General features: G+C 66.0%; 96 protein-coding genes, 2 tRNA genes and 1 pseudogene (2 of these 99 running past the window's edge). 47 read left to right on the forward strand and 52 right to left on the reverse strand.

Features of this window, described 5'->3' with window-relative positions; translation table 11 throughout:
* The 3 genes from ACZ60G_RS19665 to ACZ60G_RS19675 form a co-directional block, all read left to right on the forward strand.
* Positions 1-984, forward strand: partial view of an alpha/beta hydrolase gene (locus ACZ60G_RS19665; protein ID WP_465811474.1) — the 3' portion only. Its footprint begins 66 nt before the window's first position; 984 of the gene's 1,050 nt are visible here — the last part of the coding sequence; its start codon lies beyond the left edge, outside the window; the stop codon is at positions 982-984.
* A gap of 367 nt (positions 985-1,351) precedes the next feature.
* Positions 1,352-2,722, forward strand: coding sequence for a S1 family peptidase (locus tag ACZ60G_RS19670; protein WP_465811475.1), 1,371 nt, complete (start codon positions 1,352-1,354; stop codon positions 2,720-2,722).
* Positions 2,723-2,782: 60 nt separating this feature from the next.
* Positions 2,783-3,679, forward strand: a complete 897-nt coding sequence (locus ACZ60G_RS19675) for an aggregation-promoting factor C-terminal-like domain-containing protein (RefSeq protein ID WP_465811476.1) — start codon at positions 2,783-2,785, stop codon at positions 3,677-3,679.
* A 6-nt stretch (positions 3,680-3,685) separates the two neighbouring features.
* Here ACZ60G_RS19675 and ACZ60G_RS19680 read toward each other — a convergent pair whose 3' ends face one another.
* The 3 genes from ACZ60G_RS19680 to ACZ60G_RS19690 all read right to left on the reverse strand — a co-directional run bounded on the left by ACZ60G_RS19680 (position 3,686) and on the right by ACZ60G_RS19690 (position 6,314).
* Positions 3,686-4,984: a YhgE/Pip domain-containing protein gene (locus tag ACZ60G_RS19680; RefSeq protein ID WP_465811477.1), complete on the reverse strand. Its 1,299-nt coding sequence runs from the start codon at positions 4,982-4,984 to the stop codon at positions 3,686-3,688.
* 68 nt (positions 4,985-5,052) lie between these two features.
* A complete protein-coding gene (locus ACZ60G_RS19685; RefSeq protein ID WP_465811478.1) occupies positions 5,053-6,063 on the reverse strand; it encodes an alpha/beta hydrolase in 1,011 nt (336 codons plus the stop codon).
* A complete protein-coding gene (locus ACZ60G_RS19690; RefSeq protein ID WP_465811479.1) occupies positions 6,048-6,314 on the reverse strand; it encodes a hypothetical protein in 267 nt (88 codons plus the stop codon). Before ACZ60G_RS19690 ends, ACZ60G_RS19685 begins: the two co-directional genes overlap by 16 nt.
* Before the next feature lie 298 nt (positions 6,315-6,612).
* Here ACZ60G_RS19690 and ACZ60G_RS19695 point away from each other — a divergent pair, with 298 nt between their 5' ends.
* From ACZ60G_RS19695 to ACZ60G_RS19715, 5 genes are all read left to right on the forward strand, one after another.
* Entirely contained in the window at positions 6,613-8,928 is a 2,316-nt protein-coding gene (locus ACZ60G_RS19695; protein ID WP_465811480.1) for an ATP-binding protein, read from the forward strand.
* Positions 8,929-9,066: 138 nt separating this feature from the next.
* Positions 9,067-9,849, forward strand: a complete 783-nt coding sequence (locus ACZ60G_RS19700; protein ID WP_465811481.1) for a Zn-ribbon domain-containing OB-fold protein — start codon at positions 9,067-9,069, stop codon at positions 9,847-9,849.
* A 119-nt stretch (positions 9,850-9,968) separates the two neighbouring features.
* Positions 9,969-12,395, forward strand: coding sequence for an ATP-binding protein (locus ACZ60G_RS19705; protein WP_465811482.1), 2,427 nt, complete (start codon positions 9,969-9,971; stop codon positions 12,393-12,395).
* Positions 12,396-12,820: 425 nt separating this feature from the next.
* Complete coding sequence (locus ACZ60G_RS19710) at positions 12,821-13,378, forward strand: MspA family porin (RefSeq protein ID WP_465811612.1); 558 nt, start codon at positions 12,821-12,823, stop codon at positions 13,376-13,378.
* Positions 13,379-13,632: 254 nt separating this feature from the next.
* Positions 13,633-13,971: a GNAT family N-acetyltransferase gene (locus ACZ60G_RS19715; protein ID WP_465811483.1), complete on the forward strand. Its 339-nt coding sequence runs from the start codon at positions 13,633-13,635 to the stop codon at positions 13,969-13,971.
* Between the two features lie 17 nt (positions 13,972-13,988).
* Here the strand turns inward: ACZ60G_RS19715 and ACZ60G_RS19720 are convergent.
* From ACZ60G_RS19720 to ACZ60G_RS19740, 5 genes are all read right to left on the reverse strand, one after another.
* Positions 13,989-14,064 (reverse strand) — tRNA-Thr (locus tag ACZ60G_RS19720).
* 63 nt (positions 14,065-14,127) lie between these two features.
* Positions 14,128-15,333 (reverse strand): DNA polymerase III subunit delta', encoded by a 1,206-nt coding sequence (locus tag ACZ60G_RS19725; RefSeq protein ID WP_465811484.1) that lies wholly within the window; start codon positions 15,331-15,333, stop codon positions 14,128-14,130.
* Between the two features lie 59 nt (positions 15,334-15,392).
* Positions 15,393-15,896 carry a DinB family protein gene (locus ACZ60G_RS19730; RefSeq protein ID WP_465811485.1) on the reverse strand — a complete coding sequence of 168 codons (504 nt, stop codon included), beginning with the start codon at positions 15,894-15,896 and terminating at the stop codon, positions 15,393-15,395.
* Between the two features lie 67 nt (positions 15,897-15,963).
* Positions 15,964-18,762 (reverse strand): type I DNA topoisomerase, encoded by a 2,799-nt coding sequence (topA, locus tag ACZ60G_RS19735; RefSeq protein WP_465811613.1) that lies wholly within the window; start codon positions 18,760-18,762, stop codon positions 15,964-15,966.
* Positions 18,763-19,114: 352 nt separating this feature from the next.
* Positions 19,115-19,321, reverse strand: a complete 207-nt coding sequence (locus tag ACZ60G_RS19740) for a cold-shock protein (protein WP_011206895.1) — start codon at positions 19,319-19,321, stop codon at positions 19,115-19,117.
* A 436-nt stretch (positions 19,322-19,757) separates the two neighbouring features.
* Here ACZ60G_RS19740 and ACZ60G_RS19745 point away from each other — a divergent pair, with 436 nt between their 5' ends.
* Entirely contained in the window at positions 19,758-22,139 is a 2,382-nt protein-coding gene (locus tag ACZ60G_RS19745) for a DEAD/DEAH box helicase (protein WP_465811486.1), read from the forward strand.
* Positions 22,140-22,471: 332 nt separating this feature from the next.
* Here the strand turns inward: ACZ60G_RS19745 and ACZ60G_RS19750 are convergent, their stop codons facing one another.
* The 7 genes from ACZ60G_RS19750 to ssd all read right to left on the reverse strand — a co-directional run bounded on the left by ACZ60G_RS19750 (position 22,472) and on the right by ssd (position 28,471).
* The gene (locus ACZ60G_RS19750) at positions 22,472-22,861 is read right to left on the reverse strand and encodes an Rv3654c family TadE-like protein (RefSeq protein ID WP_465811487.1); all 390 of its coding nucleotides are present in this window, start codon (positions 22,859-22,861) and stop codon (positions 22,472-22,474) included.
* 524 nt (positions 22,862-23,385) lie between these two features.
* Positions 23,386-23,700 (reverse strand): TadE family type IV pilus minor pilin, encoded by a 315-nt coding sequence (locus ACZ60G_RS19755; RefSeq protein WP_465811488.1) that lies wholly within the window; start codon positions 23,698-23,700, stop codon positions 23,386-23,388.
* Between the two features lie 62 nt (positions 23,701-23,762).
* On the reverse strand, positions 23,763-23,948 hold the full coding sequence (locus ACZ60G_RS19760) for a DUF4244 domain-containing protein (protein WP_040686072.1): 186 nt from the start codon (positions 23,946-23,948) through the stop codon (positions 23,763-23,765).
* 573 nt (positions 23,949-24,521) lie between these two features.
* Positions 24,522-25,067, reverse strand: a complete 546-nt coding sequence (locus ACZ60G_RS19765; protein WP_465811489.1) for a type II secretion system F family protein — start codon at positions 25,065-25,067, stop codon at positions 24,522-24,524.
* A 113-nt stretch (positions 25,068-25,180) separates the two neighbouring features.
* On the reverse strand, positions 25,181-25,972 hold the full coding sequence (locus ACZ60G_RS19770; RefSeq protein WP_465811490.1) for a type II secretion system F family protein: 792 nt from the start codon (positions 25,970-25,972) through the stop codon (positions 25,181-25,183).
* Between the two features lie 205 nt (positions 25,973-26,177).
* Positions 26,178-27,365, reverse strand: a complete 1,188-nt coding sequence (locus tag ACZ60G_RS19775) for a TadA family conjugal transfer-associated ATPase (protein WP_465811491.1) — start codon at positions 27,363-27,365, stop codon at positions 26,178-26,180.
* Positions 27,365-28,471, reverse strand: a complete 1,107-nt coding sequence (gene ssd / locus ACZ60G_RS19780; RefSeq protein ID WP_465811492.1) for a septum site-determining protein Ssd — start codon at positions 28,469-28,471, stop codon at positions 27,365-27,367. Before ssd ends, ACZ60G_RS19775 begins: the two co-directional genes overlap by 1 nt.
* 457 nt (positions 28,472-28,928) lie before the next feature.
* On the opposite strand from ssd, the gene ACZ60G_RS19785 reads away from it, so the two are divergent.
* Positions 28,929-29,708 carry an HAD family hydrolase gene (locus ACZ60G_RS19785; RefSeq protein ID WP_465811614.1) on the forward strand — a complete coding sequence of 260 codons (780 nt, stop codon included), beginning with the start codon at positions 28,929-28,931 and terminating at the stop codon, positions 29,706-29,708.
* Positions 29,709-30,202: 494 nt separating this feature from the next.
* Here the strand turns inward: ACZ60G_RS19785 and ACZ60G_RS19790 are convergent, their stop codons facing one another.
* From ACZ60G_RS19790 to ACZ60G_RS19810, 5 genes are all read right to left on the reverse strand, one after another.
* A complete protein-coding gene (locus ACZ60G_RS19790) occupies positions 30,203-30,949 on the reverse strand; it encodes an oxidoreductase (RefSeq protein ID WP_465811493.1) in 747 nt (248 codons plus the stop codon).
* Positions 30,950-30,998: 49 nt separating this feature from the next.
* Positions 30,999-32,690: a dipeptide ABC transporter ATP-binding protein gene (locus tag ACZ60G_RS19795; protein ID WP_465811494.1), complete on the reverse strand. Its 1,692-nt coding sequence runs from the start codon at positions 32,688-32,690 to the stop codon at positions 30,999-31,001.
* A gap of 8 nt (positions 32,691-32,698) precedes the next feature.
* Complete coding sequence (locus ACZ60G_RS19800) at positions 32,699-33,652, reverse strand: ABC transporter permease (protein ID WP_040686064.1); 954 nt, start codon at positions 33,650-33,652, stop codon at positions 32,699-32,701.
* Entirely contained in the window at positions 33,645-34,571 is a 927-nt protein-coding gene (locus ACZ60G_RS19805) for an ABC transporter permease (RefSeq protein ID WP_040686063.1), read from the reverse strand. Before ACZ60G_RS19805 ends, ACZ60G_RS19800 begins: the two co-directional genes overlap by 8 nt.
* A gap of 64 nt (positions 34,572-34,635) precedes the next feature.
* On the reverse strand, positions 34,636-36,234 hold the full coding sequence (locus ACZ60G_RS19810; RefSeq protein ID WP_465811495.1) for a peptide ABC transporter substrate-binding protein: 1,599 nt from the start codon (positions 36,232-36,234) through the stop codon (positions 34,636-34,638).
* 434 nt (positions 36,235-36,668) lie between these two features.
* On the opposite strand from ACZ60G_RS19810, the gene acs reads away from it, so the two are divergent.
* The 4 genes from acs (at position 36,669) to ACZ60G_RS19830 (ending at position 41,561) form a co-directional block, all read left to right on the forward strand.
* Positions 36,669-38,621, forward strand: a complete 1,953-nt coding sequence (gene acs, locus ACZ60G_RS19815) for an acetate--CoA ligase (RefSeq protein WP_465811496.1) — start codon at positions 36,669-36,671, stop codon at positions 38,619-38,621.
* A 168-nt stretch (positions 38,622-38,789) separates the two neighbouring features.
* Positions 38,790-40,049 carry a Na+/H+ antiporter NhaA gene (gene nhaA, locus ACZ60G_RS19820; protein WP_465811615.1) on the forward strand — a complete coding sequence of 420 codons (1,260 nt, stop codon included), beginning with the start codon at positions 38,790-38,792 and terminating at the stop codon, positions 40,047-40,049.
* Positions 40,046-40,561 (forward strand): phage holin family protein, encoded by a 516-nt coding sequence (locus ACZ60G_RS19825; RefSeq protein ID WP_465811497.1) that lies wholly within the window; start codon positions 40,046-40,048, stop codon positions 40,559-40,561. The genes nhaA and ACZ60G_RS19825 overlap by 4 nt, the downstream gene beginning before the upstream one ends.
* Before the next feature lie 64 nt (positions 40,562-40,625).
* Complete coding sequence (locus ACZ60G_RS19830; RefSeq protein WP_465811498.1) at positions 40,626-41,561, forward strand: alpha/beta fold hydrolase; 936 nt, start codon at positions 40,626-40,628, stop codon at positions 41,559-41,561.
* 124 nt (positions 41,562-41,685) lie between these two features.
* On the opposite strand, the gene ACZ60G_RS19835 is transcribed toward ACZ60G_RS19830, so the two are convergent.
* The 4 genes from ACZ60G_RS19835 to nth are packed head-to-tail and all read right to left on the reverse strand — an operon-like array spanning position 41,686 to position 44,904.
* The gene (locus ACZ60G_RS19835) at positions 41,686-42,879 is read right to left on the reverse strand and encodes a MarP family serine protease (protein WP_465811499.1); all 1,194 of its coding nucleotides are present in this window, start codon (positions 42,877-42,879) and stop codon (positions 41,686-41,688) included.
* Entirely contained in the window at positions 42,876-43,595 is a 720-nt protein-coding gene (locus ACZ60G_RS19840) for an NUDIX hydrolase (RefSeq protein WP_465811500.1), read from the reverse strand. The genes ACZ60G_RS19835 and ACZ60G_RS19840 overlap by 4 nt, the downstream gene beginning before the upstream one ends.
* Positions 43,592-44,227 carry a TlpA family protein disulfide reductase gene (locus ACZ60G_RS19845; protein WP_465811501.1) on the reverse strand — a complete coding sequence of 212 codons (636 nt, stop codon included), beginning with the start codon at positions 44,225-44,227 and terminating at the stop codon, positions 43,592-43,594. Before ACZ60G_RS19845 ends, ACZ60G_RS19840 begins: the two co-directional genes overlap by 4 nt.
* On the reverse strand, positions 44,224-44,904 hold the full coding sequence (nth, locus tag ACZ60G_RS19850) for an endonuclease III (RefSeq protein WP_465811616.1): 681 nt from the start codon (positions 44,902-44,904) through the stop codon (positions 44,224-44,226). The genes ACZ60G_RS19845 and nth overlap by 4 nt, the downstream gene beginning before the upstream one ends.
* A gap of 244 nt (positions 44,905-45,148) precedes the next feature.
* Here nth and ACZ60G_RS19855 point away from each other — a divergent pair, with 244 nt between their 5' ends.
* Positions 45,149-45,391, forward strand: a complete 243-nt coding sequence (locus ACZ60G_RS19855) for a hypothetical protein (protein ID WP_040686056.1) — start codon at positions 45,149-45,151, stop codon at positions 45,389-45,391.
* 147 nt (positions 45,392-45,538) lie between these two features.
* The gene (locus ACZ60G_RS19860; protein ID WP_011206875.1) at positions 45,539-46,213 is read left to right on the forward strand and encodes a Crp/Fnr family transcriptional regulator; all 675 of its coding nucleotides are present in this window, start codon (positions 45,539-45,541) and stop codon (positions 46,211-46,213) included.
* A 64-nt stretch (positions 46,214-46,277) separates the two neighbouring features.
* Here ACZ60G_RS19860 and ACZ60G_RS19865 read toward each other — a convergent pair whose 3' ends face one another.
* Genes ACZ60G_RS19865 through ACZ60G_RS19875 form a run of 3 tightly spaced genes read right to left on the reverse strand, consistent with a single transcriptional unit; the run spans position 46,278 to position 47,720 of the window.
* Positions 46,278-47,072 carry an MBL fold metallo-hydrolase gene (locus tag ACZ60G_RS19865; protein ID WP_465811502.1) on the reverse strand — a complete coding sequence of 265 codons (795 nt, stop codon included), beginning with the start codon at positions 47,070-47,072 and terminating at the stop codon, positions 46,278-46,280.
* 9 nt (positions 47,073-47,081) lie between these two features.
* Positions 47,082-47,540, reverse strand: coding sequence for a RidA family protein (locus ACZ60G_RS19870; protein ID WP_465811503.1), 459 nt, complete (start codon positions 47,538-47,540; stop codon positions 47,082-47,084).
* Positions 47,541-47,558: 18 nt separating this feature from the next.
* On the reverse strand, positions 47,559-47,720 hold the full coding sequence (locus ACZ60G_RS19875; protein ID WP_085998464.1) for a DUF4177 domain-containing protein: 162 nt from the start codon (positions 47,718-47,720) through the stop codon (positions 47,559-47,561).
* A 368-nt stretch (positions 47,721-48,088) separates the two neighbouring features.
* Here ACZ60G_RS19875 and bagA point away from each other — a divergent pair, with 368 nt between their 5' ends.
* Both bagA and bagB read left to right on the forward strand, forming a co-directional pair.
* Positions 48,089-49,108 carry an ATPase BagA gene (gene bagA, locus ACZ60G_RS19880; protein ID WP_465811617.1) on the forward strand — a complete coding sequence of 340 codons (1,020 nt, stop codon included), beginning with the start codon at positions 48,089-48,091 and terminating at the stop codon, positions 49,106-49,108.
* On the forward strand, positions 49,105-50,244 hold the full coding sequence (bagB, locus tag ACZ60G_RS19885) for an ATPase BagB (protein ID WP_465811504.1): 1,140 nt from the start codon (positions 49,105-49,107) through the stop codon (positions 50,242-50,244). Before bagA ends, bagB begins: the two co-directional genes overlap by 4 nt.
* A gap of 113 nt (positions 50,245-50,357) precedes the next feature.
* Here the strand turns inward: bagB and ACZ60G_RS19890 are convergent, their stop codons facing one another.
* Positions 50,358-50,681, reverse strand: a complete 324-nt coding sequence (locus ACZ60G_RS19890; protein ID WP_040686051.1) for a WhiB family transcriptional regulator — start codon at positions 50,679-50,681, stop codon at positions 50,358-50,360.
* A gap of 368 nt (positions 50,682-51,049) precedes the next feature.
* Between ACZ60G_RS19890 and ACZ60G_RS19895 the strand changes: the two genes are divergently transcribed.
* Positions 51,050-53,422 (forward strand): penicillin-binding protein, encoded by a 2,373-nt coding sequence (locus ACZ60G_RS19895; RefSeq protein WP_465811505.1) that lies wholly within the window; start codon positions 51,050-51,052, stop codon positions 53,420-53,422.
* Positions 53,423-53,483: 61 nt separating this feature from the next.
* On the opposite strand, the gene ACZ60G_RS19900 is transcribed toward ACZ60G_RS19895, so the two are convergent.
* Positions 53,484-53,948 (reverse strand): GatB/YqeY domain-containing protein, encoded by a 465-nt coding sequence (locus ACZ60G_RS19900; protein WP_063046865.1) that lies wholly within the window; start codon positions 53,946-53,948, stop codon positions 53,484-53,486.
* A gap of 169 nt (positions 53,949-54,117) precedes the next feature.
* Here ACZ60G_RS19900 and ACZ60G_RS19905 point away from each other — a divergent pair, with 169 nt between their 5' ends.
* The 7 genes from ACZ60G_RS19905 (at position 54,118) to ACZ60G_RS19935 (ending at position 64,501) form a co-directional block, all read left to right on the forward strand.
* Positions 54,118-55,080, forward strand: coding sequence for a metallophosphoesterase (locus tag ACZ60G_RS19905; RefSeq protein ID WP_465811506.1), 963 nt, complete (start codon positions 54,118-54,120; stop codon positions 55,078-55,080).
* 134 nt (positions 55,081-55,214) lie between these two features.
* A complete protein-coding gene (locus tag ACZ60G_RS19910) occupies positions 55,215-56,456 on the forward strand; it encodes a DUF8017 domain-containing protein (protein WP_465811507.1) in 1,242 nt (413 codons plus the stop codon).
* 60 nt (positions 56,457-56,516) lie between these two features.
* A tRNA-Pro gene (locus ACZ60G_RS19915) sits at positions 56,517-56,590 on the forward strand.
* 476 nt (positions 56,591-57,066) lie between these two features.
* Positions 57,067-57,774: a GntR family transcriptional regulator gene (locus ACZ60G_RS19920; RefSeq protein WP_465811508.1), complete on the forward strand. Its 708-nt coding sequence runs from the start codon at positions 57,067-57,069 to the stop codon at positions 57,772-57,774.
* A gap of 10 nt (positions 57,775-57,784) precedes the next feature.
* Positions 57,785-61,435, forward strand: a complete 3,651-nt coding sequence (gene uca / locus ACZ60G_RS19925; protein WP_465811509.1) for an urea carboxylase — start codon at positions 57,785-57,787, stop codon at positions 61,433-61,435.
* Positions 61,432-63,159 carry an allophanate hydrolase gene (atzF, locus tag ACZ60G_RS19930; protein WP_465811510.1) on the forward strand — a complete coding sequence of 576 codons (1,728 nt, stop codon included), beginning with the start codon at positions 61,432-61,434 and terminating at the stop codon, positions 63,157-63,159. Before uca ends, atzF begins: the two co-directional genes overlap by 4 nt.
* 103 nt (positions 63,160-63,262) lie before the next feature.
* A complete protein-coding gene (locus ACZ60G_RS19935; protein ID WP_465811511.1) occupies positions 63,263-64,501 on the forward strand; it encodes an FAD-dependent monooxygenase in 1,239 nt (412 codons plus the stop codon).
* Between the two features lie 614 nt (positions 64,502-65,115).
* Here ACZ60G_RS19935 and ACZ60G_RS19940 read toward each other — a convergent pair.
* From ACZ60G_RS19940 to ACZ60G_RS19955, 4 genes and pseudogenes are all read right to left on the reverse strand, one after another.
* Positions 65,116-66,576 (reverse strand): catalase, encoded by a 1,461-nt coding sequence (locus tag ACZ60G_RS19940; protein WP_465811512.1) that lies wholly within the window; start codon positions 66,574-66,576, stop codon positions 65,116-65,118.
* Positions 66,527-67,018 (reverse strand): Fur family transcriptional regulator, encoded by a 492-nt coding sequence (locus ACZ60G_RS19945; protein ID WP_465811513.1) that lies wholly within the window; start codon positions 67,016-67,018, stop codon positions 66,527-66,529. Before ACZ60G_RS19945 ends, ACZ60G_RS19940 begins: the two co-directional genes overlap by 50 nt.
* Before the next feature lie 249 nt (positions 67,019-67,267).
* Positions 67,268-67,489 carry a hypothetical protein gene (locus ACZ60G_RS19950; RefSeq protein WP_465811514.1) on the reverse strand — a complete coding sequence of 74 codons (222 nt, stop codon included), beginning with the start codon at positions 67,487-67,489 and terminating at the stop codon, positions 67,268-67,270.
* Between the two features lie 110 nt (positions 67,490-67,599).
* Positions 67,600-68,616 (reverse strand): annotated as a pseudogene (locus ACZ60G_RS19955) (ATP-binding protein); the annotation flags it as partial.
* A 1,231-nt stretch (positions 68,617-69,847) separates the two neighbouring features.
* Here ACZ60G_RS19955 and ACZ60G_RS19960 point away from each other — a divergent pair.
* Both ACZ60G_RS19960 and ACZ60G_RS19965 read left to right on the forward strand, forming a co-directional pair.
* Positions 69,848-71,077: an APC family permease gene (locus ACZ60G_RS19960; RefSeq protein WP_465811515.1), complete on the forward strand. Its 1,230-nt coding sequence runs from the start codon at positions 69,848-69,850 to the stop codon at positions 71,075-71,077.
* A 510-nt stretch (positions 71,078-71,587) separates the two neighbouring features.
* A complete protein-coding gene (locus ACZ60G_RS19965) occupies positions 71,588-72,937 on the forward strand; it encodes a serine hydrolase domain-containing protein (protein ID WP_465811516.1) in 1,350 nt (449 codons plus the stop codon).
* 1 nt (position 72,938) lies between these two features.
* Here the strand turns inward: ACZ60G_RS19965 and ACZ60G_RS19970 are convergent, their stop codons facing one another.
* Complete coding sequence (locus ACZ60G_RS19970; protein ID WP_465811517.1) at positions 72,939-73,199, reverse strand: PaaI family thioesterase; 261 nt, start codon at positions 73,197-73,199, stop codon at positions 72,939-72,941.
* A 42-nt stretch (positions 73,200-73,241) separates the two neighbouring features.
* Between ACZ60G_RS19970 and ACZ60G_RS19975 the strand changes: the two genes are divergently transcribed.
* A complete protein-coding gene (locus tag ACZ60G_RS19975; RefSeq protein ID WP_465811518.1) occupies positions 73,242-73,604 on the forward strand; it encodes a hypothetical protein in 363 nt (120 codons plus the stop codon).
* Between the two features lie 25 nt (positions 73,605-73,629).
* Here the strand turns inward: ACZ60G_RS19975 and ACZ60G_RS19980 are convergent, their stop codons facing one another.
* Positions 73,630-74,541, reverse strand: coding sequence for an aminotransferase class IV (locus ACZ60G_RS19980; protein ID WP_465811519.1), 912 nt, complete (start codon positions 74,539-74,541; stop codon positions 73,630-73,632).
* A gap of 66 nt (positions 74,542-74,607) precedes the next feature.
* A complete protein-coding gene (locus ACZ60G_RS19985; protein WP_465811520.1) occupies positions 74,608-75,027 on the reverse strand; it encodes a nuclear transport factor 2 family protein in 420 nt (139 codons plus the stop codon).
* Positions 75,028-75,121: 94 nt separating this feature from the next.
* Between ACZ60G_RS19985 and ACZ60G_RS19990 the strand changes: the two genes are divergently transcribed.
* On the forward strand, positions 75,122-75,685 hold the full coding sequence (locus ACZ60G_RS19990; RefSeq protein WP_465811521.1) for a TetR/AcrR family transcriptional regulator: 564 nt from the start codon (positions 75,122-75,124) through the stop codon (positions 75,683-75,685).
* 376 nt (positions 75,686-76,061) lie between these two features.
* On the opposite strand, the gene ACZ60G_RS19995 is transcribed toward ACZ60G_RS19990, so the two are convergent.
* Complete coding sequence (locus ACZ60G_RS19995) at positions 76,062-77,027, reverse strand: alpha/beta fold hydrolase (protein ID WP_465811522.1); 966 nt, start codon at positions 77,025-77,027, stop codon at positions 76,062-76,064.
* A gap of 69 nt (positions 77,028-77,096) precedes the next feature.
* Between ACZ60G_RS19995 and ACZ60G_RS20000 the strand changes: the two genes are divergently transcribed.
* Entirely contained in the window at positions 77,097-77,840 is a 744-nt protein-coding gene (locus ACZ60G_RS20000; protein WP_465811523.1) for a helix-turn-helix domain-containing protein, read from the forward strand.
* A 56-nt stretch (positions 77,841-77,896) separates the two neighbouring features.
* On the opposite strand, the gene ACZ60G_RS20005 is transcribed toward ACZ60G_RS20000, so the two are convergent.
* The 3 genes from ACZ60G_RS20005 to ACZ60G_RS20015 form a co-directional block, all read right to left on the reverse strand.
* Entirely contained in the window at positions 77,897-78,931 is a 1,035-nt protein-coding gene (locus tag ACZ60G_RS20005; protein ID WP_465811524.1) for an aspartate-semialdehyde dehydrogenase, read from the reverse strand.
* Positions 78,932-78,933: 2 nt separating this feature from the next.
* A complete protein-coding gene (locus ACZ60G_RS20010; protein WP_465811525.1) occupies positions 78,934-80,199 on the reverse strand; it encodes an aspartate kinase in 1,266 nt (421 codons plus the stop codon).
* A gap of 84 nt (positions 80,200-80,283) precedes the next feature.
* The gene (locus ACZ60G_RS20015) at positions 80,284-80,658 is read right to left on the reverse strand and encodes an SgcJ/EcaC family oxidoreductase (protein ID WP_465811526.1); all 375 of its coding nucleotides are present in this window, start codon (positions 80,656-80,658) and stop codon (positions 80,284-80,286) included.
* 69 nt (positions 80,659-80,727) lie between these two features.
* Here ACZ60G_RS20015 and ACZ60G_RS20020 point away from each other — a divergent pair, with 69 nt between their 5' ends.
* Together ACZ60G_RS20020 and ACZ60G_RS20025 are read left to right on the forward strand one after the other, a co-directional pair.
* Complete coding sequence (locus ACZ60G_RS20020) at positions 80,728-81,222, forward strand: MarR family winged helix-turn-helix transcriptional regulator (protein WP_465811527.1); 495 nt, start codon at positions 80,728-80,730, stop codon at positions 81,220-81,222.
* 16 nt (positions 81,223-81,238) lie between these two features.
* Positions 81,239-81,646, forward strand: a complete 408-nt coding sequence (locus ACZ60G_RS20025) for a secondary thiamine-phosphate synthase enzyme YjbQ (RefSeq protein ID WP_387294141.1) — start codon at positions 81,239-81,241, stop codon at positions 81,644-81,646.
* On the opposite strand, the gene ACZ60G_RS20030 is transcribed toward ACZ60G_RS20025, so the two are convergent.
* Positions 81,643-84,297: a helix-turn-helix transcriptional regulator gene (locus ACZ60G_RS20030; RefSeq protein ID WP_465811528.1), complete on the reverse strand. Its 2,655-nt coding sequence runs from the start codon at positions 84,295-84,297 to the stop codon at positions 81,643-81,645. The two genes, ACZ60G_RS20025 and ACZ60G_RS20030, sit on opposite strands and share 4 nt — an antisense overlap.
* 160 nt (positions 84,298-84,457) lie before the next feature.
* Between ACZ60G_RS20030 and ACZ60G_RS20035 the strand changes: the two genes are divergently transcribed.
* Complete coding sequence (locus ACZ60G_RS20035) at positions 84,458-85,057, forward strand: dihydrofolate reductase family protein (protein ID WP_465811529.1); 600 nt, start codon at positions 84,458-84,460, stop codon at positions 85,055-85,057.
* Positions 85,058-85,103: 46 nt separating this feature from the next.
* On the opposite strand, the gene ACZ60G_RS20040 is transcribed toward ACZ60G_RS20035, so the two are convergent.
* Both ACZ60G_RS20040 and ACZ60G_RS20045 read right to left on the reverse strand, forming a co-directional pair.
* Positions 85,104-85,676 carry a dihydrofolate reductase family protein gene (locus tag ACZ60G_RS20040; protein WP_465811530.1) on the reverse strand — a complete coding sequence of 191 codons (573 nt, stop codon included), beginning with the start codon at positions 85,674-85,676 and terminating at the stop codon, positions 85,104-85,106.
* Between the two features lie 29 nt (positions 85,677-85,705).
* Entirely contained in the window at positions 85,706-86,281 is a 576-nt protein-coding gene (locus ACZ60G_RS20045; RefSeq protein ID WP_465811531.1) for a dihydrofolate reductase family protein, read from the reverse strand.
* A 58-nt stretch (positions 86,282-86,339) separates the two neighbouring features.
* Here ACZ60G_RS20045 and ACZ60G_RS20050 point away from each other — a divergent pair, with 58 nt between their 5' ends.
* The 4 genes from ACZ60G_RS20050 to ACZ60G_RS20065 all read left to right on the forward strand — a co-directional run bounded on the left by ACZ60G_RS20050 (position 86,340) and on the right by ACZ60G_RS20065 (position 89,189).
* Positions 86,340-86,930: a TetR/AcrR family transcriptional regulator gene (locus ACZ60G_RS20050; protein WP_465811532.1), complete on the forward strand. Its 591-nt coding sequence runs from the start codon at positions 86,340-86,342 to the stop codon at positions 86,928-86,930.
* 60 nt (positions 86,931-86,990) lie between these two features.
* A complete protein-coding gene (locus ACZ60G_RS20055; RefSeq protein ID WP_040686020.1) occupies positions 86,991-87,179 on the forward strand; it encodes a DUF1918 domain-containing protein in 189 nt (62 codons plus the stop codon).
* Between the two features lie 304 nt (positions 87,180-87,483).
* On the forward strand, positions 87,484-87,942 hold the full coding sequence (locus ACZ60G_RS20060) for an SRPBCC family protein (RefSeq protein ID WP_465811533.1): 459 nt from the start codon (positions 87,484-87,486) through the stop codon (positions 87,940-87,942).
* A 38-nt stretch (positions 87,943-87,980) separates the two neighbouring features.
* The gene (locus ACZ60G_RS20065) at positions 87,981-89,189 is read left to right on the forward strand and encodes a low temperature requirement protein A (RefSeq protein ID WP_465811534.1); all 1,209 of its coding nucleotides are present in this window, start codon (positions 87,981-87,983) and stop codon (positions 89,187-89,189) included.
* Here ACZ60G_RS20065 and ACZ60G_RS20070 read toward each other — a convergent pair.
* From ACZ60G_RS20070 to ACZ60G_RS20085, 4 genes are all read right to left on the reverse strand, one after another.
* Positions 89,167-90,015: an ion transporter gene (locus tag ACZ60G_RS20070; RefSeq protein WP_465811535.1), complete on the reverse strand. Its 849-nt coding sequence runs from the start codon at positions 90,013-90,015 to the stop codon at positions 89,167-89,169. The genes ACZ60G_RS20065 and ACZ60G_RS20070 overlap by 23 nt on opposite strands.
* 57 nt (positions 90,016-90,072) lie before the next feature.
* Positions 90,073-91,695, reverse strand: coding sequence for a GMC oxidoreductase (locus tag ACZ60G_RS20075; protein WP_465811536.1), 1,623 nt, complete (start codon positions 91,693-91,695; stop codon positions 90,073-90,075).
* 121 nt (positions 91,696-91,816) lie between these two features.
* Positions 91,817-93,394, reverse strand: a complete 1,578-nt coding sequence (locus ACZ60G_RS20080; protein ID WP_465811537.1) for an alpha/beta hydrolase — start codon at positions 93,392-93,394, stop codon at positions 91,817-91,819.
* Between the two features lie 120 nt (positions 93,395-93,514).
* Positions 93,515-94,282 carry a sulfite exporter TauE/SafE family protein gene (locus tag ACZ60G_RS20085; RefSeq protein WP_465811538.1) on the reverse strand — a complete coding sequence of 256 codons (768 nt, stop codon included), beginning with the start codon at positions 94,280-94,282 and terminating at the stop codon, positions 93,515-93,517.
* A 231-nt stretch (positions 94,283-94,513) separates the two neighbouring features.
* Between ACZ60G_RS20085 and leuA the strand changes: the two genes are divergently transcribed.
* Together leuA and ACZ60G_RS20095 are read left to right on the forward strand one after the other, a co-directional pair.
* Positions 94,514-96,307 carry a 2-isopropylmalate synthase gene (gene leuA / locus ACZ60G_RS20090; RefSeq protein ID WP_465811539.1) on the forward strand — a complete coding sequence of 598 codons (1,794 nt, stop codon included), beginning with the start codon at positions 94,514-94,516 and terminating at the stop codon, positions 96,305-96,307.
* A gap of 322 nt (positions 96,308-96,629) precedes the next feature.
* Complete coding sequence (locus ACZ60G_RS20095) at positions 96,630-98,279, forward strand: MinD/ParA family ATP-binding protein (RefSeq protein ID WP_465811540.1); 1,650 nt, start codon at positions 96,630-96,632, stop codon at positions 98,277-98,279.
* 679 nt (positions 98,280-98,958) lie between these two features.
* On the opposite strand, the gene ACZ60G_RS20100 is transcribed toward ACZ60G_RS20095, so the two are convergent.
* On the reverse strand, positions 98,959-99,855 hold the full coding sequence (locus tag ACZ60G_RS20100; protein ID WP_465811618.1) for a LysR family transcriptional regulator: 897 nt from the start codon (positions 99,853-99,855) through the stop codon (positions 98,959-98,961).
* Positions 99,856-100,456: 601 nt separating this feature from the next.
* On the opposite strand from ACZ60G_RS20100, the gene ACZ60G_RS20105 reads away from it, so the two are divergent.
* From ACZ60G_RS20105 to ACZ60G_RS20135, 7 genes are all read left to right on the forward strand, one after another.
* The gene (locus ACZ60G_RS20105) at positions 100,457-101,425 is read left to right on the forward strand and encodes an EamA family transporter (RefSeq protein ID WP_465811541.1); all 969 of its coding nucleotides are present in this window, start codon (positions 100,457-100,459) and stop codon (positions 101,423-101,425) included.
* 596 nt (positions 101,426-102,021) lie between these two features.
* Positions 102,022-103,743 carry a hydroxysqualene dehydroxylase gene (locus ACZ60G_RS20110; protein WP_465811542.1) on the forward strand — a complete coding sequence of 574 codons (1,722 nt, stop codon included), beginning with the start codon at positions 102,022-102,024 and terminating at the stop codon, positions 103,741-103,743.
* Positions 103,744-103,809: 66 nt separating this feature from the next.
* Positions 103,810-104,451 (forward strand): pyridoxamine 5'-phosphate oxidase family protein, encoded by a 642-nt coding sequence (locus tag ACZ60G_RS20115; RefSeq protein WP_465811543.1) that lies wholly within the window; start codon positions 103,810-103,812, stop codon positions 104,449-104,451.
* A gap of 71 nt (positions 104,452-104,522) precedes the next feature.
* Positions 104,523-105,758 (forward strand): MurT ligase domain-containing protein, encoded by a 1,236-nt coding sequence (locus ACZ60G_RS20120; RefSeq protein ID WP_465811544.1) that lies wholly within the window; start codon positions 104,523-104,525, stop codon positions 105,756-105,758.
* A 23-nt stretch (positions 105,759-105,781) separates the two neighbouring features.
* Positions 105,782-106,519 (forward strand): type 1 glutamine amidotransferase, encoded by a 738-nt coding sequence (locus tag ACZ60G_RS20125; RefSeq protein ID WP_465811619.1) that lies wholly within the window; start codon positions 105,782-105,784, stop codon positions 106,517-106,519.
* 75 nt (positions 106,520-106,594) lie between these two features.
* Positions 106,595-107,431, forward strand: a complete 837-nt coding sequence (locus ACZ60G_RS20130) for a DUF2637 domain-containing protein (protein ID WP_465811545.1) — start codon at positions 106,595-106,597, stop codon at positions 107,429-107,431.
* A 46-nt stretch (positions 107,432-107,477) separates the two neighbouring features.
* Entirely contained in the window at positions 107,478-107,903 is a 426-nt protein-coding gene (locus ACZ60G_RS20135) for a hypothetical protein (protein ID WP_465811546.1), read from the forward strand.
* Between the two features lies 1 nt (position 107,904).
* On the opposite strand, the gene ACZ60G_RS20140 is transcribed toward ACZ60G_RS20135, so the two are convergent.
* The 4 genes in view from ACZ60G_RS20140 to ACZ60G_RS20155 are tightly spaced (at most 28 nt apart) and all read right to left on the reverse strand, a layout consistent with a single transcriptional unit that may run on beyond the window.
* Positions 107,905-109,035 carry a zinc-binding metallopeptidase family protein gene (locus ACZ60G_RS20140; protein WP_465811547.1) on the reverse strand — a complete coding sequence of 377 codons (1,131 nt, stop codon included), beginning with the start codon at positions 109,033-109,035 and terminating at the stop codon, positions 107,905-107,907.
* Positions 109,036-109,039: 4 nt separating this feature from the next.
* The gene (locus ACZ60G_RS20145) at positions 109,040-109,954 is read right to left on the reverse strand and encodes a transglutaminase family protein (RefSeq protein ID WP_465811548.1); all 915 of its coding nucleotides are present in this window, start codon (positions 109,952-109,954) and stop codon (positions 109,040-109,042) included.
* Entirely contained in the window at positions 109,951-113,112 is a 3,162-nt protein-coding gene (locus ACZ60G_RS20150; RefSeq protein WP_465811620.1) for a circularly permuted type 2 ATP-grasp protein, read from the reverse strand. Before ACZ60G_RS20150 ends, ACZ60G_RS20145 begins: the two co-directional genes overlap by 4 nt.
* 28 nt (positions 113,113-113,140) lie before the next feature.
* Positions 113,141-115,343, reverse strand: the 3' portion of a protein-coding gene (locus ACZ60G_RS20155; protein WP_465811549.1) for a transglutaminase family protein. It continues 1,442 nt past the right edge of the window; 2,203 of the gene's 3,645 nt are visible here — the last part of the coding sequence; its start codon lies off the right edge, out of view; it ends in the stop codon at positions 113,141-113,143.

Here is a 115,343-nt window from a genome sequence, read left to right on the forward strand (position 1 = left end):
GTCGGTACGACGCTAGGTGCGCCGTCGGCCTTTGCCGAGGTCACCACAGCGCAGATTTCTATGGATACGGCGTCGGACGACGGTTCGCACATAACCGACGTCGAGTACATCGACGATCGAAATATCCGACTTCAAGTCTATTCCGCGGCGATGGGCGCCGAATTTCCGGTAGAGATCCAGCGGGCCGCGGATGACTCGGTTCCCCGGCCGACGCTATACCTGTTGAACGGTGCGGGTGGCGGCGAGGACGACGCATCGTGGCAGGCACAGAGCGATGCGCGGCAGTTCATGTCGGACAAAGATGTCAACCTGGTCCAGCCGATCGGCGGCAGGTTCAGCTACTACACCGACTGGCTCGAGGACGATCCGGTACTGGGCCGCAATAAATGGAAGACCTACCTGACCGATGAATTGCCACCGCTGATCAATGCCGCACTCGGCACCAACGGAGTCAACGCGATCGCGGGAATTTCCGCTTCCACGGCGACGGTATTGGCACTGCCAATTTCCCGACCCGACCTCTACCGAGCGGCCGCCGCATATAGCGGCTGCGCGCAGACAAGCGATCCGATCGGTTCCAGGTTCCTGAAGCTCGTGATCGCCTGGGGTGGCGGGAACGCCGACCACATGTGGGGCCCGGTCGGTTCGCCCGAATGGACGGAAAACGATCCATACCTGCACGCCGATAAATTGCGCGGCATCGATCTCTATCTTTCCTCAGGTAATGGCCTGCCCGGAAAATATGACACGCTGAACGGGGCGCATGCCGAGCCCGGCCTGGACGGACTGACAAATCAGGTTCTGCTCGGCGGCGCGATCGAAGCAGCGGCCAATTACTGCATGAAGAATCTGCAGGCGAAGCTGATATCGCTCGGCATTCCGGCAACTTACAACTTCGACGAGGGCACGCACTCGTGGGGTTATTGGGAAGACGAATTGAAGCGGTCGTGGCCGGTCCTCGAGCACGGACTCGGCTTGACATAGTGCATTGAAACCCAACGCGGGGCGGAGCCCTTTCGGCGTCCGCCCCGCGTTCGGTTGTAATGGCTAAAGGATGGAGAAAATTATACCGAGCAGTGCGCCAATGGCCGGTCCGAGAATGCTTCCAAGACCCAGCAGCAGCACGAGTGTCCTCCTATTTTCGGCGGTGTGGCGATGGACCGGTGCGATCATCCCAAGCGGTGCTCAGCCGACAGTTCAACGGTCTCGGCGTGTCGGCGAGTTGTCCGGCGTAGACATCGGGGCTTGACCGGCGCGGACACCGACACGCTATGGAACCAAATAGTCCGTTTTGTGACGCATGTGACATAGCGTCATCGAATACTTCGGCGTTTGGTCAGGAGGCGGCTCGATGAGGTCGGGCATTCATACGCGGCGGGCAGCGCTCGGCTGCTGTGCCGCGTTGGCAATGGCAGGTTCGATCGCGCATCCGGCAGCGGCCGCACCAAAGCCCGATACCGCCCCGCTGCCGCCCGGACTGATCGCGGCCGTGGCGAGTGACCTCGGAATGGACGCGCACGAATATCTCGTACGCGCCGAAACCGCCCGGCGGCTGGCCGAATTCGCACAGCAGGCCCGCGCCGCATACCCGGCCGTATTCGCCGGGATCCGGATGAGTGACGACCGTCCGATCGTCTCCCTCGCCGAAGGTGAGCGCGCGGCGGACGCCAAATCCATCGCCGAAAAGGCCGGATTCAGCGTGGAAACCGTTGCCGACAGTGAGCACACCCTCGATGCCCGCCGCGTCGCCTTCGAACGTTGGTTATCCGGTCAGCCCAGCAATGTCGTCGACTCGATCGTCGCCTACGGCATCGACGTGGTGACCAACAGTTTCGCCGTTCGCCTGGCCGATGACGTGCGGTTGCCGACCGATATCGGGCCGATCCAGTCGGTGACGGCCGTACTGCCGGAAGCCCGGACCGACGACACCGCCGTCGGCATCCAGGCGATCGCGGGAATCGAAGCCGAAGGCGACATCATCGGTGGCCAGCCGTTCGGCATCAAGGTCGACGAAAAGGCGCACCGGTGCTCGTTCGGCTTCAATGCCACCGACGCAGGCGGCAATGCCGTGAATATCACCGCCGGGCACTGCGACCCGAACAACGTTGTCGAGCCATCCGCGAAAACCACTGAGCCCCAACACGTCTACGAATTCAAAAATGGGCAGCTCGGCAAGGAGATCGGTGACTTCACGGTCTCCCAGTTCGCCCCCAAGGACTACGCGATCGTGCGGATCAACGAGACATTCGCGCCGCGCTTCCGGAACAACCTGGTGTCCACCCAGAAAATGGATTCACCAGCGCAGGCGCCCGACGTGAATGTGAACGGCAGCAATGCGAGACAGTCGCGAGCCGCCGGTTCGGATGTCCTGCGCATCGATGGAACCACCGAGCCGGTTGTCGGAGCGGCTGTCTGCAAAACCGGCTTCACATCCGGATATTCGTGCGGGACGGTGCTGGCGGCCGGGCAAAAGGGCCTGTTACGCGGCCACGGCGACCAACCGGTCAAGATCGAGAATATGTTCTATGCCGCCCTCTGCGGCCAGCGCGGCGATAGCGGCGGACCGATCTTCGCAGGCACCAAGGCACTCGGCCTCAGCAGCGCCATCGTCACAGTGAGCTCCTCCTTCGATCTCGGCTGCGGCCACGTCCCACTGCTACTCGGCCAGCCGATCAGCAGTGTGCTGCAAGACAATCCGGGTTTGACCATTCGGACGAACTGATTCAGGCGAGCTCATGACACCCATCGATATGGAAGGCAAATACATCTAAGGAGCGAATCGATGCTGCGCGTTGTCGCGGCCGCCATCGCGGTCGGAGCACTCATGGTTTGTGCCGGTCCAGCCGTTGCCGAGGGTTTGGGCGACCACGTCGTCACGTTCGCCAATGCCCCGAACGACGACGCCGCAACCTCCGCTGACAGTCTGGCCGAGAGCGGCACGACATCCGCGGGTGGACTGAACAACAGTGCCGCCACGCTCGCCAATGCCCCCGACAGCGGTGCCGCCCCGTCATCCGACGGTCTGGGCGAGGACGTCAGCACTTCCGCCGACAGTCCGAACGACGGCGTCACCCCGTCCGCCAACGGCCAGGATGACAGCCTCGCCACGCCGACAGACGGGCTGGGCGAGAGCGTCAGCACGCCCGCCGACAGGCTGAACGGCAATACCACCACGCCCGTCACCGCCCCCAACAACGGTGCCTCCGCAGACAGTCCGGGCGAGAGCGACAGCACTTCCGCCAACGGCCTGGATGACAGCCTCGCCACCTCCGCCGAGGAGAGCGACAATACTGCGCCCGCCGACGAGACCGACGACAATATCGCCGTCACGCCCGCCGCCAGCCCGCCCGACACGGGAACAACCGCTGCCGGACTCACACTCTCCCTGGTCCGCTTGGGCACCAGAGCCCTCGCCCTGACAGTGGTGCCACTCCACCAGTTCCCAGCCTTCGACGCCGTCATCACCCACGAAAGCGGTTGGGATGTCTTCGCCATCAACCCGAAAAGCGGCGCCTACGGCCTCGGCCAAGCACTGCCCGCCGAAAAGATGCAAACCCACGGCGCCGACTGGCGCTTCAACCCGCTGACCCAAATCCGCTGGACCTACGACTACATGAACGAGCGCTACGGCAGCCCCGACGGCGCATGGGCATTCTGGCAGCAACACCACTGGTACTGACCAGCATCAACTCTTTGCCGGTGCACGGTGCAGTTCTTTCCGGTCGTAGTAGCGAGTGACGACGCCGCCCACGACGAGTCCGATGACCAGGCCCAGCAGCGTCATCCAGATCGCGCGGCTCAGTCCGGCGGAGCCGTCGGCGTTGAAGTACAGGATGGCCCTGATGCCGAGGTACACCTGGTGCATCGGTTCGAAATCGGCAAGCCAGGCAACAGATTTCGGGATTGCCTCGATCGGTATGGTGCCGCCGGAGGAGGGCAGGCCGAGCACGATGAACAGGATGAGGTTGACCAGCAGACCCGCAGTGCCGAGCGCTGACACGATCGACAGCGCGGTGACGCCGACTGCGATGATCGCGAAGGTGCTGTAGAGGAACAGCAGCAGCGGCCGCTCGATCGGCATGCCGAGCCAATGCCCGACCGCCATGAATATCCCGGCCACAACCGGCGCGGTGCCGGTGATCACGCCCCACTTCAGCAGCAGCGTCCGAAGCCGGGAAATCGGCGTCGGCGGATAGTGCACGTACCAGGGACCGAATTCGGTCGGTGCGAAACCGAGCGACGAATCGACCATCCCGTTGATCACCATGGCGCCGGTGAATCCGGCCAGCAGCACCATCATCGTGTAGAAGAAGGCCGTCAGACCGCCGCCCGTACCCGACGGCAGGGGATGGAACGGGGCGACGACCACATCGATCGGCTGGGCCAGCATCAGCCGGCTCAGGCCGACCAGTTCCGGCGCCGACCCGGACGACTGCAGCTGGGTCTGCACGGTCTCGGTGAGCTGCTTGCCGACCGTCTGATTCGCTTGCGCGAGTGCGCTTCCGGCCACCGTCTGCACGACCTGCGATGAGAACGCCCCGGACCGCGGATTGGTGTACACCGTGATGATCGGCCGACTGACATCACCGGGCACCACGCTGGCGGTGGCGAAAATTCCGAGCCGCTTGGTGAAGTCGCTCGGAATGACGATCGCCCCGTACACATTGCCCGAGTTCAACTCTTGCTGTGCCTCGTTGATGCCGAGCACTCGCAGATCGATTTTGTCGCTCGGAATCTGCTGCACCAGCGCGTCACTGATCTGCTTACCCACATCGGTCGGCTTCCCGCCGATCAGATCCCCGCTGTCCTGATCGACCAGCGCGATCGGAAAGCCGTGCAGATGCTTCGACGGATCGACCACATACGCGAGATACATCGTGGCCAACAGGGCCATGAGCAACGACACCACAACCGCCGGTGCGAGCCACACACGCACGCGCGATCGACGAGGACTCGTCTGCTCGACCTGTTCCGGGTTCGTCATGACAGCACCGTAATTGCTGGATCGAGACGAATCGGAGTGATTGCCGGACTGTCTCTCAGCGGTGCCGGTCAAGCCACAATCTGGCGGTGGAACAGACCCAGGTCGTCGATCGCGGCTCGGGCGTCGGAAAGGAAATCCGAAGCGACGTGGTGGACGTGCGGCGCGCGGTCCCAGACCTGCAGCTGTACCGGGACGTCCGCTTCGACGCAGCGGCGGGCCAGCATTTCCGCGTCGGGCAGCAGGCATTCGGTGGAGCCGACCTGGATCAGGACCGGAGGTAGACCGGTGAAGTCGTGGTTGACCGGCGACCATGTCGGATCGAGTTCGCCGTCGAGGGCGACGCCGCGTCGCGCGATTGTTTCCAGGATCCGAGTGGGGATATAGGAATCGAGGTGCCGGTTGGGGTGGGCGTTTCGGGTCGTCGAATCGAAGTCGGCCCACGGTGCGATCGTGGAGATGCCGCCGGGCATCGACAAGCCGCGTTCCCGGATTGCCAGCACCAGCCGGAAGGCCAGCCCGCCGCCTGCCGAATCACCGGAGACGATGATGCGCTCGGGTTGGAAGCCGTGCTCGAGCAGGTAGACATAGGACTCGACGGCGTCGTCGAGAGTCTCGGTGAAATGCGCACCGGGCAAGTGCCGGTAGTCGACATTGAATGCGGGCATCCGGCTCGCGCGTCCGATTTTGGCGACGAGGCGCCGATGGGTGTTCAAACCGCCGCTGATAAACCCACCGCCGTGGAAGTACAGCAGCGCCGAATCTTGTCGCTGCCACGGGGCGGGCAGATCGTCGTTCCATAACCATTCGGCGCGGAAATTACCCAACTGAACGGTCCAGCGTTTGGTGCCTTTCGGAGGCACGAGTGCGGCAGCCGGTAGATCGATGAGTCGGCTGAGCCAGAGCGCGTGCTCGAACCGCCTGTGGCCACCTATCAGCGCCAGGGTTGCCAACCCCAACCCGACTGTGCCGCGCAGCAGCGGATGGGCGATTCGAGTTCCGATACTTGCCTGGTTGGCTGGTTCGACAATCGGTGACGATGCTTCGGGCCGCGCAACAGCCGCGGTCACGACCATTGCCATTGTCGGCCCTTATTCCGGCGGGGCGGAATAAGGGTGGTCCAGAAGTCGCGGCGCACCGCGTCCCACAGCTTCGTCATACCCGGATGGAGTTCTCGTGCTTGCGCGAGATCCGGATAAGTGGTGGGGCCGAACGAGAGCACCGGCGAGGCATCGGATGCGTCGTGCACGGCCACGATCGAGATCAGCCGATTCTGGATCAATCGCCACGTCACGCGCAGTCCGTCGAATTCGGTTCGACATACGTCATCCATCGCTGACCCCCGGTTGTCGAGGATGTAGCTCGTGCCTTTGGCTACCCTCATCGATCGGGCACGCTCGGTGAGATGTCAAGGTCGACCTCCTGCTCACAACTGATTGACCGAGCCTCACAGATCCGGCACGCACAGACATGGGTAGAAACACCCACTTCACCACCCAAATCCGCAGTTCGCGCATGTTGAGACCGCATTCGGACGCACCGATGGGTAGCGCTCGGGCACCCACCGCTCAGGGAACGACCTTCGCAAACGGGGCCCTTACAGGGCCCCTGGCACGGTTAGATTAGGTCTCATGGGGCGAAGTAAGCCCACTCGCGTGGTCGGTAACCTGCCATTCGCGGTGACAAGTTTCGTCGGACGGCAACGGGAGATCCGCGAGGTCCGCGAGCTGCTCGCGACGGCTCGGTTGGTCACGCTCACCGGTGTGGGCGGTGTCGGGAAGACTCGGCTCGCCAGCGAGGTAGCGGCCGTTTCCGGCCGGTCGTTTCCGGACGGAGTGTGGCTGGTCGACCTGTCCGCCGTCGTCGATGCCGATCTGGTGGCACAGACGGTGCTGACCAGCCTGGCCTTGGTGGACGTATCGAACCGGACCATCGAGCAGCAGCTCGTCGAGTACCTGGCGGATCTACAGGCGTTGATAGTGCTGGACAACTGCGAACACCTGGTGGATGCGTGCAGCGCGCTCTGCAATGTGCTGCTGCGATCCTGTGCCGGGCTGCGGATTCTGACCACCAGTCGCGAGTTGCTCGACGTCGCCGGCGAGCACGTATACACGGTTCCGACGCTGTCGATGCCGACCCCTTACGATCCGGTGACGCTCAGGGGGCTGACTGCCTACGATGCGCCGACGATGCTGGTGGAGCGGGCACGGGCGGTGCGCCCGGACCTGACCCTCACCGAACGGGATGCGGACGTATTGGTGCGGGTCTGCGAGCGTCTGGACGGGATTCCGCTCGCTATCGAACTCGCTGCGTCCCGGTTACGGTCGCTATCGCTGCCCGCCGTCCTGGACCGGCTCGAGGACCGATTCTTGCTGTTGGCCGGTTCGGTCCGGGCCGCTGTGCCACGGCAGCGGACGCTGCGGGCCCTGATCGACTGGAGCTACGAGCTGTGCCTGCCGACCGAACAGCTGCTGTGGGCGCGGCTGTCGGTGTTCGCCGGTGGATTCACCCTCGCCGCGGCGGAGGGCGTCTGCGCTGGTCCCGACCTGCCGCGTGAACGCATTCTGGACCTGATCGACCATCTGGTCGCGCAGTCGATCCTGGCCCCCGTACCGACCGGCGGCCAACCGCGGTATCGGATGCTGGAAACGATCCGCGAATACGGCGCGCATCGGCTGACCGAGCGGGATGAGAGCAGCGCCATGCGCAAACGGCATTGCGACCACTACCTCGCACTCGCCGAGCAGATCGCCGCAGCCTGGAACGGACCCGGCCAGGCGGCCGGCCTGGCCGAGTTGCGCGCCGAGCGCGACAATCTGCAAGCCGCGCTGGACTGGGCGACGAGCACACCGGCCGCCGTCCGCGAAGCGCTGGCGCTGGTCACCGCCCTGCGCTATCACTGGTGCGCCGACGGTTTCCTCGGTGAGGGACGGCGATGGACCGATAAGGCGCTGCGCACTGCCGACTACTCCGGCCCGGAGCGGATCTCCGCACTGTGGGTGGCGGGCTGGGCGCGGCTGCTGCTGGCCGACATCGACGCGGCCACCGCGGCGCTCGACGAATGCGCGGAGCGCGCGGCGGTGGTGGGCGATCGCCACGCGCTGGGCTGGGTGAGCTGTCTGCGCGGCACAGCCCACTTGTTCCCGGGGCATCTCGCGTCGGCCATCGCAGCCTTCGAGCAGGCCGCCGAGGATTACTCGGACGACGACGATGTGGTCCGCATGACCCTGTTCCAACTCGCCGTGACCCAGGCACACGCCGGTGACCACAGCGCGGGCGCGACGGCCCGCCGCGGCATCGAACTGGCCGACCAGCAGGGCGAACGGTGGACCAAATCGTATTCACTCTGGGCCCTCGGCTACGACCAGTACGTGCGCGGCGAATACGACAGTGCGGTCGAGTCGACGCGTGCCGCCCTGGAGATCCAGCGCGAATTCAACGACCATGTCGGCGCGGCACTGATGATGGAATTACTGGCCTGGATCGCCGCCGCCCGCGGCGAATACCGGCACGCGGCGCGACTGATGGGCGCGGTCGGATCGGTATGGCGGCGCATCGGCACCTCGATCGTGGCGTTCGGACCACATCTCGGCGCACAGCATTCGGCCTGCGAGCACACTCTCACCAAGTCACTGCGGCAGGCGGAGCAGGACGCGGAAAGAGGGCACGGTGCGGCACTGGATCACGCCCACGCGATCCAATACGCACTCGATCCCAGCCAGACCGCCCAGGAGCCGGACGAGCACGAAGACACCATGCTCACGGCCCGCGAGCGGCAGGTGGCCGAACTCGTCACGCAGGGCCTCAGCAACCGGCGGATCGCCGAGCGGCTCGTGCTGTCGACGCGCACCGTCGACCGGCACCTGGAAAACATCCTCTGCAAACTCGGCTACTCGTCTCGGGCACAGATAGCCGCCTGGACCGCGCGCACGTACCGCCTGAACTAGCCCCTCGACCGGGTCGCGATACGGACCGGTCGGCAGAAATGGGTATACCCCTGGTAGTTCTACCGTCGTGTTCGAGCGCCGAGAAGGCGACGCTTGGTGGGGACAGCATCCATGGCTATCACCACACCGAGGTTTCCCATGTCCGAGCAAACATACGAGTCCGGTGGCAGACCCACCGGGACCGATACCGCAATGATGATCCGGCGCTGTGGACGCTGTGACAAATTGTTCGCGCCGCTGACCGCCGAATGTTCGTCGTGCCGGTCCTGGGATCTCGAGTGGTCGCCATCGTCGGGTCTCGGTTCGATCGTGTCGTGGCGGCTCGTACACCGGAGTGTGAGCCGTCCGCACGCCCAGGTGGTGCCGTTGACCATCGCCATTGTGGAACTCGACGAGGGGCCGTGGGTGTACGCGACGATCGAGGGTGATGTCGCACCGTCCGCGGCTCTGCCGGTCCGGGTGCGATTCGAGCCGCGTCCTCGGATCGATCGATTCCCGGTGTTCACCGTCTGCCGAGCGACGCCCGATCCGGATGAAGGCGTTCGTCCCGCGGCACAGCGTGTGTGTGCTGCGAACGATATGCGCCCGACGCATCGTCCCCCTGTCGAACATCGCTACGACGCGTGGTGGGTGCGGACCTCGCTGCGCGAGTGTGAGCTCATGGAAAGCACGAAGGCCCTCGACGCGGCGGCGAAAGCCCTGATCAGCTTTGCGATCCGCTGGGCGCCGTTCGGCGGCGCCACGGCGGGCGAACTGCTTGTGACCTTCGGGGTGACCCGTCGGCGGTTCCTGCACATGGTGGAGGAGGCACTGGGCCCACGACACACCGATAGCGTCAAGGTGCGCGGTTTGAAGCGCCATTTGAGGGAAGCCTTGGCACAGGCCTGGCAGATGAGTCCCACCGCGCTCCCCACCGCCTGATGTAGACACGCACGAACTCGCGATCCGTTCACCTTCGTTGGCGATACGCTGACATTGTCGAAAGGTGAGCGCATGGCGCCCGGTGCTCGCGCACATGCCGAGTGGATTACCCATCGCTGATGACAACGGAGGATCCACTCCGGACCCGCCGCGACGCGATCGCACCCGTCACGGCCGATTCGAGCGCGTCCGGGTTCGAGGACGCGTCGCCTATCCGGGTATGGGCCCCGCCACCACCGCAGACGGGCGGCCGCACCGGCGAGCTGCCACTGGAGCTGACCAGTTTCGTCGATCGCCGCACCGAGACGGCCGAGGTGAAAAATCTGCTGTCCACCCACCGACTGGTTACGTTGGCCGGGATCGGTGGCGTCGGCAAGACCCGGCTTGCGCTGCGAGCGGCGGCGAACGCTCGACGCGATTTCGCCGATGGGGTCCGGGTTGTCGAACTGGCCGACGTGCGCGAACCGTCGATGCTGGTCGAAATCGTGGCGGCCGCCCTTGGCCTGCTGGACCAGTCCGACCAGCCGTTGCTCGACGTGCTGGTCCAGTTCCTCAGTTCGCGGGAAATGCTGCTGGTTCTCGACAACTGCGAACAAGTGGTGGCGGCCTCGGCAAATCTGGTCGAGACGCTGTTGCTGGCCTGTCCGAATCAGCGGATTCTCGTCACCAGCCGCGAGCCGCTGGACATCGCCGGGGAAGCGACCGTGCGGGTCTTGCCGCTGACGGTCCCGGAGCCCGACCACGAACCCGCATTTCGCGGCCTGCCCAAATACGACGCCGTGACATTGTTCGCCGACCGCGCCGCCGCGGTGGTGCCTGGCTTCGAACTCTCCGAGGACAACAAGACCACCGTGGCTCGGATCTGTTCCCGGCTGGACGGATTGCCGCTGGCGATCGAACTCGCGGCGGCTCGGATGCGCGCCATGTCTCCCGAGCAGATCCTGCAGCGGCTCACCGACCGGTACGCGCTGCTCACCCGCGGTAGCCGCACCGCGCCGACGCGACAGCAGACGCTGCGGTGGTGCATCGACTGGAGCTACCAGCTGTGCACGCCGGTCGAGCAGCGGATATGGGCCCGGTTATCGGTATTCGCCGGCGGCTTCGAACTCGATGCCGCCGAGCAGGTGTGCGGTGCCGACCTGGGGCCGGAGAGTCTGCTGGACGCATTGTCCTCCCTGGTGGACAAGTCCATCGTGATCCGGGAGGAACCCGAAGGCGTCGTGCGCTTCCGAATGCTGGAAACCATGCGTGATTACGGTCGCGAGAAGTTGCAGGAGAGCGGCGAATTCCAGGACCTGCGTCGGCGTCACCGCGACTGGTACGAGCGATTGGCCCTGGCTTCGGAGGCGGGGTGGATCAGCGACCAGCAGCTCGGCTGGCTGGCACGGCTCGACCGTGAACAACCGAATTTCCGGGACATGCTCGAGTTCTGCCTTACCGAAGACAGCGCGGAGGCCGCCGAAGCCGGGCTGCGCACCGCCGCCGCCCTATACCTGTTCTGGAGCTTTCGGGGCCAGTACGGCGAAGGCCGACGCTGGCTCGACCGCGTCCTGTCCCACCCCGCCGCGCAGTCGATACCCGATCGCGTGAAAGCGCTGCATGCGAGCGCGATCATGACGGCGGTACAGGGGAACCTGGAGCGCGCGGCCGCCCTCGTGGAGCAGGCATGCACGCTTGCCGAACAGGACCCCGCTCCCACTACCAGGGCGCTGGCCGCGTCCGCCGGGGGAGCCGTGGCACTGTATCGGCGTGAACACGATCGGGCGATATCCGTGCTCGAGCCCGCCCTCGCGGTATTCGAATCGAATGCGCGAGGATATCTGTATATCTCCGTGTTGACCATGCTCGGTTGGGCACGCGCACTCCAGGGTGATACAAAGCGATCGATCGAATATCGCGAGCAGATACTTTCCATCACCGAAGCCTGCGGCGAATCGCTGTTTCGGTCGAGCACGTTGTGGGGGATCGGAATTGCCGCGTGGCAGCAGAGCGAGCGTTCGCACGCAGAAGAAGTGCTGCTGGAATCGCTGCGAGTCAGCCGACACATACCCAGCCCTATCGTCGCGGCACCCAGCATCGAGGCACTGGCCTGGACCGCCGACAACGGTGAACGCGCTGCCATTCTGATGGGAGCCGCGGAATACCTGTTGCGCTCCGCCTCAGGTGTCACAATTTTTTCCAACGAGTTGTCCCACTTTCACGACGAATGCGAGCGCCGAGTGCGCGGCGCACTCGGTGACCGAGCATTCGATGCCGCCTTCCGGCGCGGCCAGGCCATGGGGTTGAACGCCGCGGTGTCCTATGCCCTGGGGGAACCGCCGACCACCACACCACACGATTCCGCGACGACATTGACCAGACGTGAACTCGAGGTCGCACACCTTGTCGCCCAAGGACTCACCAACAAACAGATCGCCGCAGAACTGGTGCTCTCCCAACGCACCGCACAGCACCACGTCGAACACATCCTGACCAAACTCGGATTCACCTCGCGCACCCAGATCGCCGCCTGGATCGTGGACGAGGCCCGGCACGAGAGTTCATGACCGGACTCGGGGAATCGAAACCCTTTGGGGCATAGCACAACTCGCCAGTGTCGCAACGAGCCCGTCGAGCGCCGTGATCGGGACGGCCAGTCTCCAGTCGCGGCCCGTAATGTCCGGCTGGGTCGACAGGCCGGATGAGTAACAGGGCTCATGAGATCAGCTGTCCCGTAGATGCGGTAGGGTCTGCCCGAAGGTTCGAGTGCTGGTCCCGTATCGAACCTCCTGCGCGGGTAGACACTTCGAGTCCCGGTGTCGCGAGCGATCTATTTCTACGGAACAGTCTGTGTCGGTGATTATTCGACTGGAGTGGTATGACCAGGAAATATCTCAAGGTTATTGCATCGCTCACGGCGATGGTCGGTGCAGCGACTTTCATTGCCAACGCACCCGCCGAGGCGGCACCTGGCGAAGCCGGTGCAGGTGGCATGCACCTCGTTGCGGCGGTGGATGTGAGCAATTTCGCCCTGGCCGGAGACGATGTAACACAAGGAATCCCGTTCGTGCACGCAGCCAAAGTGTCCGGGGATTACTCGGTGTCTGTCAGCGGCGGTTCAACCGTCCGCGACGGGGAAATTGCGATCGGATACTTGATCGGTTGCGCCGTGGATATCTCCGAAGGTGTCACCATCGGAATTGCGCCGAGCGTCGGCGTCAGCGCGGGTATCGCACCCTCGCTCGCGTTGACCCTCGGCGACTCGACCAGCGTCACCGTCGCAGTTTCACCGAGTTTCGGCGTCAATGCCGGTCTCGCCGGAGCGATCTCGGTAACCGTCGTACCGGGGAGGGTCACGGCGGCGGTTATCGGTGCGGCCAGCCTGGATCAGGACGCAGCGTTCCCCTACACATTCAGTCACACCAATACGCCACTGAACGTCAACGGATGCCTGTCGCCCGCATCAGCCATGCCGTTCGTCACCGCGCGCGTCGACGGTATCAACGGAACCGCCCAGACAACCGGCTACGGAACACAATTCACGTTCTAGGGACACTGCCGCCGCAAACGCCGACCCCGCTTCTCTGACGTAGCGACCGCTAGGAAGGGATCCGGGGGTCGGCCCTCCGAGCATTCCAGTTCGGGCAACACGAACGGCGTGATCACGTTCCGGGTCGGGCCCGCCCTCCTGTCCTTCTCGCACAATCTGGCGGCGAGCCGCTCCATGGGGATCGTCCGGAAGGGTCGACCCCCAGAATCAGCGATTCTGTCGATGCGGGCCCGCTGCCGGTGCATTCTCGGTGCGTGGTCTTCGACTTCTCAGTCCCGATCCTCGAGACCGAGCGGCTGGTACTGCATGAATGGCACCCCGCCGACGCGAGTGACATGTTCGCCTTCCGGAGCGATCCCATCGCGCAGCGCTACAACTCCGAAGCCCATCGCGACGTATCCGACGCCGAGGCCCTGATCGCCGCGCTACGCACCGCCTACGCCGCCAAGGAACAAATCCAGTGGGCCCTACCGGGCGCGATGACCGACCCATCGGTCTGTTCGGCATCAACTCCTGGCACCGCTTCCACCGCCGCGCCGAGATCGGCTACGACCTCGCACGGAAACACCGTCTATCGGTTGGGCAAGAAGTAGCCTCTGAAATGGGAAAATGGAGCCGCCTGGGGGAATCGAACCCCCGACCTTTTCATTACGAGTGAAGCGCTCTACCGACTGAGCTAAGGCGGCGTGCCTTTCGGCCACGCGAGTCTATCGTCTCGGCGGTCGGATCGCGAAAACGGGTGGTAGCGGTCACGCGGATTGGGCGGAGATGAGGGTGGCGACCATGGCGGCGAGGGCGAAGCGGGGTTTGACGTTGAGGTCGAGGGCCTCGCGGCAGGCGAGGACGGCTTCGATGGAGCGGAGCAGGCCCTCGGGGCGGACGCGGTCGGCGAGATCGTGGATCTGGTCGGACATATCGGGGTGGGTGAGAGTGACACCGGAACCGTTGCCAGCGGCGCCGAAGCGGACAGCCAGAGCGTCACGGTAGACGCCCGCGACGTCGATCAGCGCGCGGTCCAGGGCATCGCGGCCGGTGCGGGTGGCGCGGGATTTCTGCCTGCGCTCCAAGTCCTTGAGTACACCGGCCGAACCTCGGGTCGCGCCCGCAGCGCCCTTACCAGTGCCGCCCGCACCGAGTGCGGTCGCCAATTCTTCGCGCTCACGTTCGTCGCGGGCCGCACTCATCTGCTTGGCTTCGTCGTCGGCGGATTTCACCAATTCATCCGCTGCCGTGTAGGCGGCACCGGGCCGCGAAACCGCACCCACCAACGCCAGCGCCCGCTGCCGACGAGCACGCGCTTCCTCATCGGTGGCCAACCGCCGAGCCCGCCCGACATGACCGCCGCTCACCGATGCCGCCCAGGTGGCGGTCTTCTCATCGAGTTTGTCGCGCTCGCGCAGCACATGCGCGATGGCGGGCACCGAGGGCGTCACCAGATGTACATGCCGACAGCGCGACCGCAGCGTCACGGAGATGTCCTCCGGATCCACCGATGGCGCGCACAGCAGGAATACCGTCCGATCCGGCGGCTCCTCGACCACCTTCAACAGCACATTGCCCGCCGCTTCGGTCAACCGGTCGGCGTCCTCGATCAGCACCACTTGCCATCGACCGGTACTCGGCCGCCGCGAGGCGATCTGCACGATCTCGCGCATCTCCTTGGTGCTGATGCTCAGCCCTTCCGGAATCACCCGCCGCACATCACCGTGCGTTCCGGCCATCGTGGTCGTGCACGCATGGCACCGACCACATCCGGGCTTCCCTTCGTCCGTGCACTGCAACGCGGCCGCAAAGCACAGCGCCGCAATGGATCTCCCCGATCCGGGCGGTCCGGTGAACAGCCACGAATGCGTCATCGCGCCATTGCCGGTCCCCCCGCGCGCGGCGACCGCGGCCGCCCGCAATTCGGACTCGACCGCATCCTGCCCAACCAGCCGATCGAAGACACCCGCCACGCGTTACACCCTAGCCGCCCCCTCCGACAGCCCCGGCCGGACGGCTGAACGGATCCGTATCAAGCTCGCTGATAGGTGGTATTGGCACCGTCGAGCGCCTCCCGAATGATGTCGGCGTGACCACTGTGGTGGGTGATCTCGCGCAACACGTGCAGCAGCGTGAACCGCACGGTCCACCACACGCGTTCGGGCGTCCACGGTGTCGTCGGGGTCGGAATGGACGTGCTCAGATCCGGCTCGGTGCGAATCAGCTTCGCGGTCGCCTCCGCCACCTCGTCCCAGGTGGCCAGCAGTCCCGCAACCGTATCGTCGGGCGCCATCACATATTCGCCCTCGAATTCGGCCAGCTCCTGTTTCGCCGTCTCATCGCGCTCGACGATGACCTTTGTCCAGTGCCGCTCGCAGTTCACGACATGGTGCAGCAGTCCACCGAGAGTCAACTCGCTGACGGTGGTGCGCTGCCGCGCCTGCTGCTCGTCGAGACCACGCAGGGTGATTCGAAACAGCTCGCGCTGACTGTCGAGCGCGAGGATGAGATCTTCGCGTTCCTGATCGATGGCCATGGCGGTCCCCTTCCCGATCGAGCTTCGATACCGGGGCGAGGCTACGGCAAGCCACCGACGAAAACCGTCAGGACTTCTTCGCGGCCGCCTTCTTTGCGGTGGTTTTCTTGGCGGCGGTCTTCTTCGCCGCCGTCGCCTTCTTGGCCGGAGTCTTCTTCGCCGCCGCCTTCTTGGCCGTCTTCTTCACCGGACCACGTGCGCGCCGGTCGGCGAGCAATTCCGAAGCCCGCTCATCGGTGATCGAATCGACCTCATCACCCTTGCGCAGGCTGGCATTGGTCTCACCGTCGGTGACATACGGACCGAAGCGCCCGTCCTTGATCACCATCGGCTTACCGGTCGCCGAATCGTTCCCGAGCTCGCGCAACGCCGCAGCACTGGCGGCCTGGCGTCCGCGCCGCTTGGGCTCGGCGTAGATCTTGAGCGCCTCGTCCAGCGTCACGGTGAAGATCTGGTCTTCGTTGAGCAGCGAACGAGAATCGGTGCCCTTCTTCAGATATGGGCCGTAGCGCCCGTTCTGCGCGGTGATCTCCTCACCGGAAGCCGGGTCGGCACCGACAACGCGCGGCAGCGACAACAACTTCAGCGCATCGTCGAGCGTAATCGTCGCCAGATCCATATCTTTGAACAGCGATCCGGTCCGCGGCTTAGGCGCCGCAGCCTTTTTCGCGGTCTTCTTCGCGGGCGCGGGTCCGTCCTCGACCGCGGGCTCCGGCAGGATCTCGGTGACGTACGGACCGAAACGTCCTTCCTTGGCGACGATTTCGTGTCCGGTCGCCGGATCGGTGCCGAGCGTACGCCCCTCCTGCGGTGTCGAGAAAAGCTTCTCGGCGACCTCGGGGGTCAGCTCGTCCGGCGGCAGATCATCGGGCAGATTCGCCCGTTGCGAAATCGAATCCCCTTCCGGGTCATCGGGATTGGCGACCATCCGCTCCAGATACGGTCCGAATCGTCCGACCCGAACCACGACGTCGCGACCTTCGCCATCGACGAACAGCTTGATCGAATTGACCTCTCGGGCATCGATATCATCGAGCCGCTCACCGACCATCCGCTTCAGACCGCCGGAGCGCGCGACCGAACCCTCGACACCGTGATCGCCGCCGAAATAGAAGCTGGACAACCAATTTCCGCGCTGCTCACGCCCGCCGGCAATGGCGTCGAGATCGTCCTCCATCGCGGCGGTGAAGTCGAAGTCGACCAGCCGACCGAAGTAGGCCTCCAGCAAACCGACCACCGCGAAGGCGACCCACGACGGCACCAGCGCACTGCCGCGCTTGTACACATATCCGCGGTCGAGAATGGTCTTGATGATCGACGAATACGTCGAAGGTCGACCGATGCCGAGCTCTTCGAGCGTCTTGATCAACGAGGCCTCGGTATACCGCGCGGGCGGATTCGTGCTGTGCCCATCGGGATTCAGCTCCACCGCCGTGACGCGCTCGCCCTCGTCGAGTGCGGGCAGCCGGGATTCGGCGTCGTCGGACTGACCGCCCGCCTCCTCGTCGACACTCTCGACATAGGCCTTGAGGAAGCCCGGGAAGGTGATGGTCCGGCCGGACGCCGAGAACACGCATTCCTCGCCGGTACCCGCGACACCGGTGATCCGCAGCGTCAGCGTGGTGCCCCTGGCGTCGGCCATCTGCGAGGCGACCGTGCGCTGCCAGATCAGCTCGTAGAGCCGGAACTCGTCATTATCCAACCGCGCATGCAATTGGCCCGGGGTCGCGAAGGTATCGCCTGCCGGGCGGATCGCCTCGTGCGCCTCCTGCGCGTTCTTCACCTTGCGGGTGTACTGCCGCGGCGTCGGGTGCACATACTCAGCGCCGTACAGCTGGGTCGCCTGCGACCTGGCCGCAGCGATCGCCGACTCCGACAGCGTGGTCGAGTCGGTACGCATATAAGTGATGTAGCCGTTCTCGTACAGCCGCTGCGCGACCCGCATGGTCCGCTCGGCATTGAACCGCAGCTTGCGGCCCGCCTCCTGCTGCAGCGTCGAGGTCATGAACGGCGCGTACGGCTTGCGCGTATATGGCTTTGCCTCCGCTGACGAGACCACCAGATCGGCGCCCTCGAGCGCCTCGGCGAGGCGGCGGGCATATGGCTCGTCGAGGACGACCACGCCATTGCCCTTGAGCTGCCCATCCGGTCCGAAGTCCCGGCCGGTGGCGACCCTGGTCCCGTCGACGCTGACCAGTCGCGCCCCGAAGGTCCGCGGATTGGTGGCATCGCCGTTGCCTCCGCCCGCATCCAGCTTCGCCGCGATATCCCAGTACTCGGCCGAGCGGAAGGCCATCCGCTCGCGCTCGCGCTGCACGATCACCCTGGTCGCGACCGACTGCACCCGGCCAGCCGACAGTCGCGGCATGACCTTCTTCCACAGCACCGGACTGACCTCGTAGCCGTACAGCCGGTCCAGGATGCGCCGGGTTTCCTGCGCATCGACCAGATCGTTGTCCAGATCGCGGGTATCGGCTGCGGCGGCCAGAATGGCGGGCTCGGTGATCTCGTGGAACACCATGCGTCGCACCGGCACCTTGGGCTTCAACGTCTCCAGCAGGTGCCAGGCGATCGCCTCACCCTCACGGTCGGGGTCGGTGGCGAGGTAGAGCTCGTCGGCATCGGCCAGCAGACTCTTGAGCTCGGAAACCTTGGCCTTCTTATCCGGACTCACCACATAGATGGGTTCGAAGTCGTTGTCGACGTCGACGCCGAGGCGCGCCCAGGATTGGCCCTTGTACTTGGCGGGCACGTCCGCCGCACCGCGCGGCAGGTCCCGGATATGACCGACCGAGGCCTCGACCGTGTAATTGCGACCCAGATAGGGCGCTATTTTGCGGGCCTTGGTCGGGGACTCGACGATCACGAGACGACGCAGGGGACGGCCCTGGTCGGCTGCACCGCGGTCTCGTGTTGCCACCGGCGAATACACCTTTCCTTATCGACCCGCGCGGCGCTTTTTCGCGCTGTGCGCGGCTGGGGCAAGCGGCGGCGACGAGGAGGACGTTGCCACCAGACACGTTTATACCTTGACGCGACGTGTGGCCGAGCGCTTGCGACTCGAACCACAGAGCGTACCTGCGTCGCTGGTGATCAGTATGCAGTGCCTATGGCGATACGACCGCACCGCAGGTACGCGTCGGTTTTGTCTTACCCCAGATATGGCTCGTCCCTCACCCCGTTACCGGTGGTGAGGGACGAGCGGATTGTTTCGACGCTCAGCTGAGCGCGCGAACTCCGGTGGCCTGCGGGCCCTTGGTGCCCTGGCCAACCTCGAACTCGACCTTCTGGTTCTCCTCGAGGGTGCGGAAGCCCGACCCTTGGATCTCGGAGTAGTGGACGAAGACGTCAGCGGAGCCGTCCTCGGGCGCGATGAAGCCGAACCCCTTCTCCGCGTTGAACCACTTCACAGTTCCCTGTGCCATTCTGTTCCTTCTCTTTTCTTACCGGAACGGCGGACAAGTAGGTTCATCCACCGGGTCCGTTCCGACCGTTGTACTGTTGGTTCCCCCTGCAGGAAAGCACCAAGCACACCGTTCGCAACATCGATCCTGCTGACGGTTTGGACTTTGGATCCGTCCCTCGAACACAGAAGCTTGCGACCAGGAACTAGTGAACCATGTCTTCGAGCAATTCAACAGTCGAGTTACCGACAATTTGCAAAAAAGTTGATCTTGCGAATGCGCAGGTGAGGGACACAATGCCGGAATCCAGACTTGTGGTTCGTTTGCTTACGGATAACCGAGCCAGTGTCTGGCAAACAGCCTGTGACCCAGGTCGCTATTTGGTATCGAAATGGCAGGTCGGCCTTCCCAAGCGCACACGTTTCACACTTTCTGCGCGTGTCGCGGAGCCCGAGTCGTGAATCCGACCGAACCGGCAACCCGGCCACGCGCCAGCAACGGCCGGAGTTATGGGGCATCGTTGCTGAATCGTGTCCTTGATGCGGCACCCGATGACGACCCACGTCTCACCCATGTCGTCGAGCTCGACGCACGCCCCGCAGCCACGACTACCTGGCCGGATTGGGCCGCGCCCGACGTCGTCGCCGCGCTGCGTGCCGCCGGAGTCGAGGCACCGTGGACTCATCAGACCAGGACCGCCGACCTCGCCGCGAGCGGCCGGCACGTTGTCGTCAGCACCGGCACAGCATCCGGGAAATCGCTCGGCTACCAACTACCGGTGCTCACCGCATTGCGCGAAGATCCACTCGCCACGGCGCTTTATCTGGCGCCGACCAAGGCATTGGGTGCTGATCAGCTGCGGGCAATAGCGGAATTGACGCACGAGGGGCCGTTGCGGGATGTCCATCCGGCCACATACGACGGGGACACACCAGCCGAGGTCAGGCAATGGGTGCGGGCCAATGCCCGCTTGATCCTCACCAATCCGGACATGCTGCACGTCGGCATGCTGCGCTCACATCAGCGCTGGGCCAGGGTGCTGCGCAGGCTGCGCTATGTGGTGATCGACGAATGCCACGCCTACCGGGGCGTATTCGGCTCGCATGTGGCGCTGGTGTTGCGCAGGCTGCGGCGGATCGCGGCACATTACGGCGCGGATCCCGTATTCATACTGTGCTCGGCCACCACGGCCGAGCCCGCGGCTGCGGCATCCCGGCTGATCGGCGCGCCCTGCGTCGCGGTCACCGAGGACGGATCGCCGCAGGGCTCGCGCACCATCGCACTGTGGGAGCCGCCGCTGTTGACCACCCTGACCGGCGAAAACGGTGCACCGGTTCGGCGATCAGCGACATCGGAGGCGGCCAGGATCATGGCCGATCTGGTGGTCGAAGGCGCGCGCACGCTCGCATTCGTCAGGTCGCGGCGGGCCGCCGAGCTGACCGCGATCGAGGCACGCAGGCTGCTCGCCGACGTTGATCCAGAGCTCAGCAAACGAGTCGCCGCCTACCGGGCGGGTTATCTCGCGGAGGATCGGCGCGAACTGGAGGCCGCGCTGTCGGACGGGTCGCTGCTGGGGGCCGCCACTACGAATGCACTGGAACTCGGCGTCGATATAGCGGGGCTGGATGCGGTCGTGATCTCGGGTTTTCCGGGCACGGTCGCCTCGTTCTGGCAGCAGGCCGGGCGGGCGGGCCGGCGCACGCAGGGATCGCTGGTGCTGCTGGTGGCCAGGGACGATCCGCTGGACACCTTCCTGGTCCACCACCCCGAGGCGCTGCTGGACAAGCCGGTCGAGGCCACCATCACCGATCCGCACAACCCCTATGTACTGGGTCCGCAATTGCTGTGCGCGGCGCTGGAACTCCCGCTCACCGATGATGAGGTCGATGAGCTCGGGGCGGGTGGGGTGCTCGGCGATCTCGCAGGTCAGGGGTTGATTCGACGCCGGAACGGCGCGGTGCGCGACGGTAGCGCGCGCTGGTTCGCGACCGCCGAGGCGCAGCCGCACGATGCCGTCGACGTGCGCGGTGGCATCGGCACACCCATTGCCATCGTGGATGGCGAGACCGGCAGATTGCTCGGCACGGCCGATGCCGGAAGAGCGCGGGCGACGCTGCACGAAGGGGCCATTCACCTGCATCAAGGCGATACCTACCTGGTCGATGAGCTGGACCTCGAGGGCGGAGTGGCCTTCGTGCGCAGCACCGATCCCGGCTGGACCACCAGCGCCAGACAGGTCACCTCCATCGCCGTCGACGCGGTGACCGAAGAGCGCCGCCACGGCCGGGTGACCACCGCATTGGCGCAGGTCAGCGTCACCAGCCAGGTGATCGGGTATCTGCGCACGCTGCGTACCGGCGAGATATTGGACCTGGTCGAGCTGGATATGCCGGAGCAGACGCTGCCGACGCGCGCGGTGCTGTACACGGTGACGCCCGAACTGCTGGCCGCGGCAGGTCTGGATACACCACGGGTGCCGGGTGCGCTGCACGCCGCCGAACATGCGGCGATCGGCCTATTGCCGCTGGTCGCGACGTGTGACCGGTGGGATATCGGCGGTGTTTCGACCGCCGAGCATCCGGATACCGGACTGCCGACAGTGTTCGTCTATGACGGGCAGCCCGGTGGTGCGGGCTTCGCCGAACGCGGGTTCGCGCAGCTACGTCGCTGGTTGTCGGCCACGCTCGCGGTGATCGAGACGTGCACCTGCGCGGTCGGGTGCCCGTCCTGCGTGCAGTCACCCAAGTGCGGCAATGGCAACCATCCGCTGGACAAGGCCGGTGCGGCCCGCCTGCTGGCCGCGGTTCTGGGTGAATTGGCCGCCGATACGGGCAACTGAACAGCACGGCGAAGGCACCGCGCTCGATTCGTGACAGCGCCGAACCCCGAACGTGATCACTTGTCCACGTTTCCGGGTGGTCACCAGGGGTTATAGGCGCGTGTCGGCGTGCCTCGCCCTGCGGCGCCGGGCGTGTCGGACCGCCGAATAAAGAGGATTAGATTCATGTTAACTGAGGTATTGCCACGGCCATTACCGCCCGACGTGCACATTCTTTCGATTGCGTTCTGCGGTTACCAAGTAAATTGAGGCAATGGCGTATTTATTCGAGCATCGCAATTACCGAATTCCGGCATCGTGAAGTACCACTGGCGAGTGTAAGTACATACCAGTCACGCTCCGACTTCTACAGGTCCGGCACGAGCAACTGCGCGAACAGTCCGCTTTCCTAACAGACCCATTGGTACATTCCCTTCAACAGTGACGGTCGCATCCCACTGCACGACTTCACACTGCTGAATCCGCACTCCCATCCGTCGCGCAATCTCCGCCGCTTCCGCACATCCGACATCGGCCCCACGCGCGAGTTCCCCCGCCGCCGCCAATGCCGCCAAATCCGCAGCAGCCTGCGCCCGATGCCGCGCCACAACAACCGCCCCAACCTGAGCGATCAATAGCGTCGCGCCGATCAAAGCAGCCAGCGCCAAGCAAGCGAACACCGTCGCAATGCCCTCGTCCCGCCGCACCTCACCGACCGAGTTCGCTTTGCGGGCCTGCTCCACTCCATCGTCACCCCCGGAAGCAACCGCATCGCACCCGTGGTCAGCTCGGTTGTCCGCCCGGACTCCCCCCGAGCGACGACGCTGCCTCATACCTCCGAATACACACTCGCTGCGCCGACGGTCGATTCGATCACCAGCCCTGGCCCGCCGCTTCAGGACACTGCGCCCACCGGCACCTCGGCCGCCTCCGGGCGGGAATGCTCCGCACCAGCGGTCGACTCGCAGGTCACGAGCTTGCCGCACTGCGATGTAAAACCCGTGCGTGTCCTCTGATGTAAACGCGCTAGACCAGCGTTCCAGCCGGCGGGCACCGGCGGCGCAGCAGCGACGTGCTGTGCACCGGTCGACGACGCCGCTGCGATTGTGGTCGCCTCGTCGGCAGGGCTGACTGTTCGGCGGAGCTGCTTCTACTGCTCGGTCACTGGGCATCCTTACTGCCGCGGTTCGGTGGCGCGGCACGTCGCGGTCCTTTATCCGTGTTGTGCCCGGTGACACGTCGCGGTCCATTGGTCGGCCGTTGTTGGTCACGGCTCGGCTCCTGGCTCGCGGGTGGCAACGGCCTCGGCGCGCAGGACCAGTAAGGGCAGCAGGGGTGCGCGGGCGGAGACCGCCGCGACTACCCGGTCGCCCTCACTGCGCAGCGAGATGTCGGCGGTCGGCGGAGCTACCCGCCGTGCCGTCGGCACCGCATTCGCTTGATCACCGCGGGCAGCCAGCCGGGCCGCTTCGCGAGCGGCGTCGACGCAGCGCACCTGCGTCGACGCCGCGAGCAAGGCACCGACGCACAGCACCACCGCAAGCACGATGGCAGCGAGCGCGATCGCCGCCTCAACCGTCACCGCACCCCGATCGTCACCGAGATGCGTTGCACCACAGTAGTTTAATCCACAACTACTCTGCGCTAGACCGCGGTATTCAACGCCTTGTCGATGATCTTCGTCAGCGCGTTCACAATGCTGTCCCCGGTCACCACCCCATAGAGCACGGCCCCGAACGCCGCAGCCGCGATAGTCCCGATCGCATACTCCGCCGTACTCATCCCGTCGTCCGCGACCAGCACCCGCAGCACCCGAGCCCGCACCTCCATGCCAACGGCCCCCAGCCGAAGAACCACCCGATCCCGCATCATTCCCAATCGCACCGTGTTCCCCTCTCATTCCCGCCCGCGCGGCCACTCCGCGCCGACACACTCTTCCCCCTCGCGCACGCCCCGGCACCGCGCCGAACAGCCCAACCGTCCCGAGCCACGCACTCGGTAGCTCCGCGACGGCACCTTCAACACCGCCGCGTTCGACAGAACCGCCCTGCACCGGGTCGACAATGTCCCGCGCGCGCACTCCGCGCCCATACGCTCTTCCCGGCCGCGCGTGTCCCGGCACCGCACCACACAGCTCAATGCTCCCGAGCGCAGCACCCAGCAGCTCAGCAACGGCACCTTTGGCAGAGCCGTGATCGACAGGGCCCCGCGTGGCGGTCTCCGGCCCGACAAAGTCCGGCGCGATCGCGCCCAGGTAGGTCCTGCTCCGAGTGGGCATCCCCAGCTCGGTAGCGCCCCGTGCTGCGCTGTCCGGGGCAGCAGAACCGTCGGAACCGGTGGCGCCTCGCTGGGTCGTTCGCGAACCCGTCGCTCGTGATGCAGTACTTCCCTGCCGGGTAGTTCTCACAGCAGTCCGTCTCCGAGGACGCGGCCGGCGAGGCCGATTACTACAGGGACGATGCCGAGGCAGACGAAGGCCGGCAGGAAGCAGAGGCCTAGGGGGCCGCCGATGAGGACTCCGGCGCGTTCGGCGCGGGCGGCGGCCGCGTCTTCGACTCCGCTGCGGCGCTGTTCGGCCAGTTCGCCGATGGCGGTGGCGAGTGAGGCGCCGGAGCGGGCGGAGCGCCGGGCCATGCGTGCCAGTGAATCGACCTCCTCGGCGCCTGGTTGGCCTGCGCCGTCGCGGGCCACTTGATCCCAGGCGGTTGCCGCGTCCGCGCCAAGTGCCAGCAGGTCGGCTGCCTTGCGCAATGCCGCGCCGAGAGCTGGCGGCGCGCTCGGTGCCACCGCGCTGGCCGCCGATGCCATCGGCAATCCCGCTCGTAGGCAGGCGGCCAGCAGGTCGAATACCGAGGCTATGGCCAGTGGATCGCTGTCGGTGCTGCGCGGAGATACCAGGGCAACCGGCTGTGGACCCGACTCTCGTAGCAGCCGCAATCGTCGATTCATCGCAACTCGTCCAGGTAGCACGACCAATGCCATTGCGAGCAAAAGCACTGGCGCACTGGTGCTTCCAAGCATGCGCAACCCCTTCGAATCCATGAATGACCAGCAGATTTGTTTCATACGAAGACCTTTCGCGTGATCGCGTCGGTCCACAGCAAGCCGATGCACGCCAGTGCCGCGCCGAGTGGCAGCAGTACCGTTCCGGCACCCGGGCTCAGCAGTACGTGCAGTGGAGCGGAACCCATCAGTTGGCCAAGGCCGATACCGAGGAGCGGTAGGCCCGCCAGGACCGCCGCTGTGGCGCGAGCACCGGCCAGTGCGGCCGTGGTGCGCGTGCGAAAACGGATGCGCCCCAATAGGTCCGCGCGAGCGGCCGAGAGCAGTTCCGCGAGAGCTAGACCGTGGTGCTCGGCGACCTGCCACGCGTCGGCGATCCTGGCGAGTTCCGCGTCGACGATCGAATCGGATTCGCGCAGTCCGTCCGCGCCGGAACCACCGAGTCTGCTGCGCGCCGCGCTCACCGCGAATGCGCGTGCGGCCTCCCCGCGCGACTCCTGCGCGGCCACCTCCGCCGCCGCAGTCGGATGCGCACCCACCCGCAGCTCCCCGATCACCGCCTCGAGCGCGTCCAACAGATAGGCGCACTCCGCAGTGCGCCGCCGCTCCCGACTCGCCCACCGCACCCGAATACCGACCGTTCCCCCAACCAACACCGCCGCAACCAACGGACCGACACCGACGGCCGACGCCCCCACGATGACAACAGCGAAGGCGGCCCGAAGCCCACTGCCCCGCCGGAACTTTCGGGCACCGACCGACACCGTGAACAGCCTGACGAACCGACGCCGCGAACTCGGCGGCGGCGCCAGCAAAACCCCGATCGCCAGACACACCAATCCCGCGATCATCGACCGAGCCGTTCGCCGACCAGGCACCGCGACGGCGCCATCCGACCAGCGATTCGTGAGTGCACCGCTGCCGCGATCAGGCTGGGCCGCAACACTGCCGGAGTCGCGTCCGCAAGGAGCGCCACCGCATCCGACGACGGGACCGCAAGCACGCGCGACAGCGAAGCCGTCCGGGTTGCGAACGCCGTGCGTTCCATCCCCGCATTCACTGGTCGAGCCGTTCGTCGAGGAGGCGGGTGAGAGTGGGGGCAGCAGGGGTGGACGTTTGGTTGGCGTGCCAGGCGGCGGTTATGGTGACGCGGCCCTGGGGGTCGCGGTCTACGATGCCGATTTCGCGGAGGCCGCGGGAGCCGTCGGCTCGGCGGTGGACGTGCAGTACAACCTGGACGGCTGCGGCGAGTTGGCTGTGGAGGGCGGCTCGGTCCATACCGCCCAGCGCGGCAAGGGCTTCCAGGCGGGCGGGGACCTCGCGTGGTGAGTTCGCGTGAACCGTGCCCGCGCCTCCGTCATGGCCGGTGTTCAGGGCGGTCAGGAGGTCGACTACCTCGGCACCGCGGACTTCGCCGACCACGATTCGGTCGGGGCGCATTCGCAAGGCCTGCCGGACAAGATCGCGGACGGTTACCGCGCCGACACCCTCTACGTTCGCGGTGCGCGCGACCAGGCGCACGACGTGGGGATGTGGGGGTGCCAGTTCTGCGGCGTCTTCGACGCAGATGATGCGTTCGTCGGCGGCGACCTTGGCCAGTAGGCCGGACAGGAGCGTTGTTTTGCCCGCGCCGGTTCCGCCGACCACCAGGAAGGCGAGTCTGGCCCGAATGATCTGCTCCAGTATAAGTTTCGCGTCGGCGGGTACCGCGCCAGCCGCGGCGAGCGCATCCAGTCCCTGTGTCGCCGGACGCAGCACGCGTAGCGACAGGCAGGTGCCGCCGTGTGCCACCGGCGCCAAGACCGCGTGCAGCCGGACTCCGAACGAATCCCCCAGTGCCGCTTCCCTTCCGGACAACCTGCCGTCCACCCACGGTTGTGCGTCGTCGAGCCGCCGCCCGGCCGACAGCGCCAACCGCTGTGCCAAGCGACGCACCGCCGCCTCATCCGGGAAGACGACCGAGGTTCGTTCCAGCCCACGGCCCCGGTCGATCCACACCGCATCCGGCGCGGTCACCAGCACATCGGCGACCCGGGGATCGTGCAGCAGCGGCTCCAACACCCCCGCTCCGGTCATCTCGGTCTGCAACAGCCGCAACGCCCGCAGCAGATCGGTATCACCGAGCACGCCACCCGCCTCGGCCCGGATAGCAGCCGCCACCTGCGCAGGATCCGGATCCCCCGACCCACCCGACAACCGTTCCCGCACCCGATCCAACAACTCCGACGTCACCAACGCACTCATCACAGCCCCTTCCCGGCCGGAGCGCTGAGCACCCCGAGCACCGCGTCCGCAGCGTCGCGGAGGGGCCCACGGCGCAAAGTAAGCCCGCCGCGTTCGAGGCGGGCGGCCAGTCCGGGTTGGGCTCGGACGGCGGCTAGGAGAGGGAGGTCGAGGACCTCGGCGACCTCGGGGCCGCGCAGTCCGCCGGGGGCGGGGCCGCGGACTACCAAGCCCTGGTTGGGATTTCGCTTACCGATATGGGCGGCGACCGATTCGGCGGCGGCTACGGCGCGGAGGCGGGCGGGGACGACCAGGACGACGAGGTCGGCCGCGTCGAGTATCTGGTCGGCGTGTGGGCCGCGTTCGCCCGAGATATCGCATATCACCAAATCGCCTGCGGCACGGCCCGCTTCGATGACGGCACGGACAGCGGCAGCGCCGATTTCGGCGGGCAAGCGTCCGGCACCGCCGCGGCCACAGGACAGCACCGCCAGTCCCGGGGCAGCTGCCGGCAGTGCGCTGTGCAGTGCGGCGGCCGACACCCGGCCGTCCTCGATCACCAGATCCGGCCAGCGCAGTCCGGCCCCGGTTTCGATGCCGAGCAGCAGGTCGAGACCGCCGCCGAGGGGTGCGCCGTCGACGAGCACGGTGTCGTGCCGGAAGCGCTCGGCGGCGGATCGCAGTCCGGTCGCCGCGGCCAATGTGGAGGCGCCCGCACCGCCGCTCGCACCCGCGATCGCGACGACAACACCGTCGCCCACACGGTATTCGCCGTGCTCAGCAAACTTCTCGATAAGTCCGACCGCGGCACCCGGCAGCGCGATGACGCGCTCGGCACCGACAGCCGCAGCGGCCTGCCAATCGGTCAATCCGGGTTCCCCGTCTGTCACCAGCACGATGCCGATCCGGCGGAGATAACCGGCCCGCGCACAGCTCTCGGCCGCCACCGTGTCGAGGATCACCAGAGGCGCCGCCACCCAGGTATGTCGGCCGACCGAGAGCGCGCGCTCGTCGAGCTCGCGCTCCGCGGCCGCCGCGACCCGGCGCACCTCATCGCGCAGCCGGGTGTCCTGGATGAGCACGAGCGCGGGCGGCGGCGTGAGTGCCGGTGCGGCTTCGAGATTCATGCAGGTCAGCGTGCTCGAAGACGAAGCCGAGCAGAAGATGCAATATGCCGAATGTGGATAACTCGGGGGGTGTGGATAAATCCGGAGGCCCGAAACCGGGGGAACCTACCCCGAAATAGAGGACGGCCCCAGCCGGGGGGGGAGGAGGCTGGGGCCGTCGGGTTCAGCCCCGGGGGGTCGGGCTGAACGCGCCTGGACTATGTCCAGGTGCCAGCAATACTACACCCAAGCCCGGGCCACAACGCAAGTCTGTCGACGGAGAACTTTGTGGCCACCACCGGCCCGGCGTCTCCGGGGCAAACCCGCCGAACGAACCAGACGCCCGACCCGTCCGACAGCGTCGCCGCGGCATGCATATTCTGGACGGGTGACGGCCGACGGCGACCAGACAGAGCTCGAGGACCAGACGGCACGGGGCGCGACGGCAACGAAGCGACCGAGCGGCGGCGGCGAGCGCGTGGCCGCCTTCTTCGATCTCGACAAGACGGTGATCGCGAAATCGAGCACCTACGTGTTCAGTAAGCCCTTCTACGCACAGGGCCTGCTGAACCGGCGCGCGGTGCTGGAGAGCAGTTACGCCCACTTCCTGTTCATGCTCTCGGGCGCCGACCACGATCAGATGGAGCGCATGCGCGCCAATCTGACGAATATGGTCGCGGGCTGGGACGTGGAGCAGGTGAAATCCATTGTGGCCGAAACACTTCACGAACTCGTCGACCCGCTGATCTATGCCGAGGCCGCGGATCTCATTGCCGACCACAAGATCCGGGGACACGACGTGGTGATCGTCTCGGCCTCCGGCGAGGAGATCGTCGGCCCGATCGCGGAGGTGCTCGGCGCCTCGCATACCGCGGCGACCCGGATGGTGGTCGAGGACGGGCGCTACACCGGCGAGGTCGAATTCTATTGCTACGGTGCGGGTAAGGTGACCGCGATCGAAAAGCTCGCCGCCACTGAGGGTTACGACCTCTCGCGGTGTTATGCCTACTCCGATTCGGTGACCGATCTACCGATGCTGAGCGCGGTGGGGCATCCGACGGCGGTGAACCCGGATCGCAATCTGCGGCGCGAAGCAGTGGCCAAGGGCTGGCCGATTCTCACGTTCTCCAACCCGGTCTCGCTGTGGGCGCGTTTCCAGAGTCCGTCGTCGACCACCCTTGCCGCGACGGCGGCGGTCGGGCTGAGCGCGGTGCTGGCCGGGGCGATCAGCTACCGGCTGTTGCGCCGGCGCCGCTGAGCCATTGCCGCCAGGTGCGGGCCGCGAGGCCGGGCTGCCGAGGGGCGCGACGGAGGCTTGCCGACATAACACAGAGGCCGCTGCGACCAGGCATTTAACCACGAAACGCCGGTAGACACGCAGGTTATTTAATGTTTTTCCAAGCCTTGATGTGAGGGCAGTCACAGGTGTAGAAAGGTAACTACGGAAGGACGGAAGGCCTGAGCGGAACCGGAAGAGAAGGTTCAGCTCCCCGACCCACCCTTCCCAGCACGGGCACCAGGCACCCACGCGGAGCGCGCCGCGACAAGGGCAGAAGCGTTGTGGGCCTGCGAGATCCGGGTTTTCGACGGCGAAGGCCTCGCACAGGTTGCGGGGATGAACCGGCGGAGTTCGGATAATCGCCGAGGCCGCAGAACACAACCCACCCAGCACGCTTGGTAACCGGGTATCCGTGCTAGCGGGCGGTGAGGTCGTCAAACGACAACGCCGCCCGCTTTGATGTGTATCCGCCCCTATCCGGATGCCGCGTCGGCGATCGATGTCGCCTCTCGCGCACCGTCTTCGAAGGCACCGCAGCACAGGATCACCCAGCCGCCCACCGCATCCGGGGCAGCCGAGCCGAATCCGGCCGCCGCATCCAGATACTGCTGACGCCGCCGCAACCAGAACACCTCCGGTACGCCGAGGCTGTGCGGGTCCAGCCCACTGGACGCGGCCACCAGTCGAGAGGCCGCCCGCGCCACGATGCCGTCGGCCGTACCGAACGGCCGCAGGGTCAGTAGTTCACCGTGCACGACCGCCGCGATGACCGGGGCGGGCGCCTTGGATCCGAGCACGGTCTGCACCAACAGGTCGAGCCGTTCCGCCACACCGCCGTCAGCGCGTGGCCGCCCGAGCAGCGCCTCGTCGGTCACCAGATCGGCCGCCGCCAGCAGATGCAGCCGGGCCAGCGCCTGCAGCGGCGCGCGCTGCCAGGTACCGACCAGATTCCGCAGCGCGTCACCGTCGAGCGCCTGCCCGACCCGCAACGAGCCGGCCAGGATCGGATCCGCGACCCGGCCGTCGGCGGGCAGCTCGGTACTGCCGCCCTCGATCGCTGCGGATGAGCGGGCGGCACGCACCGCCGCCTCGGCGGCCGTGGTCGGCCAGCCCCGCCGGTTCGACTTGTGCCGGTGCACCGCGGCGAGCGCGTCACGCGCCTTATCGGCGGCTTCGCGCACACCTGGCAGATCGACGAGGGGCTGTAGCGGATCGGTCACCGTGCTGATTTTGCCGCGCCCGCACCGCGACCGATCCACGACCCCCTGGTCAGCCTGCCAGCAGGTCCCGTCCGGGGATGGCGTCGAGCAGGCGGCGGGTGTACTCCTGCGTGGGGTTCTGGAAGACCTCGTCGGTGGTGGCCGCTTCCACGATCCTGCCGGTCTGCATGACCAGGACGTCGTCGGCGATCTGGCGGACGACGGCCAGGTCATGGGTGATGAACAGATAGGACAGACCCAGCTCGGCTTGTAAGTCGTTGAGCAACTTGAGGATCTGGGCTTGGACGAGGACGTCGAGCGCGGAGACCGCCTCGTCGCACACCACGACCTCCGGTGAGAGCGCGAGCGCACGCGCCACCGCGACGCGCTGGCGCTGGCCACCGGAGAGTTCATTGGGGTAGCGGCGCATTACCGAGGACGGCAGCGACACCTTGTCCAACAGGTCGCGCACCGTTGCCTCGCGTTCCTTGGCGGTGCCGATTTTGTGCGTGCGCAGCGGCTCCTCGATCGTGCGGTAGATCGAGTACATCGGATCCAGCGAACCGTAAGGGTCCTGGAAGATCGGCTGCACTCGGCGGCGAAAGGCGAACGCGCCCTTGCGGTCCAGTTTCGCCACTTCGCGACCGTCGAATGTCACCGAACCCGATGTCGGTTCGAGCAGACCCAGAACCATCTGTGCCACAGTCGATTTGCCCGAACCGGACTCGCCGACGATGGCAGTGGTCGTGCCGCGCTTCAGCCGGAACGACACATCGTCGACCGCGACGAAATCCGTCGACTTCCACGGCGTACTACCCCGAATCTTGAACGCCTTGGTCAGATTCTGTGCGACCACCACGTCATCGGAGACGGCCGCGATTTCGGTATCGGCCGCCGCGACTTCTTCCGCGACCTGTACGGCCTGCTTACGCACCTCTATACGCTCACGCACCGAGGACAGCCGCTGCGAGGCGAGTGAGGGCGCGGAATTCACCAGCTTCTTGGTGTACAGGTGCTGTGGTTCGCGCAGAATCTGGAGTGCCGGACCGGACTCCACCACCTTGCCCCGATACATCACCACCAGGTGCTCAGCGCGTTCGGCGGCCAGGCCGAGGTCGTGGGTGATGAGCAGGACGGCGGTGCCGAGTTCGCTGGTGAGTCCGTCGAGATGGTCGAGGATCTGGCGCTGCACCGTCACGTCGAGGGCCGAGGTCGGCTCGTCGGCGATCAGCAGTTTGGGTCGACAGGCCAATCCGATGGCGATGAGCGCGCGCTGGCGCATACCGCCGGAGAATTCGTGCGGATACTGGTTCACCCGGCGCGCCGCATCCGACATCCCGGCTTCCTCGAGCAGTTCGACGGCGCGCTGCTTGGCCGCCTTACCCTTGGCAATGCCATTGGCCTCCAAGGTCTCTCGAATCTGGAACCCGATCTTCCACACCGGATTCAGATTCGACATCGGATCTTGCGGCACCAATCCGATACCGCTACCGCGGACCGCGACGACCTCCCGCTTCGACGCCTTCGCCAGATCCTTGCCGTCGAATCTGATCGAGCCGGAGGTGACCTGCCCGGTGCCCGGCAGCAGGTCGATAATGCTGTGCGCGGTCGTGGATTTCCCGGATCCGGATTCGCCGACGATGGCGACGGTCTGGCCCGGATACACCGTCAGGCTGACGTCGCGCACCGCCGGAATCTTCTTGCCCTCGGCGGAGAAGCAGACGTTGAGATCCTCGATCTCGAGCAATGGTTTATCCGACATCGCCGCGGTCACCTCTTCCTCGCCTTCGGATCGAGTGCGTCCCGCAGCGCGTCGCCGAGCAGGATGAAGCTCAGCACGGTGAGCGCCAAAGCCGTTGCGGGATAGAACAGAATCGGCGACCCGCCGCGCAGTTCGTGCTGGTTGGTATTGATATCCGAGCCCCAGGACACGATCGTGCGCGGCAGGCCGACACCTAGGTAGGACAGCGTCGCTTCGGTGACGATGAACGCACCGAGCCAGATCGTGGTGACCACGATGAGCGGTCCGGCCGCATTCGGCAGCACATGGCGCAGCAGCGTGCGTATTCGGGATACGCCCAATGCCTTCGCCGCCGTGACATATTCGCTGTTCTTCGCCTCGATCACCGCACTGCGCGCGATGCGTGCGGCCTGTGGCCAGGTGAATGCGGCCAGGATCAGGATGACGGTCCAGATCGTGCGCGAATCGAGCAACTGCATGATGACGATCGCGGCCAGCATCAACGGAATCGCATAGAAGATCTCCGCGATGCGCGATACCACCGAATCGAGCAGCCCGCCGTAGAAGCCCGCGAGGGCCCCGAGTGTGCCGCCGACGAGCAGGAAAACCGTGGTGGCACCCAAGCCCGCCATTACGGAAGCTCGTGCGCCGTAAACGGTTCGGGTGTAGACATCGCAGCCCTGTTTATCGAAACCGAACGGATGTCCGGGCCCGCGCGGATCCATGCTGAAATCGCCGTTGCAGTAGCGCGGATCCTGATCGGAGAACAGGCCGGGCCACAGCACCACGATGGCGATGAAAACGATCAGCACCGCGGCCACGATGAAGATCGGATTGCGGCGCAACTGCCGCCACGCGTCCTGCCAGATGCTGGTCGGCGAACCGGTATCGACGACCTGATCGGTGGCGAGCACCTCGACTTCATCGGGCGGCGCGACGAAATGCTGCTGCCGATCCGGAGCTTTCTTCTCGAGCTCAGGCATATCGGATCCTCGGGTCGAGCGCGGCATAGAGCAGATCGATGATCAGATTCGAGATCAGGAAGATCACGATGAGCACGGTCACGAACGAGACCACCGTAGGCGGCTCACCGCGGGTAATCGCCTGGTACAGCGTCCCACCCACGCCCGGGATGTTGAAGATGCCCTCGGTGACGACCGCGCCGCCGATCAACGCACCGAGATCGGCGCCGAGGAAGGTGATCACCGGAATCATCGAATTACGCAGAATGTGCACGGTGACCACACGTGGGCGACTGAGCCCCTTCGCGGTCGCAGTGCGCACGTAATCGGCGGACATGTTCTCCGCCACCGAATTTCGGGTCAGCCGCAGCACATAGGCGAATGACAGCGACCCGAGAACGAATGCGGGCACGAGCAATTCACCGACGCTCGCCTTACCCGTGACGGTCACCGGCGCGATACCCCACTTCACACCCAGTACGAACTGGGCCAGGAAGCCGATCACGAAGATCGGCACCGCGATGATGATCAGACTGACCACCAGCAGCGTGGAATCGAACAGTTTGCCTTTGCGCAGTCCCGCGATCAGACCGAAGACGACACCGAAGACGCCCTCGATGAGCACAGCCATGAACGCCAATTTGATGGTGATCGGGAAGGCGCGGGCGAGTTCGTCGCGTACCGGTCGACCGGAGAAGGCCGTCCCGAAGTCGAGGGTGAAAATGCCCTTCAGATACAGCAGGTACTGCACGATGAACGGACGATCCAGGTGATAACGCGCACGCAGTTGGGCCTCCACGGCAGGCGTCATCGGCTTGTCGCCGGCCAGCGCGTGGATCGGATCGCCCGGAACTAAGAAGACCAGTGCATAGATGAGCAGCGTCGCCCCGAGGAAGACGGGGATCATTTGGAGCAGACGCCGCACGACATACCAGGCCATTTCATCTCCTGGGTGAGCGGCGCGGTCGTGCCGTCAGAATGTGCGGCACGACCGCGCCGAGCGGCTACTTCTCGATGTTTTCGAAGTCGAACAGACCATTCCAGGCCAGGTCGGCCTTCTTCACCTTGTCCGAACGTCCCGCCGCGGCAAGATAATCGAGCACGGGGATATCGGCCATATCCTTGATCAGCAACGCCTGCGCCTGCGCCACGATTTTGTACGACTCATCCAGGGTCGGCGCCGCCAGAGCAGCGTCGAGCAGGTGGTCGAATTCGGGGCTCTTGTAGTCGACGTTATTGGTCTCGGAGTAGCTGTAGTACTGCGAGGTGAGGAACTGCAGCATGGTCGGGTAGTCGCCCTGCCAGCCGTAGCGGAACGACTTGCCGATCGTCTTCTGGTTCACCAGATCTCGGATGTTCTTGAACGTCGGATACGGCGCGCCGACGGCATCGATACCGAGGGTGTTCTTGATGCTGTTGGCCACGGCCTCGATCCACGCCTGGTGGCCGCCGTCGGAGTTGTAGGCGATTTCGTAACGCCCCGACCACGGCGAAATGGCATCGGCCTGCGCCCAAATCTTCTTGGCCTCTTCGGGGTTGTACTTCAACACCTCCGAGCCGGGCAGGTTGCCGTTGAATCCGGGCAGGGTGCTCGAGGTGAAGTCGCGCGCCGGAATCTTGGTGCCGTTGAAGATGGTGTCGCAGATCTGCTGCCGGTTGATCGCCATCGAGATCGCCCGGCGCCGCAGCAGCCCTTCCTCACCGCCGAAATGCGGGACATTGGCCTGGACGCCGATGTGCTGGTTCTGCGCGGACGGATCCAGGATCGCGCGATCGCCGAGGTCCTTCTTGTACGAAGTCAGCGCGCTGTCCGGAATGGTGTCGAGGGTATCGAGATTGCCTGCCTGCAGATCCGAGTAGGCGGTATCGAACGACTGGTACATGACGAAGCGCAGACCCTTGTTCTTGGGCGCACGGCCGCCCTTGTAGTCCGGGTTGGGCACCAAGTCGATCTTGACGTTGTGCTCCCAGGTCTGGAACTTGTACGGGCCGTTGCCGATCGGGTTCTCCCCGAAGGCCTTCATATCCTTGAACGCGGCGTCGGGCAGCGGATAGAACGGTGCGTAGCCGAGTTCGGTCTCGAAGTCGATGGACGGCGACTTCAGCTCGACGGTGAAGGTTCGGTCGTCGACCACCTTCAGCCCCGACATCGTTTGTGCCGTGGGCTTTTCCGCCGACACCTCGTCGAATCCGACGATCGGGGTGAACGCGTAACTCTGCAGCTGGCCGTTGGTGCCGAGGGCGCCGTAGTTCCAGGCGTCGACGAACGACTTCGCGGTCACCGTGCTGCCGTCGGTGAACTTCCAGTCCGGCTTGATGGTGATCGTGTAGGTCTTGCGGTCGTTCGTCTTGATGGACTCGGCCATCTCGTCGTGCGCAACACCCTTGCCGTCGTAGTACTTCAGACCCGCGAACAGCCGGTCGACGACGCGGCCGCCCATATTCTCGTTGGTATTGGTCGGCACCAACGGATTCTGCGGCTCACCACCGTTCGTGGTGACGATGTCGGCGTCGGCACTATCGCTCGACGAACATGCGGACAGTCCCAGGCTTGTGGCCAGCAGGACTGCCGCGGTCAACGCTGTAGCTCTGTTGAATCTCAACGCGTTCTCCCGATTTCGAGACAGGCGAAGGGGATCCGCGACGACGCATGAGTATCTGCCCAGCGCGCCTCGACTCGATCCGCCTTGGAATGCCTGGGACGTTAGCTATTCGAAGCAGCCTTGTCACCGGATTGACAGAGGTTCGTTCCACTTGTTACCAATCCGGCAACATCGCCGAAACACGCTAAACATTAAGGAGAAGACAGCCATCCGCCGGAAGTATGCCTCCGTTGGGGCTTCCGGTATCCGGAGCTGGTTGGTCTATGACGATAGCTACCGAAGGCTCGGTTTGTCAGCGGATCGCGCAGGATACCCGCCGCGGTGACGCGATGGAAACCCATTGGACACAGCAGGCGCGGGCTGGATCACAGTTGGTTACTGTCGAAATCGACTGCGACTGCCAGCACCACGGGGCTACGTGAGGAAGAGACGAGATGACCGAAACCACCGACCACCGGGACTCGTACCCGCCGACCGCGGAATTCGCCGCGGCGGCGAATGCCGACGCGTCGTTGTACCAGCGGGCCACGGCGGATCGCGACGCGTTCTGGGCCGAGCAGGCCGACCGGCTGCACTGGGAGCAGCCGTGGACACAGGTGCTCGACTGGAGTGACGCGCCCGTCGCGAAGTGGTTCGTCGACGGCAAGCTCAATGTCGCCTACAACTGCGTGGACCGACATGTGCTCGACGGGCACGGCGATCAGGTCGCCATCCACTGGGAAGGCGAACCGGGCGACTCCCGCGACATCACCTACGCCGAACTCCTCGCCGAAGTTTCCCGCGCCGCAAACTATCTGACCGAACTCGGGCTCGAGGCGGGCGATCGAGTCGCCATCTATATGCCGATGGTTCCCGAGGCGATCGTGTCGATGCTGGCCTGCGCCCGACTCGGATTGACGCATTCGGTGGTATTCGCGGGCTTCTCCCCCACCGCGCTGCGCCAGCGCGTCGACGACGCGAGCGCCCGGTTGATCATCACCACCGACGGTCAGTGGCGGCGCGGTAAGGCCGCACCGCTCAAGGAGGCCGTCGACGAGGCGCTCTACGCCAATGGCGATGTGCCGCACACTGTCGAGCACATACTCGTGGTGCGTCGCACCGATATCGAGGTGCCGTGGACCGAGGGTCGCGACCTGTGGTGGCACGAGACCGTCGCGCAGGCCTCCCCAGAACATCAGGCGCAGGCCTTCGATGCCGAGCACCCGCTTTTCATCCTCTACACCTCCGGCACCACCGGTAAGCCCAAGGGCATCCTGCACACCAGCGGCGGATATCTCACCCAGGCGTCGTACACCCACCACAATGTCTTCGATCACAAGGCCGGACAGGACATCTACTGGTGCACCGCCGATATCGGCTGGGTCACCGGGCACACCTACATCGTCTACGGACCGCTGTCGAACCGGACCACCCAGGTCGTCTACGAGGGCACGCCGAACTTCCCGGATGAGCACCGGCACTGGAACATCGTCGAAAAGTACGGCGTCACAATCTATTACACGGCGCCGACGCTGGTTCGCACATTCATGAAGTGGGGTAGGGAGATTCCGGCCGCGCATGATCTGTCCAGCATCCGGGTGCTCGGCAGCGTCGGCGAACCGATCAATCCCGAGGCCTGGCGCTGGTACCGCGAGGTGATCGGCGCGAACACCGCGCCCATCGTGGACACCTGGTGGCAGACCGAGACGGGGTCGATCATGATCTCCCCGCTGCCGGGCGTGACCGCCGCCAAGCCCGGTGCCGCGATGACCCCGCTGCCCGGAATTTCGGCGATGGTCGTCGACGAAGAGGGCAAGGCGGTCGAGCTCGGTGAGACCGAGGCCAACGGCTATCTGGTGCTCGATCAGCCGTGGCCGTCGATGCTGCGCGGCATCTGGGGCGATATGGACCGCTACCGGTCCACCTATTGGGAGCGCTACGCGGAACAGGGCTGGTACTTCGCCGGTGACGGCGCCAAGCTCGATGCCGACGGCGATCTGTGGGTGCTCGGCCGGGTCGATGATGTGATGAATGTGTCGGGTCACCGAATCTCCACCGCCGAGGTCGAATCCGCGCTGGTCGGCCACTCCGGCGTCGCCGAGGCCGCGGTGGTGGGCGCCAGCGACGCGACCACCGGACAGGGCATCGTCGCCTTCGTGATCCTGACGGCCGAGGCCAAGGACACCGGCGATGCGCTGATCGGCGAACTGAAGGCGGAGGTGTCGCGGGAGATCAGCCCGATAGCCCGGCCGCGCGAGATCCACGTGGTGCCCGAGCTGCCCAAGACCCGCAGCGGCAAGATCATGCGGCGACTGCTGCGCGATGTCGCGGAGGGCCGCGAATTGGGCGACACCTCGACGCTGGTCGATCCGAACGTTTTCGAGGCGATCCGGGCCAGCCGCGCCTGAGCCGGCACATCGTAGGGCCGGTGACGGAATTCGTCACCGCCCGTACCCGTTAGAATTGCGTAAGGTGTGCCGGGAAGCCTGGTCGGCATGCGGTCGCGTACCTGAAAGCCGGATCGGTGGGATTGCGCGTCCGCGGTCGGAGTCCACCCTGGCGGAAGGTTTCCCGTGATCACCCAAGTGCGCTCGGAGCTGACCCGGTATCTACGCACCGAAACCGTTGGTGGCGCGATACTTCTGATCGCGGCTGCTGCCGCGTTGCTATGGGTGAACTCGCCGTGGGGCCAGAGCTACTTCACCGTCACCGAGTACGTCCTGCCGATCAAGGCGCTGCATCTGGATCTCACCGTCGCGGACTGGACCAAGGACGGTCTGCTGGCCATATTCTTCTTCGTCGCCGGATTGGAGCTCAAACGCGAGCTGGTGGTCGGCGAACTCGCCGATCCAAAACGGGCCCTACTTCCGATCATCGCGGCGGTCGGCGGCGTGATCACCCCGGCGCTGATCGCATTCGCGGTCGGATTCGGCGTCGACGGGATGGACCGTGGCTGGGCGATTCCGGTGGCGACCGATATCGCGTTCGCGCTGGCTGTGCTGGCCATGACCGGATCCCGGATCCCGGCCAGCGCGCGGGTCTTCCTGCTCAGCCTCGCGGTGGTCGACGATCTGCTCGCCATCATCCTGATCGCGGTGCTGTTCACCACGACGCTGTCGGCGCTGTGGCTGCTGGGCGCGGCGGCCTGCTTCGCGGTGTGGGCGCTGGCCCAGCACAGGCGGATATCCACACCGCTGCTGTATGTGCCACTGGCGCTGGTCTCCTGGTACGCGCTGCACCAGGCGGGCATCCATCCGACGCTGGCCGGTGTCGCGCTCGGTCTGCTCACCAGGGTGCGCAAGGATCCGGGCGAGACCGAAGCCCCGGCAACGCGGCTCGAGCATGTGATCCAGCCGATCTCGGCCGGACTCTGCGTGCCGCTGTTCGCCTTGTTCGCCTCCGGAGTTCCGTTGGACGGCAAGGTTTTCCAGCACCTGTTCAGTGACAGGCTGCCGCTGGCCATAATTCTCGGACTACTGCTCGGCAAGACTGTCGGTATCTTCGGAATCAGCTGGGTGGCAATCCGATTGGGCATTGCGAAGCGTCCGGTCAGCCTCGGCTACCGGGACATGTTCGCCCTCTCGGTGCTCGGCGCGATCGGCTTCACCGTTAGCCTTCTGGTGGCAGAACTCGCGCTGACCGACGTCGGTGACGGCTCGGCCGTCGAATTGGCGAAGGCCGCGGTGTTGGTGACGTCAATGACGGCGTCGCTCGCGGGTTCGGCGCTACTGTTGCGGCGTGGGCGTGTCCACCAGGCGCGGCGGGACGCGCGTGCGATAGAACGAGAGACTGAGGCGGAAGCAGTGCCGGGACAGGGAGAAGGGTCGACCAAGTGAGTTTCGCAAACGGCGGTAACGGGGATGAGTCGCGTCGCGACCGCACTGTCACCTCGATTCCCCTCTCGGACGCCAACCCGGCCGGGTCGGCGAGCTTCGGCACCCTGGTCCGCGATGCCACCGAGCAGATGTCGACGCTGGTGCGGGCCGAGGTGGAGCTGGCCAAGGCCGAGGTGACCGGGGAGATCAAGAAGGGGCTGCAGGGCAGCGTCTACTTCATCCTCGCGTTGACCGTGCTGCTGTTCAGCACCTTCTTCTTTTTCTTCTTCCTCGGCGAGCTGCTCGATGTCTGGCTGGCGCGCTGGGCGGCGTTCCTGATCGTGTTCCTGCTGATGATCGTCGCGACGGCGGTGCTCGCCCTGCTCGGCTATCAGCGGGTCAAGAAGCTGCGGGCGCCGGAGAAGACGATCGATTCGCTCAAGCAGGCGCGCACGGTACTGCCGAGCGGATTCGGCTCGCACGAGGAGCCCCTCGCGCTCGCGGAGCCGACGCAGTCGAAGTCGCGCGGGTAGCGGCCGGAGCGGTACGGCAGCGTCGACTAGGCGGTTAGCCGGACCCCTACTAGGCTCGGTCGGCGTGCCGTCGAACTCGTTTCCCGATCCGTCCAGCGTCCGTTACGACGGTCCGTGGACGCATCGGGACGTGCACGCAAACGGGATTCGGTTCCATGTCGTCGAGGCCGAGCCGGACCGCCCGGACGCACCGCTGGTCGTCCTGCTGCACGGATTCGCCGACCTCTGGTGGTCCTGGCGGCATCAGCTGACCGGACTCGCGGAACTCGGCTATCGCGCGGTCGCGGTGGATCTGCGCGGCTACGGCGACAGTGATAAACCGCCGCGCGGCTATGACGGTTGGACGCTGGCCGGTGATATCGCCGGCCTCATCCGCGCCATGGGCTATTCCGAGGCCACGCTGGTCGGACATGCCGACGGCGGCCTGGTGTGCTGGACCACCGCGGTGTTGCATCCACGACTGGTGCGCTCGATCGCACTGGTGAGTTCCCCGCATCCGGCCGCGCTCAAGAGCGCGGTACTGCGGGACCGGCGTCAGCGGCGCAGCTGGCTGCCGAATTTCCTGCGCTATCAGCTGCCGCGCTACGGCGAACATCTGCTGACCACCGGCAACGGCTTCGAGGTCGAGCGGCTGCTGCGCCAGCGGGTGAGCCGAACCTGGTCGGGCACCGCCGAATTCATCGAGACGGCCGATCGGATGCGCTCGGCCATCCAGATCCCGGGCGCGGCGCACTGTGCGCTGGAATACCAGCGCTGGGCCTTCCGCAGTCAGTGGCGTCCGGATGGCCGGCGGTTCATGGCCACCATGCGAGTGCCGATCCGCATTCCGGTGCTGGCCATGCGCGGTGAACTCGACGGCTACATCCTGCCCGCGACCTTCCAGCGCGGCCGCCGGTTGTCACCGCAGCGGCGACAGGTCGTGATTCCCGGCGCGGGTCACTTTGCGCACCAAGAGAACCCGGAAGCCGTCACGATGGAGTTGGCCAAGCTGCTCGGGTAGCCCGGTTCCAGCCTGGACAATTCGTCGAGCAGCGTGGCCCGGACATGTCGCGAACCTCGGCACTGTGGCCGAGCCGGGCCAGATCGGGGCGACCGGCTCGCATAGTCGGTCGCCCCACCCGGTCTCAGCTCAGTACGCAGGCTCCGGTCTGAATCGGCGTATTCGACCCGGGCGCGGCCACCAATTGCGCACGCACCTCGTTCAGCGTCAGCACATAACCGGTGTCATCGTCGGTGACAGCGGCACCGAAGACCACACCGAGTACCTGCCCCTCGGTATCCACCAGCGGCCCACCGGAATTACCGGCCCGCACCAAACCCCGGACGGTGTAGACCTCACGCTCGACCGTGCCGTTGCGATAGATGGTCGGCCCGGTCAGATCCAGCGTCTCGCGCACCCGAGCCGCGCTGGCCGTGTACGGTCCACCGCCCGGGTAGCCGAGCACGATGGCACTGTCGCCGGAGTGCGCGGCCGAGGGCGCCTGCGGGACGATCGGGGCGGTGAGGCCGGGCACCGCGAGCACCGCGACATCCTTGGACGGATCGAACAGCACCACCGTCGCCTCGAGCGGGCCGCGCGCGGTATCCACGCTGACGCTCGTCGTACCCGCGACCACGTGTGCATTGGTCATCACGCGTTCGGGCGCGATCACGAAGCCCGAACCCTCCAGCGCCCGCTGGCAGCTCGGCGCCACGCCGCGGATGCGCAGCACACTCTGCTGCAGCGAGGCCGCGACCGGGCTGGCGAGCACGCCGGGGTCCGGCGGTTCGACCGCCGCGATCGGCGCGCGACCGAACGGTCCGATGACATCCGGCAGCCCGGAGGTGTTGAGCAGCTTGGAGAATTCGTTCGGCAGCCGCCGCAGCCAACTCGGAGAGACATCGTTGACGTCGGCGAGCACCTTCGAACCGTTGATGGCGGCGGCGATGGCCGGCTGGGACGAGGTGGCCAGCGGCAACGCCAGCAGCCATGCGGTGACCAGCACCGCGACCGCCTGCAGCACAGCGCCGACGACGCTGTCCACACTGCGGGTGAACGGATGCCGCATACCGCCGCGAGCGGCCCGGCCGAGCACCATGCCCGCGACCTCACCGACGATGACCAGCAGCACGATCAACAGCACGCCGGTGAGCACCCGCGGTCTGCCCTCGTTGACATGGATCAGGATGTGCGGCGCGATGAGAATGCCCGCGACCGCGCCGAGTACGACGCCCAGAAAGGCCAGCGCGGAGGCCACCGCGCCCTGCCGCCAACCGGAGGAGGCGGCAAGCAGCGCGAGCAGCACCACCGCGATATCGAGCCAAGCCGATGAACTCATAACGTCATCCCTACGGCCGCCAGCGCGGACTCTAGATCGCGAACATCGCTGTGGTCCCAGTCCCGTTCCCACCCGGCGGTCTTGCAGATGCCCGCCAGAATGCCGCCGGTCAGTCCCCACACCAGCATTCCGTCCACCTGGAATGCCGGACTCTGATAGCCGAGGCTGCCGCGCACCATGAAGCGATTCGCCGGGTCCAGCAGGTCGGCGAGCGGCACCCGCACGACGCGTTCGGTCTCGGTGTGGTTGACCACGTGGACCGCCCTCGGGGTGTGCCAGTAGGCCACCACCGGGGTCACGTCGAATCGGGACGGGGGCACGAAAAGTTTCGGCAGTACCGCAAAGGGTTCGACGCCCGCACGCGCCAGCCCGGTCTCCTCACAGGCCTCGCGCAGGGCGGTATCGATCGGACCGGAGTCGCCGGGATCGACCGCCCCGCCGGGAAAGGCGACCTGACCGCGGTGCTGGCGCATGGTGGACGCGCGCTGGGTGAGCAGCACATCCGCATCGGCGGGCAGCCCGCCCGGCGCCTCGGGATCGGCTTCGGGCGAACCACTGAACAGCACGAGCACTGCCGCCTGCCGCGGTGTGGTGCTGATCGTCATGGCCCGCCGGACCGCCCGCGCCAAGGACAGCGTGTCGGTGGAATCGGTATTCGGGTCCGCCGCTCGGCGCAGCCATTTCGGGATGCTGTCCGGCATGGGGATCTCGGTCATGCCGCAACTCCCAGATCATTCGCGACCGTATCGGCGATATCGTCGACGCCGTTGAAGGCCCGCACCACCACCTCGGCGACCGAACCATCGGCGCGCAACAGCACCGATACCGGTAGCACCGCGGGCGCACCGACCGCGGTTCGCACCTTGGTGCGCGGGTCGAGGACGCCGGGCAACGTCACCCTCAGGTCGGTCAGCAGCGCGAGCGCCCTCGCCTCATCCGGATCGCTGTGCACGGTCAGCACGGTAATCGCGTTTCCGGCCCGTCGCGCGTACTCCTGCACATCTGGCAACTCTTTGGCGCACGGTCCACACCAGTACGCCCACAGGTTCAGCAGTGCCGGTTTGCCCGCGAGTGCGGCCGCCAGGTCGACCGGTTTGCCATCGGACAGACAGGTCAGCGCGAGTCCGGCAAGCGGCCCGCGTCCCACCGCATCCGCCGCGGGCGTCGGGCAATTCGCGAGCCCGGCGGCGGTGCGCGCCTCGACCGATGCGCTCGCAAGGGAATTCGCCGAGTGGTCGCCGCTCATCGCGGTGTCGTCGTTATCGCGGGGCCACAGCGCGACCGCCAAGGCCACCACGGTGATCAACCCTGCCAGCGCCAAACGCGCCGCGACAGGAGTTCGTCTCACCGGCCCACCAGCTCGAGCAGATGCTCCGCCTCCGGACCCTTCACCAGCTTGGCCGCGGTTTCCGGATCGGTCGGCCCGACCCCGAACGACGGGCAGTCCTTGGCCAGAATGCAGACACCGCATGCGGGCTTGCGGGAATGACAGACCCGGCGCCCGTGGAAAATCACGCGATGGGACAGCATTGTCCATTCCTTGCGTTCGATGATCGCGCCGATGGCGTGTTCGACCTTCACCGGATCGTCCTCGGTGGTCCACGCCCAGCGGCGCACCAGCCGGCCGAAATGGGTGTCGACCGTAATGCCGGGCACCCCGAAGGCGTTGCCGAGGATGACGTTGGCAGTCTTGCGGCCGATGCCCGGCAACTGCACGAGTTCGTCGAGGGTGTGAGGCAATTCACCATCGAAGCGTTCGACCAGCGCCTGCCCGAGCCCGATCAACGAACTGGTCTTGTTGCGGAAGAAGCCGGTCGGCCGGATGTATTCCTCCAGCTCGGCGCGGTTTGCCTCGGCGTAGGCGCGGGCGTCCTGATACTTCGCGAAGAGCGCGGGTGTGGTCAGATTCACCCGCTCATCGGTGCACTGCGCGGAAAGTATTGTCGCAACCGCCAATTCGAGCGGTGTGGTGAAATCCAGCTCACAGTGCGCGTCCGGAAAAGCCACCGCGAGAGTGCGGTTCATCCGGCGGGCCCTTCGGGTCAGGCCGAGCTGGGTTTCCGCTTGTCGCGCTCGGGATTTGCGCTTCGGCGCGGGGACCGCGGCGGGTTGCGCATCGGTCGCCTCGACGGCAGGCGCAGGCCCGCTCACGGCAGCAGTGGAGGGGGAGACACGCACGCGTCCACCATACGGAACCACTCCACAACGGTGCCCTCCTAGATCTCTTGCCGTGTTCCATCTGAGACCTAGACCGTGTTTACTGCTCGTCATGCAAGGACTCGCTGTGGTGCTCTTCCCAGTGGTGCTGATGTTGTTTGCACTGGGCATGGAGCGGGTCGAGAATCGGCTCCGCAAACTTCTCGAACCCGACGAAGAGGTTCAGCAGTACCTGGACAAGGCAAGCAACGCCGAAGTGAAGGAGCTGACGAAGCTCGGACTGCCCGCCGCGGTGGCACGGATGCGCAGGCGTCGGTCCCGTGGCGAAGAGCTGGACGTCGCACGCGCCAGCTGAATCCCCTACCAACCCGGTACCTGGCACGCCGCGCAATCGACTCGTTACGTGGTGTCTGTCACTACGCTGCTGTATGCCGCGTAGACTGCGCTGTTGGCCGAATCGCTTCGGTCCAGGACAGAGCCATTTCCCATAAGGAGCACATTCGTGGACGAGGCCCTCGCCAGAGCAGGCATCTTCCAAGGCGTAGAGCCCACCGCGGTGGCGGCTCTCGCCAAACAACTGCAGCCCGTGGATTTTCCGCGCGGCCATGTCATCTTCAACGAGGGCGAGCCCGGCGACCGGTTGTACATCATCACCTCCGGAAAGGTGAAGATCGGACGACGTTCCCCGGACGGCAGGGAAAACCTGCTGACCATCATGGGTCCGTCGGACATGTTCGGTGAGCTGTCGATCTTCGACCCGGGTCCGCGCACCTCGACCGCTACCACCGTGACCGAGGTCCGTGCGGTCACCATGGACCGTGACGCACTCAAGTCCTGGATCGACCAGCGGCCCGAGATCGCCGAGCAACTGCTGCGCGTTCTCGCCCGTCGTTTGCGCCGCACCAACAACAACCTGGCCGACCTGATCTTCACCGACGTCCCCGGCCGGGTCGCCAAGGCGTTGCTGCAGCTCGCGCAGCGGTTCGGCACCCAGGAGGCCGGTGCGCTGCGGGTCACCCACGACCTCACCCAGGAAGAGATCGCGCAGCTGGTCGGCGCCTCCCGCGAGACCGTGAACAAGGCTCTGGCCGACTTCGCGCACCGCGGCTGGCTGCGGCTGGAGGGCAAGAGCGTGCTGATCTCCGACTCCGAGCGCCTGGCCCGCCGCGCGCGCTGACGCATCTGAACGCGAAAGCACGCTGAGTTCAGCTACCAAATGAACTCAGCGTGCTTCGGTGTTTCTAGTTCTGCTCGGCGCGCAGGTATTCCAACTGCGCTTGCACCGAACTGCGTGCCGCCGGCCAGAGCCGCTTGTCGACATCGGCATAGACCTTGCGCACAACCGACATCGCACCCGCGTTCGGTCCCAGCACGCGCAATGCCGCCCGCACCTGATCGAGCCGCTCCTGCCGATGCGCGATGTAGTACCGCGCGATCGGTTCCAGGTCAGGATGATCCGGACCATGTGCGGGTAGCAGCGCGCGGCCCGCACCCGCCTCGACCAGCAAGTCCAGCGATGCCAGGTAATCGGCGAGGGTGCCGTCGGTGGAATCGAGCACGGTGGTGCCGAAGCCGAGGATGGTGTCACCGGTCAACACCGCATCGTCGAGTACGAAACTCACCGAATCCTTGGTGTGGCCGGGGGTGTCGAGGACGGTGATCCGCAGTCCGGCGGCCTCGATCACCTCGCCGTCGACCAGCGGCGCATCCGAACCGCGCAGGAATTCGGCGGTCCTGGCCCGCACCGGCGTACCTGTCAGCTCGACCAGCCGGTCGATACCACCGGTGTGATCGTGATGCCGGTGCGTGATCAGGGTGAGCGCGATATTGCCGTCGGTGAGGCGGGCGAGCGTCTCGCTGTGCGCCTTATCCTTCGGTCCCGGATCGACGAGGACGTATTCCGACTGTCCCGGCGCGCGCAGCAGCCAGGTATTTGTCCCCTCCAGCGTCATCTGGCCGGGATTGTCCGCGAGCACGACCGCCGCGGTCGGCGTGACCTGCCGCAGCCGGCCGTATGCGGGATGGGTGAGCGTCATCGAACCTGTCTAGCGCACTTCGGCGATCAGTTCGACTTCGACGGGGGTGTTGCGGGGCAGTTCGGCGACGCCGACCGCGGAGCGCGCGTGCACGCCCGCATCACCGAAGACCGCACCGAGCAATTCCGAGGCGCCATTGATGACCTGCGGCTGATCGGTGAATCCCGGTGCGGAGGCGACGAATCCGACGACCTTCACGATGCGCACCACCGCGTCGAGCCCGACCAGATCGTGCACTGCGGCAATCGCGTTCAGCGCGCAGAACTTGGCCGCCTCCTTGGCCTGTTCGAGCGAGACCTCCGCGCCGACCTTGCCGGTCGCCGACAGCTGGCCGTCCACGAACGGCAGCTGACCGGAGGTGTAGACCAGCGATCCGGTGCGGATAGCCGGAATGTAGGCGGCGACCGGTGCCACGACCGGCGGCAGGGTCAGGCCGAGCTTGGCGAGGTTCTTCTCCCACTGGGTCATAAGAGCAAGTTCCTTCGGTTACTTGGGGCGCTTGAGGTAGGCGACGTGCTGTTCACCGGTCGGGCCGGGCAGCACGGTCACCAGTTCCCAACCGTCGGCGCCCCACTGGTCCAGGATCTGCTTGGTCGCATGCGTCAGCAACGGAACGGTGGCGTACTCCCACACCTTCGAATCACTCATGGCTGTAACTTTGGCAGCGCCTTCGGCGCTGCGTGTTCGCGGCCCCCCGATGTCTCGCGTCCGACCCTTTCGAGCGACCTGCAAGCAGTCGCTAGCGGCGCCGTCGAGACTCGCGACTTCGTCGCATGCGCTTCGACGACTCGACTGTGTTCTATGGCCGCGCCTTCGCGCGGACGCGAGACGGGCCGCGAACGGTCGCTCGTAAGACTCGCTCCGTTGTGGTCGATAGAGCGGGTATCTCACCTTGCGGCAAACTCTGCAGCCCGCCGTCTGGGACAGAATCGCTGGAAAATGAGGCGCTGACCATATCGCTGGGACGCGACGTCAGAACGGGTTATAGGCTCGCGATCGTGGGAGTACCAACAGCAGTGCCTATTTCGGCGGAGCCAGGGCCGGAAACGGGTTGGCCGGAGCGCGCGGATAAGGCCCGCTTGCACTATGTCTCCGGCAAAGGGGGAACCGGCAAGTCGACGGTCGCCGCCGCACTGGCACTCGCGCTGGCCGCGGGCGGACGGCGGGTGCTGTTGGTCGAGGTGGAGAGCAGGCAGTCCATTGCCCAGTTGTTCGATCTGCCGCCGCTGCCGCCCACCGAAACCAGGATCGCCACCGCTGACGGCGGCGGTGAAGTAGTCGCGCTCGCTCTCGATATCGAGCACGCCTTCCTCGAATACCTCGACATGTTCTACAACTTGGGCTTCGCCGGGCGGGCGATGCGCCGGGTCGGCGCCATCGAATTCGTCACCACGATTGCACCCGGTCTGCGCGATGTCATCTTGACCGGCAAGATCAAGGAATGCGCGGTCCGGGTAGATAAACAGGGCAAGTCCGTATTCGACGAAATCGTCGTCGACGCACCGCCGACCGGACGGATCGCCAGCTTCCTCGATGTCACCCAGGCCATGGTCGAGGTGGCCAAGGGCGGCCCGATCGCCTCGCAGGCCGAGGGCGTCTCGCGGCTGCTGCACTCCGATCAGACGATGATCCACCTGGTCACCCTGCTCGAGGCGCTGCCGGTGCAGGAAACCGCCGACGCCGTCGCCGAACTCACCGCCAATGACCTGCGGATCGGCACCGTCATCGTGAACCGGGCGACCAAGGGCCAATTGCCGGCCGACGTGCGCAATAAAGCCGCACAGGGCGATATCGACCGCGACGCCATTCGCGCCGGACTCACCGAGACCGGAATTTCCCTGTCGGACCAGGACTTCCAGGGCCTGATCACCGAAACCGTCGAGCATTCGGCCACTTTGCGGGCACAGGACGAAAGCGCCGCCGAACTCGCGAAGGTGGATGTATCGCGGATGTATCTGCCCGCGCTCGCCGACGGCATGGATCTCGGTGGCATCTATGAACTTGCCGAACATCTGAGCAAGCAGGGGGTCCGATGAGTAATCCGAATGTGGCCACGCCACTAGATGTTTCGAGCATTATCGCCGATCCCACCGCGCGGGTGGTGGTCTGCTGCGGCTCCGGCGGCGTCGGCAAGACGACCACCGCGGCGGCCATCGGATTGCGCGCGGCCGAGCAGGGTCGCAAGGTCGTGGTACTCACCATCGACCCGGCACGTCGGCTGGCCCAGTCACTCGGTGTCGCCGATCTGGACAACACCCCGCAGCGGGTGGCGCTCGGTCCGGAGGCCAAGGGCGAATTGCACGCGATGATGCTCAATATGCGGCGCACCTTCGACGATATGGTGCTCGAGCACACCAGTCCGGAGAAGGCGGAGCAGATTTTCGCCAACCCCTTCTATCAGACGGTCGCCTCCTCGTTCGGCGGTACGCAGGAGTACATGGCGATGGAGAAGCTCGGTCAGTTGGCCGGGCGCAAGGAGTGGGACCTGATCGTGGTCGACACTCCTCCGTCCCGCAATGCGCTCGATTTCCTCGATGCGCCGCAGCGGCTCGGAAACTTCTTGAACGGCAGGATGATCCGGGTCATCATGGCTCCCGGTCGCGGCGTCACCCGATTGGTGACCGGTGCGATGAGCCTGGCCGTGCGCGGTGTTTCGACCATTGTCGGCGGGCAGATGCTCAAGGACGCGTCGAATTTCCTGCAGTCACTGGAGTCGCTGTTCGGTGGTTTCCAGGATCGCGCGGATCGCACCTACGCGATGCTGTCCAAGCCGGGCACGCACTTCCTGGTGGTCGCGGCGGCCGAACCGGATGCGCTGCGCGAGGCGTCCTTCTTCGTCGACCGCCTCTCGACCGAACGCATGCCGCTGGCCGGACTGATCTTGAACCGGACCCACCCGATGCTCAGTTCGCTGTCCGCCGATCATGCGCTGACCGCCGCCGATCAGCTCACCGAAACCGATCCGCTGACCGCCGCGGTGCTGCGCATCCACGCCCAGCGGGTCGCTACCGCCAAGCGCGAGCAGCATCTGCTGCACCGGTTCACCGGTGCGCATCCGCGGGTGCCGATCACCTCGGTGACCGCCCTGCCCTTCGAGGTCTCCGATCTGGAGGCGCTGCGCGCCGTCGCGGCGCAACTCACCGATGCGCACCCGGTCGAGGTGACCGCCTGAGGCGTTATCGGCGGCGAAATCTATTGAGCGACTGTGTCATTCTGATGTCGGTTTGATATAGACCCATTAACGAAGCTGAGCCCGCAATCGCGGGCTCGGCTTCAGTTCCAGGGTTAGATTGCGATTTGATGTTGACGCTGGGCTTGGAAAAAGTCCGCCCAAGACGTCACCTCCGGGTGCTGCTTGAGCAGCGCACGACGCTGTCGTTCGGTCATTCCACCCCACACGCCGAACTCGACTCGATTGTCGAGTGCATCGGCCCCACACTGCATAAGCACCGGGCAATGCCTGCAGATCGTCGCCGCCTTGCGCTGCGCCGCGCCGCGGACGAACAGTTGATCAGGGTCTACTTCCTTGCATCGGGCCTGGGCTACCCAGGCGATCCTTGCTTCGGCCTGCTCTACGTCCAATCGAGCGATGGGGGTTGTCATGTGCATTTGGTGTGCCCCTTTGCAGTCCGAACACCGGGTCAACGGCGCTCCAGAATCGCGTGTCAGTGTCGCAGCAACCCAAACCCCGCTGCGAACTGCACCACATTCCACTTTGAGTGTTAGCTCTATCACACTGGGTTCTCAATCTAGGTAAAGGTATGGCTTCTGCGCAAGACCGTCCCGAGACTTTTTGGTACGTCCGTCCCTGCAACCGTGATCCAGAACCGGGCGGTCGACTCGACCTGCGGCCCGCCCCTCCGCGACACGCCGGAATCTATCCCGCGACACGCCCAATCCGGCATGCGAACTCCAGGATCCGAGCTACTCGCAAACACACCCGAGAGCGCCAGATCGGCACCCCGTAGTCTGGGTCCGTGCCGATCACACATACGCTCGCGAGGCTGGCCGGCAGCTGCGCGCTGGCCGCCGTGCTCGTCGCCGGGTTGTTGTTCCCTCTCGCAGGCGGTTTCGGGTTCGTCTCCAACCGCGCCGCCGACGCCGTCGACAATGTGTCCGCAGAGCTGGTGGAGGGCACCGCCCCCGCCGTCTCGACCATGGTCGATGCGAACGGAACACCCATCGCCTGGTTGTACGAGCAGCGCCGCTTCGAGGTCCCCAGCGACAAGATCTCCAACGATATGAAGTTGGCGATCGTCTCCATCGAGGATCGGCGCTTCGCCGAGCACGCGGGTGTGGACTGGACCGGGACCATGCGCGCGTTCGTCACCAATACGAGCAGCGGCGAGGTGCAACAGGGTGCCTCCACCCTCGATCAGCAGTATGTGAAGAACTTCCAGCTACTCGTCGTCGCAAAGACCGACGCCGAGCGCCGGGCCGCCATCGAGACCACGCCCGCACGCAAACTGCGCGAGATCCGGATGGCGCTCACGCTGGACCGAGAGCTGACCAAGGACGAGATCCTCACCCGATACCTCAATCTCGTCCCGTTCGGTAACTCCTCCTACGGCATCCAGGACGCGGCGCAGACGTACTTCGGCGTCGACGCCGCGAATCTGAATGTGCCGCAGTCGGCGATGCTCGCGGGCATGGTGCAGTCCAGTTCGAAGCTGAATCCCTACACCAATTCCGAGGGTGTGCTGCAGCGGCGCAATACCGTGTTGGACACGCTGATCCAGAACATCCCCAGCCGCGCCGACGAATTCCGCAAGGCCAAGTCCGAACCGCTCGGCGTGCTCCCCGAGCCCAAGGGCCTGCCGCGCGGCTGCATCGCCGCCAACGATCGCGGCTTCTTCTGCGACTACGCGCTGCAGTACCTGGCCAATGCCGGTATCAGCCGCGAACAGATCAATACCGGTGGCTACACCATCAAGACCACGCTCGATCCGGCTCTGCAGGATTCGGTGAAACGCTCGGTCACCGAGGCCGCGAACCCGAACCTCGACGACATCGCCCAGGTGATGTCGGTGGTCGGGCCGGGACAGGATTCGCATCCGCTGCTCGCGATGGCCAGCAGTCGCACCTACGGCCTGAACCGCGATGCCAACGAAACGGTGCAACCGCAGCCGTATTCGATGGTGGGTGACGGCGCGGGCTCGATTTTCAAGATCTTCACCACGGCCGCGGCCATGGAAAAGGGCCTCGGTATAAACGCCCAGCTCGATGTGCCGGGCCGGTTCGAGGCGAAGGGCATGGGTAACGGTGGTGCGCGCGGCTGCCCACCCGCCACCTACTGCGTGCAGAACGCGGGTAACTACAAGTCGCCGATGTCGGTGACCGAGGCGCTGGCCACCTCGCCGAATACCGCGTTCGTCAAGCTGATTCAGGCCGTCGGGGTCACCCCGACCGTCGATATGGCGGTGCGCCTGGGCATGCGCTCCTACACCGAGGCGGGCAGCTCGGGCCACGGCAACCAGAGCCTGGCGGACATGATCAAGGAACAGAACCTCGGCTCGTTCACCCTGGGCCCGGTCGCGATCAACCCGCTGGAGCTGTCGAATGTGGCCGCCACCTTGGGGTCCGGCGGCCGGTGGTGCCCGCCATCGCCGATCAAGGAGGTGATCGACCGCTCCGGGAAGACGGTGCCGCTCACCCAGCAGGCCTGTGAACAGGTCGTCGATCCCGGACTGGCGAACACGCTGGCCAATGCCATGAGTCAGGACGACATCAGCGGCACCGCGGCCGGCGCGGCGCGGGCGACCGGCTGGAACGCGCCGCTGTCGGCCAAGACGGGCACCACCGAGAGCCACCGCTCCTCGGCGTTCCTCGGCTTCACCAATTCGCTTGCGGCCGCGGCCTACGTCTACGGCGACAGCCCGACACCCGGTGAGATCTGCTCGTTCCCGCTGCGTAGCTGCGGCGATGGCAATCTCTTCGGTGGTAATGAACCCGCTCGCACCTGGTTCAACGCGGTCAAGCCGGTGATCGGGAACTTCCCGCCGCCCGCACTGCCGCCGCTGGACGACAAATATGTGCGCGGGTCCAACCAGGCCCAGGTCCCCGATGTCGCGGGCATGACCCAAGGTCAGGCGACTGCCGCACTGGTCGCCGCGGGCTTCCAGGTCTCGCCGGTGAACGGCACCGGTGCGCCGCCGAAGGGGACGGTGATGGGGACCGCGCCGAATGGGTCGGCGATTCCCGGGTCGGTGATCACGATCTATATCAGCGACGGGACGGAACGGGCACCCGCGCCTGCACCCGGACCGGCGCCCGCGCCCGGTCTTCCGATTCCAGGTATTCCAGGCATTCCGGGATTACCGAGTATTCCGGGATTCCCCGCCCCTCGATAACGCTTCATGAATACGAAAGCCGCCGATCTGGATTCCAGATCGGCGGCTTTCTTCTTTGCGGCTACAGACGCGACTTCACGGCTGCCGAGATGCGAGAGCCGTCGGCCTTACCGGCGGCGATCGCGGTGGCGGCCTTCATGACCTGGCCCATCTGCCGCATGCCCGGGCGCTCGCCGAGTTCCTGGGCGACCTGCGCGATCGCGGTATCGGCGACATCGGCGACCTCGGCGTCGGTCAGCTGCGTCGGCAGATATTCATCGATGATGCGCGCCTCGGCGTGTTCGTTGGCGGCCAGTTCGCCACGCCCGGCCTGGGCATAGACCTCGGCCGACTCGCTGCGCTTCTTCGCCTCTTTCTGCAGTACGGCGATGACCTCGGCGTCGGAGAGCTCACGCGCCTGCGAGCCCGCGACCTCCGCGGTCTGGATGGCGGCGAGCAGCATCCTGAGGGTGGCGAGGCGCAGCGTGTCCTTGGCTTTCATCGCGGCGGTCATATCCGCACGCAGCTGCGATTTGAGTTCCGACATGTGCCACACGGTAGCCGTTTCCCTGTTCGCGGCCCACTACATTTGGTGTCCGACCCGGATTCTGTCCACTCCTCGTAGCGACTGCTTGCAGGTCGCTCGAAACGGCCGGCCGACCGCTTGTGCGGAAACACACTCGGCGTTCCGCACCGGGGTCACCTATGCTGGGCAAATGCCCGTAATCTCGACCTCCGCCATCCGACGAACCGCGTTGGGAGCCGCCGGGGCCGCGGTGGCCGGTATCGGCTACGCCTCGCTGATCGAACGAAATGCCTTCGTACTGCGCGAGGCCACGGCGCCGGTGCTACAGCCCGGCTCGTCGTCACTACGGGTGCTGCACATCAGCGATCTGCACATGATGCCTGGTCAGAAGCTCAAGCAGCAGTGGCTGCGGGAGCTGGATCGGCTGGAGCCGGATCTGGTCGTCAATACCGGCGACAATCTTTCGCACCAGAAGTCGGTGCCCGCGGTGGTTCAGGCCCTCGGCGGATTGCTTTCCCGCCCAGGCCTTTTCGTTTTCGGCAGCAATGACTATTTCGCGCCGGTCCCGAAGAATCCGGCGAAATACTTCAAGAAGGATCACCGGCGGGTGTACGGCGCGCCGCTGCCGTGGAAGGACCTGCGGGCGGCATTCACCGAGCGCGGCTGGCTCGATCTGACCCATGTCCGCCGTGATGTCGAGGTCGCGGGCATTCGAATCGCGAGCGCGGGCGTCGACGATCCGCATCTGCAGCGTGATCGGTACGACACCGTCGCCGGTGCGCCCAACCCGCTGGCCGTGCTGAGTATCGGCCTGACCCACTCGCCCGAACCCCGGGTGCTGGACCGCTTCGCCGAGGACGGCTACGACCTGGTCATGGCCGGACATACGCACGGCGGCCAACTGTGCCTGCCCGGATACGGTGCGCTGGTCACGAACTGCGGTATCGATCGCTCGCGGGTGAAGGGTTCGTCCAAGTGGGGCGCGCACACCCAACTGCACGTCTCCGCGGGTCTTGGCACCTCGCCGTGGGCGCCGTACCGCTTCTGCTGCCGCCCCGAGGCGACGCTGCTGACCCTGGTCGCCGCACCGCCGAAACGTCCCAATGCCGATAGCGGACAGGGCGTTTCACCGTCGGAAGCCATCGCCCGCTGAGTTCGGCTAAGAGCGCATCTGAGAACTCTGTCGGTGCGGACATCCGATAAGGATGGTGTCGGGAACCATCGATAAGGGGTTTCCAGACACGCTGTAAGGTCCTGTGCCGAGACTGACATCAGGCAGGGGACAGTGTGAGTGATTTCGACGACCGGCGCGAACCCGGTACGCCGTATCAGCAACAGCCTTATGGGACAGAGCAATTCGGCCCTGCGCTGGGACGGCCCGGATCCGGGCAGTCCACTCCCACGCAGTCGGGGGCCGACGCAACGCACGGCACATTCGGGGCGCCGGTCGAGCTCGATCCGGCCGCACTGTCGCCGTTCGGCCCCGAACCGACGGCCACACCGTGGAACGGCGGCGTCGCACCGGCCCTGCCCATGCCGTGGCAGCCCGAGCAGCAAACGGCAAGTGCCCCTGGTCAATTCGATCCGACCCTGCAGTGGGCGCCGCAACCCGCTTCGGCATGGCAGCCGGGCTCGGCGACGCAATTCCAGCCCGGCGCAACACCATCCGGACCGCACGGCGGTATGCGAGCTCCCCATGGCCCGGGCGGTGGCTCCAATGCGTTCTTCGGTGACCGATTCACCGCGGACCTGGCCGCCGCGTCGAGCGCGAACCGACCGAGTCGCGGGCGCCGCACCGCATGGATCGCCGCCGCGATCGCGACGCTCGTGGTCGCGGGCGGAGCGACGGCGGCGATCGTCACGGCCAACCACGGCTCGGACGACACCGCGGCGCAGAACCCGGTTCCGTCGATGGTGAGCGCACTGACCCCCACGGGTTCACATACATCGCCCCAGCCGACCACCACCAAGCAGGCCCCCGCCAATAACGAAACCCCCGTCATACCCGGTTACCAGGTCGTGGTGGCCTCGGACCTCGGGGCCGCCTATGACGTACCCGCCGACTGGACGGTCGCCCCCGACGGCAAGGTCGGCGGCTTCGGCGATCCGCCGGACGCGGTCACCGGCAAGGGGCTGGCCACCGAGGGGAAGGGCTACTGCCCCGGCTCGACCCGCACCGTGGCCTTCCTGACCGGCTCCAAGGACACCGATTCGGCAACCGCCGCAACCGAACTCGGCACCAGGACCGCCAAGATCGCCTACACCAACTCATCGGGTGGTACCCCGGGCGCCGCGCAGCCGCTCCGCTCGCTCGACGGCTCCCAGCAGGGCATGTTCGTGGAGACCAAGGGCACCGCGACCAAGGTCAATCCGGGCTGCGCGACCGAGTACTCCGTCTATACCTTCGCCACCCCCACCGATAGCGGCAATTTCGTCATGGTGATCGCGGCCGACACCGGCGTCCCCAATGCCGTCGACGCGGCCACCGCGATGCGCATCTTCACCAGCATTCGCCCCCATGGAGGGTGATTGACCTGCGGGTTTAACGTCTGGACGTGAGCTGTTGTAAGCTACTCCAGGTTCGCTTCACGGGGTGTGGCGCAGCTTGGTAGCGCGCTTCGTTCGGGACGAAGAGGTCGCAGGTTCAAATCCTGTCACCCCGACTCGTGGTTGAGACGAACGGTTCCGCCCCCGGCCCGCACAGGTCGGGGGCGGAGCTGTTTTCGCTGGTTGGTCCGGCGTCGGCCACCACACCGCGCAGGCAATGACCGCTAGTAGCCCGCAGACCAGGGCGAGCAAGCCAACGATCACGAACGCATCCATCCATACCTCCCGAGACTTCTCGTAGGTGCACCCGGCGTCGCGACCGATCGGCACCGACCGGCACGGGAGTGCCCGGCTGTCATCAGCCTGCTGGGACAATGTGTCCTGCGGTGGTGCGGCGACGTTGCCAAGTGTTGCTGTCTGCTCCCCCTCACTGTGCACCGCCTGTGCGAAATTCCGGAAGGCGGCACGCCGAAGGAATGCGCGATGGTTCCGATATGTCCCCGGTCGTCCGATATGGGCGGTGAGCAGACTCTTACCGCTTGCTAACCTGCGGTCATCTCGATGAAACGCAAGGTCCATAGCGTATACACACATGTCGACAAGGCTGGCCACACTGGCGGATGCGGCGGGACGACCGCTGCGGGATGTTGTTTATACGACTTTGCGCGCCGAGTTGATGAACGGGGATATCCGATTCGGCGAGCGCCTGACCGAGCCCAAGCTGTCGACCCGGTTCGGTATCTCGCGGACGCCGGTCCGGGAGGCACTGACCATGCTGTGCTCGGACGGACTGTTGCAGCGGGAGGAATACGGCTTCACTCCGGTGCGGCCAAGCATTCCGTTGATCCGGGACCTGTACGAGCTGCGAATCACCTTGGAGCTCGGTGGAATTCAGCGCGCCATCGACAATCCGGCGGTCGTGCACGATCATGCGTTGCTGGCGGCCGAGCGCGAGGCCTGGCTGGCCCTGCGTGCGGATCCGCCCGAGCAGGAGCCCGGTTTCGTGGTGCGCGACGAGGAGTTCCACGTCACGCTGCTGACGGCGGCGGGCAACGCCGAGCTGGTGCGCTCGCTCAAGGCGGTGAATTCGCGGATCCGGCACGTGCGGATGTACGACTTCATGGTCAACAACCGGATCGAGACCACCATCGCCGAGCATCTGGGAATTCTGGATGCCGTGCTGGCACAAGATCTTCCGCTGGCATATCGGCTGCTGCACACACACATCGGGGAATCGCTCGATGTCGTTCTCGATCGGGTCACGCGGGCCATTGCCGCGATGTCCTTGGCAACTGAATAGGGAGTTTCCGGTGACACTGGAATTCGATACGGTTCTGGTCGCCAATCGCGGCGAAATCGCCTGCCGGATCATGCGAACGGCGCGCGCGGTCGGTCTGAAAACCATCGCCGTGTACTCCGACGCCGATGCCGGTGCGGCACATGTCGAAATCGCCGATGTCGCAGTACATCTTGGGTCGAGTCCGGCGGCGGAGTCGTACTTGCGAGCCGACCTCGTTGTCGAGGCGGCGCTGTCGACGGGTGCGGGCGCGATTCATCCCGGATACGGATTCCTTTCGGAAAACGCGGATTTCGCCACGGCGGTGACCGATGCCGGAATCGCGTTCGTCGGGCCGACGCCGGAGCAATTGCGCGTCTTCGGCGACAAGCACACCGCTCGCGAGACGGCCGAAGCCGTTGGGGTGCCGCTGATTCCGGGTAGTGGACTGCTCGAATCGACCGAGCACGCGGTGGCCGAGGCCGAGCGCATCGGCTATCCGGTAATGCTCAAGGCGGCCGGTGGCGGCGGTGGTATCGGCATGCAGGCCTGCGGTAATGCCGATGAGCTGCGGTCGGCGTATCTGCGCGTGCAGCGTCTGGCCGCGACGAATTTTTCCTCGAATGGTGTTTTCCTGGAGCGGTTCGTGGCGCGGGCCAGGCATATCGAGGTACAGCTGTTCGGTGACGGTTGCGGGCGCGTGGTGAGCCTCGGCACCAGGGATTGTTCGCTGCAGCGGCGCAATCAGAAGGTCATCGAGGAAGCGCCCGCACCCGGACTCGCGCCGGAGCTGTCGGAGCAGTTGCTCGCGGCGTCGCGGGAGTTGGCCAGGTCGGTAGGGTACCGATCGGCGGGCACGGTGGAGTTCGTCTACGACGTCGAGCGCGGTGCGGCCTCGTTCCTGGAGATGAACACCCGGCTGCAGGTCGAGCATCCGGTGACCGAAGCGGTGACCGGAGTCGATCTGGTCGAGTGGATGCTGCGGCTGGCGGGCGGGGACAGCTCGATGGTCGACGAACTGCCCGAGACCGGACCGGCGATCAGCGGATGGGCCGTGGAGGCGCGAGTCTATGCCGAGGATCCGGGACACGAGTACCGGCCGAGCGCCGGGTTGATCACGGCCGCGACCTTTCCGGTGGATGCGGCGGTTCGCGTCGATACCTGGGTCGCGACGGGCACCGAGGTCAGTCCCTACTACGACCCGCTGCTGGCCAAGGTGATCGCGTCGGGGACCACTCGCGACGCGGCCTTCGCGGGATTGAGCGATGCGCTGGCCGCGACCAGGATCTACGGGGTCCAAACGAATCTGCCCCAGTTGCGGGCCGCGAGTGCTGATTCCGTGGTGCTCGACGCGGACCACGTCACGACGACACTGGCCGATATCCGACCCGCCGGCCATCGCATCGATGTGCTGCGTGGTGGCACGATGACCACGATCCAGGATCATCCGGGACGAATCGGCCTGTGGCAGGTCGGAATTCCGCCGTCGGGTCCAATGGACGACCTGTCGTTCACCCTGGCCAATATCGCCGTCGGCAACCCCGCAGGTGTGCCCGCGCTGGAATGCACGCTGCAGGGTCCACAGGTGCGTTTCGCCGATACGACCGTGGTCTGCGTGACGGGTGCTTCGACGCCGGTCACGGTGGATGGACAGCCGGTCCCGATGTGGCAGCCGGTTACCGTCCCGGCCGGGTCGGTGCTCGATATCGGCGCACCGTCGGACGCCGGATTGCGCACCTACCTCGCGGTGCGCGGCGGCATCGATGCGCCGCTCTATCACGGCAGCGCCGCCACCTTCACCCTCGGCGGCTTCGGCGGCAGCACCGGTAAAGCCCTTGTCGCAGGGGATGTGCTCGGAATCGTCCGGAATCGGCCCGAACTCGCTGAACCACAAGCGGTTCCGCTCGACGAGCGACCCGAATTCACGCACGTCTGGCAATTGGCCGTGGGTATCGGACCGCAGACCGCACCCGCCTATTTCACCGATGCGGATATGGACCAATTCTATTCGCACCCTTGGAAAGTCGGCAGTCACGCGAATCGCACCGGCATTCGGCTGGAGGGGCCGAAGCCGACCTGGTCGCGCACCGACGGTGGCGATGCCGGATTGCATCCGTCGAATCTGCACGACAACCCGTACAGCGTCGGAACATTGAATGTGTCCGGTGATACCCCGATCCTGCTCGGCCCGGACGGTCCGAGCCTCGGCGGCTTTGCCTGCCCGCTCACTGTGATCTCGGCGCATCGCTGGAAACTCGGCCAGTTGCGTCCCGGCGATACCGTTCGCTTCGTGCCCGTCGACGATGACCGGGCCACCGCGCTGCGCCGTTCGAATACCGCCCGTGCCAAGGCCGAAGCCCCAACTGCGGCGCTGAGCCTGCGCACCGGTTCCCGCGCGCCGGCCGGACTGGACGATCGCGGCATCCTCGGCGCCGCTGCCGCGGGTGCGGATCGCCCGCAAGTCGCCTATCTGCGCGGCGGCGATGACAATATTCTGGTCGAATACGGCGAGATGGTGCTGGATCTAGGCCTGCGCATGCGGGTGCACGCACTCGCCGAGGCGCTGGCGGGCACCGGACTGCCCGGCATCATCGATGTGACACCAGGTGTCCGTTCGCTGCACATCCACTTCGATCCCGAAGTGCTGACGCAGCATCGGCTGCTCGGCACGCTGACCGACCTCGAATCCGAACTGCCCGCAACCCATGACCTCGTGGTGCCCAGTCGCACGATTCGATTGCCGCTGTCGTTCGACGATCCCTCGATTGCCGAGGCCATCGATCGATACCGCAGCGGGGTCCGCGATACCGCGCCGTGGTTGCCTTCGAATACCGAATTCATCCGCCGCATCAATGGACTCGACAGCGTCGAGGATGTGCGTGCCGCGGTCTTCGATGCCGAGTACCTGGTACTCGGCCTGGGCGACGTCTATCTCGGTGCACCGCTTGCGGTACCGCTCGATCCGCGACACCGGCTGGTCACCACCAAATACAACCCGGCGCGCACCTGGACACCAGCGGATGCCGTCGGCATCGGCGGCAAGTACCTCTGCGTCTACGGCATGGCGTCACCGGGCGGCTATCAGCTGATCGGCCGGACGGTGCCGATCTGGTCCAGCTACCGGCAATCCGCACCGTTCGAAACGGGCACCCCGTGGCTGTTTCGATTCTTCGACCGCATCGTCTGGGAGCCGGTGACTCCCGAGCAACTGCTCGAACAGCGCGCGGCGGCCGCGGCCGGACGTTTCGACGCCGAGGTCAGCGATGGCACCTTCGCACTCGCCGACCATTTGCGAATGCTCACCGAAAATGCCGAAGCCATAGCGGAATTCGAAACCAAGCAGGCCATCGCCTTCGAGGCGGAGAAACAGGCCTGGCGCGCCGCGGGGGAATTCGAGCAGAGCACGATCGTCGAGAGTGTGCTGGAACCCGCTACCGACCCACTGGCCGGATTGCCGCAGGACGCAACGGTGGTCACCGCACCGATGATCGGCAATGTCTGGCGGGTGGAAATCGAGGTGGGCCAGCGTCTCGACGCGGGCGATCCTGTTGCCATCCTCGAGGCGATGAAACTCGAATTGCCGGTGCACAGCCCGGACACCGGCACGGTACTGAAGGTACTGGCCACCCCAGGCGCGAAAGTGGAACCGGGAACCCCCCTAGCAGTGATCGGAGCCGCCGAATGACCGCAGGCGTCCTAGGCAATATCGAAGTCCATGGCACGCCGACCGCGCGGGTCGCGGCCGCGTACCGGCGCATCGCGGAGGTCGATCGGCCGGAGGTGTGGATCACGCTGCGTGCCGAGGCCGATGTCGCCGCCGAGGCCGCCGGCGTCGAACAGCGGCTCGCCGCGGGTGAATCCTTGCCGTTGGCAGGGGTGTTGGTCGCGGTGAAGGACAATATCGATGTCGCGGGACTGCCGACCACTGCGGCCTGCCCCGAATTCGCCTACACCGCCGAGGTCACCGCGGCGGCGATCGAGCGCCTCATCGCGGCGGGCGCATTGGTTCTCGGCAAGACCAATCTGGATCAGTTCGCAACCGGACTCGTCGGTACGCGCAGCCCATACGGCGCGGTTCGCCATGCGCACGATCCGGAGTTGATCTCCGGCGGGTCCAGTTCGGGATCGGCGGTCGCCGTAGCTCTCGGTATTGCGGATGTCGGAATCGGTACGGACACAGCGGGTTCCGGACGCGTTCCGGCGGCACTGCACGGAATCGTCGGTATCAAGGCCAGTTTGGGGATCATCCCGGCACACGGGGTGGTTCCGGCATGTGCGGACTACGACGCAGTGACCGTTTTCGCCACCGACCTGGACAGCGCGGTCGCGTCGGCCGCGGTCATGGCCGGACCAGAGCCTCGGGATCCGCGCAGCCGGTCCTGGCCCGCCGATGTTCCGCTCGCCGCACCGCAGACTATCCGACTGGCGATCCCGCGCTCCGCGGATCTCGTCGCGCTCAGCGATTCGTACCGAGATGCGTTCGCCCGCACCGTATCCGCGGTGACGAGCGCCGGGATAACGACCGAGGAGGTCGATATCTCGGGGATGCTCGATGCCGCGCTTCTGCTCTACGACGGCGCGATCGTCGCGGAACGCTATGCGGCCGTCGGCGCATTCCTCGATATCGCGCCGGCGAGCGCCGATCCCACCGTGACGGCCATCATCAATGCGGCGCGAGCAACGACCGGCCCCGGATTCGCGGCCGATCTGGATACCTTGGCCCGAGCCAAGGCTGCGGCGGCGGTGACTTTGCAGGGATTCGCCGGGCTGCTGTTGCCGACGACCACCGAGCATCCGAGTATCGCTGCGGTACAAGCGGATCCGTTCGGCATCAACCGACGGATGGGCACCTTCACGAACTTCTGCAATATCCTCGATATGGCGGCCGTCGCCGTCCCCGGCCTACCCACCGCGGCCGGCGCGCCCTTCGGCGTGACGGTCGTGACGCCCGCCTTCGCCGATCAGGTCGCCGTCGACATCGCCGCCCGCATCATCGGCGCGGACAACGCCCCGGCACTGGTCGAAGACGGTGTCGAGCTGGCCGTCTTCGGCGCGCACCTGCGCGGTCAGCCGCTGCACTGGCAGTTGGAGGAGATCGGCGCGCGGTTCACCGGCGAGATCCGCACCACCGACGCCTACCGCCTGACCGCGCTCGACACCACACCCGCGAAACCTGGACTGGTGCGCCACGGCCCGGGACTCGGTGCGCCGATCCTCGGCGAGCTGTTCCGGGTATCGGCGGCGGGACTCGGCCGCTTCCTCGCCACGCTGCCCCCGCCGATGGCGCTGACCAGTATCGAACTATCCGACGGACATACGGTCATCGGCTTCGCCTGCACTTATGACGCCGCAGGTACTGCCACTGATATCACCTCCTACGGCAGTTGGAAGGCCTACTTGCAGCACTAGAACCAGCCGCTGGCTCAAACGTCTTACACATTTGTTCTAGACAAACGTGCAGCACGTCTGTTAGACATATGTGCAAGACATTCGAGCCAGTGAGGAACAGATCATGAGCAACACCAACCCCGCCACCAACCGCCCGCGGGTCCTCGTCTGCGGCGGCGGCATCGGCGGCAATGCCGTTGCCCTGCAACTGCTCCGGGCCGGGATCCGGGCCACCGTGGTCGAGCGGGCGGCCGCGCCTCGCCCCGGCGGGCAGGCTGTGGATCTGCGCGGTCCGAGCGTCGAGGTGGCGGAGCGGATGGGGCTTATGCCGGGTATTCGCAAATCCCAACTGGACGAGCGCGGCATGGTTTTCGTGGACAGCGAGGGCAAGGAACTGCTGCGCATGGCCGCGGAGGTTTTCGAGGGTAAGGGCGCGGTCGCCGAGATCGAGATCACCCGCGGCGACCTGAACCTGGTGCTGCTCGATCTGCTCGACGAGGCGGGCGGTATCGATTACCGCTACGGCGAATGGGTTACCGAGATCAGCCAGGACGACGCGGGCGCCGATGTCACCTTCGCCTCCGGCAGCACCGAGCGGTTCGACATCGTGATCGGCGCGGACGGGCTGCATTCCTCGACCCGGCGCCTGGTCTTCGGCCCGGAGGAGGATTTCTCCACCTATCTCGGCGGCTACATGTCCTTCTTCACGCTGCCGACGCCCGACTATGCGGAGCAGCATTGGATCGCGATGAACTCCCTGGTCGGCGCGACCGGTGTGGGCCTGCGCCCGGATGCCGATCCGGCCACCTGCAAGGCGCTGGTCGTCATTCGCGACGCCGCGAATCCGGCGCTGCGTCGCGATGTCGCGGCGCAGCAGCAGCTCATTCGCGAGCGGCTGGCCGATGGCGGCACGATCGCAAGCACCGTGCGCGATGCCATGTCCACCGCCGACGACTTCTACTTCGACGAGTTGGCCCGCATCGACGTCCCGAACTGGTCCAAGGGCCGCGTGGTGCTGCTCGGCGACGCGGGTTACTGCGGTTCGCCGCTCACCGGGCAGGGCACCGCGATGGCACTGGTCGGCGCGTACGTCCTCGCCGGTGAAATCGCCGCGCACGCAACCGATCCCGAAGAGGCGCTGGCCCGCTACGAAGAGGTGCTGCGGCCGTTCGTCGCCACCGCGCAGGAGCTGCCGCCGGGTGGTCTGCGCTCGATGACGCCCCAATCGCGGTTCGGCATTCGCGCGGGTCTGTTCGTCAGCAGACTGATGACCACCAAGATCATGAAGCCGCTCATGATGAAGATGCTCACCAAGACCGAGAGCTACGAACTGCCCGATTACTCGGTCCAGACGGTCGGCTGACCGCTCGAGGCCCGGCCGGGCCGGTCACCCCTCGTGAACCGGCCCGGCCACATACACCCTTGGATGGGATCGTCGGCACGCACCGAATGGTTACCTTCGGCAGCGGCGACGGATTCGCCGGTCAGCTCCGGGAAGAGCCATCCGAAGTGGTTGCCCCCGATAGAGCGCCAGCGGGCCGGTCACCCCTCGTGGACCGGCCCAGCTGGCACTACCCCCGTGACGCGACCTGTTACCCCTCGTGAACAGGTCGAGTCCGGTTCCCCACCCCCGGTGGTGGCTTGTGTTGCGGTGTTGACACAAACAATGCCGTCGCGGGCTTGTTGGGCACTTAAGAAGACCTTGCAGGAACAAAACCGCAGGTAGTCGCATTATTTGTGGAAGATCCCGATAAGTTTGCGGCGCGGTGGCGCGAATCGGCGGATGATGGAGCATGAGGGCGCCAAGAAGAATGGGAGCGGCGATGGAAACCGTGGTTGTCTGGGTGCTGGCCACACTGCTCTATTGGTGGGGCCTGTTGTAGTTCCGAGCCCTGGGGCCCGTGGATTCCCCCATAACGAAAAACTCCGCCTCCGACCGAAATGGTCAGGGGCGGAGCTGTTTTCGGACCTGAGTTATCAGCCGTCCAGTCCGGTGCGGACACCTTCCTCGATACGCTTGCCGAGCTCGGCGTCCACGTTCTTCCAGTATTCGAAGACCCGGGACAGCACCGGCTCGCGCACACCGCCGAGCACATGGCCGACGATATTGTCCACTAGGCGATCTCGCTGCTCGTCGTCGAAGACCTCACGGACCAGGGTGCCCGCCTGGGTGAAATCGCCGTCCTGGGCGTGCTCGATATAGCCCGCGCGTACGACGGCCGGGTCGAACTCCCACACGCCGCCATCGGGTGCCCGCTCCGGATCCGCATGCGGGCCACCGAACGAATTCGGCGCGTAGACAGGCACATTCGCGTCGTTGTAGTCGTAGCGCATCGCGCCCTCCTTGGAGTAGGAGTTCACCTCCGCGGCACGTGCGCGGTTCGGCGGCAGCTGCGCGTAGTTGGTGCCGACTCGGTAGCGGTGCGCGTCCGCGTAGGCGAACACCCGGCCGAGCAACATTTTGTCGGGCGAAAAGCCTATGCCTGGAACGACATTCGAGGGTTCGAAGGCGGCCTGCTCGATATCGACGAAGTAGTTGCCAGGATTGCGGTTCAGCGTCCACTTGCCGACCTCGATCAGCGGGTAGTCCCGATGCGACCACACTTTGGTCAGGTCGAACGGGTTGAAGCGGTAACCCTCGGCTTCGGCGACCGGCATGACCTGCACGTACAGGGTCCAGCTCGGGAACTCGCCACGCTCGATCGCCTCGTAGAGATCGCGGCGGTGATAGTCGGCGTCCGCACCCGCGAGGCGGTCGGCCTCGGCCTGGGGCAAGTAGTCGATGCCCTGATCGGTCTTGAAGTGGTATTTCACCCAGAAGCGCTCGCCCGCGGCATTTATCCACTGGTAGGTGTGCGAGCCGTAGCCGTTCATATGACGGTAGGTCTTCGGGATGCCGCGGTCGCCCATCAGCCAGGTGACCTGGTGCGAGGTCTCCGGACGCAGGGTCCAGAAGTCCCACTGCATATTGTGATCGCGCAGGGCGCTGCCGGGCAGGCGCTTCTGCGAACGGATGAAGTCCGGGAACTTTATCGGATCCTTGATGAAGAAGATCGGGGTGTTGTTGCCGACGAGGTCGTAGTTGCCGTCCTCGGTGTAGAACTTCACCGCGAAACCCCGTGGGTCGCGCCAGGTGTCGGGGCTGCCCTGTTCGCCAGCGACGGTGGAGAACCGCGCCAGCGATTCGGTCCGCGCGCCCGGCTGGAAAAGCTTGGCCTTGGTGTAGCGACTCACGTCATTGGTCACCAAAAGCTCGCCGTATGCGCCTGCGCCCTTGGCGTGCACGATCCGCTCCGGCACCCGCTCCCGGTTGAACTGGGCGAGCTTTTCGATGAGGTAGTGGTCGTGCAGCAGGATCGGACCCTGGGTGCCCGCGGTGAGCGATTCGTTATCGCTCGATACCGGCGTTCCGGTGTTGGTGGTGGTCGGCTTGGTCATCGGCAGCCTCCTTCGCTGAATGTGTACGGCAGGTCGGGCACAGACCCCAGAAGACGACCTCGGCCTCGTCGATCACGAACCCGTGCGCGTCCTCGGGTTCCAGGCAGGGGGCGGTGCCCACGACACAGTCGATATCGACGACCGTGTCGCAGCTTCGGCACACCAGGTGGTGGTGGTTGTCCGCGACCCTGGCCTCGTACAGCGCGGGCGAACCGGCGGGTTCGATGCGCCGCAGGATTCCGGCATTCACGCAGGCCCGGAGCACGTCATAGACAGCCTGCGTGGATACCGAGCCCAGGGTTTCGCGGACAGCGGCGGCCACCCGATCGGCATCCGAATGCGGTCGGGCCGCCACCGCAGCCAGCACCGCGACCCGTGGGGCAGTAACCCGCAGACCGGCCGCACGCAAGCGTTCGCGCGGATCGGTGAGGTCGGTGTGCATGCATTCGATGGTCACGCATTTTCTGGAATTAGTCAAGAGTTTGGGTAGATCCAGAAAAGAATCTTGTCGCGCGAGTAAGCCAGCGGATGTGGCGGCGGTTACGGAAGACGCGGGCGGCTGGGTGCTTCAAGCGGGACGCCGATGCCGCGCACACCTGGGCGCCGATGCGCATGCCTCCGGGGGCACGGGTGTCGCACACCTGCAGGCACAGGTGTCGCACACCCGGGGGCGCAGACGACCCACACCGCTTCAGGGGACGCCGGTGACGCACACCGCAGAACGCACACCGTCGGCGCAGACGACGCGCAGCTCCAGGGGGACGCGGTGACGCGCACCTCCGGGCACGAGGATGCCGCACACCCCCAGGACGCACCCGCCACACACCCCGGCGCAGACGACGCACAGCTCCAGGGACGCCATAACCCACACACCGATAAGACGGGAGATCCGCACACCCCGGGGCGCAGACAACGCGCACTCCTAGGACGCAGACGACGCGCGGTTCCAGGACACAGACGATGGCGCCCTCCGCCGGATGGAGTGTGGGTTGGTGCGCCCCGAGTGGCTCGGCCGGGCCTGTTTCAGGAGCGGAACTTCTTGGCTCGCATGTACTTCGCGAGTTCGTCGTACGTCCCGTCGTTATTGGCGAATTCGATTACGTTGCGGGCGGATTCGAACCAGGGGCCCGCGCTCGGCTTGATCTGGCTCAGCGCGACTTCGATATCGGCCATACCGACCGGGCGCACGGTGCCGGTGCTGATCGAGTCGGCCATCGCCAATTGTGTTGCCGAGGTACAGATGTGGGCCAGGTCCGCACCGGAGAAGCCGTCGGTGCGCCGCACGATCGCCGGGAGATCGATGCCCGCGACCGGACGCTCCTTCAGGTGGTAGTGCAGGATCGCCCGGCGCGCGTCCGAATCCGGCAGGCCGACCAGGATCATGCGGTCGAACCGGCCAGGGCGGCGCAGGGCGACATCGAGGTCCCACGGGTGGTTGGTGGCGCCGAGGATGTAGACGCCGTCGTTGCTGTGGGTGGCCGAATCCATCTCGTTGAGCAGCTGATTCACCACATTGCGCATCCAGGCCGAACCCGACATCTGACTGCGCTTGTGCCCGAGTGCGTCGACCTCGTCGAGGAACAGTACGCAGGGCGCATTGCGGCGGGCCATTTCGAAGACCTCGTGCAGATTGCGCTCACCGGAACCGTGATAGATATCGAGGATGTCGGCGATCTCGATCGGGTAGAAGTTCGCACCGAGTTCACCGGCGACCGCCGCGGCGATGAAGGTCTTACCGCAGCCGGGCGGGCCGTAGAGCAGCAGTCCGCCGCGCGCGGAAGTGCCGAAAGCCTTGGCGAATCCGGGATTTCGGATCGGACCGAGCAGGGTGAGTTCGAGCTGACGCTTCACATCCTGCATGCCGCCGACGTCGGCCAACTTGACGGTGGGCTTTTCGAATATGCCCACATCGGAGTCGGTGACGAATTCGCGCGGCCCCTCATCGATGAATGCGGGGGCGATGATATCGCCGACCTGCTCTTCAGCGGCCGCCCAATCATATTGCGACGGATTGTCTTTCGCCTCATCCGCTGTCGAGTCGTTTGGCGTGGTGTTGCTCGGCGTCGGCTCGCTCGACGTCGGCTGGCTCAGCGTGGGTTCGCTCGACGTCGGCTGGCTCAGCGTCGGCTCGCTCGGCAACGGCTGACTCAGCGTCGGCTCGCTCGGCAACGGCTGACTCAGCGTCGGCTCGCTCGACGACGACTGACTCAGCGTCGGCTCGCTCAGCGACGACTGACTCAGCGTCGGCTCGCTCGACGACGACTGACTCAGCGTCGGCTCGCTCGACGACGACTGACTCAGCGTCGGCTCGCTCGACGACGGCGGGCTCAGCGTCGGCTCGCTCAGCGTCGGCGGGGTCGGTACAGCGGGCATCGCACCACTTGCGAGCGCCATCGTGCACTGCTGCAACAGCTCCAGCACCCGAGCATGTCCCGGTTCCTGACCGAGGGCGGTCGCACACTGGGCCAGCGCCTCGGCATGGCGGCCACGATCGATCAGCAACTCGATCACCCGCACCCGCAGCGTGAGTACCTCCGGACTGCGCTCCAACGCTGCCAGCATTTCGGCCAGAACCAGATCATCGGACACGCCGATCCCCCTCTTCACCTCGTGAGCCCGTTGATTCTAGATTGCGGTACGCGAGTCCGTACCGGCCCGAACCATCCCCCGCGGGACCTGCCCGTCGAGCGGCCATGCCGCATCTGATCGCGGTCGCGGGGTGCGGCGGCGTGCCTCCCGCAGTTCCGCCTGTGCATATCCGGTCCCGAGTGCGAAGACGCCGACTTCTGCCGGTGATGGCAGAGGCCGGGTGCCAGCCCCCGCTGGGCTTGCCTGAATGACGACGCAGCTTGGGTAGCTCAATAAATACCGATTGGTCGGTTTCATAGCACCGGCCGCAGTATCCGTCCGTGCTGCACAGGCAGGTCCGTGCGCTGCCCAGGCAGCTGGGAATTATCGGGAGGAGGAGCGCATCGTGGCGGATCCGACCAACTGTTTTTCGTTGTGCGCATCACATCGCATTTCGTGGAATAGATCCGGACGGTGGACCGTTGATCATCTCTGTCGGCGTCCGGACAGCCCCGGGCCTCACCCCATTCGTCGCTACGAGCGACCACTCGCCGAGAGGCGCTTGTGGGACGTCGGCACTCGAGTCGTGACGTTGGCGTGGCGTCCGGCGACTCAGCGCCGCCAGGTTTACCAACCTGGCGGCGTTTCGTATTTCCGGAGCGCTCGGCTCGTGGTCGACCGCGATGTGGTCGATGATGCAGCCATGGCAACGCACGGCGACGCGCTGCGACGCAGGCTCGGACTCACCGACTCGGTGGTCATCGGGCTCGGGTCCATGGTCGGCGCGGGCATTTTCGCCGCACTTACTCCCGCGGCGGGTGTGGCGGGTAGTTGGCTGCTGCTCGCCCTGGCTGTGGCCGCACTGCTCGCTTACTGCAATGCGACGTCCTCGGCACGGCTGGCGGCGCGGTACCCGGTATCGGGCGGGACGTATGTGTATGGACGCGAGCGTCTCGGTGCGTTCTGGGGATATCTGGCCGGGTGGGGATTCGTCGCGGGTAAGACCGCATCGTGTGCGGCGATGGCACTGACAGTGGGCGGCTATGCGTGGCCGGACCATTCGCGGGTCGTCGCGGTCGCGGCGGTTGTCGCGATCACCGCGATCAACTACACCGGCGTGCAGAAATCGGCGCTGGCCACCCGGATCATCGTGGCGGCGGTACTTGCCGTGCTGGTGCTGGTCGTCGGGGTGGGATTGTTCGGAAACCATTCCGCCGCAACGACTCTGCCGGACCGGATCGGACCGCGCGGAGTCTTACAGGCCGCGGGATTGTTGTTCTTCGCCTTCGCGGGATATGCCCGCATCGCCACCCTCGGCGAGGAGGTGCGCGATCCGCGACGCACGATTCCACGGGCCATCATGATCGCGCTCGGGATTGCGCTGGCAGTCTATGCGCTGGTGGCAGTGGCCGCGTTGGAGGTACTCGGGTCTGCCGGTCTGGCGCATGCGATCGATCCGCTGGCCCGGGTCGTCTCGACGGCGGGGGTGTCTGCGCTGGCTCCGGTGGTCCGGGTCGGCGCGGTGCTCGCGGCGGCCGGATCCTTGCTCGCGCTGATACTGGGGGTTTCGCGCACGGTGCTGGCGATGGCACGCGACAGCTATCTGCCGGGTGCGCTGGCCGCCGTGCATCCGCGCTTCGGCGTGCCGCATCGGGCGGAGTTGGCGGTCGGCGCGGTGGTGGCGGCGGTAGCAGGAACCTTCGGTCTGCGTGCGGCCATCGGGTTTTCGTCGTTCACGGTGCTGGTGTACTACCTGATCGCCAATGTCTCGGCGGCGACGTTGACCGAGGATCGTCCGCCACGCTGGGTGCCGCTCGTCGGCGCGGCGGGGTGCGTGGTTGTCGGGCTTTCGCTTCCGCTCAGTTCGGTACTGACCGGACTCGCGGCCCTTGGCGTGGGCGCCGGCTGGTTCATGGTGCGTACACGCCGCTGACTGTCGGGCTGGCGCTCCCGCTCGGCTCGGAACCAACCGGACTCGCGGTCCTTGGCGTGGGGTGGTTCGCGGTACGGACACCCCGCTGACTGTCGGGCTGTCGCTTCCGCTCGGTTCGGTACTGACCGGAACCGTGGTCCTAGCCGCAGGCGCCGACTGGTTCATGGTGCGTACACGCCGCTGACCGTCGGGCTGGCACTCCCGCTCGGCTCGGAACCAACCGGACTCGCGGTCCTTGGCGTGGGGTGGTTCGCGGTACGGACACCCCGCTGACTGTCGGGCTGTCGCTTCCGCTCGGTTCGGCGCGCAACGGAATCGCGGTCCTCGCCGTTGGCGCAGGGGGTTCGCGGTACGGACACCGCTGATGTCGTCCGAAGTGCGGACCGATTTGGGTGAGCGGCGCGCGGCAGATGCGTTACGACGTCGAGCGGCGCGCCGAGTTGGCAATTGACTGAGACGCATTCAGCCTGTTGCCCCGTCTGGCTAGGTCGGTCGCGATAGCCTTTGCGCATGGGGCGCATCTACGGATTCCTGGCCGGAATCGCAGCGGTATCGCTGGTCGCGGGAAGCGTTTTCGCCGGAGGTGCGCAGGCCACGCACACCGAGCAGCTGTCATGCGGGGTGTCTTCCGGGCGAGAGCCGGAACGGGCGGCACCGGAACAGGTTGGACTGGATTCGGGGCGGCTCGCGGAGGCATTGGAGTTCGCGAGCGGGCGTAATCGGTTGAATGTGCAGGTGTTCCGGCACAATTGCCTGATCGGCGAGGGGCCGACGAACGACCAGACCGGAAATGTCGCCTGGAATATCTGGAGTGCGACGAAGAGCGTTGTTTCCCTGCTTGCCGGAATAGCCTGGGATCAGGGAAAACTCGATATAGCAGCGCCGATCGATCGGTATCTGCCGCCCGGACTCGGTGATGCGCGGCATCGGTCGATCACCGTGGAGAATCTGCTGACCGAAACCTCCGGTATGAAGGTGGGCGTGCTCACCGAGGGCGTCACCGGGGTGATTCCGATCGATCCGAATAGTGCGGTGCAGGCGCTCGGGGTACCGTTGGACAATCCGCCGGGCGCGGCATTCAGCTACAGCCAGCGCAATGTCGATCTGCTCGCCTATGTCATCGAATTAGCCGTCGAGGAACCGCTGCAGCAGTTCGCGCAGCGTGAGCTTTTCGATCCGCTCGGCATCGAACGCGGCGATTACTACTGGGCGCGCGACCGCGCCGGGCACACCTACGGATACGCCCATCTGATGATCCCGCCGAACGATTTCGCCAAGCTCGGGCTGCTGGTGAGCAATAACGGGAGCTGGGGCAGGCGGCAAATCGTCTCGCAGGCATATCTGTACAAGGCACGCCAGCCGTCAGCGGCGAACGCGTGCTACGGCTATCTGTTCTGGATCGGACCGGGATGCGCCGAGACCCCCGACTACCTGCCCGCCGACATTTACTCGATGTCGGGACTCGGCATGCAGAACGTCTTCATCATGCCGAGCCTGGATTTGACGGTGGTGTGGACCGGTGTCTTCGGAAATGTCAGCAACGAGGGCATTTCGGGGATTGTGCAGAACACCGCGGAGCTGCCGTACGAATTCTTCCGTCGGCTGTTCGCGGCCTTCGAAGTACGTCCGGTGCCCGATCCGGGTCCGTATGTCGAGCCGCCGCTGCGTCTGGATCCGAGGCGGTTCGTGGATACGAATCTGCTGCTCGCGGTCTTCGGCATCGGACCTGCGGCATATCCGGGCTGCAATGTCTTCAGCTGCCTGAACTATCCGTTGGCGCCACCGTTCGCCGATACCGCACCCGGGTGCGTCATTCTGGTCTGCCTCGGTCCGGATCCGCGCACGCCGGGCATCCGCTGAATCACACACCGAAGAAAGGGATATCACCTTCCTTCGCACCCTGCGCGAAGAAGTGATCCGGCGAGACCGCGATGAACAGGGCATTGCCCTCGGCGATGAGTTCACCGTCGTGTTCGAGGCGGGCGTGGATATGTAGTTCGCGCTCGCCTTCGCGCCGATCGAGGATCGCGGTCACGATCATCGGCCGGTGCAGCGGTGCGGGGCGCACATAGTTCACCTCGAGCTCGGCGGTTACCGCCGGGACGCACATGGTGGTCGGCACCGTGCCGGACGGCTCGTCGAGTATGGCCGCGATGACACCGCCGTGCGCGACACCCGGAGCGCCCTGGTGGCGGTGGTCGACGCCATGGTCGATTTCTTCCTGACCGCGCCCGCCAAGGGAAAGATCCTGTCCACCAAGGCATATGGACATCCGGCCGTGGCCGAGCGACGGCTTGCGCGCTCGGAGGATGTGTCGCGCGCGTTCCGCGGAATACTGGCGCAGTTGGTTCCCGACCGCGCTCCGGACGATCCCGCCATCGACCTCACGGCGCGCTTTCTGGTCGGCGGGTTCGGCGACACTGTCACCGCCTGGATCCAGCAGGCACTGCCCTACCCCCGCGACAATTTCGTACACGACAACGTGGAACTTTTCCTCGGCACCATCGCCGCCCTCGAGCGCCTGTGATGCCTACGATCCCGCCCCTGGAGCGTCAGAGGGGGGTGAGCCAGTTGTGGTGGGTGTCGGTGCGGAGGGCGGCGGTGTGGCGTTTGCGGAGGGTTTGAGTGAGGGGGCCGGGGCGGCCGTCGGCGATTAGGCGGCCGTCGACTTCGGCGACCGGGGAGGTGCCCGATGAGGTGCCGGTCACGAAGACTTCGTCGGCTATGTATAGCTCGGTGAGGTCGATGGTGCGTTCGACGATCGGAATGCCGTCTTCGGCGGCGAGGGTGAGGATGGTGCGGCGGTTGATGCCGTCGAGGATGTCGCAGGACACATCCGGGGTGATCAGGGTGCCATTGCGGACCAGGAAGATATTGGCGGCGCTGAGTTCGCAGACGTGGCCGTTGCCGTCGAGGAAGATGCAGTCGTCGTAGCCGCTGTCGATGGCATCCTGTTTGGCGAGTACCGAATTGACGTACGCACCATTGACTTTCGCCCGCGAGGGAATCGCATTGTCCGGAATGCGCCGCCACGGACTGGATTTCAGCCGCATACCGTCCTGGGGCACGATCGGCACCGCGTCGTAGACGAAAATGCTGACCTGGATGGCACAGCCGCGGACCCGGGTGCCCGGAATCGATTCGACGACATGCACTGTCGCGCGGACGAATACGTCCTCGGTCGGTGCATTGGCCGCGACCAGGTCGATGATCGCCGTGCGGAAGCGGGCGAAGTCCCATTCGGCGGCGAACCGGTCGATGCCGATGATCTTGCAGGATTCCTCGAGTCGCCGGAAATGGTCGTCGAGCCGGAATGCGGTGCGTGCCGATCCATCCACAAGCACTGGGAACACTGTGTACACGCTGAGCCCGTACAACACTGCCGACGATGCGACCGCGACCGACGCCTTTTCCGCGTCGATGAGCCGGTCCCCGAAGTACACCTGTGGATAAGGATTCGCCATCGGCGCAGGCTAACAGTCGGCGCCCGGGCGGAGCGACGGAATTTCGGCCCGCCCGGGCCTGCCGGGTCAGTTCTCCACAAGCCGGGCGAAGCGCGCCGTATCCATGTAGTCGCGGAACAGCGTGACCTTGCCGTCGCGGACCCGAACGACATTGACGGAGGTGCGAACTCGCGCCCGCTCGGCGCCGGGCACCGTCATATCCACCTCGTTCTCCACGAAAACCAGCTCGGGATCGGCTGTTTCGTACACCTGTGGATAGATCCCGTGCACCTCGATTCGCGAAATTCCGGACCAGCGCTGCGCGAGATGTGCACGTATCTCCTCGCGCCCGACCAGCCGGGTCGGCATTCCGGGAATGACGAAGGGGATCTCGAACACCGCATCCGGGGCGAGCAGCTCGACGAATGCGTCGGCATCGCGCGCCGGCAGCTCCCGGAACATTCGTTCGACCAGTTCACGAGGGCTTTCTACCGAAGTCTCCACCATGAAAACACCTGCTTCAAATAAGCGGAACGTTGACCCCGATTATCATCCGGAACGGTCGCCCCGCTTGTCAATGTCTCCAGTAAACTCAGCCCTCATGACCGATCGCGAGGAAACGCGCCCGCTGCGCGCCGACGCGCGCCGCAATCGTGACCGCGTACTCGCCGCCGCCCAGGAGGCCTTCGCCGCCGAGGGCATTGCGGTCCCGCTCGACGAAATCGCCCGCCGCGCGGGCGTCGGCGCAGGCACCGTCTACCGCCACTTCCCCACCAAAGAAGCCCTTTTCGAAGCCGCGATCGTAGACCGCGTCGAGCGAATGATCACCTATGCCCGCGAACTCGCGACCGCCCCCGACCCCGGCAAAGTTTTCTTCGACTTCCTCGACCGCATGGTCGCCGAGGGCACCGTCAAACGCGACCTGGCCGAAGCCGTGGGCGCCGATGCCCCCGAAAGTCGCAAACCCGCCCACGATCTGAGGGCCGCCATCGCTCAATTACTCACCCGTGCACAACAATCCGGAGACGTACGACGCGATATCGATATCGACGACCTCATGCGCGTCGTAAAGGGCACCTTCTTGGCCGCCAACGCCACCAACACCACCCCCGACCAACGCCGCCGCACCTTCGCGATCGTGTTCGACGGACTACGATCCCACTAATCGGACCGTGCCGCCCGACGCAGCCTCACCAACGCCTAATCGGCCATCACGCGTGTTCAAAATCCGCATATGTTCATTCAGAATGAACGAGACCGTGCAGTGAACACGATGCTGCGCGTGCGCGACGGACTACAGCCCACTGTCCGAAACGACACGACGCCAACCCCGCCAATTGAGCGAAAAGCCCGGTACAAGACCGCATTACGCCGCCGCGCCGGGCATTGTCGTTTGCGCTCGAGGAGCGATCGAACTCGCTATCGTTCACGCCAGCGGTTCCCGGCTGGCCCGCACCGGTCACGTGTTCGTCGATGCTCTCGCCGCTTCCGAGTGCCCGGCATGGTCGAAGCGGGCGGGCAGGGCGCGGTGAGCAGGCCCCTTATCGGCTCGCGCTATCCCGGTCGACTGCCGACAAATCATGACGTGGCGCGCGGCAGGCATCGATGATGATCTTGCGAGCCGCACGGCCTTCGGGGCTGGGCATGAGCGCGTAGTTGTGCGGCAGCCCCGGGCCCTCGTGGTAGTCGACCGGTACCCCGGCGGCTTCGGCGCGGCGGGTGAGGGTTCGGGCGTCGGGCAGGACCATTTCGTGGGTGCCGGAAAAGATGGTCAGGGGCGGCAGTCCTTCGGCGGGGCCGAACAGGGGGCTGACGCGCGGGTCGCGCAGGTCGAGGCCGTCGGCGTAGATCCGCGCTACCTCGGCCATTCCGGGCCGCTGATGCAACGGATCGACCTGTTCGAGCTCGGGCACTGCCGGGTCGGAAAGGGTGGCGTCGAGCCATGCGGAGATCAGCACGACCCGAGATGGTTGCGGCCCACCCTGATCGCGCAGGACATGTGCTGCCGCCAGTGCCAGCAGGCCGCCCGCCGAATTGCCCATCACCACGGTCTTTCCGGAGCCGCGCTGCTCGATCGTGCGGGCGAGTATCGCGGCGGTGGTGGCGACCATGTCCGCGGCGCTGCTATGTGGGATCAGCGGATAGATCGGGACCACGACCTCCGCCGGAATGGCAGCGCCGAGTTCGCGGACGAAACTCCAGTGCGGGCGCACGATCTCGGCGAAAAAGCCGCCGCCGTGCAGGAAAACCACGCTGACGTCGGTGGGTCCGGCGGTCGGCGTTACCCGGAATACGGGCCAACCGTCGAGATCATCCCGGGTGACGGTCGCCGCCTTGCGCAGGAACGCCGGGGGCCGCACCTCTTTGACGCGACGGTCGCGCTTTTCCAGCGCCGCATGAATCCCTTCCGCGCTGGCGAGCATCTGCTTCTGGCCGCGCGATGCCAACAGCGCGGTGATAGCCCTGGTCTGCCAGCTCGGCCTCGCGGTAACTCCCTCGGTTGTCATATCCGTTCATCTCCTGTCGTCGCGGCTCGCATCGGCTGATTGCGCCGGGCACCGATTAGCCTGACGAACATGACGGGGAACGCGCTTTCACAAACCTGCGGTGCGCCGGTGCTGTGGATGCGGCCCGCACATGTCGGATATCTCGGCCCGGAGCTGGGCGTCGGGATGCATGCCACGTCGATCGGGTATCTCGGCCTGAGCTTGGACGGACCGTTCGCGGTGGAGACGGCGGCGGATGAGGCGATCATCACCCGCAGCGTGTTCATACCGGCCCGGGTACCAGCCCGGATCGTCTCGGAGGGCTGGATCGCATTGCTGTTCGCCGAACCCGGCAGCACGATGATCGCTGGGGTCACCACCGGATCGGGTGGCAATGTCGAGTCCGCGGCTGTCGATCCGAGCGTGGAAGCCGTCCTCATCACCGCCGCCCGAACCGGCGTCGCCGAGCTGGAGCGCCTGATATCGGTTCGGGAATCGGCCATCGACCCCCGAATCGATGCCATTGTCCGCGACATTCGTGACGACCCGACCGCGCACATCCGCGCCGAGCACGCGGCCGATGCCGCCGGGATGTCGGAAACCCATTTCCTACGAACCTTCGCCGCACACACCGGCACCACATTCCGCCGCTACCGCCAATGGGCGCGGCTCCGAATGGTTTTCGCGATACTGGCCGCTGGACACGACCTCACCCGCTGCGCCGCCGACGCCGGATTCGCCTCCCCGTCACACCTGAGCGAAACCTTCCGGCGCACATTCGGGCTGTCACTGACGGCACTGCTCGGCTCGTCGGTGACATTCGATATCCGATGACCGAAAGCAAACGGGCCGTTCAGATCTCACGATCGGAACGGCCCGTTCGGTCAATATCAGCGCTGGGCCAACAGGACTTCGGCGATTTGAATGGTGTTGAGGGCGGCACCTTTTCGCAGATTGTCGCCGGAGATGAACAAGGCGAGGCCGCGGCCTTCGGGTACGCCCGGATCCTGCCGGATGCGGCCGACGAGGGAGTCGTCCTTGCCCGCCGCGGCCAAGGGGGTCGGCACGTCGGTGAGCTGGACGCCGGGGGCCTTGGCGAGGATTTCCTTGGCGCGCTCCACCGAAATCGGTTCGGCGAATTCGGCATTCACCGACAGCGAGTGGCCGGTGAAGACCGGGACGCGCACGCAGGTGCCGCTGACCAGCAGGTCGGGCAGACCGAGGATCTTGCGACTCTCGTTGCGCAGCTTCTGGTCTTCGTCGGTTTCGAAGGAGCCGTCCTCGACCAGTGCACCGGCGAGCGGGATCACATCGAAGGCGATCGGCGCGACGTACTTGTTCGGAGCCGGGAACTGCACCGAACTGCCGTCGTGCACCAGCTTTTCGGCATCGTCGACCACGGCGCGCACCTGGGAGACAAGCTCCTCGACACCGGCAAGACCGCTGCCGGAGACCGCCTGGTAGCTCGAGATGACCAGGCGCTGCAGACCCGCCACATCGTGCAGCGGCTTGAGCACCGGCATCGCGGCCATGGTGGTGCAGTTCGGGTTGGCGATGATGCCCTTGACCAGATTGCGGGTCTGCTCCGGATTCACCTCGCTGACGACCAGCGGGACCTCGGGATCCTTACGCCAAGCCGACGAGTTGTCGATCACGGTGACACCGGCTGCCGCGAAACGCGGGGCCTGCACGCGCGACATGGTCGCGCCCGCGGAGAACAGCGCGATATCCAGGCCGGTGGGATCGGCGGTCTCGGTGTCCTCGACCACGATTTCGCCGCCGCGCCACGGCAGGGTCTTACCCGCCGAGCGGGCCGAGGCGAAGAAACGCACCTCGTCGGCCGGGAAGTTGCGCTCCTCCAGCAGTTTTCGCATGACGGCGCCGACCTGTCCGGTCGCGCCGACGACTCCTACCCGTACACCCATGCTTATCGTCCTGTTCCCGCGTGGACGACGGCGACCTCGTCGCCGCCCAGATCGAAGGCCTTGTGCAGCACCTGCACGGCCTCGTCCAGTTCGGTGTCCTTGACCAGCACCGAGATCCGGATCTCGGAAGTGGAGATGAGGTCGATATTCACGCCCGCGTTCGCCAACGCCTCACAGAAGGTGGCGGTGACGCCCGGATGGCTCTTCATACCCGCGCCGACCAGGGAGACCTTGCCGATGTGGTCGTCGTAGAGCACCTGCGAGAAACCGATCTCGTCCTGACGCTTGGTCAGCATCTCCACCGCACGCGCGCCCTCGGTCTTGGGCAGGGTGAAGGTGATATCGGTCTTACCTGTCTCGACCTTGGAAATGTTCTGCAGGACCATATCGATATTGATCTCCGCGTCGGCGATCGCGCGGAATACCTTGGCGGCGTAGCCAGGCTCGTCCGGCAGGCCGACCACGGTCACCTTGGCCTCGCTGCGGTCGTGCGCGACGCCCGTGAGGATTGCTTGCTCCAAGGGGATGTCCTCCATCGATCCATAGACGTAGGTGCCGGGCTTGTCGGTGTAGGACGAGCGCACATGCACCGGAACGTTGTAGCGGCGCGCGTATTCGACGCAGCGCAGCATGAGTACCTTCGCGCCGCAGGCCGCGAGCTCGAGCATCTCCTCATAGGAGACCTGCTCGAGCTGCTGCGCGTCGGGCACGATCCGCGGGTCGGCGGTGAAGACGCCGTCCACATCGGTGTAGATCTCGCAGACGTCGGCATCGAGCGCCGCGGCCAGCGCGACCGCGGTGGTGTCGGAGCCGCCGCGACCGAGCGTGGTGACGTCGCGGCTGTCCTGGCTGACGCCCTGGAAACCGGCAACCAGCACGACCAGACCTTCGTCCAACGCGGTGCGCACCCGGCCCGGGGTGACGTCGATGATCTTGGCGTTACCGTGCGATCCGGTGGTGATCACACCCGCCTGTGAGCCGGTGAACGAGCGAGCCTCGGCACCGAGCGAATGAATGGCCATGGCGACCAGCGCATTGGAGATGCGCTCACCCGAGGTGAGCAGCATGTCCATTTCCCGAGCCGGCGGCGCAGGGGCCACCTGCTGCGCCAGATCGAGTAGCTCGTCGGTGGTATCGCCCATGGCCGAGCAGACGACCACCACGTCGTGGCCCTGCTTCTTCGTCTCGACGATCCGTTCAGCGACGCGCCGGATACGCTCGGCGGTCGCTACCGAGGATCCTCCGTACTTCTGAACAACGAGAGCCACGACAGGGTCCTCCAAGATCGACAATCAGCTGCTAACAGCACCCCAGCGTACCGGCCGAGGTCCAGCGGATCTGTTCCTACCTCCTCAGCCCGCGAGTATCGAAGGGGCCGTTCGCGAATCGAACTCGGCCGAAACGGATTCCATGAGCCAGTGGTGTTTCGTGTTCTGGAAGGCGGCCACCAGCCATTCTCCCTTGTGCCGAACGGCCACTGTTGTCTGCACTTTGGTGTTGCGGCGGTTGCGGCGCCGCGTGCCCTTCAGATACTTCTCGAACAGCGGCACATGGCAGGCGGTGATGGCCGCGCGGCCCTTGTAGTGGGTGCCGAGCCAGGTGACGTAGTCCGCGTCCGGCCTGAAGACCTGCGCATATGCCTCGGCGTCGCCCGCGGCCCAGGCAGCGGCTCGGCGATCGAGCAATTCATGGATGGCGGCCGCATCGGCGTGCTGATCGATGGTCATGGTGACCCTCCCCGATAAGATCTGATTCGCTCAATAATTGATCGAGTAAATAGTTGAGTGAGTAAGATAGTGACCGAGTCAGACAAGGGTGTCGAGGTGTCGAATCGTGTGGACCTGTCGACCGCGCTGAGCATCGCTGCCCAGCGGAGCGCCAATGACGGCGTGATGATGCACCAGGCCGTCGCGGACCGACTTGGCCTGCATGTGACCGATCTGCGCTGCTTGAACCTGCTCCGCCTCGGCGGTCCGGCCACCGCCGGAGAGCTGGCCGCCCGTACCGGCCTGACCACCGGCGCCATCACGCGCATGATCGACCGGCTGCTGAAAGCGGGCTATGTGCGGCGCGAACACGATGCGCAGGACCGGCGGCGGGTCAATATCAGTGTGATCCGAGAGCGGATCGATGAGATCGCGCCGCACTACGAGGTGATGGCACGCGAGTTCGGGGCGGCGATGGCCGGGTATTCGATCGAGCAGTTGGAGTTGGTGCTGGATGTGTTCAACCGGCTGCACGAAACATCGGTGCGGGTGACGGCGCTGCTGCGGGCAGCCGACCCCGATTGAGAGGACGATGTAGCCCATGAAGAGCACGGTGATCGAGGTGACCACGGGACGTTCCGAGGTCGTGTACGACATCACTCCGCAGTGCGCGTCGTTCGCGCGCGAGGCGGGCGAGGACGGGCTGCTGCACATCTTCGTGCCGCATGCCACGGCCGGGATCGCGATCATGGAACTCGGCGCGCGCAGCGATGACGATCTGCTCGCCGCATTGCGCGACCTGCTGCCCGCCGATGATCGCTGGCGCCATGCCCACGGCTCCCGCGGACACGGCCGCTCCCACGTCATGCCCGCATTGATCCCGCCCTACGCCACCGTGCCCGTTATCGGCGGCGCACTGACCCTGGGCACCTGGCAATCAATCGCGATGGTAGACCTCAATGTCGACAACCCGGACCGCCAAGTGCGCCTGTCATTTCTGCGCGGCTAATCACTGGGCGCGAGACGGGCGAGTTCGGTGCGATTGGCGATTCCGAGCTTGGCGTATACATGGGCCAGATGCGTTTTCACGGTGCCGCGGCCGATGAACAAACGCGCGGCGATCTCCGGATTGGTCAGGCCGGAGACTGCGAGTTCGACCACGGAACGCTCTGTTGGCGTGAGGCTTTCCCAGCCGGAATCGGGGCGGTTGCGCCTGCCACGGGCACGGGTGATGTAGTCGATCGCCGCCCGCAACGACATGGCGCGGCCGCGCTCGAGGTATTCCAGCAGCCGCGTTTCGTCGGGGATATCAACGCGGACAACCGATCCGGCGTCGGCGCGGGCCCGTTCGGCCGCGCCGAACAGCAACCCCGCCGTCTCGAACGACGCACGTCGCAGCGCCACAGCCGCGAGAGCCGTCAGGCTGTCGGCACAGGCGAGCACCAGGCCGTGTTCGTCTCGAATTCGCAAGGCCTCGTGATGCATTCGCATTTCCTGCTCGGTATCCGGAGCCAGTAATGCCCGCTGCTCCAGCAGAGCGGCGTGCACGGACGGCAGGGCCGTCGTGAGCGGTGTGGCCGATAACCGGTCCAGCAGATCGGCCGAATCCGCTGCCGCTCCCGATTCCCGAAGCGCACGAGCGAGTACCAACCGCGTCCAGGGGGTCAGTTGATCGTCGGAAGGCCGCTCCTGCCAACACCCTTCGCGACGGCACCAGGCAGCCGCCTCGTGGGGCCGTCCGGCGTCGAGTTCGAGTAAGGCGTGCACCCGCTCCCAACCGGGGACGAACGGCGGTGTCTCCGCTCCCTCGACGAGCCGATCGATCGGCGCGAGCGCGTCGCCCGCCGACCCGGATCTGCCTGCCCACAGCAGGATTTCGGCGAGTGCGATGCGGGCCAGTGCGATGCGGTGGAAGTCGCGAAGGGGTGCCGCGGTGGTCACGGCCTGTTCGGCGAGTTCGATGGCGTGGGCCAGCGCACCGGATTGCGCGGTCGCCAGTGCGAGCCAGCCGAGTGCGGACGAGGCGATGGCGCGGTCGCCACGCCGGAGCAGTCCCGTTACGGCGGGCTCGAGCTGTTCGATCGCGTCGCGGTGTTCGTCGCGCAGTAGGTGGACCAGGCCGATCAGTGCCTGGGTGGCATCGGTAACGAAGCCGTCGCCGGCCCGTTGCGCGGCTGCGCGCACCGCCGACGCTTCGGTGCGCGTGCGCTCCAGATCGAATCCGATGGTGCCGATGGCAATGAGTGTGCGGGCCAGCAGGCCGACATCCTCCAGGCCGAGCTGTTCAGCTAGTTTCGCTGCGGCGCATGCCTTTTCATAACTCATCGAACCCGGTAGCGCGGTGTCCGCAACGAGCGCTTGGGCCAGCAGCACGCGCGCTTGGGTTTCGTCACGGGTGTCATTCCCTTGCGCCGCAGCATGTTCCAATAACCGAACGCCATCGGCGGCATGCATGCCCAGGTGCCACAGCCAGGCCACCGCGGCCGCTAGTCTACGGCCCGCTGCGGCGTCGGGCTCGGCCCGATCCAAACCCCATTCGATGGCGGCACGGATATTCGGATATTCGACGGTGAGCAGCGTGCGCCACTCGTCCTTATCCGAATCCAGTAGCAGCGCAGCACTTTCCACCAGTGCAAGCATCAGTTCCAGATGCAGATCGCGCAGCGCCGCGGTCTCCTGCGCCTCGTCGAGCCGCAGCAGCGCGTAGTCGCGCACCACACCGAGCATTCGGTAGCGGGCGACCGGACCCGTCGTATCCGCCGACACCAGCGATTTGGCGATCAAACCACGCAATGCCCGCAGATAGCGCTGGACCGGGACGTCCAGCCGTTCGGCCAGACCGGCAATCGCCTGCGCGGCAAATCCGGGCTCGAAAACACCGAGACGCCGGAACAATTCGCGCTCATCCTGGTCCAGCAGGTCGTGGCTCCAGCGCATCGATGCGGTCAGCGTAGCCTGCCGGAAGGGGGCGCGTCCGGTGTCGTCATCGAGCAATGCGAACGGATCCCGCAACGAGTCCGCCAACTGCGCCAACGAAAGAGTGCCCGCCCAACCTGCGGCGAGTTCGAGGGCCAGCGGCAGTCGATCCAGCCGGTCGCAGACCCGACGCGCCGCCGCCAGCGCGTCCGGGCCGAGTTTCGCGGTCCCTGCGCGGTCCGAGAAGAGATCCAGTGCATCGGCCAGGTTGAGTGCCGACAGGCGATACACCTGCTCACCGGGTAGGCCGAGCGGCACCCGACTGGTGGCGAGCACACCGGCGCTCGGGCAGCGCGCCAGGATGGCCGACACGATCCCCGCTACCGGTTCGCGCAGGTGCTCACAGTTGTCGACCACCAGCAGGATGCTGCGCGCGGTCAGTTCCCGAGTCAGCGTGTGCACAGGATCGGCGGCCAGCGGTACGCCGAGCGCCGATGCGATGGCTCGGGTGACGCCGTCGGCGTCGCGTTCGTCCTCCAAGCCGACCCAGCGAATGCCGTCGGGCCAGGAATCGGCGAGCGCAGCGCAGGAGCGCAGGGCCAACCGGGTCTTACCGCAGCCACCCGGGCCGACCAGGGAGAGCACCCGTCCGGGCGCGACCGCTGCGGTGAGCGTTGCCAGTTCCTCGGCGCGGCCGACGAACGACGACAGCTCGGGCGGAAAGTGCTGGCCGGAGTCGATCATCGCGCCTCGGAGTCTGCCACGACCGCCCGCATCCGACCACCGGGTATCTGCCACCTGCCCCGCACGAATATCGGCCGGCTGGCAGATGTTCGGGGGTGGCCGCGCCGGAAGTATTCATTGCAGCGGCGCACGGAGCGCCACCGATAACAAAGGAACCGACATGACCGAGACCAATACCCGCCGCGTCATCGCCAATATCTCGCTGTCGCTCGACGGCCGGACCAATGGCAGCGGCGGCGACTACGACATGAGCTGGATCGTGCCGCACGCCGTGAGCGACGCCTCCCGCGATCAGATGGTCAAGCTGACCACCACCGCGACCACGGCCCTGCTCGGCCGCAAAAACTACGAGGGCTTCGGCGGCTACTGGCCGACCGTCGCCGGCGACGAGAACGCCGAGCCACGCGACAGGGCCTTCGCTACCTGGCTCGATGCGGTGGACAAGGTGGTCTTCTCACACTCCGTGACAGAGACGCCCTGGCCGAACTCCCGGATTGCCGAGGCCGATCCGGCCGCGACGGTCAAGCTGCTGCGCGCCGAATCAGGCGGCGACATCGTGGTACTGGCCTCCGGCAGCGTGATCAACAACCTGCTGGCGGCGGGCGAACTGGATCGGCTGATCATCACGCTGTGCCCCGAACTCGTCGGCGGCGGCGCACGACTGTTCGAAGACGGCGTGCCCGCAACCAGCTGGTCGCTCACCGATCTGTCCACCACGGATTCCGGTGCGATCGTTCTGGTCTACGACAAGGTCGCGTGAGGGTCCCGATGCCGTGGCGGCGAACTGCCGCCACGGCCCGGGGGCATCAGGCTCTGGTGAGCCAGGTGACCTGCGCACCGCTGCCGAATTCGGTGCGTTTGGTGGGTGTGAACAAGGTGGGGTCGAATTCGCCCGCGAAGGCCGGGGTTCCGGTTCCGGCCACCACCGGATAGCTCTTGATGACGAGCTCGTCGATCTCGCCGAGTAGCTGTGCGGCGAGCTTGCCGCCACCCGCCAGCCAGATATCCATGCCGTCCTCCTGCTTCAGACGACGCACCAGACCGACCGGATCGCCGTCGACCAGTTCGACAGTCGGGTCATCGAGCCGGCCGAGGGAACTCGAGACGATGTACTGGCGCATATGCGCGTACGGGCTGGTCACGCCGATGGCCTGGGCCGGAGCATAGGTGCCTCGACCCATGACCAGGGTGTCGAACTTCTGGTTCGGCGCATCCACCGCCAGCCCGATATGTGGGCGCACATGAGTCGGCAGGGTCTCCGGATACTCCGCCTTGATCCAGTCCCACATGTCGTCCACCGGATAGAAGCTGATGTCGTCGCCGGGGCCCGCGATATAGCCGTCGAGGGACATGCCGACGTAGTACACGAGTTTTCGCATATGAATACCGCTTTCGTGGTGTGGGATCGTCAAGACCGGGAGAACCAGGTGACCTGGGCGCCGTTGCCGAACTCCCGGCGCTCGGTCGGCGTGAACAGGGTCGGGTTGAATGCACCCGAGAAGGCGGATATGCCGCCGCCCGCGACAACCGGATAGCTCTTGACGATCATCTCGTCGAGTTCGTCGAGCAGCGCCCCGGCCAGCTTGCCGCCGCCGCACAGCCAGATATCGCCACCCGCTTCGGCTTTCAACCGTCGCACCAGCCCGACCGGATCGCCCGCGACCACTTCGACCTGCGGATCATCGATCGGGCCGAGGGTGCTCGAAATGACGTACTGCTGCAAATGCGCATACGGACTGGTGACGCCCTCGGACAGCGCGGGCTCGTAGCTCGCGCGGCCCATCAGTACGGTGTCGAACCGCTTATTCGGTTCGTCCACCGCCATCCCGATGTGCGACCGCGCCTGACTCGGCACGAAGTCCGGATACTGCCCCGTGATCCAGGCCGCCATCTCGGCGTCGAGCGGATAGAAGTCGAACTCCCCTGCCGGACCAGCGATATAGCCGTCGAGCGATACGGCTACGTAGTAGACGAGTTTTCGCATATCAATACCGCCTGATCCGTTGTACTCTAACTGAAGTGGTTTGAAGGTAGTACTACAGATGGAGTGGTGTCAAGTGCGGACTAATCCGGAGCGACGGCAAGCGCTGCTCGACGCGGCGATCGAGGTGTTGGCGAAGGAGGGGGCGCGTGGGCTCACCTTTCGCGCCGTAGACAAGGAGGCCGGGGTGCCCGCCGGTACGGCGTCGAACTACTTCACCAATCGTGACGACCTGTTGACCCAGGTGGGCGGGCGGTTCTACGAACGGTTGACGCCGAGCGCGGCGACCATGGCCGACCTGGCGACGGGTCCGAAGACACGGGCGCATATCACCGAGTTGATGCGCGAGACGGTCGGTCGCATCGAGGCATTCCGCACCGGCTACCTGGCCATGCTCGAGCTGCGCCTGGAGGCGACGCGGCGACCGGAGTTGCGGGCGGTCATGACCGAGGCCGTGCGCGCGGATCTCGATTTCAATGTGCGCAACCATCTCGAAGCCGAACTGCCCGGCGACGAAAAAACGGTGATTCTGCTGTATCTGGCGCTGAATTGGCTGATCGTGGACCGGCTCACGCTGCCGGGAATCTTCACCGAGGCACAGAGCCAGGAGCTGATCGAGGCCGCGGTCGATCGACTCGTCGGTAACGAGTGAAACGCCGCGTCGTACGGGGAACCCTTGTGACGCGCGTCACCGTCATTCGATAATGGGGCGATGATGGCGAATGTCGGAGACCGGCTCCTCGTACACGGCCACGTTGTGGGACAGAGTGATCGCCACGGCGAAATCGTCGAAGTCCGCGGGCCTCAGGGCGCACCGCCGTATGTGGTGCGATTCGATGACGGGCACGAATCGCTCGTCTACCCGGGCCCGGACGCGATCATCGAACCAACGCCACACTGAGCCGCCGCACCCCACAGGCCCGCTCGCCGCGGGCCCGTTACCCCCTACGCAGACGAAGAAGCGAATACCTTGCGCACGATCGACTTACGGCCCCGTCAGCTCCTACGGCAAGTCCACTGGACCGGCGATATCGCGATTCGTTCGAAAATACTGAACCGTAACTTGTTCTCGCCGTACATAATCGACCGTGATCCCCCCGAGATATGCGGCCGATGTGGCTTCGGGCACTGCCCGCTCAGTTGACTTGTGAATGTGTCGCTGGGCACAATTTGCCGATGTAGTTGGGCGGGGGCGGAGGTGTGGAATGCGTACAAAGACCGATATCCGTTTCGTCGTCGACGCCGATCCCGAGCAGGTAATGGATGCACTGGCCGCAGTCGAGATGCTCCCGGAGTGGTCGACCTCCTACAGCGACGCCCGGGTCGCGAGCCGCGACGACAACCTGCGACCACGCCGGGTATTCGTCAAAGCGGAGCTGATGGGCGGCTCGGATCTGCAGGTCCTGGAGTACGAATGGACCGAGACCCGCTCCTCCTGGGAGGTCGCCGACAGCACCCGCGGAGTGAAGGGCGGCGGCTGGTTCGAAGTCACCGAGGGCGAGGAGGGCACCGACGTCTGGTACCACGTCGAGCTCTACATCCCGATCCCCGTTCCGGGCATGCTGGTGAGCCGGACCATGCGTCGCTCGAACGAGGCCGTCGTGCAGAACTTCATCGAGTTCGCTGAGGGCTTCACCGAGAACGAGAACTATCAGGCCGTATAGGAACGCACCTGTCGCATCCGGATGCAACGATGTGAACCATGATCGGTTCCAAACGGGCACGCCTGCTGCCAACGGCCGAGGATGCGTCGGTAACTCAGCTCGAGTTGTTCTTCGACCTCGTGCTCGTCTTCGCGTTCACCATGGTCACCGGCCTGGTCGCAGACACCAGCGCCAAGAACATGCTGCGGGCGGTGCTGGTACTCGCTGTCATGTGGTGGCTGTGGATCGCCTACTCCTGGCTGGGCAATGTGGTGCGCGCGGACGAGGGCATCGCCCGGGTCGCCATGTTCGTCGCGATGGGCGGCGGATTCCTGGCGGCGCTCACCATTCCAGAGGCCTTCGACGATGCGCCCGGCGGCTGGTTCGGCCCGCTGGTCTTCGCGATCGCGTATCTGATTGTGCGCCTAGTGCACCTGGCCATGTTCGTGCTGGCCAGCGCCGAGGATTCGCAACTGCGCAACCAGGTGCTGCGCTGGAGTCTCGGATCCATCACCATCGGAACCACCCTGCTCGTCATCGCCGCCATGACAGAAGGCACGACGCAGATCGTGCTGTGGATCGCCGCGATCGTCGGCGATATGGGGTGGACCCTGCTGGCGGGCGAGGACTGGCGGTTGAACTCGGCCAGTCACTTCTCCGAACGCTACGGGCTGATCACCATCGTGGCGCTGGGTGAATCGATCGTCTCGATCGGCATCGGCGTTGCCGGACTGCCCATCTCGTGGCCGATCGCGGTCGGCTCCCTGCTCGGACTCGCGGTTTCGGGTCTGCTGTGGTGGGCGTACTTCGATGTGGCGGCGCTGTCGGTGGAGCACGAGTTGCAGCACGCCGAGGGCGAGCGGCAGATCAAGATCGCCCGAAACTCCTACACCTTCTGGCATTTCCCGATGATCGCCGGGATCATCGGTCTCTCGCTCGGACTGAAGAAGGTGCTCTACTACGTCGGCAACGAATCGGCGCACAGCCTGAAGGACGCGCTGTCCGGGATACCGCTGTTCGCGCTGTACGGCGGTGTGGTGCTGTATCTGATCGCATTGGTCGGGTTCAAGCAGTACGCGACCGGGAACGTCACGGTGCCGCGCCTGGTGGCCGCCGGACTGCTGCTTGCGCTGATTCCGGCGGCCTGTGCACTGCCCGCGCTGGCGTCATTGGGGCTGCTCTGCGGTGTGCTGGTGCTGCTGATCGTCTGGGAGACAATGCGTTACGCGGCGCCGCGCGACGAGATCAGGCACGCGGCACACGGCTGAGGTGGTAGCGCACGGTCTGTTCGTGCGGCGTCGGGCCGTAATTGGACGGCGCGACGCGCACCCCGGCGTGCACGGCGTCTCGGATCTGATCCACGTTCTCGCGGATCATGTCCGAGACCAGTTCGTCCGTTCGCGGATCCGCCAGCACCTGGAAAACGATCCGAAATGTGGTGTCGGCGATGAGCCGGATGATCTCGTCGTGGAACGGGATGTAGCGGACCCGACCGGCCTGCGGATCGTTCTTGATGAGTTCGAGGATCATCTCGTCCATTTCGGCGCGGTTCTCCTCCAGCGCCGCCGCGATATTGCGGGTGTAGTGGCCGGTGCGCAGCACCTGCGCGACCTCGTCCATGATGGCGATGGTCATGGGGCGCTTGATGACCTCGACGATGGTCGTCACGAACCGGTTCACCACCGCGGCGGTCACGCGATCGCCGAGGGCCCGATCGGCGACCCGGCCGAGGCGGACCGCGATCACCACGATCCGCAGTAACCGGAACCCGCGGAAGAACGGGCTGGTCACCGGGATCATGCCGAGCACTTCGTACCAGTAGATGAACGGGAATGTCCACGGCCAGCCCGCGCGACGCCAGCGCCAGAGGAATTCGGCGGCGAATATCGCGCAGACCGAGTAGTCGAGCACCACGATCACGCGGTAGGTGTGCGCGGAGACGTCGAAGAAGCTGACCCAGGTGACCAGCACGACCGAGACGACCGCCAGCGCCAGCATCACCAGGTCCGACCACAGCGCGGGCGGTTTACGCGGAAAATCTAGCTTCGGTCCGTCGTCGAGGCCGGGCGTGGTCGGCCTGGTCGGTGTTGCCACGTGAGGATCCCTTCGACGCCGAACGGTCCCGCCGACAGTAATACGCGCCGCGCTGGGCTACTTCCCAGCGCGGATGATCGCCTCGATATTGCGTTCGGCCAGTGCGGTAATGGTGAGCGAGGGGTTGACCGTGCCGGTGCTGCCCGGAATGGCCGCACCGTCCATCACGTACAGGCCCGGATGACCGTGCACGCGACCGTTGCCGTCGGTGGCCCGCCCGAGCACCGCACCGCCCAGCGGGTGCGCGGTGAACAGCGCGTTCGCGTCGTAACCGAGTGCGCCGTATTCGACGAGGGCATTGGAGCGTTCGGCGATCCGATGATCGACCGCGCGGGCGGCGGCCACGATATCGTCACGGTTCCTGGTCGACCAGGACAGTCCGACCGTATTGCGGGCGCGGTCGTAGCCGAAGCGCGCGCGGGCCGGATCGAGCACCATGCCCAATGAGGCGAGCGCGCCGGTCTCGAACGGAATGCCGGGGATGTACCAATTTTCGAGCGTGAGCGGCACCGCGGATTCGTCGAGGATCCGGCTCACGCTCGGCACGCCCTGACCGAAACCGGCCAACTGGCTGGCGCCGCGAGCCAGCACCACATCACCGTTGGTGCCCCAGCCGTCGCCGATGTGCTCGTTGAGGTTCGGCAGTGCGCCGGTGGCCTGGGCCCGCACCAGTAGCTCCGAGGTGCCGACCGAACCCGCGCCGAGGAATAGGCGGTCGCAGGTGATGGTGCGGGTGCCGATCACGTCGCCGGTCGGCGAAAGTTTTGTCACGGTCACCGAATAGCGGCCGCCGGACTCCTGCGCGATGGCGTCGACGCGGTGCCCCGGATAGATGGCGGACTTTCCGGTGTCCTCGGCGTAGCGCAGGTAGTTCTGGCCGAGGTCGAACTTCGCGCCGTTGGAGTTGCCGAGATTACTGCGCGCCACCGTCGCGGAAGGCCTTGTGGTGCCTGCGATTTCGCCGCGCAGCACATCCCAGTTGAAGATCGAGTCATTGGCCACCGGCTGATAGCCCGCCCTGCGCACCTGCTCGTCCCAGGCCCGGGAATGCGCGAACGGCGAAGCGGCATACAGGTCCGCCGGAATAGGGCTGAGCCGCAACATCTCCCGCACGCGCGGGTAATAGACGCGCTCCATTTCGCCGTAATCGACGGTGCCGCCGAAGACGTGGTCGAAGAAGCGGCGCTCGGGCGCGACCATCGCACCGGAGAAGATGACCGAGCCGCCACCGACCGCCGCCGCCCGCCACACATCGATACCCGGGTACTGGGTGCAATCGAGCACCCCGCCGAAGCTGGCGAAATGCGTCGGCACCTTGGTGACGCCGGTGAAGTTGGTGCGATGCCAGAAACCGCGGCCGTCGGGCAGATCGTCACCGGTGAAGATCTCCCGCCACGGATCGTTCGGCCAGCGCGAACCGCGCTCCAGCACGGTATTGGCGATGCCGGCCTCGGCCAGGCGCAGTGCGGTGACCGCAGCGCCGAAGCCGGAGCCGATGACGATCGCGGGCGAATGCTCGGGCGGATCGGGAAGTGGCGCAAAGATTTCCGGAACCCACATGCGGAAAAGATTGTCCCACATCGGATCTGCGGCACCGGCTGTCGCCCTGCCCAGTGCGGTACCCGCGACACCCAGCATCGCGGCTGCACCGGCTGCCTTGAAAAAGGCACGTCTATGCACCCGGGCCACCTCCCTCATCACGCATGGCCGAGCGCAGACTACCGGGATTCGGGAGTCCTGAACAGTGGTAGTCGCAGGAATGCGGACGATCTTGGTCGACGCGGTTTCCGGTACTGGCGTTTCAGTCGGTGAACGGGGCCTTGTCCGGCTTGCAAGTCGCGCCGGGCGCGGGGAGTTGCAGGTCCACGAGGTAGTGCTCCTGGAGCCTGCCCGCGCAGTCACTCACCACCAGATGCCCGTAACCGCCCTCGATGATCACCAGCCTGGCATTGACCAACTCCTGCTGTGCCCGGCGGGCGGCCGTCAACGGGGTGACCGGATCGAAGCGGTTGTTGAACAGCAGAGCGGGCTTATCCGAACGCAGAATCCACGGACCGGTGATGCGCTGCGGATACCCCTCAGTCATCGCGGGCCAGGCACCGCAGGCCTGTCGCAGGTACAGCCACATGGCACCGTAATGCGGTGCGACACCGGCGAGTTCGGCCGCCATCGCGGGCCATTGCTCCGGTTCGCGGCCAAAGCTGTTGTCCGCGCAGGTGATTGCGGTGAAGGCATCGAGGAAGTCTTCGGTGAACCCGCCCGCGTCCAGAATCTGTTGTACGACATCGGGATTGCCCGCCGGGCCGCGCTCCAGTTCGGTGAGCAGTTCGGCCAGTGCGGGCCAGCCCTCCTTGGTGTCGTAAAGCATGGTGGCGTGTGCGGGCAGCACCTCGGTGAGGGTTACCGCGCGGGTGCGCTCACCCTGGCCGACCACGATGGGTCCCTGACGCAGCCGGTCCAGCACGGCGTCGTTGCGGACGCGCAGTGCGGCGGCATCGGTTTTGGTCGGGCCCGCGAATACGCAGCGCGGTTGTCCCGCTTCGGCACACAGCCGCAGGAACTCCGCGAGCACCTCTTCGGTGCCCGCCGCGGAGTCGGCGATCTGGGCGCGCGAATCGTTGGTGTAGGCGTCCGGGTCGATCATCGAGCCGAGTTGCAGTGCGCGGACCCGGTCGCCGAACAACGCGCCGTAGACCTCGCCCAAATAGCTCGCGTAGGAACCGCCCGTGTAAGTCATGGTCGCCTCGCCGACCGCGCGACGCAGTAGATCCAGGTCGCGGGCGGCATCGACGGTGGTCAGGTGCGGCAGCAGCTCCGGGCTGTGCGCAGCGCAACCGGCGGCCAGTTCGCGGGCATCGCGCGCGGCGGCGGCCTCCTGTTCGGCATTCGCCGGCGGGAGCCGGATGCCGGACCAGAACCGGTGCTGCTCTTCGGAATTCGCGAAACAGCGCACCTGAGCGCTGCGGCCGATGCCGCGCTGATCGAAGGTGATCACATCGAATCGGCGGGCGACCTCACCGGCTGACAACTCACCGTGCCTCGCCCATTTGAAGCCCGAACCGCCGGGTCCACCGACCGCACTGAACAGGGTGCCGATGCGACGGTCCTTATCCGCGGCAGGCTGTTTGACGACGGCCAGCGACAGCGTCGCACCGTTGGGCTGCGCGTAGTCGATCGGGACCGCGGCCGTCGCGCACTGATACTTGCTCAACTCCGTTTCGGGGCACTGCGCCCAATCGAGTTTCGGAGTCGGCGCCGCATCGGCCTGCGCGACCAGTTCGGCGACCTGCGTAACCGCAGCACTGTGCCGAGAGCACGAAACCAATGACGGCACCAATACGGCCGCCAGTGCCAACCCGACGATCTTCCACCCGCGCATACCGATCATCCTGCGTTGCGGACCCGACCGCCGTCGTCCTCCTTTGGGACCAATCCCGCCGCGCGACAAGCGCGACCGCACTAGGGGTTTCGCATCTCGAGTGCCACGTACTTCCTCCGTCTACGTCATCAGCAGTCGGACGACGGCAATGCTGCCCACCACAACGATCACCGCACGCAATGCTGTGGGCGGCATCCGCCTGCCCATCTTCGCGCCGAGTTGACCGCCGATGATCGAACCGACCGCGATCAGCGCGGCGACCCGCCAGTCGACATCGGCGATCAGGGTGAACACCACCGCGGAGACCGCGTTCACCAGCAGACCGAGCACATTCTTGACCCCGTTGAGTCGCTGGATGTCCTCGTGCACGAACACCCCGAGCAACCCGATCAACAACACGCCCTGGGCCGCGCCGAAATAACCGCCGTAGATGCCGCACAGAAATATCGCGACGTACAGGATCAGGCCACCGTGTTCGGGCACCGGACCAGCATCGGCCGCGCGGCGCTCCTTCACCCAGCGCGCCAACCGCGGCTGGACCACGACCAGGATCAGCGCCGCGATGATCAGCGCAGGCACGATCGCCTTGAAGGCCGCGGCGGGCAGAATGAGCAGCAGGATCGCGCCGGTGGTGCCGCCGAGCAGAGACGCGCTGCCGAGCCGGACCAACCTGGCCCGCTGGCCCTCGAGTTCGCGCCGATAGCCGTACGCGCCGCTGACGCCCCCGGGGACCAGACCGATGGTGTTCGACACGTTCGCCGTGACCGGCGGAATCCCGAAGGCGAGCAGCACCGGGAAGGTGATCAGAGTGCCCGATCCCACAATGGTGTTGATGCCGCCCGCCGCGATGCCCGCGCCGAAGACCGCCAGTTGTTCCAGCCAAGTCATATGAAGTACCTCCAGCCCGGTCGGAACGCTAATCGTTACGTCGGATGACCGGACGATGGGGACCGGGCTTTCGGCAGTCCGCCGAGGCACGGTAAACTCGCCGACATCATGCAGCGGGCACTTCTTCTCGGCCGCCGCGACGGGGTCTGATCGGACTGGCCTCCCGTCGCGGGGTTTTGCCGCGCCGGTCGACCCGATAACTGGGATCCACCACACCCTGGAGAAAATCGCATGTCCCCCGCTGACGCCTTTGTATCCGGTTCGCGCACCATTACGGCACCGAGCAAGCCCGCCCCTGCCGACCAGCCCGCCTGGAACCGGCAGAAGAACTCCTCCATGCCAACCTTCCGCTACCGGCCCTTCGCGGAGGAGGTCGAGCCGATCACGCTGCCCGACCGCACCTGGCCGGACAAGATCATCGACCGCACCCCCGGCTGGTGCGCCGTCGACCTGCGCGACGGCAACCAAGCCCTGATCGACCCGATGAGCCCGGCCCGCAAGCGCCGCATGTTCGACCTGCTGGTGCGGATGGGTTACAAGGAGATCGAGGTCGGCTTCCCGTCGGCCAGCCAGACCGATTTCGACTTCGTCCGCGAGATCATCGAGGACGGCGCGATTCCCGACGACGTCACCATCCAGGTGCTGACGCAGTGTCGCGCCGAACTGATCGAGCGCACCTTCGAGGCGTGCGCCGGTGCGACCAATGTGATCGTCCACTTCTACAACTCGACCTCGGTCCTGCAGCGGCGTGTGGTGTTCCGCGCGGACCAGGCGGCGGTGAAGAAGATCGCGACCGATGCCGCGACGCTGTGCCTGGAGGTCGAGAAGCGCTACCCGGACACCAACTGGCGCTACGAGTACAGCCCGGAGTCCTACACCGGCACCGAACTGTCCTACGCCAAGGAGGTGTGCGACGCGGTCACCGAGATCATCGCGCCCACCCCCGACAAGCCGATGATCATCAACCTGCCCGCGACCGTCGAGATGGCGACCCCGAATGTGTACGCCGATTCGATCGAGTGGATGAGCCGCAACCTGGCCCGCCGCGATTCGATCGTGCTGTCGCTGCATCCGCACAACGACCGGGGCACCGCGGTGGCCGCCGCCGAACTGGGCTACCAGGCCGGTGCGGATCGCATCGAGGGCTGTCTGTTCGGCAACGGTGAGCGCACCGGCAATGTCTGCCTGGTGACGCTGGGGATGAATCTGTTCTCCCGCGGCGTGGATCCGCAGATCAACTTCTCCGATATCGACGAGATCCGCCGGACCGTCGAATACTGCAACCAGCTGCCGGTGCACGAGCGCCACCCCTACGGCGGCGACTTGGTCTACACCGCGTTCTCCGGTTCGCATCAGGACGCGATCAACAAGGGTCTGGACGCGATGAAGGCCGCGGCCGACGCCGCCGACTCCGATGTCGACGACATCGTCTGGGAGGTGCCGTACCTGCCGATCGACCCGAAGGATGTGGGCCGCACCTACGAGGCCGTCATCCGGGTCAACTCGCAGTCCGGCAAGGGCGGCGTCGCCTACATCATGAAGACCGATCACGGGCTGGTGCTGCCGCGCCGGCTGCAGATCGAGTTCTCCCAGGCGATCCAGAAGATCACCGACGGTGAGGGCGGCGAGGTTTCGCCCAAGGAGATGTGGGATGTCTTCGCCGACGAGTACCTGAGCCCGATCCGGCCGCTGGAGCGGATGCGCCAGAAGGTCACCGCCTCGGAGACCGACGGCGGCGTGGACTCGATCACCGCGGTGGTCAAGGTCGACGGCGTCGAGCAGGAAGTCACCGGCGCGGGCAATGGGCCGCTCGCCGCATTCGTCGACGCGATCGCGACGGTCGGATTCGATGTGCGAGTGCTGGATTACTCCGAGCACGCGATGTCCGCGGGCGACGACGCGCAGGCCGCGGCGTATGTGGAGTGCGCGATCGGCGACAAGGTGGTGTGGGGTGTCGGCATCGCCACCTCGATTACCACCGCATCGCTGCGGGCAGTGGTGTCGGCGGTGAACCGGGCGCACTGAGCCGCTCGAGTCGATCCGGGTACTTCGGCTCAGGCCGGAGAGTACGGTGGGAATCGGGCGCCCAGCGGTGACATTTTGTTGCCGACCCGGGCGCCCGGCTCTCGATCTTGCTGTTGGACAGCGTTTTCGAGTTACGGCTGGTCGCCGTGCTTCACGCGGCGCGGCGGCCGTGTATACCACGGCGCGGGGCCAAGTACCCCGTGCTAGCGTTGATTCGCACTTCAAGCGCCGAGCTCTCTGCTCGAATTCCCGAGCAGATGGGGGAACTGTGACAACTAACGACCACAACCCGACTTCTCCGCCCTGGCTGCAGAGTCATTCGGTGGATACGGCCGAGGTCACCACCGACTCCTCGGCGCCGGACGAAACATCCGAGTCCGTACCCGTCGACGCGGAGCCCGCAACCGACGAGCACGAGGCCGCCGAGGTCACCGAACAGCCCGATGAGTCCGAACAGTCGGAGCCGGGACAGTTCACCGGATATCCGAGCGGGCCAACGGATCAGAACAGCTACCCGCAGGCCGGAGTTCCGCAGCAGCAGTACGGACCGCCCGAAGGGTTCGCGCCGCCCGGAACGCCGTACAACACAGGTCAATTCGCGCAGCCGTATCAGCCGGGTCCCGGTCAGAGCGGTAGCCACCCGGTGCAGCCCGAGCCGTCCTATGGCGAATATCGCCAGGAGATCGGGCACGATGGGCTGGTCCGGCGGGTCCCGGTGGAAAGTCCGGCGGAGCCGCCGATCTACAGCTGGGCGCCGCCACCGCCGGTGCAGCAGCCGCCGATGTATCAGCAACCGCCCATGGGGCAACAGCCTCCGATGGCGCAGCCGCCCAGGGGTCAGCAACCGCTGCCGTATGCCGAACAGGGGCCGGGCACCGGTCTGATGCCGTATGGCGAGCAAGGGCCGGGCACCGGGATGGTGCCGTATACCGAACAGGGACCGCCGCCGGGATGGCAAGGCGGCCCGCCGAATACGCAACAGCCGTTCCAGCCGCAGCATGTGCCGCAGCCCGGTCAGCCGGGACATTCGGTCAACGACCTGAACCTGCTCAAGCGGGCACGCAAGGCGCCGCGCAGTGGTTGGCGACGCGCGGTGCACAAGGCCTCCGGCGGCATGATCAATCCGGGTGAGTCCGCGGCGGATGTCGTCTACCGCGATCTCGTCGACCGGGTGAATCAGCCGGTGCGCGGGGACTATCGGATCGCGATCCTGTCGCTGAAGGGCGGCGTCGGCAAGACCACGACAACCGTCGGGCTCGGATCGACGTTCTCCTCGCTGCGTGGTGACCGGGTCATCGCGATCGACGCCAATCCCGACCTCGGCACGCTGGCGCATCGGGTGCCGCGGCAGACCCGCTCCACCGTGCGAAACCTGCTCGAGGATCACCACATCACCAGGTACTCCGATGTCCGGGCGCATACGTCCCAGGCGCCGAGCCGACTGGAAGTGCTTGCCAGCGAACAGGATCCGGCGGTTTCCGAGGCCTTCAGCGAGGCCGATTACCGCCAGGCCATCGGCATCCTGCAGTCGTTCTACAACATCATCCTCACCGACTGCGGCACCGGTCTGATGCATTCGGCCATGGCCGGTGTGCTCGATATGGCCAGCTCGCTGGTGCTCGTGACCTCACCCGCCATCGACGGCGCCCGCAGCGCCTCGGCCACCCTGGACTGGCTGGACCACCATGGCTACGGCAAGTTGGTCGAGCGAACGGTGGTGGTGGTCAACGCATCTCGCCGCGGCGCCTCCACCGTCGACCTGGACCAGCTACGCAAACTGTTCCTCGACCGCACCCGCGCGGTCCAGGTGGTGCCCTTCGACGACCACCTCGCCGAGGGCGCGGAGATCGATCTGGAACTGGTGAGCAAGCCGACCCGGCGTGCCCTCCTGGAACTGGCCGCTATGGTCGCCGACGATTTCGGCTACATCGGCACCCAGCAGTACCGGCCCGGTCCGCCCCGGCACCATTAGCTTTTCGAAGCCCTTGCGGCCCCGAGCACGTCGTCGGGGCCGCACCTCGGGTCCGAAATCTGCTGCCGTACACCGGAATTCAGTTGCCGCATGGCGGCTGGAACCCTCGCACAAGTTTGCAGCCTGTGTGACAGCGCCACACGGTGTGCGCCAACGGATTCCACCGCGCGGGCACGGCAGTCGCCAGCGCAGTGATCGGCGGGCGTGCCCGAGATCCGGCTGGCGCACAGGCAGTGAGCACGGCACATAGGGGTACGGCCTCTGCGAGTCTGAAACATGCCAGCCCGTCCACGGCGCACCGGATGCACGCCCGTGCGACAGAACCACACGGTGTGCGCCAACGGATTCCACCGCGCGGGCACGGCAGTCGCGAGCGCAGTGATCGGCGGGCGTGCCCGAGATCCGGCTGGCGCACAGGTCGTGAGCACGGCATAGGGGTACGGCCTCTGCGAGTCTGAAACCTGCCAGCTCGTCCACGGCGCACCGGATGCACGCCCGTGCGACAGAACCACACGATGTGCGCCAGCGGATTCCACCGCGCGGGCACGACAGTCGCCAGCGCAGTGATCGGCGGGCGTGCCCGAGATCCAGCTGGCGCACAGGCAGTGAGCACGGCGCATGCGGCGCAGCCTCTGCGAGGGGGTGATCGGGTGTGCGACAGCAAGCTGCCGGGGCTGGGCTATTCGGCGGCGATTTCGGCTGCGGCGGTGCGGAAGGCTTGCACGACGGTGGCTATGGCGGGGCGGGTTGCGGCGTGGGGGCGGGTCGCCAGTTCGTAGAGGCGGGCGGCGCGGACGCCGGACAGGCGTAGTACGGCGAGGTTCGGGTGCGCGACGGCCCAGCGGGGCATGAGGGCGACGCCGTAGTTCGCGGCGACGAGGGTTTCGATGACGCGGAAGTCGTTGAGGCGCTGGGCGATACGGGGTTGGACACCGGTCATGGTTGCGATGGAGCGCAGCACGTCGTCGACCGGGAAGCCGCCGCGGACGCTGAGCCAGGTCTCCTCGGCGAGTTCGGCCGGGGTCACCTCGGTGCGGGTCGCGAGCGGATGGGTCGGTGCGACAACGACATCGGTGGGTTCGCGCATGATGACCGTGGTGCTGACGCGAGGGCCCGCGATACCGGGCGAGCGCTCGTCGCGGTGGGTGAGGACGATGTCGTAGTCGGCGAGCAACCGCGGCACTTCACTCGGCGGCAGGTCCTCGTCACGGGCGACGACCTCGACACCGCTGTCGGCCAGCGCGGGCAGCACCCGCGGCAGCAGCAGCGCCGCACCGGACGGGAACAGCGCGACCCGAACCCGGCCGCGCGCGGACCCGCGATAGTGCGCCATCTCGGCCACCGCACGGTCCATCGCGGCAAGCACCTCGTCGGCGCGCACAACAAGCGCCTGCCCCGCATCGGTCAGCCGAACCCGCCGCCCATCGGGCTCGAGCAACGCGACGCCGGCCTCCTTGGCAAGCACCTTGAGCTGCTGCGATACCGCCGATGGAGTCATCGAAAGGGCCTCGGCCACAGCGGCGACCGTCCCGCGATCGGCGAATTCCCGCAGCACCCGCAGCCGTTCAACCGCCATCGGCGGCCCAACCCGCACGTCCTCAGGCGGCTGCGACATGCGCCGCTCCTGTAGCCGATAGCGAACCTGTGATCGCTGGCATCCCCGCACCACCCGATAGCGCACCCGCGGCATACGCCAACACTGTCACCGAAGGCGACGCCGCAACCTGAGCCGTAGCTGTCGGCAACGCCGCGGCATACGCGGCTCCAATCCCCGGTAGTGAGACTGCGATCCCTAGCATTCCTGCGCGGCCCGATCGCGCACCCGCGGCATACGCCAACACTGCCACCGAAGGCGACGCCGCAACCTGAGCCGTAGCTGTCGGCAACGCCGCGGCATACGCCGCTCCAACCCCCGGTAGTGAGACTCCGATCCCTGGCATTCCTGCGCAGCCCGATCGCGCAGCCGCAGCTTGTTCCGGCATTGCAGCCGGCGGCGAGGCTGCGACCTCGATCGCAAGTGCTGACACCGACGCCGCGCACTCGCCGGTGTTGCCGACCGATCGCGCGGCGTCGGGAGTCGGGGAGGGATGACTGCCGGAAACCATTAAGCAATGCTACATCGATAGTGCATATTTATTCGATTGTTCTTATCGGTTTCATTACCGACGATAAGGAACGTGACCAATCGTGACCGCTTGCTCGGGCTTACCGTTGTCCTGCTCTGGGGGCTGAACTTCATTGCTATTCGGGTGGGGCTGGACCACTTTCCGCCCTTCTTCTTCGCTGCGCTGCGGTTCGTGGTGATCGCGGTGCCGGTGCTGGCGTTCGTGCCGCGACCGAAGGTGCCGCTGCGGTGGTTGCTGCTGTATGGGATCGGGTTCGGGATTCTGCAATTCGCGTTCCTGTTCACCGCGATGCGCGCGGGCATGCCGACCGGGTTGTCCTCGCTGGTGCTGCAATCCTCCGCGCCGTTCACGGTTGTCCTGGGTGCGCTGTTCCTGCGGGAGCGGTTGCGGGCGACACAGTTGCTCGGCGTCGGCGTCGCCGTGGCGGGCATCGTGGTGATCGGGCTCGATCGCGCACAGCATGCGGCGCTATTGCCGGTGCTGCTGACGCTGGCGGGCGGTCTCGGGTGGGCCTTCGGCAATATCGGCTCACGTTTGGCCACGGCGTCCGGCGAGGTCAACCCACTGCATCTGACGCTGTGGATGACGGTTGTACCGCCGATCCCGATGTTCGCGCTGTCCGCATTCATCGAAGGACCGACGACCGGCCTGCACGCGTTGACCGATGCCACGTCCCCCGGCGGCTGGCACGCACTGCTCGGTCTCGCCTACATCGTCGCGCTCGGCACCATAGCGGGCTCGGGCCTGTGGACCTACCTGATGAGCCGGTACCCGGCCAGCACGGTCGCCCCGATGTCCCTGCTGGTCCCGGTGGTCGGCATCCTCGCCGCCTGGGCCGCCTTCGGCGAGGACCCGACGCCGCTGTCATTGCTCGGCGGAGCCATCGTGATCGCGGGAGCGTTCGCGGCGACGAAGGCGGGACGTCGCGATACGAATACCACAGCGGCGGAACCAGTTTCGCCCGCTACCCCGGTGTCGGAGCCGACCCTCCGCAGGCAACCCCGATTGGTGGACGCCTAGCCGACCGCCATGCGAGTGCCACAGCGGTGCAACCGGACCCGACCGTGCCACCGGCGCCGGAGCCGACCCTCGGCAAGCAACCCCGATTGGTGGACGCCTGAGCCGACCGCCATGCGAGTGCCACAGCAGCGGAACCGGTCCCGACCGTGCCACCGGCGCCGGAGCCGACCCTCGGCAAGCAACCCTGGTTCGTACGGCCCAGAGCCATCGCGCAGGTCCATTTCCGTCCCGCCAACACAGCCTGCGATAGACAGCCCAGCGCAGCCGTACGCGATTTACCTGCCCCCTTCCGCCAACACCGCCACAACCACGCCCTGACCTGCGAAGTTTGCGTACGACCCCGGTTCCAGAAACCAACTCGGCCCGGTCACACCGCCCGGTAATGTCTGCCCCGCTGTATTCGTGACCTGGTCGAATGCGAGGCCGACCGGGTCCGAGCGGCGGCGGCAGGGGTGGGTCGGCTCACCCTCGAGCAGTCGCTTTACAGTGTTTGGCGGCGGTAGACATCGGTCCAAAGGCTTAGGGCAGCAAAGAAGCGCATGGCACATCAACAGCGGACCGTTTCGCGAAGAACGATGCTTCGCGGCACGGTTGCGATGGGGGCAGCAACGGCGGGGGCGCTGACGGCCGGTGGGCTGAGACCGGCGCCTGCCGTGGGTAGTCCCGGCGGCGGGCGGGTCGCGGTGCTCGGCGGTGGGGTCGCGGGATTGACCGCGGCACATGAATTGGCCGAGCGTGGGTTCCAGGTCACCGTATTCGAGAGACGTGCGCTCGGGGGCAAGGCGCGCAGTATTCCGGTGCCGGGCAGTGGATCGGGCGGACGGCCAGATCTACCCGGTGAGCACGGCTTCCGCTTCTTTCCCGGCTTCTATCAACACATTCCGGACACCATGCGGCGAATTCCGTTCGCGGGCAATCCGAATGGCGTTTGGAATAATCTGATCGGCGTGCCGGAGGCGCGTTTCGCCCGCCGTGGCGGCGATGATTTCCGGCTTCCCCTGGGCCCCAAGGCCCGCACGAATTTCACTCCGGATGCGTTCCGCGAAACGATGGGCGCGGCGATCGCGACGGCCCTGAAAATGCCCGCCGAGGAAGGCGCCTACTTCGCCGATCGCCTGCTGGTATTCAACTCCAGCTGCGATGCCCGGCGGTTAGGGCAGTGGGAGCACACCTCATGGCGCGATTTCGTCGGCGGCCACCAGCGCTCCCACGAATTCCGCGCCCTGCTCTCGCGCACGCTGACCAGCATCATGGTCGCCGCGAAGGAGGATGTCGCCAGCGTCCGCACCATCGGCACCATGGGCGAACAGTTCCTGGGAAACCCCTTCGAAATCGGCAACGACGGCGCGTTGGACCGGGTGCTCAACGGCCCGACCAATTCGGTGTGGATCGATCCATGGGTGCAGCGACTGCGCGACCTCGGCGTGCAATTCGCGGTCGGGGCCGAGGTACGCGGACTCGAGGTGCGCGATCGGCGGATCGCCTCGGCCCGCATCGTCGATGAAAACGGCGCACAGCGCAGCATCGACGCCGACTATTTCGTGGTCGCGCTGTCCGCCGAACGGGCCCGTGCGCTCTGGTCGCCCGACGTACTCGAGGTGCGCCCGGAGCTGGCCGCGATGGATCGCCTCTTCGTCGACTGGATGAACGGAATCCAGTTCTATCTGCGCAGGCCGATGGATATTTCGCACGGCCACACCGCCTATATCGATGCACCGTGGTCGCTCACCTCGATCACCCAGAATCAGCTGTGGACGCGCAAACTCACCGAATTCGGCGACGGCACGGTACAGGACTGTCTTTCGGTCGATATCTCCGATTGGAACTCCCCCGGCATGCTCTACGGCAAGCCCGCCAAGGAGTGCACGCACGAGGAGATCGCGCGCGAAGTGTGGGCGCAACTGCGGGCGCATCTGAACGACCGCGACGACGACCTGTTGCGCGATGCCGATCTGCATTCCTGGTTCCTCGATCCGGGCATCAGCTGGCAGGAATCCCAGCGGCGCAATGCCGATGCGGATCCGCTGCTCATCAATACCGCCGGGTCGTGGGAGTGCCGGCCGGAGGCCCACGGCACGCTCGAAAACCTGTTCCTGGCAGGCGATTACGTGCGCACCAATGTCGATCTGGCAACCATGGAGGGCGCCAACGAATCCGCGCGCGACGCGGTCAATGCCATTCTCGACGTTTCGGGTTCGAATGCCGAACGCTGCCGCAAGTTCACCCTCTACCGAGCCACCGAACTGGAACCGCTGCGCCGCATCGACGCCGACCGCTACGCCGCGGGCCAGCCCAACCTGTTCGACGTGCGACTGTGATCGATCTCCTCTCGCGGGAACATAATTCGATCGTCCGCGCCCCTTTGCCGGTGCTTTGATTCAAGTATGGGCGAGATCACCGACATCAATCAGATCACCGACCCGGGCGAGCTGCGGCAGTTGCTCGGGGAGGTCATGCCGCGAGCCGCGACGAAGGAGCGGGTCGCACTGCATCCCCGCGACCGCGACTGGATCGCGGCCACCCCGTTCATTGCCCTCAGTACCAGCGATGCCGACGGCAATTGCGACACCTCACCGAAGGGCGATCCGGCCGGATTCGTGAAGGTGCTCGACGACACCACCATCGCCATTCCGGAACGGCCGGGTAATCGCAGGGCCGACGGCTACCTGAATATCCTCAGCAATCCGCACGTCGGGCTGCTGTTCATGATTCCGGGCCGCCGCGAAACGCTGCGCATCAACGGCCGGGCACGCCTGGTTCGCGACGCACCGTATTTCGACGACATGGTGGTCAAGGGCCATCGGCCGATCCTGGCGATCGAGGTCGCTATCGAGCAGATCTTCTTCCACTGCGCGAAGGCGTTCATCCGCAGTCACCTGTGGGAACCGGAGCAGTGGCCGGTCGACAATCTGCCCAGTCCCGGCAGGCTCGTCAAAGAGGTCCAGACCAATGTGACGGAGTCGGTGGAGGAGCTGGAGCGCTACTACTCGCCGGAAAATTACAACACCAAGCTGTACCGGGAGTGAGTACGGTCACTGCGGCCGAGCGGGTGGGCCGCAGCGAATGCGCCGCCGAGCAGAACACATAGACTCGCGGCGTGGCAGACATAACGGTGCGCGGGCGACTCGCGCTGCGGGCGGCGGCGGCAGCGTCGTGGGCCTCGCAGAAGGCGGGCCGCGGCAAGGGGTCGATGATCGGCGGGCTGATTGCCCTGCAGATCGATAAGACGATCATGGATCAGCTGGGCCGCGGGCGGCGCACCGTGCTGGTGACCGGCACCAATGGCAAGTCGACCACCACCAGGATGACCACCGCCGCACTGAGCACCCTCGGCAAGGTCGCCACGCAGGCCGACGGCGCGAATATGGACGCGGGCATCGTGGCCGCGCTGAGTGCGCACCGCGGGACGCCGCTGGCCGCGATCGAGGTGGATGAACTGCATCTGCCACACGTCACCGATTCGCTGAATCCGTCCGTGGTCGTCCTGCTGAATCTCAGCCGCGATCAGCTGGATCGAGTCGGCGAGATCAATATGATCGAGCGCAAACTGCGCGCCGGACTGGCGCGGCATCCGCAGACCGTGGTGATCGCCAACTGCGACGACGTGCTGGTGACCTCCATTGCCTACGACCACCCGAATGTGGTGTGGGTCGCGGCGGGCAGCGGTTGGTCGATGGATGCGACGAGTTGTCCGCGCAGCGGTGAGCCGATCGTCTGGGAGGGTGCGCATTGGCGCAGCACCGGCACGGATTTCGAACGGCCCGAACCGAATTGGTGGCTGGACGGCGATGAGCTGGTCGGACCCGACGATGTCCGGCTGCCGCTGAAATTGGCGCTGCCCGGACGGGCCAATAAGGGCAATGCCGCGCAGGCGGTCGCCGCGGCGGTCGCCCTCGGTGCGGATCCGGCGGCGGCGACGACCGCGGCGGGTACGGTGCGCGAGATCGCCGGTCGCTATCGGACGGTGCAGGTCGGCGAGCACGCCGCCCGGCTGCTGCTGGCGAAGAATCCGGCGGGCTGGCAGGAGGCGCTGTCGATGATCGAGCCCGATTCGGCCGGTCTGGTGATCGCCGTGAACGGGCAGGTGCCCGACGGCGAGGATCTGTCCTGGCTGTGGGATGTGCGATTCGAGCACTTCGAAGGCATTCAAGTGGTGGCCGCCGGTGAGCGCGCCACCGATCTCGCGGTCCGCCTGACCTATGCCGGAGTCCGGCACACCACGGTGCCGAATCCGTTGCACGCCATCGCATCCTGTCCGGCGGGACGGGTCGAGGTGCTGGCCAACTACACCGCGTTCCGCGATCTCAACCGCGATCTGGAGGACCAGAACTGATGGCAGCATCGCATAGCGATTCGATGAGGGGTGGTGGCCGGGTGACGGGCGGGCCCGAATCGACGGTACGAATCGGCTTGGTGCTGCCCGATGTGATGGGCACCTACGGCGACGGCGGCAATGCGCTGGTGCTGCGGCAGCGACTGCGCATGCGCGGCCACGACGCCGAGATCGTCGAAATCACCCTGTCCGACCCGGTTCCCGAGTCGCTCGACATCTATACCCTTGGCGGAGCTGAGGATTCGGCGCAGCGCCTGGCCACCCGGCATCTGCAACGCTATCCCGGCCTGCAGCAGGCCGCCGCGAAAGGTGCTCCGGTACTTGCCATCTGCGCCGCCATCCAGGTGCTCGGCCACTGGTACGAGACATCCACCGGCGAGCGCGTCGACGGCGTCGGCCTCATCGATGTCACCACCTCCCCGCAGGCCAAGCGCGCCATCGGCGAGGTGACGACCACCCCGCTGCTCCCCGGCCTCACCGCCGCCCTCACCGGCTTCGAAAACCACCGTGGTGGAACCAAACTCGGCGGTGACGCCACCGGGCTCGCGCACGTCACCCGCGGTGTCGGCAACGGTGTCGGCGACGGACTCGAGGGCGTGGTCCAGGGCTCGACCATCGGCACCTACATGCACGGCCCCGCTCTCGCCCGCAATCCGGAGCTCGCCGACCTCCTGCTCGCGCGCGTCCTCGGCGTGGATGAACTCCCCCCACTGCACCTCCCCGAGGTGGACCAGCTCCGGCGAGAACGCCTGCGCGCCTGAGCGTCGGGGCAACGCGCCGCGCTTTTCGCCGGGTACCTCGGCGGAATACGGAGTGATGCACGATACGCTCCCGCTATGGCGACGATCACATCTACGGAATCGGAACTGCTCGAGGAACAGTCGGCATCGGCGGATCGCCGGCCGTCCTTGGTCACCCGGCTACGGGCATGGCGGCCGCGCCCGCTACATGCTTCGGCAATCGTCACGGGCGTCGTCGCACTCACCTCATTCGAAATGTCTTTTGCCGCATTGCACGACCTGTCGGTGCGAAACCTGGTGGCTCCGGCGCTCGCCGCGAACGTGCCGATCGCCATCGACGGACTGGTCATCGGTTCGATCATTGCCACCGCCACCTTCAAGAGGCACAGTTCGGCCTGGTGGTACGCCACCGCGCTGTTCGTCTTCTGGACCCTGGTGTCGGTGGCCGGAAATATCGAGTACGCGCGCGAAATCGGGGGTAGCCCCGTGTCTTTGTCGCTGTACGCCGGTATGCCGTTGACCATGCTGTTCGCGGTGCATCTCACCCTGATGCTGTTCGGGCGCGGACGCACCGCGGAGCAGGCCCCAGCAGCGGCGCGGACCCCCGCAGCGCAGGAGGATCGCACACCGGCGATGCCAAAGGACCTCGCACCGGTAACGCCAGAAGCCCACGACCAAGCGGCAGAGCAGGATTGGGACCTCGCGGAGGACGAGTGGGACGGCGCGGCGGAGGACGATTGGGATTCGGCCCCCCAGGAAGAGCGTGTCGTGTCCCCGCGGGGCGCCGCGATCCTGGAGAATACCGACCCGCTGCCCGTCGCTCCGAAAAAGCTGCTGGCCAGCGCACTGCCTCGGACAGCAGCCTCGCCGCGGATCACTCCGACCTTCGCGACCAACGGCGCGGGCGGCAAGACAACGATCAACCCCTTCTGACTCGAAACTGCTTCAGCCACAATCGGACACGTCGATGGAGTAAGCGATGGCTTTTACCGTTTGGCAAGACCAGGGCGTAGAACAATTCCGGGAGGTCGCGGGCCGGCTAGCGTCGGTGCTCCAGAGCGGCATCGATCGCTCGGGCGCGTTGAACCAGTTCGCAGAATCGATCAGCAGCGGAGAAACATTCACCGATCTGATGATCGAATACGCGTCCCGGTGGTTCACCGAAACCGGCGGCCGCTCGACCTTGATCGGTCCGGAGTTGTTCTGGTTGCTGTCGGAGCCGAGCCCGCGCCGGGTATCCGGCGCCGGCCTGCGCGTCCAGGATTCGTATCTGGATACCGAATTGACGGCCGGACAGCGAGCCCGGATTTTACTGCTGATCTGCGTATACGAGGCGCTGGCGCAGAATCAATGGGGACCGGAAGGCATGGCGGACCACGTGATCGCGACCAACGGGGTCGGCTAGCTCAGCGGGGCTCCGGCGTGGCGCAGAGGTCGTGCACCAGGCGCATTTTTTCGAGCACCGGATCGGGCAGGACGAAGGGATAGAGGTCGTCGTGGCCCATTGAGCGGTTGACCATATTGAGCGACCAGGCGAGGGGAAGCCAGAGGTCGATAATGCGGTCGAAGCCGGCGCGGCCGACTTGGGGACGGTCGAGGGTCGCGCCGGCGGGGGCCATGCCGAAGGCGGCGGCGGTATCGAGGGTGTCGCGGATGTGCAGGTAGTGCGCGAAGGTTTCGGCCCAATCCTCGGCGGCGTGCATGGTGGCGTAGGAAGAGACGTAGCCGGTTTCCCAACCCGCGGGTGCGCCCGCGGAGTAGTGGTGGTCCAGTGCCGCTTGGTAGTCGGCGTCCGGATCGCCGAACAGATTCCGGAAGCGTTGCGCGGCATCGTCATCGGCGACCAGAACCGAGAAGTAGTAGTGGCCGATTTCGTGGCGGAAATGGCCGAGCAGGGTGCGGTACGGCTCATCCATCTCGATGCGCAATTGTTCGCGATGCGGGTCGTTGGCCTCGGCCAGATCCACGGTGATCACACCGTTCTTGTGGCCGGTGACGACCCGGTCGGTGGCGCTGGAGAGCAGGTCGAAGGCCAGGCCGGTCTGCGGGTTCCGGTCGCGGCCGATGATCGGCAGACCGAGTTCGACCAGTTCCATGATCAGCCGGCGCTTGGCGCCCTCGGCCTCGGCGAAGGCCTGCAGGCCCGCGGCGTCGAGATCGTTGGGGCGAGTGCGGGTCAGACGGCAGGATTCGCAAAGTCGCGGTCCCTCATTGCCCTCCGCGGGCGACGCCGTGATCTGCCAGGCAGCCTCCGACGTACCCGAGGGAGGCGGCACGATCGCACTGACCGAGGCCTCGGTACCGGGCACGGGCACCAACCAATTGCATTCCGCCACATGCAAGTTGTCGCAGAGCCGGAACCTGTCGCGATCGACAACGCCCTTCGACCGATCCACCGCCGCATCGCCCGGCGGATCGCCGATCACCACCAGCGCGCGATCGGCGAGACTGAAACCCAGTGGGCTGGAACAGGACAGGCACACCGAGTTCTCGAAGGCCAACTGTTGTCCGCAGTTCGGACAGGTGAAATCGCGCATATCGCTACACCTCTACCGGCGCCACGTCGACGGATACGGTGATCGAGCTCTCCTTGGCATCGGTGTAGATGATGCCACGCATCGGGGGCACATCGGCGTAATCGCGACCCCATGCGACGGTTACGTACCGTTCGTCGGCGAATTGGTCGTTGGTGGGATCGAAGCCGATCCAGTGACCGGTCCGGTCATGTGCGGTATCGCCGGGAACCCAGACCGCGGCCCAGGCGTGGGTCGCGTCCGCGCCGACCATGCGTTCCTTACCCGGCGGCGGATCGGTTGCCAGATAACCGGATACATAGCGCGAGGCCAGTCCGTGCGAGCGCAGGCAGGCCGCGCCGATCCTGGCGAAGTCCTGGCAGACGCCCGCGCGTGCGGCGAAGACGTCGGCGACCCTGGTGGATACCGTCGTCGAGCCGGATTTGTAGGTGAAGTCGTCATGGATGCGGGTGTTGAGTTCGGTTACGGCTTCCAGTAGCGGCCTGCCGGGCGTCAAGGATTCGGCGGCGTATGCGGTGACCTCGGGGGTGATCTCGGGCGGATGCAGGTCGAGGGTGAATTCCACCGCCAGTGGGCCATTGGCGGTGGACGGGCGGGCCTGCTCCCAAGGCTTGCCGGTGGCGCTCACCGCGGTCGCATCGGGTATGTCGACCTCGACCACGGATTCCCCGGTGACCACAAGCTTCGTATGTTCCGCCGTCACATGGAAATACGAGGTGGTGTTGCCGTACACGTCGGTGCCGATCGATCGGTCCGATGGTGTCGGATCGATATGGATCTCATGCGAGAGCAGGCGCTGTCCGGGAAACTCCCGCGGCGTCAGATAGGCACGCCCATAGGAGCTGGTGACCTCGCCGGAATATTTGTAGGTGGTGCGATGCTCGACCCGATAGCACCGGGCGGCGGCGTTGCGCGCGATCATCCAACGACCCTCGTGCTACCCCACAGCGGCTGGATGCCCACCGGCAGCGCCAGTTTCGTGGTCTCGAAGGATTCGGAGATCTTGCGCAACCGCAAATGCACGCCCTCCAGCAACTCGGCCAGTTCGGTACGTCGGCCCTCGGCATCGGTGATATCCAGATCGGCCGGATCCACCCGGCGCAGCATGCGCTGGGCATCGGCCAGCAGTCGTTGCGGGCGTGAGGATCCCGACGCGCCCGGCAGCGCCTGGAAGTCGGCATCGAGCTGATCGAGCTGATAGGCCAGCGAGCGCGGATTCCCGGCGTCGAAAAGCAGCAGTCCGGCCACCGCCGATACCCGCACCGAATCCCGGTGCCGCCGACGGTAACTCACCGACGACTCGGTCGCCTTCAGCACCGTCTCGGTGACCACCCGCTCGGCTTCGGGCGGATAGACCGTCGTCAGCGCGGCCCCGAGCAATGCGGTCAACGACAGCCCCCGTTCGATGCGCTTGCCGATATCCATGACGTACCAACCGGTATCGCGCACCAGCGATTCGGCACCGATACCGGACAGCGAAAGCAGCGCCGCCAACGACAGCGAATGCACCGCCGACAACGCCGATTCCTGGTCGTCACCGGTGAACCGATACTCCTCCAGCGCCCGATCCACCGCACCCAGAATCATCCAGGTATCCACCGACAACTGATCGCGCACCGCCCGCGCCACCGACCCGTACCGATTGATCGCAAACGCCATCGACCCCGGCATATCCCGATCAACAGTCAACGCCACCAAATAGTCATGCCCCTCCCGCCCCTCCTCGGACACGACCGACCGAGCCGTAATCGCCGCAACCGGCTTCGAGGAGTCAACGGCGCCCGATGCCGCTCCCGAGGCACTCGCCCCTTGCCCACCCGACTGCGACGATCCCGGCTCCGCTCCCCTGACACCCGGTCCTCGCCCGGCCGACCGCGACTGCGTTTGCGATCCGGGCATTTCCGAAGCGGCCGGACCGGACCCTGCCGAAGGTGGCAGCTGCGCATCGGAATTCGCATCCGACCCGGGCTCGCCGGAACCAGACGGCGCTCCCGTCGCCTGGGTCCCCTGACCAGCCGAGTGCGACGCAGGCGGTTCCGCTCCGACCGGACCCGACGCCCCTGCTGCACGGGGACCGGGCCCTGCCGCCTGCGACTGCGTTTGTGACCGGGCAACGGGCGGGCGCGGCTCCGCCGCGGTCGATCCCGGCTCGGTGGCAGCTCCGCTCGCCCCAGTCGCACTCGGCTCAGCGGCCACCTTCTCAACTACCCCGGCACGATGCACACCACCGGGCAGCACACTGAGCGGAGCCGGCGCGCCGGTGGTGCGGGCCAGTGCGGCCATGAGTGCGGGTAGGGCGTCGGCGCCTTCCAGCCAGGGTCGATAGCGGTAGTCCTGGTAGCAGTTGTGAGTTGCGATCAGTTGTCGCACAACGGCTTCCGCGCGTTCGCCGTAGCGGCCCATCCAGAACAGGTCGTTTAGTACGCGGGGGGAGCTGATCGGTTCGATGGCCGGGGCGCGGCGTTCGCGTTCCTCGTGGGCGGGTTCGGTGCTGATGGCAGCCACGGCGGTCGGGGCCGCGCGGACCCAAATGTCTTTGGCGGCAACCTTTATGACTACCCGCTCGGGTTGCAGGCGTTGGCGCAGTTGGCCGAGGCCGCCTTCCATTGCGGTATAGCCGCCGCGTCGGGCGAGCGAGAACAACCGCATACCGACCGGCGCCGAGGCGAGTCCGCCGTAACCCAGCACCGCGGGCGCGACCGAGAACTGCGCGGGCTCCTGCCCGACCCACTGCCAGCCGCAGTCCTCGATCCGAGCGGCGAGTTCCGCGCGTTCCGCATTGGACAGTTCCGGACCGAACAGCGTCGCACCGTCGACCGCCGAGCAAATGATCAGCCGATCCAGATTCGCGATCAGATGCGACCGTTCGCTGTCATTGCCACCCCAGTACGTCGGCGCGCTCTCGAGCACCAACTCCTCTCCGAGCAGGGCCCGCGAGATCCGCGGCAGGAATCCGGCCAGCGCCGGATTCTCCAGCAGTCCGCTGCCGATCGTATTCACCACGGTCACCGCACCGCGCCGCAGCACCTCAACCAGCCCGACCACCCCGAGCCGCGAATCCGGCCGCAGATCAAGCGGATCGGAGAATTCGGCGTCCACCCGGCGCAGCACCACATCGACCCGCTTCAACATGCCGAGCGAGCGCATCCACAGCGCGCCGTCGCGCACCACCAGATCCGCGCTCTCCACCAGCGGAAAACCCAGCGTCGAGGCGAGATAGGCCTGGTCGAAAGCGGTTTCGGAATGCACACCGGGACTGAGCACCACGACGACCGGATCATTGTCATCGGCCATCGGCGCGGATTCGATCAACATCAACCGCATGGCCCGCGCGAACGGCGTGAGCGGACGCGGATTGGAATGTTCGAAGGCCTCGGGAATCGCCGTCGAAACCACCCGTCGATCCGCCAGCGCGTATCCGGCACCCGACGGCGCCTGCGCCCAGTCGGCGATCACACGGAACTGTCCGTCGCTCCACCGGCTGAGATCGCAGGCGTGCAGGAACAACTGGTGTCGCCCGGGAATTGTGATGCCGTGCGCGGCACGCACATATCCGCGATTGCCGAACACCACTTCCGGCGGCAGCAGACCGGTGGTGATGGTGCGGCGCGCGCCGTAGATATCGGTGAGCACCTCGTCGAGCACCCGCGAGCGCTGCACCAGCCCGGCCTCCAGCCGAGTCCAGTCGTCCGCGGAGACCAGCAGCGGAATCGGATCCAGCCGCCAGGCGGTCGGCATGGGCGGTTCGCCCGCCGCGCCCACCTCGGTGTAGTAGATGCCGTCGTCATCGATGAGCCTGCGCACCCGGCTGTCCAGCCGCCCGAGCCCGGTCGTGCCCAATTCCACGAAATCGGCGGACAGCTCCGACCACATGCGCCGCACACCACCCGCGGGATCGACCAGCTCGTCGTAATACCCGCCCGTCGGCCGACCGCATTCGTCGTAGCCCGCGGTATCCGCGCCCTCGGCGCGATATCTGGCGAACTGCTCCGCGACCTGCTCGCGGACACTCAGCCGTGCGGCATTCGACAGCGTCGTCTCGGATTCCCGAGCGCCCGAGCCGCGCGCTTCGTCGCGCATAGTCACCGCGCCGACCTCCGCCCCTCGCTTACCGATCGCTGACCAGTCCCCACACCGTGCGCGCCCGGCGCAGATCGAGGATGCCCGGCGCGCCGATGTCGATGGACTGTGCTGCCATCTTCGCACGTAGCACCCCCGGATCGACCCGGGAAGTGGTGTGGCCCGCCGCCTCGAACCGCCGGTTGCGGCGTGATTGCGCGGCCACCGCATTGACCGGTGGCTCCGCGTAGGCCATGCCACCCGGATGCGCGACGTGATAGGTGCAGCCACCGCGGGACAACCCGGTCTCGGCATCGATCAGATCGAATACGAGCGGCGCGTCGACGGTGATGGTCGGGTGCAGCGAATTGGGCGGCTGCCACGCGCGATAGCGCACTCCGGCCACTTGCACATCGGCCTTGTCGGTGGCGAGCAGCGGCACCGGCATCCCATTGCAGGTCACCACGAAACGGTCGCGGTCCGCGCCGACCACCCGGACCTGCAACCGCTCCACCGAGGAGTCGACATAACGCGCGGTGCCACTCGCCACGGTCTGTTCGCCGAGGGTATTCCACGGCTCGATCGCGCCGCGCAGTTCGAGTTCGACATCGCCGAGCACCACGGTCCCGATGCGCGGGAAGCGGAATTCGGTGAACGGGTCGAGCCAGCTGGTGTCGAATTCGATGCCGTGCGCGCGCAGGTCGGCGGCCACCTCGGCGATATCGGTCATCAGGAAATGCGGCAGCAGATAGCGGCCGTGCAAATTCGCGCCGTGCCGAATCAGTCTGGCCTGCAACGGTTCCGCCCAGAACCGGGCGATCAGGCCGCGCACCAGCAGCGACTGCACCATGGCCATCTGGAAATGCGGCGGCATCTCGAAGCCGCGCAGCTCCACCAATCCCAGTCGGCCCCTTGCCGTTTCCGGACTGTAGAGCTTATCGATGCAGAATTCGGCGCGGTGGGTATTGCCGGTGAGGTCGGTGAGCAGATGACGCAGCGCCCGATCGATATGCCACGGCGCATCCGAATCCGCGCTCAGCCGAGCGATTTCGGCGAAGGCGATCTCCAATTCGTACAGCGCGTCCGCGCGGCCCTCGTCCACCCGAGGCGCCTGTGAGGTCGGACCGACGAAGCGACCGGCGAACAGATACGACAGCGCCGGATGCCGCTGCCAGTAGGTCAGCATCGAGACAAGCAGATCCGGACGGCGCAGCAGCGGTGAGCGCGCGGGTGTCACGCCGCCGAGCGTGATGTGATTGCCGCCGCCGGTTCCGCTGTGCGTCCCGTCGACATCGAAGGATTCGGTGCCGAGCCGGGCCAGTCCGGCCTGCTCGTAGAGCGTCGAAAGCAGTTCGGCCTGTTCGACGAAGGAGGCGGTCGGCTGCACATTCACCTCGATCACGCCGGGATCCGGTGTGACCGAGAGGGTGCGCAGCCTGACATCGACGGGCGGGGCATAGCCCTCGAGCACCACCGGCTGCCCCACCGCCGCCGCGGCTGTCTCGACGCGCTGGATCAGCTCGAGGAAGTCGTCGAGTTCTTCCAGCGGTGGCAGGAAGACGTGCAGTCGGCCATTGCGGACCTCGCCGACGAGTGCGGTGGTCGGCTCCCAATCCGGGTCCTCCACCACGGCGGATGGTTCGGTCCGCGGGAACTGCAACGGTCCCATGAACAGGGGATCACTGTCCGGACGCGGACGCGGCGGCTGCCACGAGACAGCATCCAGCGGCAAGCGTAGACCGGCCGGAGAATCGCCCTCCGACAATACGATTCGCCCCTCCGGCTGGTCGGGCGACTTACCGCGCCGCATCCGCCAGTCGGCACTCGCCCACCCGGCACCGTCCGCGCGGCGATACAGCGAAAGCAGATAGGCGGCGGGCGCGGTCACGGCCGTGTCGAGCCGCGCCAACAGTTCCTTGCGCGCTTGCGCCGAATCCTGTTCCAGATCATCGACAGGGTCTACCGGATCACCTTCGGGCGCACGGGCACTGCCCGCCAGCCGGGCCAGCGGGTCCTCGTAAGCCGGACGCACCTGGGTGTCCGGCAGGCCGAGACCTGCAGCGATATGTGTGATCAGTGCCCGGGCGGATTCGGGACCGGCGGGCGCCGGCCACGGCGTACGAATCGTTGATTCGGTGCCTGGAGCCGACCCATTCCCGGTCGACGCGATAGAAGATCCACCGCCTGGAGTATTCGAATGAAGCTGCGGCCCTGACGAACTCCCGACGTCACTGCCCGAACCGTGCTCCAGC

It is taken from the genome of Nocardia sp. NPDC102475, from assembly GCF_055584605.1.

Excerpts from the sequence above, each read along its gene's own strand:
- ACZ60G_RS19670 (WP_465811475.1), top strand. The coding sequence starts at position 1,352 with ATGAGGTCGGGCATTCATACGCGGCGGGCAGCGCTCGGCTGCTGTGCC.
- ACZ60G_RS19675 (WP_465811476.1), top strand. The coding sequence starts at position 2,783 with ATGCTGCGCGTTGTCGCGGCCGCCATCGCGGTCGGAGCACTCATGGTT.
- ACZ60G_RS19680 (WP_465811477.1), bottom strand. The coding sequence starts at position 4,984 with ATGACGAACCCGGAACAGGTCGAGCAGACGAGTCCTCGTCGATCGCGC.
- ACZ60G_RS19685 (WP_465811478.1), bottom strand. The coding sequence starts at position 6,063 with ATGGCAATGGTCGTGACCGCGGCTGTTGCGCGGCCCGAAGCATCGTCA.
- ACZ60G_RS19690 (WP_465811479.1), bottom strand. The coding sequence starts at position 6,314 with ATGGATGACGTATGTCGAACCGAATTCGACGGACTGCGCGTGACGTGG.
- ACZ60G_RS19695 (WP_465811480.1), top strand. The coding sequence starts at position 6,613 with ATGGGGCGAAGTAAGCCCACTCGCGTGGTCGGTAACCTGCCATTCGCG.
- ACZ60G_RS19700 (WP_465811481.1), top strand. The coding sequence starts at position 9,067 with ATGTCCGAGCAAACATACGAGTCCGGTGGCAGACCCACCGGGACCGAT.
- ACZ60G_RS19705 (WP_465811482.1), top strand. The coding sequence starts at position 9,969 with ATGACAACGGAGGATCCACTCCGGACCCGCCGCGACGCGATCGCACCC.
- ACZ60G_RS19710 (WP_465811612.1), top strand. The coding sequence starts at position 12,821 with ATGCACCTCGTTGCGGCGGTGGATGTGAGCAATTTCGCCCTGGCCGGA.
- ACZ60G_RS19730 (WP_465811485.1), bottom strand. The coding sequence starts at position 15,896 with ATGGCCATCGATCAGGAACGCGAAGATCTCATCCTCGCGCTCGACAGT.
- ACZ60G_RS19740 (WP_011206895.1), bottom strand. The coding sequence starts at position 19,321 with ATGGCACAGGGAACTGTGAAGTGGTTCAACGCGGAGAAGGGGTTCGGC.
- ACZ60G_RS19760 (WP_040686072.1), bottom strand. The coding sequence starts at position 23,948 with ATGGAGGTGCGGGCTCGGGTGCTGCGGGTGCTGGTCGCGGACGACGGG.
- ACZ60G_RS19765 (WP_465811489.1), bottom strand. The coding sequence starts at position 25,067 with ATGAATCGACGATTGCGGCTGCTACGAGAGTCGGGTCCACAGCCGGTT.
- ACZ60G_RS19770 (WP_465811490.1), bottom strand. The coding sequence starts at position 25,972 with ATGATCGCGGGATTGGTGTGTCTGGCGATCGGGGTTTTGCTGGCGCCG.
- ACZ60G_RS19775 (WP_465811491.1), bottom strand. The coding sequence starts at position 27,365 with ATGAGTGCGTTGGTGACGTCGGAGTTGTTGGATCGGGTGCGGGAACGG.
- ssd (WP_465811492.1), bottom strand. The coding sequence starts at position 28,471 with ATGAATCTCGAAGCCGCACCGGCACTCACGCCGCCGCCCGCGCTCGTG.
- ACZ60G_RS19795 (WP_465811494.1), bottom strand. The coding sequence starts at position 32,690 with ATGTCGGATAAACCATTGCTCGAGATCGAGGATCTCAACGTCTGCTTC.
- ACZ60G_RS19800 (WP_040686064.1), bottom strand. The coding sequence starts at position 33,652 with ATGCCTGAGCTCGAGAAGAAAGCTCCGGATCGGCAGCAGCATTTCGTC.
- ACZ60G_RS19805 (WP_040686063.1), bottom strand. The coding sequence starts at position 34,571 with ATGGCCTGGTATGTCGTGCGGCGTCTGCTCCAAATGATCCCCGTCTTC.
- acs (WP_465811496.1), top strand. The coding sequence starts at position 36,669 with ATGACCGAAACCACCGACCACCGGGACTCGTACCCGCCGACCGCGGAA.
- ACZ60G_RS19835 (WP_465811499.1), bottom strand. The coding sequence starts at position 42,879 with ATGAGTTCATCGGCTTGGCTCGATATCGCGGTGGTGCTGCTCGCGCTG.
- ACZ60G_RS19840 (WP_465811500.1), bottom strand. The coding sequence starts at position 43,595 with ATGACCGAGATCCCCATGCCGGACAGCATCCCGAAATGGCTGCGCCGA.
- nth (WP_465811616.1), bottom strand. The coding sequence starts at position 44,904 with ATGAACCGCACTCTCGCGGTGGCTTTTCCGGACGCGCACTGTGAGCTG.
- ACZ60G_RS19855 (WP_040686056.1), top strand. The coding sequence starts at position 45,149 with ATGCAAGGACTCGCTGTGGTGCTCTTCCCAGTGGTGCTGATGTTGTTT.
- ACZ60G_RS19865 (WP_465811502.1), bottom strand. The coding sequence starts at position 47,072 with ATGACGCTCACCCATCCCGCATACGGCCGGCTGCGGCAGGTCACGCCG.
- ACZ60G_RS19870 (WP_465811503.1), bottom strand. The coding sequence starts at position 47,540 with ATGACCCAGTGGGAGAAGAACCTCGCCAAGCTCGGCCTGACCCTGCCG.
- ACZ60G_RS19875 (WP_085998464.1), bottom strand. The coding sequence starts at position 47,720 with ATGAGTGATTCGAAGGTGTGGGAGTACGCCACCGTTCCGTTGCTGACG.
- bagB (WP_465811504.1), top strand. The coding sequence starts at position 49,105 with ATGAGTAATCCGAATGTGGCCACGCCACTAGATGTTTCGAGCATTATC.
- ACZ60G_RS19890 (WP_040686051.1), bottom strand. The coding sequence starts at position 50,681 with ATGCACATGACAACCCCCATCGCTCGATTGGACGTAGAGCAGGCCGAA.
- ACZ60G_RS19900 (WP_063046865.1), bottom strand. The coding sequence starts at position 53,948 with ATGTCGGAACTCAAATCGCAGCTGCGTGCGGATATGACCGCCGCGATG.
- ACZ60G_RS19905 (WP_465811506.1), top strand. The coding sequence starts at position 54,118 with ATGCCCGTAATCTCGACCTCCGCCATCCGACGAACCGCGTTGGGAGCC.
- ACZ60G_RS19920 (WP_465811508.1), top strand. The coding sequence starts at position 57,067 with ATGTCGACAAGGCTGGCCACACTGGCGGATGCGGCGGGACGACCGCTG.
- atzF (WP_465811510.1), top strand. The coding sequence starts at position 61,432 with ATGACCGCAGGCGTCCTAGGCAATATCGAAGTCCATGGCACGCCGACC.
- ACZ60G_RS19935 (WP_465811511.1), top strand. The coding sequence starts at position 63,263 with ATGAGCAACACCAACCCCGCCACCAACCGCCCGCGGGTCCTCGTCTGC.
- ACZ60G_RS19940 (WP_465811512.1), bottom strand. The coding sequence starts at position 66,576 with ATGACCAAGCCGACCACCACCAACACCGGAACGCCGGTATCGAGCGAT.
- ACZ60G_RS19945 (WP_465811513.1), bottom strand. The coding sequence starts at position 67,018 with ATGCACACCGACCTCACCGATCCGCGCGAACGCTTGCGTGCGGCCGGT.
- ACZ60G_RS19960 (WP_465811515.1), top strand. The coding sequence starts at position 69,848 with ATGGCAACGCACGGCGACGCGCTGCGACGCAGGCTCGGACTCACCGAC.
- ACZ60G_RS19965 (WP_465811516.1), top strand. The coding sequence starts at position 71,588 with ATGGGGCGCATCTACGGATTCCTGGCCGGAATCGCAGCGGTATCGCTG.
- ACZ60G_RS19980 (WP_465811519.1), bottom strand. The coding sequence starts at position 74,541 with ATGGCGAATCCTTATCCACAGGTGTACTTCGGGGACCGGCTCATCGAC.
- ACZ60G_RS19985 (WP_465811520.1), bottom strand. The coding sequence starts at position 75,027 with ATGGTGGAGACTTCGGTAGAAAGCCCTCGTGAACTGGTCGAACGAATG.
- ACZ60G_RS19990 (WP_465811521.1), top strand. The coding sequence starts at position 75,122 with ATGACCGATCGCGAGGAAACGCGCCCGCTGCGCGCCGACGCGCGCCGC.
- ACZ60G_RS19995 (WP_465811522.1), bottom strand. The coding sequence starts at position 77,027 with ATGACAACCGAGGGAGTTACCGCGAGGCCGAGCTGGCAGACCAGGGCT.
- ACZ60G_RS20000 (WP_465811523.1), top strand. The coding sequence starts at position 77,097 with ATGACGGGGAACGCGCTTTCACAAACCTGCGGTGCGCCGGTGCTGTGG.
- ACZ60G_RS20005 (WP_465811524.1), bottom strand. The coding sequence starts at position 78,931 with ATGGGTGTACGGGTAGGAGTCGTCGGCGCGACCGGACAGGTCGGCGCC.
- ACZ60G_RS20015 (WP_465811526.1), bottom strand. The coding sequence starts at position 80,658 with ATGACCATCGATCAGCACGCCGATGCGGCCGCCATCCATGAATTGCTC.
- ACZ60G_RS20025 (WP_387294141.1), top strand. The coding sequence starts at position 81,239 with ATGAAGAGCACGGTGATCGAGGTGACCACGGGACGTTCCGAGGTCGTG.
- ACZ60G_RS20030 (WP_465811528.1), bottom strand. The coding sequence starts at position 84,297 with ATGATCGACTCCGGCCAGCACTTTCCGCCCGAGCTGTCGTCGTTCGTC.
- ACZ60G_RS20035 (WP_465811529.1), top strand. The coding sequence starts at position 84,458 with ATGACCGAGACCAATACCCGCCGCGTCATCGCCAATATCTCGCTGTCG.
- ACZ60G_RS20040 (WP_465811530.1), bottom strand. The coding sequence starts at position 85,676 with ATGCGAAAACTCGTGTACTACGTCGGCATGTCCCTCGACGGCTATATC.
- ACZ60G_RS20045 (WP_465811531.1), bottom strand. The coding sequence starts at position 86,281 with ATGCGAAAACTCGTCTACTACGTAGCCGTATCGCTCGACGGCTATATC.
- ACZ60G_RS20050 (WP_465811532.1), top strand. The coding sequence starts at position 86,340 with ATGGAGTGGTGTCAAGTGCGGACTAATCCGGAGCGACGGCAAGCGCTG.
- ACZ60G_RS20055 (WP_040686020.1), top strand. The coding sequence starts at position 86,991 with ATGATGGCGAATGTCGGAGACCGGCTCCTCGTACACGGCCACGTTGTG.
- ACZ60G_RS20060 (WP_465811533.1), top strand. The coding sequence starts at position 87,484 with ATGCGTACAAAGACCGATATCCGTTTCGTCGTCGACGCCGATCCCGAG.
- ACZ60G_RS20065 (WP_465811534.1), top strand. The coding sequence starts at position 87,981 with ATGATCGGTTCCAAACGGGCACGCCTGCTGCCAACGGCCGAGGATGCG.
- ACZ60G_RS20080 (WP_465811537.1), bottom strand. The coding sequence starts at position 93,394 with ATGCGCGGGTGGAAGATCGTCGGGTTGGCACTGGCGGCCGTATTGGTG.
- ACZ60G_RS20085 (WP_465811538.1), bottom strand. The coding sequence starts at position 94,282 with ATGACTTGGCTGGAACAACTGGCGGTCTTCGGCGCGGGCATCGCGGCG.
- leuA (WP_465811539.1), top strand. The coding sequence starts at position 94,514 with ATGTCCCCCGCTGACGCCTTTGTATCCGGTTCGCGCACCATTACGGCA.
- ACZ60G_RS20100 (WP_465811618.1), bottom strand. The coding sequence starts at position 99,855 with ATGGCGGTTGAACGGCTGCGGGTGCTGCGGGAATTCGCCGATCGCGGG.
- ACZ60G_RS20110 (WP_465811542.1), top strand. The coding sequence starts at position 102,022 with ATGGGGGCAGCAACGGCGGGGGCGCTGACGGCCGGTGGGCTGAGACCG.
- ACZ60G_RS20115 (WP_465811543.1), top strand. The coding sequence starts at position 103,810 with ATGGGCGAGATCACCGACATCAATCAGATCACCGACCCGGGCGAGCTG.
- ACZ60G_RS20125 (WP_465811619.1), top strand. The coding sequence starts at position 105,782 with ATGAGGGGTGGTGGCCGGGTGACGGGCGGGCCCGAATCGACGGTACGA.
- ACZ60G_RS20130 (WP_465811545.1), top strand. The coding sequence starts at position 106,595 with ATGGCGACGATCACATCTACGGAATCGGAACTGCTCGAGGAACAGTCG.
- ACZ60G_RS20135 (WP_465811546.1), top strand. The coding sequence starts at position 107,478 with ATGGCTTTTACCGTTTGGCAAGACCAGGGCGTAGAACAATTCCGGGAG.
- ACZ60G_RS20140 (WP_465811547.1), bottom strand. The coding sequence starts at position 109,035 with ATGCGCGATTTCACCTGTCCGAACTGCGGACAACAGTTGGCCTTCGAG.
- ACZ60G_RS20145 (WP_465811548.1), bottom strand. The coding sequence starts at position 109,954 with ATGATCGCGCGCAACGCCGCCGCCCGGTGCTATCGGGTCGAGCATCGC.
- ACZ60G_RS20150 (WP_465811620.1), bottom strand. The coding sequence starts at position 113,112 with ATGCGCGACGAAGCGCGCGGCTCGGGCGCTCGGGAATCCGAGACGACG.